Here is a 114,275-nt window from a genome sequence, read left to right on the forward strand (position 1 = left end):
CCCCGCCACAGCGGTCTCGGTCGGCTCGGCGGTGTGGAATCCGTGGTCGCGCACGTGGGTGATGATCTCGGCGGTGAGGTCGACATGCTGCTCGATCGAGACGGCCATGTTCGACAACACCGATGGACTGCCGGGACCGGTGATCAGGAACAGGTTCGGAAAGCCTTGGACGGTCAGGCCGAGATAGGTCTGCGGGCCGTCCGCCCAGACCTGCTCGAGCGTCCGATCCTCACGGCCGACGAAATCGACCGACAGGACGGCTCCGGTGACCGCGTCGAAGCCGGTGGCGAAGACGATGGCGTCGGCGGGGAAAGATTCGTGCTGCGTGTCGATCCCCGTCTCGGTGATCGACCGGAGCGGATCGCGCCGCAGATCCACGAGGCGGACGTTGTCCCGGTTGAAGGTGGTGAAGTAGTCGGTGTCGAGGCAGACGCGCTTGGCTCCGATCGGATAGCCGCTCGGGCAGAGTTTCTCGGCGACCGCCGGGTCGTCGACCGTGGCCATGATCTTGGCGCGGAAGAACTCGGCCAGTTCGTGATTCGCGGCGGGATCGGACATCACGTCCGAGTAGACGTTGAGCAGTTCGAGCAGTTCGCCGATCTGCCAGGCACGTTCGTAGCGTTGCTGCCGTTCCTCCTGCGTCGCGGCGTAGGTGGGCGTCATCGTGCGCTCGATCGGGACGCCGCCGAACGAGAGTCGGGCCGCCGCGCGGTAGCCCGATTCGTCGGTGAGCTGTTCCAGTTTGCCGGGCGCCAGGGGACCGTTGTGGGCCGGCAGGGAGAAGTTGGGGGTGCGCTGGAAGACGATCAGTTCGCGGGCCTGCTTCGCGATGTGCGGAATACACTGGATGCCTGAGGATCCGGTGCCGATGACGGCGACGCGCAGACCGGTGAAGTCGACCGGCTCACGGGGCCAGTGACTGGTGAAATACGTTGCGCCCGCGAATCGCCCGATGCCGGCGATGTCGGGATCCTTCGGGATCGACAGGCACCCCGTCGCCATCACCAGGTGGCGGCACGTCGTCGTCTCGCAGCCGGCCTCGACCTGCCACACCGCGCCCTCGGCGTCCCAACGCGCCGCATCGATGCGGGTGTTGAACGTGATGTCGCGACGCAGGTCGAACGTGTCCGCGACGTGGTGCAGATAGCGCAGGATCTCCGGCTGCGTGGCGTACTTCTCCGACCACTGCCACGTGCGCTGCCAGTCCGGGTCGAAGCTGTACATGTAATCGACGCTCGGGATGTCGACGCGGGCTCCCGGGTAGCGGTTCCAGTGCCAGGTGCCGCCGATGTCGTCACCGGCCTCGAACACCCGCATGGTCAGACCGGCACGCCGGAACCGGTGAACGGCGTACAGCCCGGCCAGCCCGGCGCCCACCACCACGACGTCGACGACGGGCCGATCGCTCCCGGTCATCCCTGCATCGTCCGCCGCGGCGATCGTGCACGGGAGCGTTTCGCGTGATTTCTCCCGCCGTCAGAGCCCTTCCGGGAATAGATCCCTGCCGGCGGCGGTCGTGACCGGTCATGAGCGAAGAATTCACCTCAGACGACCTCGTGGCCGACCCGAACGCCCTCGACGAGATGAACAGGAAGGTGGTCGAGGAGTTCCGCGCCAACGGCGGTGTGGTCGGCGGCATGTTCGCCGGCTCGGACCTGGTCCTGCTGACCACCGTGGGCGCGAAGTCCGGCCAGCCGCGGATCTCGCCGCTGGTGTACTTCGACCTCGACGGCCGGATCCTGATCGCCGGTTCGTTCGGCGGCGCCCCCAAGGCCCCGGCGTGGGTGCACAACCTGCGCGCCCAGCCGGGGGTCCGGGTCGAGATCGGCAGCGAGACCTACGATGCCGAAGCCCGCGAACTGCCGCGCGCCGAGCGGGACGCGCTGTATCCGCGGGTGGTCGAGAAGGCCCCGCAGTTCGGCGAGTACCAGGCCAAGACCGAGCGGGTGATCCCGCTCTTCGAGCTCGTCCGCGCGTGATCTAGAGACGCTCGATGATGGTGGCGTTGGCCATGCCGCCGCCCTCGCACATGGTCTGCAGCGCGTAGCGGCCGTCGCGCTGCTGCAGGGCGTTGACCAGCGTGGTCATGATGCGGGCGCCGCTGGCACCCAGCGGGTGGCCGATCGCGATGGCGCCGCCGTTGACGTTGGTGCGGGACAGATCTGCGCCGGTGTCGCGGGCCCACGCCAGCACGACGGGCGCGAACGCCTCGTTGACCTCGAACAGGTCGATGTCCGACAGGTCGAGCCCGGCCCGGGACAACACCTTCTCGGTCGCCGGGATGACGCCGGTCAGCATGTACAGCGGGTCGGAGCCGACGGCCACCGTGGTGTGGATGCGGGCCAGCGGCGTCAGCCCGAGCCGACGCGCGGCCGCTCCGCTGGTGATCATCACCGCGGCGCTGCCGTCGGACAGCGGTGAGCTGTTGCCCGGCGTGATCTCCCAGCCGATCTGCGGGAACCGCGCGCCGATCGCCTCGTTGTAGAACGCCGGCCGCAGCCCGGCCAGCGACTCGACCGTGGTGTCGGGGCGGATGATCTCGTCGGTCGCCAGCCCCGCGATGGGGGCCAGCTCGGCGTCGAAGAGGCCGTCCTTGGTCGCCCGGGCGGCCTTCTGGTGGCTCTCGGCGGAGAACTCGTCGAGCTCGGTGCGCGACAGGTTCCACCGGGCGGCGATCAACTCGGCGCTGATGCCCTGGGCCACCAGACCCTCGGGATAGCGTTGCGCCATGCCGGTTCCGAACGGGTTGCTGCCGGGAAGCACCGATGAGCCCATCGGCACCCGGCTCATCGACTCCACGCCGGCGGCGATGACGACGTCATACGCCCCCGCGAGCACACCCTGCGCGGCGAAGCTGATCGCCTGCTGGCTGCTGCCACACTGCCGGTCCACGGTGGTTCCCGGTACGCTCTCGGGAAAACCGGCTCCCAGCAACGCATTTCGAGCGATGTTGACCGCCTGGTCGCCCACCTGGGTGACGGCGCCTGCAATGACGTCCTCGACCTCGACGGGGTCGACCCCGGTGCGGGTGACGAGTTCACGGAGGCTGTGGGCGAGCAGATCGGCGGGCAGCACCCCGTGCAGCGCACCGCTGGCCTTGCCCTTGCCGACGGGGGTGCGTACTGCGCCGACGATGACGGCGTCGCGGTCTGAATATCCGGCCATGAGGGTCCTCCTGAGACTCGTCGCTGAGTACTGCTCTCTATACTCAGATGTAACACCTGAGTTCACCGACAACAACCCAGCAGGGGAGTGATCTACATGACAGTGCTGCAGGGGCCGCTGACCGACCGCGACTCGTGGTCGGCGGTCGGCCATTGCGCGATCGAGAAGACGATGGGGCTGGTGGGCACCAAATCAGCGATGCTGATCATGCGGGAGGCCTACTACGGAACCACCCGATTCGACGACTTCGCGCGCCGCGTCGGCATCACCAAGGCCGCCACGTCGGCGCGCCTGTCCGAGCTCGTCGAGGCGGGGCTGCTGGCCAAGCAGCCCTATCGTGAGCCCGGGCAGCGCGTCCGGGACGAATACGTGCTGACCGAGGCCGGCACCGACTTCATGCCCGTGGTGTGGGCGATGTTCGAGTGGGGCCGGAAACACCTCGGCGACACGCCACTTCGGCTGACCCATCTGGGGTGCGGCGCGCAGGCCGGCGTCGAGGTGGTGTGCGCCGAGGGGCACCGGGTGCCCGCCGACGAGCTCGGCGTGCGGCTGGTCAGGAGAGCTGAGCGCGGAACTCCTTCGCAGCACTCATGAGTTCCTCGACCCGCGACTTCTCGGCGGCGTTGGCGAAGACACCGTCCGCCTTGAAGTAGGTGCCCACCACCGCGCCGTCCGCCACGGCGAGCTGGGCCGCGACGTTCTCCGCGCGCACCCCGGTGTTGACGAACACCGGGACGTCGCCGGCGGCCTCCTTGACCACCTTCAGCGCCTCGGTGTCGGTGGGGGACCCGGCGGTGGCGCCCGAGACACAGATCGCGTCGGGCAGCGTCGCGAACACGGTGGTGCGCGTGATGGCCGCCAGATCCCGATCGGCCAGATACTGCGCCGATTCCGGCACGATGTTGAACAGCAGCTTCACCCCGGCGCCGCCGACCCGCGCGCGGTGCCGGGCCACCTCGCCGACATTGGTGTCCCACAGCCCGAAGTCGCTGGCGTACACGCCGGTGAAGATCTCGCGGACGAACGACGCGCCGGTGGCGACCGCCAGATCGATGGACGCGCGCCCGTCCCACAACACGTTCACGCCGTAGGGCACCGAGATCTCCGGCAGCAGTTCGCCGATGATGCGGGCCATCGTGATCGCCGTGATGGGTTCGGTCTTGGTGAGGTAGGGCAGGCTGAACTCGTTGCTGATCATGATGCCGTCGACGCCGCCGCTCTGCAGCGCGTCGAGTTCGGCCCGGGCCCGCTCCACCACGGCGGCGATGCCACCTGCGGAGTCGTAGCCGGGGTCGCCGGGCAACGCGGACAGGTGCAGCATCGCGATGACGGGTTTGGCGACGTGGAAGACCTCATCGAGCCAGGTGGTGGTCACTGAAGGTGCCTTTCTCTCAAAACGGGTGACGTCAGGTGTGTGGACCGGGTTCAGTCCATGTAGGCACCACCGTTGACGGCGAGTGCCTCCCCGGTGATGAAGCGGGCGTCGTCGGAGACCAGGAACGCGACCGCGCGCGCCACGTCCTCGGGCTGCTCGAGCCGCCCCAGCGGAGTGTCGGCGATCATCATGTCCCGCACCCCGTCCGGGGTGGTGCCGCGCAGCTCGGCCTCCCATTCCAATTCCCTTGACTGCATCGGTGTTTCGACGAAGCCGGGGCAGACGCAGTTCACGGTGATGCCGTGCTCGCCGAGCTCGTAGGCCATCGCCTGGGTGAGGCCCACGACGCCGAACTTCGAGGCGACGTAATCGGACAGGAACGGGACCCGGCCCTGCTTGCCCGCCATCGAGGCGGTGTTGACGATGGCTCCGGCAACCCCGGTGCGGACCATCTCGCGCGCCGCGGCCTGCCCGCACACGAACACGCCCTTGAGGTTGACCGCCATCGTCTGCTCGTAGCGCTCGACGGGTGCGTCGAGGAAGCGGTGCATGAACGAGATGCCCGCGTTGCTGACCCAGGCGTGCAGTCCCAGCCGGGAGGCGACGTCGGCGGCGACGGCCGACGCCGCGTCGGCGGACGTCACGTCCAGGGCCGCGGACTCGTGACCGGCGTCCTGATGGGGCAGGGCCGTCGCGACGCCGGCGGCGGCGTCGCCGTCGAGGTCGGTGACGACCACGCGCCAATCCCGTTGTGCCAGTGCGTGGGCGATGGCGCGTCCGATGCCCGACCCTGCGCCGGTCACCACCGCTGTTCTGCTCATCGTGTGCTCTCGTTCCTCTCTGTGCTCGCCTCGGCGAGTCGCTTGCCGGTAGTGGGGTCGAACGGGTGGCCGGCGCCGGGGCGCACGGCGAGGTCGACGGGGGTGCCCTCGGTGATGCCGGCCAGACGCGGGGTGTCCACCACGCTGGTCAGTTCGATGCCGCGGGCGTCGATCGTGACGATGGCCCGCGGGCCGAGGTTCTCGATCAGGACGACTCGAACGTCGCCGTCGGCGGCGTCGTCGCCGACGTTCAGCAACAGATCGTCGGGCCGCACACCGAGCCGCACCGGTCCGCGGGCGACCGGTCGGTCGACGGCGAGGACGACGCCGTTGGACAGGGTGAATCCGGCATCCGTGTGCTCACCGTCGAGCAGGTTCATCTTCGGGCTGCCGACGAACGAGGCGACGAACGTGTCGGCCGGCCGGGCGTAGACCTCCTGCGGCGGACCCTGTTGCGCGATCCGGCCGTCGCGCATGACGACCATGCGGTCCGACAGCGTCATCGCCTCTTCCTGGTCGTGGGTGACGTAGACCGACGTGATGCCCAGGCGCCGTTGGATCTGCAGCAGCTCGGTGCGGGTCTCCACACGCAGCTTCGCGTCGAGGTTGGACAGCGGTTCGTCGAACAGGAACACCGACGGCTGCCGGATGATGGCCCGCCCGATCGCGACGCGCTGCTGCTGGCCCCCACTGAGGTCTTTGGGCTTGCGGCTCAGGAGCTTCGCCAGGCCGAGCGATTCGGCGACCTCCGACGCGCGGGCCAGAGCCTCGCGCCGCGGGGTGCGCGTGGCGCGCAGCGGGAAGGCGATGTTCTCGGCGACGGTCAGGTGCGGGTAGAGCGCGTAGTTCTGGAACACCATCGCGATGTCGCGGTCTCGCGGCTGCAGCGCGGTGACGTCGCGGTCGCCGATGGTGATGGTGCCCGACGTGACGGTCTCCAGCCCGGCCAGCATCCGCAGCGAGGTGGACTTCCCACACCCGGAGGGGCCGACGAGCACGGTGAACGACCCGTCGGGCAGATCGAGGTCGAGATCGCTGACCACAGCGGTGTTTCCGTACGCCTTGGTGACGCCTCGGTATCGAACTTCAGCCATGAGCCCTTCCTAGAACTTCACCGCGCCGCCGCTGATGCCCTGCACCAGCCTGCGTTGGATGAAGAAACTCGCGACGACGACGGGGATGACCGCGATGAGGATCGCCGCGCTCATCGAGCCGATCTGCACTCCGCGGAACGTGTTGAAACCGGCGATCGCGACCGGCAGGATCGCCGCCCTGCCCGGCGCCAGGATCAGCCCGTAGAACAGGTCGTTCCACGACAGCGTGAACCCGAAGATCGCCGATGCGCCGATTCCGGGCAGCACCTGGGGCAGCACCACCAGCCGGAACGCGGCGAACCGGGTGAACCCGTCGACCTGGGCCTGCTCTTCGAGCGAGCGCGGCACCGCCTCGAAGAACCCGATCAGGAACCAGGTGACCACGGGCAGAACGAAACTCAGGTGCGCGAAGATCACCGGCACCAGCGTGTCGGTCAGCCGCAGCGCGTAGGCCATCGTCAGGAACGGGAACACCAGCACCGCCGGCGGCAGCACCTGCGCGGCGAGCATCCCGAATCGGGTCAGCGTCCCGCCGGCCCGGAACCGGGCGATCGCGTAGGCACCCATGCTGCCGACGACGACACTGATGCCGACGGTGACCAGGGCGACCAGGGCGCTGCGACCGGCGGCACCGAGGATCCCCGAGTCCAGCACGTTGCGCCAGCTCGCCAGCGTCGGCGTGAAGTTCAGCAGAAACGGATCATTGAGCTGCTCAGGGCTTTTCACGCTCGCCAGTGCGGTCCACACCAGGGGGAAGGCGACGGTGATGCCCGCCGCCCACAGCAGCGCCACCCGCAGCGCGGTGACCATCCGGGAACGGGTCATCGCGCCTTCGCCTTTTCCATCCGGCGGAAGGCGAACACGATGACCGCCAGCACGACGACGAGCACCACGAACGCCATCGACGACGCGGAGCCGAGGCGGAAGAACTGGATCCCCGTCTGGTAGATGAAGTACTGCAGTGTCTCGGTTTCGGTGCCCGGCCCGCCGCGCGTGGTCGCGAAGACATACTCGAACACCTTCATCGCGTCCAGGCAGCGCAGCAGGATCGCGACCACCAGCACCGGCGCCAGCAGCGGCAGCGTGACCCGGCGCAGCACGTAGAGTCCGCCCGCGCCGTCCACGCGTGCGGCGTCGAGCGGTTCGCGCGGAATCGATTCCAGGCCGGCGAGCAGCAGCAGCACCATGAACGGGGTCCACTGCCACACATCGATGAACGCGATCGTGAACAGCGCCCGGCCCGGGCCGAAGAAGTCGTAGTCGATGCCGATGGCGCGCAGCATCTCCGGAATCGCGCCGAGCTGATCGTTGAGCAGGAACCGGAACGTCAGTCCGACGGCGATCGGGGTGATGAACATCGGCGCCAGCAGCATCGACCGTGTCAGGTCGCGGGCCCAGCGCTGCTTCTGCAGCGCCAGCGCGATCGCCAGCCCGACGATCAGCTCGAGGCCGACCGCCACGGCGACGAACACCGCGGTGGTGCCGAACGAATGCCAGAACGCGGCGTCGCCGAACGTCGCGACGTAGTTGTCGGCACCGACGATCGACGGCGACCCGCGGTCGGTCAGCTTGTAGTCGGTGATGCTCAGGTAGGCGGCGTAGGCGAGAGGGAAACCGACCACCCCGACGAAAAGGGCGACGAGGGGGGCGACCATGCCATGGTGGAATTTCACGGCGGTCTGCGCTCCTTTCGGGGGGTGGTCGGCTTCCGGTTCTCGGGGTGGGCGGCTAGCCCTGGATCTTCTCGGCCTGTTCCTGTGCGGCGGCGAGCGCGTCGTCGACGCTCTTGGTGCCGGCCACCGCTTCGTTGAGTTCGGTGCCGACGGCCTGGATCATCTCCTCGCCGCTGGGGCCCTGGCTCAGCGGCGCCGAGTTGGCCAGCAGTTGCTCGACCGTCTTGTAGTACTCCTCGCCGAACTTGCCCTGCAGCACAGCCGGATCGGCCAGGGTGCTCTTGCGGATCGCGGCGCCGCCCTTTTCGACGCGCGCGACGTCGTTGGGCTTGGCGGTGATCCACGAGGCGAACGCCCAGGCGGCGTCGGAGCTCGCGGAGTTGGCGGGGATCGCCCAGCTCCACGACCCCAGCACCTGCTTGCCGCCGGGGATCGGGGCGAGCTTGATCTTGCCGGCGGCCGGACCCGAGCCGGGCTCGTTGAGGGCGGGCAGCTGCCAGTTGTAGTTGATCATCGACGCCGACTGGTTGGCCGAGACAGAACGCTGCGCCTCGTCCATGCTCCAGTTCAGGCTGTTGGCCGGAGCCGCGGTCTTGTAGGTGTCGATGTAGGCCTCCAGCGCCCGCTTGGCCTCCGGGGTGTTCAGCGTGACCTTGCCGTCGGCGTCGTAGATCGACCCGCCCGCGGCGAAGAGCCAGTTGCCCCACTCCTCGAAGATCTTGTAGCCGCGCTGGGGCTGCATCGCGATGCCGGCGCGCTCGGGGGTCTTGAGTGCCTTGCTGGTGGCGACCAGTTCGTCGAGCGTGGTGGGCACCTTCTGGTTGGCAGCGGCCAGATCGTCGGTGTTGTAGAGGTATCCGAGTGCGTAGTTGTAGAACGGCACGCCGTAGCGCACCCCGTCGACGGTGGTGATGTCGGTCAGTGGCTTGAAGAAGTCGGCGGCGTCGTAGTCGGGCGTGCTGTCGATGCGCGCGTCGAGCGGCTGCAGGAACTTCGCATTGGCGAAGTCGACCATCCACGGGTTGTCCACCACGATCAAGTCGTAGTTCGGCGACGACGACTGGAACGAGGACACCAGCTTGTCCCGCATCTGGTCGTAGGTCAGCGATTCGATGTCGACCTTGACGTCGGGGTAGCTCTTGTTGAAATCGGCCACCATCGACTTGACGATGTCGGTGTCGGGCACGTTCTCCATCAGGATGCGCACTGTGCCCGAGGTGTCCTTGGCGACCTCGCCGGTGCCGGTGGCCTGTGTCTGCTCGGGACCACCGCTGCCGGCACAGCCCGACAGCACCATCGCGATGACGGCCAGCAATGCCAGGACGGCGGAGTAGGCGAACCGGCCACCCCGCCGGGGGGTGGGAATTTGGCTGAATCTCATTGCTGCACTGTTCCTTTCATCGGGTGTTGCGGGCGATAGCGTGGGAGATCGGGGTCATCGCGGTGCCGAGGTCGCGCCACGTGGCGTACGCCGCGTCGTAGGCCGCACGCCGGGCGGGATCGGGGGCGTAGGGCTCGTCGAGGGTGATGAAGCGCGCCGCGTCCGAGAAGTCGTCGAGGGCGCCGACACCGACCGCGGCGATGACGGCCGCACCGAGCGAGGCTCCCGGGTGTCCCCGGACGGGGTTCATCTCGATCCCCAGCACGTCCGCGTGGATCTGCTTCCACAGCGTCGACGTCGAGCCTCCGTTGGTGATCATCACCCGGCTCAGCGGGATGCCGATGTCGGCGAAAACGTCGACGTGGTGGCGGAATCCGAACGCGATGGCCTCGAGCACCGCGCGGTACATGTCGGCCCGGGTGTGGCCGAGATGCATGCCTGCGAACACGCCACGCAGGTCGGGGTCGTGCAGCGGGCTCTTCTCGCCGAGAAAGTAGGGCAGGCACAGGATCTCGGCGGGCGGCCGGGCTGCCGCCTCCTCGTCGAGGTCGGTCAGCGCCGCGCCGCCGACGAGCGTCTGGAACCAGCGGATCAGGCTCCCGCTGGTGGCCATGCAGCCGTTGGGCAGCCAGTGGCCGGGCACCGGATGCGCGTCGAGGTAGAGCCGGGCGTCGACGACCGGGGCGTCGCTGGCGACCAGGATGTCGCCTGCCCCACCGAGTTTGACCAGTGCGTCGCCGGGGCGGTTGACTCCCGCGGCGAACGCCGAGAGCACGTGGTCGGCGCCGCCGACCACCAGCGCGGTGCCCGCGGACAGGCCGGTGGCCTCGGCTGCGGCCCGGCTCAGCTCGCCGACCTGCGTTCCCGGACGGCGGACCGGCGGCAGCGTGGCGGGGTCGAGCGCAGCGGCGCGCAGGACGGCGTCGGCCGTCTCGCCGCCGATGCTGAACAGTCCCGACTCCAGCGCCCAGTTCTGTTCGACGTGCACCGGCGCGCCCAGCGCACACAGCACCCAGTCGTAGGAACCCAGCCAGTGTGCCGTGCCGGCGTAGACGTCGGGTTCGTTGTCGCGCAGCCACACGGTCGTGGGCGCCACCGACTGCTGGGTCAGGGCCGAACCGGTCAGGCGCACCAGGTCGGTGTCGGCCAGCGCCGCGGCGAGCTCGGTGACCTCGCGATGCGCGCGGGCGTCGTTCTGGAGGATGGCGCGCCGCAGCGGTCGTCCCGTGCCGTCGACGGGGATGACGGCCGGCACCATGCCCGAGGTCGCCACCGCACCCACCTGCTCCGGCGATGCACCGCCGACGGCGAGCACTTCCCGGATCGACTCGATCACGTTGCGGTACCACTGGTCGGTGTCGGCCTCGGCGAAGCCGGGGGCGGGGGAGTGCAGCGCCGTCTCACGCGTCGCGGTCGCGACGATTCCGGCGTCCACGTCCATCAACACGGTCTTGGTGCCCGTGGTGCCGATGTCGATGCCGACGGTGTACCGGGTCATCGGGTGCCCGCCACCGTCGCCGGTGTATCACTTTGTGCGGCAACGCAAATGACCTCAACGCCCGCGTTGCGCGCGGCTGCCAGCGTGGGATGGTCGGGTGCGCCGTCGCTGACGATGACCTGGACCTCGGCCAGTGCGGCGATGCTGACGAAGGTCACGCGGCCGAGCTTGGACTTGTCGGCGGCGACGATGACCCGGTCGGCTCGGCGGCTCGCGGCGCGCTTCACGCGGCTCTCGGCCTGGTGGTAGTCGGAGATGCCGCGGTCCCCGTCGATGCCCGCCACTCCCATGACGTAGGTGTCGCAGTTGTAGTTGGCCAGCGTGTCCTCGGCACCCGGCCCGATCAGGCTCAGCTCGCCGGAGCGCAGCTCCCCGCCGGTGAGCACGACGGTGGTGTCGGGTTCGTCGACCAGTGCCAGCGCGGCGAGCACGCTCGGGGTCACCACGGTCAGGCCGAGCGCACGGCCCTTGAGCGAGTTCGCCACGGCCAGAGCGGTGCTGCCCGAGTCGAGGATCAGCGTCTCGTTCACCCCGATCAGGTCGGCGACCACCTCGGCGATGTGGATCTTCTCCTGGGCGGCGTCGGCCATCCGGGTGGCGAAGGCGGGCTCGGTGTCCTTGCCCTGCACGGCGATCGCACCGCCGACCACGCGGCGGACGACACCGAGCGCCTCGAGGGCCTCGACATCGCGCCGGATCGTCATCTCGGACACGTCGAACTCGGCGGCCAGCTGCGCGTAGTTGATCTCGCGGGCGGCCCGGGCCCGGTGTTCGATGCGGTCGCGACGGGTTCTCACATCCACGACAGCGGACACTCCTGCTGTTGAAAATTCACAGACATGGCTCCTGATCGTGCGACTTCGGGCGCTCCGCTCCGCGGGATGATGTGAATCTATAACAGGTTCGTGTGGAGTGCCCACATTTCGTGGCCGATTGTTCTCATCGGGTTCCGGAGACGGTTAACTGGCGCCGGTGCTGGAGTTGCGCGTCATCGTTCCGGGGGACATGCGAGACGACGTCCTCGACCTGTTGCGGCGCCAGGTCGGGGTGGCCCACATCCTGGTTCACCCCGGAGTCGCCGTGGATCCACCCGGCGACGAGATCTCGGCCATCATCGCCCGCGAATGCGCCAACGACGTCATCAAGGCGCTCAAGGCCATCGACGCCCAGCACCGCGGCGCGATCCTGCTGACCGTGCTGGACACCGTGCTGTCCACCCGGGCGCATGCGGCCGAGGACGACGCCGAGGGCGATCCCGCCGACGCCGTGGTGTGGGACGAGCTGATCGCCCGCACCCGGGAGGAGTCGACGCTGTCGGTGACCTTCCTGATGTTCCTCACCCTGGCGTGTCTGCTGGCCGCGATCGGTGCCGTCACCGACTCGATGGTCACCGTCGTGGGTGCCATGGTGCTCGGTCCCGAATTCGGGCCGCTGGCCGCGGTGTCGGTCGCGATCGTGCAGCGGCGCGGGGAACTCGCGCGCCGGGCCGCGATCGCGCTGCTGGCGGGGTTCCCCCTCGCGATGGGCATCACCGCTGTGCTGACACTGGCCGCGCACGCCGTCGGCTGGGTGGACCTGGACACGGTCCGCAACGTCGACGACGTCGACTTCATCTTCCAGGTCGGGCCGGTCTCGTTCGTGGTGGCGCTGCTGGCCGGCGCCGCGGGCATGCTGTCGCTGGTGTCGGCGAAATCGGCGGCGCTGGTGGGGGTGTTCATCTCGGTCACCACCGTGCCCGCGGCCGGCTTCGCCGCGGTCGCGGGCGTGCTCGGCGACTGGGGCGTGGCGGCCCGGTCCGCCACGCAGCTCGCGGTGAACCTCGTCGGCATCGTCGTCGCAGGCGTCCTCGTGCTGGTGCTGCGCCCCCGCGGCAACCTGATCCCCCGGAGCGCTCAGACCTGACGCGATCTGCACCGCGGCATCCGTTGTGGTGGGATCTAGCGCTATGGGTATCAAGGTGGCCCTGGAGCACCGCACCAGCTATGCGTTCGACCGCCTCGTCGAGGTGTTCCCGCATGTCGTGCGACTGCGGCCGGCTCCCCACTCGCGCACACCGATCGAGGCCTACTCGCTGAAGGTGGAGCCCGACGACCACTTCGTGAACTGGCAGCAGGACGCGTTCGGCAACTTCCTGGCCCGGCTGGTGTTCCCCACCCGCACCCGCAGCCTGACGATCACCGTCGGGCTGATCGCCGACCTCAAGGTGATCAACCCGTTCGACTTCTTCATCGAGGACTACGCCGAGCACGTCGGTTTCACCTACCCCCGCGCGCTGGCCGAGGACCTCAAGCCGTACCTGCGGCCGGTCGACGAGGACGACGACGGTGGCGGCCCCGGTGACCTCACCGAAGCCTGGGTGAAGAACTTCTCGGTGGCGACGGGGACCCGCACGATCGACTTCCTGGTGGCGCTCAACCGCGCGGTCAACGCCGACGTCGGTTACAGCGTCCGGCTCGAACCGGGCGTGCAGACCCCCGACACCACGCTGCGCACCGGCATCGGCTCCTGCCGGGACTCGGCATGGCTGCTGGTGTCGATCCTGCGTCAGATGGGTCTGGCGGCGCGGTTCGTGTCCGGCTACCTGGTGCAGCTCACCTCCGACGTCGAGGCGCTCGACGGGCCGTCCGGGCCCGCCGCCGATTTCACCGATCTGCACGCCTGGACCGAGGTCTACATTCCCGGCGCCGGCTGGATCGGGCTGGACCCGACCTCGGGTCTGTTCGCCGGGGAGGGGCACATCCCGCTGTCGGCGACGCCGCACCCCGAGTCCGCTGCCCCGATCACCGGCGCGACCGAACCCTGCGAGACGACACTGGAATTCAGCAACGTCGTCACCAGGGTCCACGAGGACCCGCGCGTCACGCTGCCCTACACCGACGCGACCTGGGCGGCCATCGACGCGCTCGGCCGCCGTGTCGACGAGCGGCTGACCGCCGGCGACGTCCGGCTCACCGTCGGTGGCGAGCCGACCTTCGTGTCCATCGACAATCAGGTCGACCCCGAGTGGCTGACCGAAGCGGACGGCCCGCACAAACGGCAGCGAGCCTCGGCGCTGGCGGCGCGGCTCAAGCAGGTGTGGGCGCCGCACGGGCTGGTGCAACGCGGCCAGGGCAAGTGGTATCCCGGAGAACCGTTGCCGCGCTGGCAGATCGCGTTGATGTGGCGCACCGACGGACAGCCGCTGTGGAACGACCCGGCACTGCTGGCCGACCCGTGGCCCGAACACCCGGGAACACCCGCGATCGCCCCCGACGCCCCCGCGCAACTGCTCACCGCGATCGCCGACGGGCTGGGGCTGCCGCACACCCAGGTCCGGCCGGCCTACGAGGACCCGCTCAGCCGGCTCGCCGCCGCGGTGCGCCGGCCCGCGGGGCACCCCGTCGCCGAGTCCGACGACCTCGCGGACGACAGCGCGGACGCGCGCGCGGCGCTGCTCGCACGGCTCGACACCGCGGTCACCGATCCCGCCGCCTTCGTGTTACCGCTGCACCGCCGCGACGACGACGCCGGGTGGGCGAGCGCGGACTGGACGCTGCGCCGCGGCCGAATCGTGTTGCTGGACGGCGATTCTCCCGCCGGGCTGCGGCTGCCCCTCGATGCGATCAGCTGGACACCGCCCCCGCCGTCGTTCGACGCCGATCCCACCCACGACCGACCACCGCTCGAACCCGATGCCGACGAGCCCGCGGAGGTCACCGACGCCGACTCGGTGCCGATCACGGCCCTGGTCGGCGAGCTCCGCGACGGACTGCTGTACGTGTTCCTGCCGCCCACCGAGGAGCTGGAGCACTTCGTCGATCTCGTTTACCGCATCGAGACCGCGGCCGCCGCGATCGGCTGCGCCGTGGTGATCGAGGGCTACGGCCCGCCGGCCGACCCGCGGCTGCAGTCCATGAGCATCACGCCCGACCCGGGCGTCATCGAGGTCAACGTCGCGCCGTCGGCCAGCTTCGCCGAGCAACGCGACCAGCTGCAGACCCTGTACGCCGAGGCGCGGCTGGCGCGGCTGTCCACCGAGTCCTTCGACGTCGACGGCACCCACGGCGGGACGGGCGGGGGAAACCACATCACCCTGGGCGGAATCACCCCGGCCGACTCGCCGCTGCTGCGCAGGCCGGACCTGCTGGTGTCGCTGCTGACCTACTGGCAGCGTCACCCGGCGCTGTCCTACCTGTTCGCCGGGCGGTTCATCGGCACCACCTCCCAGGCGCCGCGGGTCGACGAGGGCCGTCCCGAATCGCTGTACGAGCTGGAGATCGCCTTCGCCGAGATCGCCCGGCTGTCCGCGCAGGCCGGCGGGCCGAAGGCGTGGCTGGCCGACCGCGCGCTGCGCCACCTGCTCACCGACATCACCGGGAACACCCACCGCGCGGAGTTCTGCATCGACAAGCTCTACAGCCCGGACAGCGCGCGCGGGCGGCTGGGACTGCTCGAGTTGCGGGGCTTCGAGATGCCTCCCCACCACCAGATGGCGATGGTGCAGTCGCTGCTGGTGCGTTCGCTGGTGGCGTGGTTCTGGGACGAGCCGCTGCGCGCCCCGCTGATCCGCCACGGCGCGAACCTGCACGGCCGGTACCTGTTGCCGCACTTCATCATTCAGGACATCGCCGATGTCGCCGCTGACCTGCGGGCGCACGGCATCGAATTCGACACCAGCTGGCTGGACCCCTTCACCGAGTTCCGCTTCCCCCGGATCGGCACCGCGGTGTTCGGCGGCGTCGAGATCGAGTTGCGCGGCGCGATCGAGCCCTGGAACGTGCTCGGCGAGGAGTCATCGGTGGCGGGCACCGCGCGGTACGTCGACTCGTCGGTGGAACGCCTGCAGGTGCGGCTCATCGGGGCCGACCGGCAGCGCTACCTGGTGACCGTCAACGGGCACCCCGTCCCGCTGCTGGCCACCGACAACCCCGACGTCCAGGTGGGCGGCGTGCGGTACCGGGCCTGGCAACCGCCCAGCGCCCTGCACCCCACGATCACCGTGGACGGCCCGCTGCGCATCGAATTGATCGACACCGCGGCGGGGGTGTCCCGGGGCGGCTGCACCTACCACGTGTCCCATCCGGGCGGGCGTTCCTACGACACGCCTCCGGTGAACGCGGTCGAGGCCGAGTCCCGGCGCGGGCGGCGGTTCGAGGCCACCGGATTCACACCCGGCACGGTCGATCTGGCCGGGCTGAGGGAGAAGCAGGCCCGGCAATCCACCGATGTGGGCGCGCCGGGAATCCTCGATCTTCGGCGAGTGCGTACCGTGCTGTCGTAATGGCATTACCCACCGGCTTCACCAGCCAGGACAACCTCGACAACCCGCTGGTGCCCTACGAGACCATGCGGGCCCAGCAGGCGCTGTTCGAGGTACGGACCGCAGGGGGCGCCCCCGCGACCGGATACGACGAATTCGTCGACGCCGCAGGCGGTGTGCGACCGGCATGGCAGGAACTCGCCGAGTGCGTCGCCGAGCGTGGACGCGGCGGTCTGGACCGGCTGCGCGCCGTGGTGCGCAACCTCGTCGACAACGACGGCATCACCTACATCCAGCTCGAGGACGGCTCGGCCGTGCCCGGGCCGTGGCAACTGGACGCGCTGCCCCTGATCGTCTCGGCCTCGGACTGGGACAAGCTGGAATCCGGTTTGGTGCAACGCTCGCGGCTGCTCGACGCGGTGCTGACCGACCTGTACGGCGAGCAGCACTGCATCACCAGTGGGGCACTGCCGCCGCAGCTGCTGTTCGCCCATCCCGGGTACGTGCGGGCGGCTCGCGGCATCGAGGTGCCGGGCCGGCACCAACTGTTCCTGCACGGCTGCGACATCAGCCGCGGGGCGACGGGCGACTTCGTCGTCAACGCCGACTGGACCCAGGCCCCGTCGGGAGCCGGATATGCGCTCGCCGACCGCCGTGTGATCGCCCACGCCATCCCCGACCTCTACGAGCAGGTCGGGCCCCGGCCCGCGTCGCCGTGGGCGCAGGCGCTGCGGCTGGCGCTCGTCGACGCGGCACCGGAATCCGCCGAGGAGCCCGTGGTGGTGGTGCTCAGCCCGGGCATCCACTCCGAGACCGCCTTCGATCAGGCGTATCTGGCCAGCGTGCTCGGCTTGCCGTTGGTCGAGAGCGCCGATCTCGTGGTGCGCGACGGCAAGGTGTGGATGCGCTCGATGGGCACGCTCAAACGCGTCGACGTGGTGCTGCGCCGGGTCGACGCGGCCTACGCCGATCCGCTGGATCTGCGCGCGGACTCCCGGCTGGGGGTCGTCGGCCTGGTGGAGGCGCTGCGGCGCGGTGCGGTGACGGTGGTGAACACCCTGGGCAGCGGCGTGCTGGAGAGCCCGGGCGTGCTGCGCTTCCTGCCCGAGATGGCCGAGAAGCTGCTCGGCGAGACGCCGCTGCTGCCCACGGCGCCGCTGTACTGGGGCGGCATCGACGTCGAGCGCTCCCACCTGCTGACCCACTTGTCGTCGCTTCTCATCCGGTCCGCCACCGGTGGGGAACCGATCGTCGGTCCCGAGCTGTCGGCGGCACGGCGCGAGGCACTGGCCGCGCGGATCGCCGCCACCCCGTGGCAGTGGGTGGGCCAGGAGCTGCCGCAGTTCTCCTCGGCGCCCGCCGACTACCTGCCCGCCGGGTTGTCCTCGTCGAGCGTGGGCATGCGCCTCTTCACGGTGTCCCAGCGCAGCGGCTACGCGCCGATGATCGGGGGCCTGGGGTACCTGCTGGCGCCCGGAACCGACGCGTACACGCTCAACAGCGTTGCTGCCAAAGACATCTGGGTGCGCACGCCGGCGCGGGTCACGGCGGAGAAGACCACCGTGACGGCGCCGTCCGACGACGACCTGCTGCCCACGCCGATCACCTCCAGCCCGACTCGCGAGATCAGTTCTCCGCGTGTGCTGTCCGACCTGTTCTGGATCGGCCGCTACGCCGAGCGCGCCGAACACACCGCCCGGCTGCTGACGGTCACCCGGGAGCGCTATCACGAGTTCCGGCGCCGGCAGGCGATGGACGGCAGCGAATGCGTGCCGGTGCTGCTGGCCGCGCTCGGGACCATCACCGGCACCGACACCGGAGCCGGTGACCACCACGAGATGGTCGCGACCGCCCCGACGACGCTGTGGTCGCTGACTGCCGACCGGCTCCGCCCGGGGTCGCTGGCCCAGTCGGTCGAGCGGCTCGGGCTGTCGGCGCGCGCGGTCCGCGACCAGATGTCCAACGACACCTGGATGGTGCTGTCCACCCTCGAGCGGACCCTGCTGCACGCCGGTGACAGCCCGCCCGACTCCCAGGCGGAGGGGGAGGCCTTCCTCTCCTCGACGAACACGCTGACACTGGCCGGCATGCTCGCGCTGTCCGGTGTCCTCGCCGAGTCGATGGTGCACGACGTCGGCTGGACGATGCTCGACACCGGTAAGCGCATCGAGCGGGCGCTCGCGCTCACGGCCCTGCTGAGGGCCACGCTGACCACGGCGCGTGGGCCCGAGGCCGAGCAGACGATCACCGAGTCGACGCTGGTGGTCTGCGAGTCGCTGGTGATCTACCGCAGGCGCAACCCCGGCACCGTCAGTGTCGCCGGGGTGGCCGAACTCGTGCTCTTCGACGCCGAGAACCCGCGGTCGCTGGTCTATCAGTTGGAGCGGCTGCGCACGCATCTGAAGTCGCTGCCCGGCTCGTCGGGATCCTCGCGGCCGGAGCGGATGGTCGAGGAGATCGCGATGCGGTTGCGTCGCATGGAGCCCGCCGAACTCGGCGAGTGCACGGCCGAGGGCCGGCGCGCCGAACTCGACGGCCTGCTCGCGGCCATCCACCGCGACCTTCGTGAGCTCTCCACCGTCATCACCGCGACGCACCTGTCGCTGCCGGGGGACATGCAGCCGCTGTGGGGACCGGACGAGAGACGGATGGTGCCGTGATGCCTCGGCGCTACGAGATCACCCACCGCACCGTGTACCGCTACTCCGACGTCGTCACCAGTTCCTACGGCCGCGGGTTCCTCACCCCGCGCGACTCGACGCGGCAGCGCTGCCTGTTCCACGAGCTGGTGCTCGACCCGGAGGCCGCCGACAGCTCCACCAGCCGCGACGGCTACGGCAATCTGAGCTCCTACTTCCACGTCACCCGGCCACACCGCAGCCTGAGCGTCACCAGCCGCTCGATCGTCGAGGTGGACCCGCCGCCGCCCGACCACTACCAGGTCGCCTCGGCCAAGGCGCCGTGGGAGATCGCCCGTCCCGTGGGCCCCGACGGCGCCCTGGCGAGCGAGTTCACCCTCGACCTCGCACCCCCCGAGATCACCGATGCGGTGCGGGACTACGCCGCACCGACGTTCACCCCCGGTCGGCCGCTGATCGAGGTGCTGCGCGACCTGAACGCACGCATTCACCGCGATTTCACCTACCGGTCCGGGTCGACCACGGTGTCCACCCAGGTGAGTGAGGTTTTGGCGGCCCGGGAAGGGGTATGTCAGGACTTCGCGAGGCTCGCGATCGCCTGCCTGCGCGCCAACGGTCTGGCAGCGAGTTACGTGTCGGGCTATCTGGCCACAGATCCGCCTCCGGGAAGGGAACGCATGGTGGGCATCGACGCGACGCATGCCTGGGCATCGGTGTGGACGCCGAAGGACGTGTGGCTGGGCCTAGATCCCACCAATGATCAGATGGTCGACGAGCGCTACGTGACAGTCGGTTTCGGCCGTGACTACGCCGACGTCCCGCCGCTGCGCGGCATCATCTACACAGACTCGGACAGCAGCGTCATCGACGTCTCCGTCGACGTTGCGCCCTACGAAGGAGGAGTCCTGCATGCGTGACTTCACATGCCCCAACTGCGGTCAGCGACTGGCGTTCGAGAACTCGGTGTGCCTCAATTGCGGCAGCTCCCTGGGTTTTTCGCTCGACGACATGGCACTGCTGGTGATCGCCCCACCTGAGCACAGTGAGCACGCGGGTGCGGTCGACGAGAGCCGGTACCAGTTGTGCGCCAATCTGCATCTGGCCGAATGCAACTGGCTGGTGGAGAAGGGTCCGGTGGCGAAGCTGTGCGTGTCATGCGCGCTCACCCGCACCCGGCCCAACGACGCCGACACCATCGCGCTGACCGCGTTCGCCGCGGCGGAGAAGGCCAAACGCCGGTTGATCGCCGAACTGCACGAACTGAAGCTGCCCATCGTCGGCCGTGACGATGACCCCGACTTCGGGCTGGCGTTCGACCTGCTGTCCAGCCAGTTCGAGAAGGTGTTCACCGGCCACGAGAACGGTGTGATCACTCTCGATCTCGCCGAGGGCGACGACGTGCACCGCGAGCAGTTGCGGATCTCGATGGACGAGCCGTACCGGACGCTGCTGGGGCACTTCCGCCATGAGATCGGTCACTACTACCAGTACCGGCTGATCGGCACGTCGCCGGACTATCTGCAGCGCTACCACGAACTGTTCGGCGATCCCGAGGCCGATTACCAGGCCGCGCTCGACCGCCACTACAGCCAGGGCGCCCCGGCAGGCTGGGAGAACGACTACGTCTCGTCGTATGCGACCATGCACCCCGCCGAGGACTGGGCCGAGACGTTCGCGCACTACCTGCACATCCGCGACACCCTCGACACGGCCGCCGCGTTCGGCATGGCGCCGGCCGCCGCCACCCTCGAGCGAAGGGTGTTGGGGCCCAGCAGCTTTGACACCATGATCGAGATGTGGCTGCCCCTGGCGTGGGCGCTGAACATGGTCAACCGGTCGATGGGCAAGGAAGACCTCTACCCGTTCGTCCTCCCGCCCGCCGTGCTGGAGAAGATGCGCTTCATCCACACGGTCATCGACGAGGTCACCTCGAATCCGGCGAAACTGGCCGAGGTGGGTGCCCCGGTCAGTGAGCAGTCCCAGCAGATGGGTTAGCCATCAGCTGTCGCATGAAGCGGTGCGCGCCGAGCACCACCGCGGCGCGGTCGGGGTCGTTGCGGCGAGCGACGTCGGCGTCGTTGCCGCCGGCCACGTGGACCGGCCCGTGCGGCAACCGGTCGAGGCCCTCGGCGGCCACGTCGGCAGGGTCGGCGACCCGTAGTCCGGGTACGTCGAAGTTCAGTCCGACCCGCTCCATCGCCGGGGTACGGGTCACGCCGAGCACGAGCTCGCAGACGTCGACGCCGTGCTCGCGTAGCTCCAGCCACAGTCCCTCGGCGAAGATCCGGCCGAAGGCCTTGACCCCGCCGTAGACCGTGTGCCGGGTGGAACCGAGGTAACCGGCCATCGAGCCCACCAGCAGGATGCCGCCGCGGCGGCGATCCCGCATCGGCCGGGCGTAGTGCTGTACCAGGGCCATCATCGTGGTGACGTTGAGGTCGACCACGCGACCGAAGGCGTCGAGGTCACCGTCGAGGAATTCCTCGCTGCAGGTGTTGGCGCCCGCGTTGTAGATCAGCAGGCCGATCTCGAGGCCCGCCGTCGCGGCGATCACCTCGTCGGGGCCGGCGGCCAGGTCGGATGTCACGGTGCGCACGTCGACTCCGAGTGCGCGGCAGCGGGCGGCGGTGGCCGCCAAGGGCTCGGGACGCCGGGCCACCAGCACCAGGTCGATCCCCGCCGCGGCGAGCAGCGCCGCGAACTCGGCCCCGACGCCCTCCGAGCCGCCGGCGATCACGGCGCGCGGTCCGTAGTGGCTCAGGTCTCTCACCGTTCGATCGTCGCACCCGGTAGTCCGGCGCCGTCGCAACACGCGCCTGCGCGGTCAGCCGTCTTGCCGCTGCCCGTCCCTACGATCACCGCGTGGCTGATCGCTATGGCGCCGACATCCTGTCCAGTAACCCGCACCGCAAGCCCCGCTCCGCCGAACAGCCGATCGAGATCGGCATGGTCGTCGAGGACGCGCAGACCGGCTTCGTCGGCGCGGTGGTGCGCGTCGAATACGGGCGCATGCAGCTCGAGGATCGGCACGGTCGTACCAAACCGTTTCCGGTCGGGCCCGGCTACCTGATCGACGGCAAGCCCGTCATCCTGACCGCCCCGAAGAAGGCGGCTCCCGCGGCGCCGGCCCGTACCGCATCCGGCTCCGTCGCGGTCGCCGGTGCGCGCGCCAGAGTGGCGCTCGCCAGCCGCATCTACGTCGAGGGCCGTCACGACGCCGAGCTCGTCGAACAGGTTTGGGGCGAGGACCTGCGCCTCGAGGGGGTGGTCGTCGAGTATCTGGGCGGTGTCGACGATCTCGCCGCGATCGTCGCCGACTTCCGGCCCGCCCCCGGCCGGCGCCTCGGCGTGCTCGTCGACCACCTGGTGGCCGGGTCGAAGGAGGCCCGCATCGCCGAGCGGGTGCGCCGTGGACCGGGCGGCGAGCACACGCTGGTGGTGGGCCACCCGTTCATCGACATCTGGGAGGCCGTCAAGCCGGCCCGCCTCGGGATCGACGCCTGGCCGGTGGTGCCCAAAGGGCAGGACTGGAAGCACGGCGTGTGCGAGGCGCTGGGCTGGCGGCATCGCGATCAGGCCGACATCGCCGCGGCCTGGCAGAAGATCCGCGGTCGGGTGCGGGACTGGACGGACCTCGAACCCGACCTCATCGGCCGGGTGGAGGAGCTGATCGACTTCGTCACCGCGTCCGTGTAAGCAGGGAGCGTGTCCGACAGCCTGTTCGACGTACCCGGTGAGACCGCCGGATCCGCCGCGGCTCCGGTAGGGACGTCGGTACCGCTGGCCGTGCGGATGCGGCCCGCCTCGCTCGACGAAGTCGTCGGCCAGCAGCACCTGCTCACCGGGAACTCGCCGCTGCGGCGCCTCGTGGAGGGCTCCGGCGCCGCATCGGTCATCCTCTACGGCCCGCCCGGCACCGGGAAGACCACACTGGCTTCGCTGATCTCCCACGCCACCGGCCGCCGGTTCGAGGCGCTCTCGGCGTTGTCGGCGGGGGTAAAGGAGGTGCGCGCGGTCATCGAGGAGGCCCGCGTCGCGCTGCTGCGCCGCGGCGAGCAGACGGTGCTGTTCATCGACGAGGTGCACCGGTTCTCGAAAACCCAGCAGGACGCGCTCCTCGCGGCGGTGGAGAACCGGGTGGTACTCCTGGTCGCGGCCACCACCGAGAACCCGTCGTTCTCCGTCGTCGCCCCGCTGCTGAGTCGCTCGCTGATCCTGCAGCTGCAGCCGCTGACCCCGGCCGACATCGCCACGGTGCTCCGGCGTGCCCTCGACGACGAACGGGGCCTGGGCGGCACGGTGCCGATCACCGACGAGGCGCTCGACCTGCTGGTGCAGCTGTCGGCCGGCGATGCCCGGCGGGCTCTGACGGCGCTGGAGGTCGCCGCCGAATCCGGGCACGTGACCGTCGACGTCATCGAGCAGTCGCTGGACAAGGCGGCGGTGCGCTACGACCGCGACGGGGACCAGCACTACGACGTGGTCAGCGCGTTCATCAAGTCGGTGCGCGGCTCCGACGTCGATGCCGCCCTGCACTATCTGGCGCGGATGCTCGTCGCGGGGGAGGACCCGCGGTTCGTGGCGCGGCGGTTGGTGATCCTCGCCAGCGAGGACATCGGGATGGCGGACCCGACCGCACTGCCGACGGCGGTCGCCGCCGCGCAGACCGTGGCGCTGATCGGCATGCCCGAGGCGCAGTTGACGCTGGCGCACGCCACGGTGCACCTGGCCACCGCGCCGAAGTCGAACGCCGTCACCACCGCGCTCGGCGCGGCGATGGCCGACATCCGGGCCGGTAAGGCGGGGCTGGTGCCGGCCCACCTGCGCGACGGGCACTACTCCGGAGCGCAGAAACTAGGTAACGCCGTCGGCTACAAATACGCCCACGACGATCCGGACGGCGTTGCGGGTGCGGGTGCGCCTGCTGCGGGAGCTCGCGGCGACCGGGGAGTCGTTGATCGCCACCCCCCTGCCGTTCCCGTCGATCTGCCGAGTGGCTGCGGCCGGCGACGTCTTCCGGTGCGTCCCCTCGATGTGGGACTACTGACCGGGGCGGTACTGCGCGNGCACTGGGTGGACAATCTGCGCCGGCACACCGGTCAGCATCCCGATGTCCGCGACTACGTCCTCGGCAGCCACAGGGATCCGCCTTGTGCAGCGAAATATCGAGTAACTCTCTGCAGAACGTGGATTGGTGTGACGGGTGTTGACCGTGTGAAAAGAGTGCAGACGGGGGCGATCCCGACTGGTCGGGGGCCCAGCCGGGATCGCCACGGACGGATTCGGCGCGTCAGCGCAGAATTCCGGAGCGGCGGCCGCCGCCCATCAGGCCGGTGCGGCCACGCCGCCGACCCATGAGCGATGCCACCAGAGCCACGCCGAGCGCGGCCACGACGACCTGGACGAGCAGTTCCATCCAGTCGATCCCGTTGGTGGCGGTCGGAATGCCGACCGCGCGGGCGATCGCGGTGCCGATGAAGGCGGACACGATGCCGACGAGAATGGTGAGCAGCATCCCGATGGGCTGCTTACCGGGCAGGACGAGCCGGCCGAGAACGCCGACGACGATGCCGATGAGAATTGCGGTGATGACGCCGGTGATGGTCATGGCTTCCTCCAAGGGTTGGGGCTGCCGCGGGCATACCCGAGCCCGCTGGGCAATAAACGCTCGCGTCAATCAGCGCGGGCGTCCGTAGGCTCGTCGCCATGGACACCGAAGTGCTCGACGTGGACACCGCCCGGCGGCGGATCGTCGACCTGACCGGCGATGTTCGCCAGTTCTGTGCCTCGCGGGGAGACGGTCTGTGCAACGTGTTCGTCCCCCATGCCACCGCGGGGGTGGCGATCATCGAAACCGGCGCAGGATCCGACCACGACCTGATCGACACCCTGGAGCGGTTGCTGCCCCGCGACGACCGCTACCGGCACGCGCACGGATCCCCCGGGCACGGCGCCGATCACGTGCTGCCGGGTCTGGTCGCACCGTCGGTCACCGTGCCGGTCGGGGCCGGCGAACCGCTGCTGGGCACCTGGCAGAGCATCGTGCTGGTGGACCTGAACAGGGACAACACGCGGCGCAACGTCCGATTGAGCTTCGTGTCGGGCTGAAAGCCACGCCCGGTACTGTGGTGCGGTCGAGTATTCGCAGGTGGCGGCCGATCGGCCCCGCTGACCAGACCCGAAGGACAGCCACGACGTGCAGACACACGAGATCAGGAAGCGGTTCCTTGATCATTTCGTGAACGCGGGACACACCGAGGTGCCCAGCGCCTCGGTGATTCTCGACGACCCCAACCTGCTGTTCGTCAACGCCGGCATGGTGCAGTTCGTCCCTTACTTCCTGGGGGCCAGGAGCGCGCCGTGGAACCGGGCGGTGAGCATCCAGAAGTGCATCCGCACCCCCGACATCGACGAGGTCGGCATCACCACCCGGCACAACACCTTCTTCCAGATGGCCGGCAACTTCAGCTTCGGTGACTACTTCAAGAAGGGCGCCATCGAGTTCGCCTGGTCGCTGCTGACCAACCCGACCGACCGGGGCGGATACGGCTTCGACCCCGAAAGGCTGTGGGCGACCGTCTATCTCGACGACGACGAGGCGATCGGCTACTGGCAGGAGGTGGCCGGACTGCCGCTCGAGCGCATCCAGCGCCGCGGGATGGCCGACAACTACTGGTCGATGGGCATCCCGGGCCCGTGTGGACCGTCCTCGGAGATCTACTACGACCGCGGGCCCGAGTACGGCATCGAGGGCGGCCCGGAAGCCAACGAGGACCGCTACATCGAGATCTGGAACCTCGTGTTCATGCAGAACGAGCGCGGCGAGGGCACCTCGAAGGAGGACTTCGAGATCCTCGGACCGCTGCCGCGCAAGAACATCGACACCGGCATGGGCATCGAGCGCGTGGCCTGCCTGCTGCAGGGTGTCGACAATGTCTACGAGACCGACCTGCTGCGCCCCGCCATCGACCTGATGGCGGCGCGGGCGCCGCGCGGGTACGGGCAGGGCAACCACGCAGACGACGTCCGCTACCGCATCATCGCCGACCACAGCCGCACCGCGGCGATCATCATCGGCGACGGCGTCAGCCCCGGCAACGAGGGCCGCGGCTATGTGCTGCGCCGGCTGCTGCGCCGCATCATCCGCGCGGCCAAGCTGCTCGGCGTCGACGATCCGTTCATGGCGGACCTGATGGCCACCGTGCGCGACGCGATGGGGCCGTCGTATCCCGAGCTGGTCTCCGACTACGACCGGATCGCGCGCATCGCGATCGCCGAGGAGGCCGCGTTCAACCGAACGCTGGCCTCGGGTTCGCGGCTGTTCGACGAGGCCGCCCGGGCGACCAAGGCGTCCGGCGCGTCCCGGCTGTCGGGCTCGGATGCGTTCACGCTGCACGACACCTACGGCTTCCCGCTCGAGTTGACGCTGGAGATGGCCGCCGAGGCCGACCTGGGTGTCGACGAGGAGGGCTTCCGGACCCTGATGGCCGAGCAGCGGCAGCGGGCCAAGGCCGACGCGGCCGCGCGCAAACAGGCCCACACCGACCTGAGCGCATACCGCGAGCTCGTCGACGCCGGCCCCACCGAGTTCACCGGTTTCGACGAGTTGACCACCGAGGCAACCATTCTCGGCATCTTCGTGGACGGTAAGCGGGTGCCGGTGGTGTCGCACACCGGCCGCGACGGCACACAGGAGCGCGTCGAGCTGATCCTGGACCGCAGCCCGTTCTACGCCGAGTCGGGCGGGCAGATCGCCGACGAGGGCGACATCCGGGGCACCGGCTCGTCGGAGACGGCCAAGGCTGCGGTCACCGACGTGCAGAAGATCGCGAAAACGCTCTGGGCACACCGGATCAACGTCGAGTCCGGCGAGTTCGTCGAGGGCGACACCGTCGTCGCGGCCGTCGACCCGCGGTGGCGCCACGGCGCGACGCAGGGGCACTCCGGCACGCACATGGTGCACGCGGCACTGCGACAGGTGTTGGGTCCCAACGCCGTTCAGGCAGGTTCGCTTAACCGCCCCGGCTATCTGCGGTTCGACTTCAACTGGCAGGGCGCGCTCACCGAGGATCAGCGCTCACAGATAGAAGAGGTCACCAACGAGGCGGTGGAAGCCGACTACGAGGTGCACAGCTTCACCACCGACCTGGAGCGCGCCAAGTCGATGGGTGCGATGGCACTGTTCGGCGAGGCCTATCCGGAGGAGGTGCGCGTCGTCGAGATCGGCGGGCCGTTCTCCCTCGAGCTGTGCGGCGGCACGCACGTCGGTCGCTCCGCGCAGATCGGTCCGGTCACCATCCTCGGCGAGTCGTCGGTGGGCTCCGGTGTGCGCCGCGTGGAGGCCTACGTCGGGCTGGACTCGTTCCGCCACCTCGCCAAGGAACGCGCCCTGATGGCAGGTCTCGCGTCGTCGTTGAAAGTGCCCTCCGAGGAGGTGCCCGCCCGCGTCGCGACGCTGGTGGAGCGGCTCCGTGCCGCCGAGAAGGAACTCGACCGGCTGCGGCTGGCCGGCGCGCGCGCCGCCGCGGTCAATGCCGCGGCCGGGGCCGAACAGGTCGGTAAGGTCCGGCTCGTGGCGCAGCGGATGGCCGGCGGGATCTCGGCGGGCGACCTGCGGTCGCTCGTCGGCGACATCCGCGGCAAGCTCGGCAGCGAGCCCGCCGTCGTCGCGCTGATCGCCGAGGCCGACGACGACACGGTGCCCTACGTGGTGGCCGTCAACCCGGCCGCCCAGGACCTCGGGGTGCGCGCCAACGACCTGGTGAAGGTGGTGGGTGCCGCCGTGAACGGTCGCGGTGGCGGCAAGGCGGACCTGGCGCAGGGATCGGGGCAGGGCGCGGCGAACATCGACGCGGCGCTGGCAGCGGTGCGCGCGGAGATCGGCCGGAGCTGACCAGAGTGCCCGACGCCGTAACCGACGCCGACGATGCCGGCCGCGCACCGGATCGCCCCGGTGACCCCGCGTCGGCGCCCGATCCGGGCCGTGGCCGCCGGCTGGGTGTCGACGTCGGCACCGTGCGCATCGGGGTGGCGGTCAGCGATCCCGACGCCGTACTCGCGACCCCGGTGGAGACCGTGACGCGCGATCGGCGCGGAGGCAAGCACGTCCGGCGCCTGGTGGCGCTGGTCGACGAGTATCAGGTGGTCGAGGTCGTCGTCGGGCTGCCGCGGACGCTGGCGGACAGGGCCGGGTCCTCGGCGCGCGACGCGATCGAGGTCGCCGACCTGCTGGCCGGCCGGGTCACGCCGGTTCCGGTCCGGCTCGTCGACGAGCGGTTCACGACCGTGACCGCGCAGCAGGCGTTGCGCGAGGCGGGCGTGCGGGGCCGCGGACAACGTTCGGTGATCGATCAAGCTGCAGCGGTGGGGATTCTGCAGAACTGGCTGGACCAGCGACGGGCGGCGCTGTCCCCACACGGAGAGGTCGGGGATGGCTGACGACTGGCACAACGATCGTGCCGAGCCCCTGGCGGTGGGTCCGCCCCGGCGGCGGATGACTCGTCAACAGCGGGCCCGGGAGGCCCGGCACCGGCGCCGTCGCCGGACCGCCGCGATCGCGGCGGTCGCGATGCTCGTGGTCGTCGTCATCGGTGCGGTGTTCCTCGGCTCGCGGATGTGGCACTCGATGTTCGGGGGCAGTGGCAACGACTACACCGGCGAGGGCGTCAACGACGTCGTCATCCAGATCCACGACGGCGACTCGACCACGGCGATCGGCAAGACGCTGCAGGAGGGCAAGGTCGTCGCCACCATCAAGGCGTTCGTCGACGCCGCCGACGGCAACACGGCGATCTCGTCGATCCAGCCCGGCTTCTACAAGGTGCGCACCGAGATCCCGGCCGCCGACGCGGTGGCGCGGCTGGCCGATCCGGACAACCGGGTGGGCAAACTGGTCATCCCCGAGGGCCGCCAGCTCGACGACGTCTCCGACGTCAAGACCAACGCCGTCACCGACGGCATCTTCACGCTGATCTCCAAGGCCACGTGCGTCGACCTCGACGGCGACCGGCGCTGCGTGCCGGCCCAGGATCTGCGCGCCGCCGCCGGCGCCGCCGCGCCGGCCGCGCTCGGGGTGCCGCAGTGGGCCACCGGCCCGGTGACCGCACTGGGCGCCGACCACCGCCGTCTCGAAGGGCTGATCGCGCCCGGCACCTGGAACATCGATCCGTCGGGCACGCCGCAGGACATCCTGTCGACGCTGATCTCCAGCAGTGCGGGGCAGTACGAGCGCGGCGGCCTACTGACCACCGCCGCCTCGCTGAACATGTCGCCCTACCAGATCCTGACGGTGGCCTCCCTGGTGCAGCGCGAAGCCAAACCGCAGGACTTCTCCAAGGTGGCGCGGGTCATCTACAACCGGCTGGCCGAGAATCGCACGCTGGAGTTCGACTCCACGGTGAACTATGCGCTGGACCGCATCGAGGTCGCCACCACCGACGGCGACCGCGCGCAGGCCACCCCCTGGAACACCTACGTGCGGCCGGGCCTGCCGGCGACCCCGATCTGCTCGCCCGGCCAGCCGGCCCTGGCCGCGGCCGAACAGCCCGAGCCCGGCGACTGGCTGTATTTCGTGACGATCGACATGCAGGGCACGACGTTGTTCACCCGCGAGTACGAGCAGCACCTGGCCAACATCGAGTTGGCGCGACGCAACGGTGTCCTCGACTCAGCCCGATGACGGCTCGACGGGCCGGGGTTCTGGGCTCGCCGATCGCACACTCCCGGTCCCCGCAGCTGCACCTGGCGGCGTACCGGGCGCTCGGCCTCGAGGGCTGGACCTACGACCGCATCGAATGCACCGCTGAGCAGTTACCCACCGTGGTGGCCGGTTTCGGACCGGAGTGGGTCGGGGTCTCGGTGACGATGCCGGGCAAGTTCGCCGCGCTGCGGTTCGCCGACGAGGCCACCGAGCGGGCCCGGCTGGTCGGATCGGCCAACACGCTGGTGCGCTCCAAGGCGGGGTGGCTCGCCGACAACACCGACGTCGACGGGGTGGTGGGCGCGCTGGCCGACGTGCGGACCGATCGCGCGATGGTCGTCGGGTCGGGCGGAACGGCGCCCGCCGTCGTGGCAGGACTCACCGCCCGCGGCACCCGGCACGTCACCGTCACCGCCCGCGACCCCGGCAGGGCCGCCGGCGTGCTCGATCTCGCGACGCGCTGCGGGCTGGCCATCGACTTCTGCGACATCCGCGCCGACTCGCTGGGCGACACCGCCGCCGGCGTGGACATCGTGGTCAACACCGTTCCCGCCGACGCCGTGGCTCCCTACGCCGCCGCGCTGGCCGCCACGCCGGTGCTGCTCGACGCGATCTACGATCCGTGGCCCACCCCGCTGGCCGCGGCGGTCGGCGCCCGGGGCGGGCGCGTGATCAGCGGGCTGCAGATGCTGCTGAACCAGGCGTTCAGCCAGGTGGAGTTGTTCACGGGCATGCCCGCGCCGAAAGAGGCGATGAGGGCGGCGCTCGACGTGCCTTAGCCTCAGACGGTGGGGGAGACGGCTGCCGTCGCCGTGGCGACATGGCTGATCGCGTTGAGCGCGTACGACTTTCGCCGGCGCAGGCTGCCGAACCGGCTCACCGTGCCGGGTGCGGTGGTGATCCTCACGGTCGCGGCGGTGGCCGGACGTGGCGTGCCGGCGACGCTCGGCGCGCTCGCATTGACCGGCATCTACGCGATCGTGCACCTGCGCTCGCCGACGGCGCTGGGCGCCGGCGACGTCAAACTGGCGATCGGCATCGGCGCGTTGACCGGTGCGTTCGGTGTGCAGGCGTGGGCGCTGTGCGCGATCGGCGCCTCGCTGCTGACCGGGCTGTGGGGCGCGGCCCGTCTCGCGCGCGGGTCGCGGGCGGCGGTGCCGCATGGTCCGTCGATGTGTCTGGCGGCCGCCGTCGCCGTCGCGGCGGCCCTACCTCCGGGGTAATCGCCCCCGGCCGGTTCCGTCGCGATACTCGGACCGTGATGTCACCGCCGGTCCTCGTTCTGCACGGTCTGTTCAGTCGTCCGTCCCTGATGCAGCCGTGGACGAAGGTCCTCGACGACGCCGGATTCGCCTGCCACGTCCCGGCGCTGCCAGGCCGCGACCCGTCCGACGACGCCACCCTGACGCGCACCGGCGTCGCCGAGATGGTCGACGCGGCCCTGGCCGCCTACGACGCGATCGGCGAACCGGCGGTCGTCGTCGGCCACAGCCTGGGTGGGCTGCTGGCCCAGAAGGTGGCCGCGGCGCGGCAGCCCCTGGCGGCCGTGCTGCTGGCCTCGGTGCCGCCCGGCGTGCTGTGGCCGCAACTGCGGGCGCTGCCGCGTTTCGTGCCGTCGATGCCGGCCGTGGTCGCGGGCCGTCCGTTCCTGCCCTCGGCGGACGTCATGCGTGCGCTGCCGCTTCGAGGGTTGTGCGCCGCCGAACAGGATCGACTGATCCCGGAGTTCGTCCGCGACTCCGGCAGGGTGTTCCGGCAGATGATGTTCGGCGCGCCGATCGTGCGGGTGCCGGCCGCCGCCGTCACCTGCCCGGTGCTGTGTGTCAGCGCCGGCCGGGACCGCAGTGTCGCGCCGTGGATGTCGCGTCGTATCGCGGCGCGCTACGGTGCGCAGCACCAGATCCACCCCGGACTGCCGCACTGGATCGTCGCCGAGTCGGCGCTCCCGCAGGTGGCCCCGCCGGTGCTGGCCTGGCTGCGCGCGGTGCGGGCGCTGCGCTGAGCTGATCGCCGTTTTTCGGCCTCGGGGCGCGTCATGCGAAACTGGGACACGTGTTGCGATGGACGACAGCAGGGGAATCCCACGGCCGGGCGCTGGTGGCGATGGTCGAGGGCATGGTCGCCGGCGTCGAGGTGACGTCGTCCGACATCGCCGACCAGCTGGCGCGCCGTCGCCTCGGATACGGCCGCGGTGCCCGGATGAAGTTCGAGCAGGACCAGGTGACGATGCTCGCCGGGTTGCGGCACGGGGTGACGCTGGGCGGTCCCATCGCCATCGAGATCGGCAACACCGAGTGGCCGAAGTGGGAGACCGTGATGGCTCCCGACCCCGTCGACCCGTCCGCGCTGGCCGACAGTGCCGCCCGCAACGCGCCGCTGACCAGGCCCCGACCCGGCCACGCCGACTACGCCGGCATGCTGAAGTACGGATTCGACGACGCCCGGCCGGTACTCGAACGCGCCAGCGCGCGCGAGACCGCCGCGCGGGTGGCCGCGGGCACCGTCGCGCGGGCCTTCCTGCGGCAGGCGCTCGGGGTCGAGGTGGTCTCGCACGTCGTCTCCATCGGTGCGTCGACCCCCTACGACGGACCGCCGCCGCTTCCCGGTGACTTGGCGGCGATCGACGCCAGCCCGGTGCGCGCGTTCGACCCGGCCAGTGAAGCGCTGATGATCGCCGAGATCGAGGCGGCCAAACGCGACGGCGACACCCTCGGCGGCGTCGTCGAGGTGGTGGCACACGGCCTGCCCGTCGGCCTGGGGTCGTTCACCAGCGGGGAGAACCGGCTGGACAGTCAACTGGCCGCCGCGGTGATGGGCATCCAGGCAATCAAGGGTGTGGAGATCGGCGACGGCTTCGAGACGGCACGCCGCCGCGGCAGCGTCGCCCACGACGAGATCTATCCCGGCCCCGACGGGGTGATCCGCTCGACCAACCGCGCCGGCGGACTGGAAGGCGGCATGACCAACGGACTGCCGGTGCGGGTCCGCGCGGCGATGAAGCCGATCTCCACCGTGCCCCGCGCCCTGGCCACCATCGACATGGCCACCGGCGAGGAAGCGGTCGCAATCCACCAGCGCTCTGATGTCTGCGCGGTCCCCGCTGCCGGCGTCGTCGTCGAGACGATGGTCGCGCTGGTGCTCGCCCGCGCCGCGCTGGAGAAGTTCGGCGGGGACTCCCTGACCGAGACACGGACCAACATCGACGCCTACCTGCGCGCCGTCGCCCAGCGCGAGCCGGCCGCCGACGGGGTCAGGGCGTCGGGCTGATGGCCCCCAAGGCGGTGCTGATCGGGCTGCCCGGCTCGGGCAAGTCGACAATCGGGCGGCGGCTGGCCAAGGCGCTGGGCCTGGAGATGCTCGACACCGACGCGGCCATCGAGAAGAAGACCGGCCGCACCATCGCCGACATCTTCGCCGATGACGGCGAGCCCGAGTTCCGGCGCATCGAGGCCGAGGTGGTGTGCGACGCACTCGCCACCCATGACGGTGTGCTGTCGCTGGGCGGCGGCGCGGTGACCACCCCCGCGGTACGCGACGCGCTGGCCGGTCACACGGTGATCTATCTGGAGATCAGCGCGGCCGAGGGTGTGCGCCGCACCGGCGGGTCGACGGTGCGCCCGCTGCTGGCCGGGCCCGACCGCGGGGAGAGGTTCAAAGAGCTGATCGCGCAACGCGTTCCGCTGTACCGGCAGGTGTCGACCATGCGGGTCAACACCAACCACCGCAACCCTGGCGCGGTGGTGCGCCATATCGTGGCGCGCCTCGACAACCCCGAGGGGGCGAAATCCGACCGGCGCCGCAGGCGACCCTCGTGGCGGCGTGCCCCGCTCTCGCTGACGGCCGCACCGTCGACGGAGGCACCGCCGAGCCCCGCCGCGGTCGCGGCCAGGAAAGGATCCCCGTGTCGACGGAAGGACGGACAGTGACGGAACCGGTGACGGTAGAGGTGCGCACCGATCCGCCGTATCCGGTCATCATCGGTACCGGCCTGCTCGGCGACCTCGGCCGTGTCCTCGACGGGCGGCACAAGGTCGCGATCCTGCACCAGCCCACCCTCGCCCAAACCGCTGAGGTGATCCGGGTTCATCTGTCCGACAAGGGAATCGACGCACACCGCGTGGAGATCCCCGATGCCGAGGCCGGCAAGGACCTGCCCGTCGTCGGGTTCATCTGGGAGGTGCTGGGCCGCATCGGCGTCGGACGCAAGGACGCGATCGTGAGCCTCGGCGGCGGGGCGGCCACCGACGTGGCCGGGTTCGCGGCGGCAACCTGGCTGCGCGGCGTGGACATCGTGCACGTACCCACCACGCTGCTCGGGATGGTCGACGCCGCCGTGGGCGGCAAGACCGGCATCAACACCGACGCCGGCAAGAACCTCGTCGGCGCCTTCCATCAGCCGGCCGCGGTGCTCATCGACCTCGCGACGCTGGAGACGTTGCCGCGCAACGAGATCATCGCCGGGATGGCCGAGGTCGTGAAGGCCGGATTCATCGCCGACCCGGTGATCCTCGACATGATCGAAGCCGATCCGCAGGCCGCGCTCGACCCCACCGGCGACGTGCTGCCGGAGCTGATCCGGCGGGCCGTCGCGGTCAAGGCCGAGGTCGTCGCCGCCGACGAGAAGGAATCCGCGCTGCGCGAGATCCTCAACTACGGCCACACGCTGGCCCACGCCATCGAGCGGCGGGAGCGCTACAAGTGGCGCCACGGCGCGGCGGTGTCCGTCGGGCTGGTGTTCGCCGCCGAATTGGGCCGGCTCGCAGGGCGTCTCGACGATGCGACCGCCGCACGGCACCGCGAGGTCCTGACCTCGCTGGGCCTGCCGGTCACCTACGACGCCGACGCGCTGCCTCAGCTGATGGACTCGATGCTCGGCGACAAGAAGACCCGCGCCGGCGTGCTGCGCTTCGTCGTCCTGGACGGGCTGGCCAAACCCGGCCGCCTCGAGGGGCCCGACCCGTCTCTGCTGGCGGCGGCCTACGCCGAGGTCGCCAGGGACAGCGCCTAGCTGTTCCGCCGCGTTTCTTCGTCGTGCTCGGCGACCGCGACCGGTGAGGTGTGCTGTTCGGTGGCGGCGTTGTCGTAGTCCTGCACGCCGTCGCGGTCGTCGCGCACCGCGGCGAACACGTCGGTGTCGGCGCGATCGTCGTCGCCGTCCCGCCGCCGCGGCTGCTGGGGCGTCTTGCGGTCGACCAGCCACCGGCCGAGGCCGACGCCGATGATCGCGAACAGGAACACCAGCAGCGCGGTGAACGCGGCGAACGTGGTGACCTCGTTGATCAGGCCCTCGACGTAGAGGTTCTTGTAGAACAGCCCGATGAGCCAGGCCACCAGCCCGCTGACCACCCCGGCGAACAGTCCCGCCAGCAGCCACGTCATCGCGAGGTCCGACCGGCGGTCGGGGTCCGGGTTGGCGCGGGCGTCGCGGCGGCCGTCCGCATAACCCCAGATGAGGACGACGACGGCGTACAGCGCGACCAGAGTGATGCTGATCATTCCCGCCTTGGTCTCGAAGGCGTTGATCAACGCCCCCTGGAACAGCCGGACGATCACCATCAGGGCGGCGAACACCAGTCCGCGCAGCAGCCACTTACTCATGGGGCCTCACCTTAGCGAGTAGCGTCAGCCGTCGTGACAGTTTCTGCCCGCCGCCAGCGGTTGCGGCTGCGTCTGGCCGACGCCCAGCTGGACGCCATGCTGGTAACAGACCTGGTCAACGTTCGCTACCTGTCCGGATTCACCGGATCCAACGCGGCGCTGCTGATCCTCGCCGACGACGACACGCCGGTGCTCGCCACCGACGGGCGCTATCGCACCCAGGCGGCCGCGCAGGCGCCCGACGCCGAGGTCGTGATCGAACGGGCGTGCGGGCCGCACCTGGCGGCCCGGGCGGCAGCCGCAGGGGTGCGCAGGCTCGGGTTCGAGAGTCATGTGGTGACCGTCGACGCGTTCACCGCGCTGGCCCGTGCGGCGGGGGAGCAGGTCGAGTTCACCCGCGCGCCCGGCGCGGTCGAGGCGCTACGCGAAGTCAAGGACGACGGCGAACTCGCGCTGCTGCGGCTGGCCTGCCACACGGCCGACGCCGCGCTGCAGGATCTGGTGGAGCACGGCGGCCTGCGGCCCGGGCGCACCGAGAAAGAGGTGCGCAACGACCTCGAGGCGCTGATGCTCGCGCACGGCGCGGACGGGGCGTCGTTCGAGACGATCGTGGCGACCGGGCCGAATTCGGCGATACCGCACCACCGGCCGACCGACGCCGTCCTCGCCGCCGGCGACTTCGTCAAGATCGACTTCGGTGCGCTGATCGGCGGCTACCACTCCGACATGACGCGCACGTTCGCGCTGACGCCGGTGGCGCAGTGGCAGCGTGACATCTACTCCCTGGTCGCGGCGGCGCAGCAGGCCGGCCGCGACGCGCTGGCGCCCGGGGTGCCGTGCAAGGACGTCGACGCGGCGTCCCGGCAGGTCATCGCCGACGCCGGCTACGCCGAGAACTTCGGCCACGGCCTCGGCCACGGCGTGGGCCTGCAGATCCACGAAGCGCCCGGAATCAATGCCACTGCCGCCGGTACACTGCTTGCTGGCTCCGCTGTGACCGTCGAGCCCGGTGTCTACCTGCCCGACCGCGGCGGCGTCCGCATCGAGGACACGCTGGCGGTCACCCCGGACGGCCCCGAACTACTGACCAGGTTCGGCAAGGACCTGGTGATCCTCTAGAAGCTAGGAGTACAACCCACCGTGGCATCGACCGCCGACTTCAAGAATGGGCTCGTCCTGCAGATCGACGGCCAGCTGTGGCAGATCGTCGAGTTCCAGCACGTCAAGCCCGGCAAGGGCCCGGCCTTCGTGCGGACCAAGCTCAAGAACGTGGTGTCCGGCAAGGTCGTCGACAAGACCTACAACGCCGGGGTGAAGGTCGAGACCGCGACCGTCGACCGGCGCGACGCCACCTACCTGTATCGCGACGGCTCGGACTTCGTGTTCATGGACTCCGAGGACTACGAGCAGCACCCGCTGCCTGAGGCGCTGGTCGGGCGGCTGGCCGGCTTCCTGCTGGAGGGCATGCCCGTGCAGATCGCGTTCCACGACGGCACGGCGCTGTATCTGGAATTGCCGGTGACGGTCGAACTGCTGGTCAGCCACACCGAGCCGGGCCTGCAGGGGGACCGCTCCAGCGCCGGCACCAAGCCCGCGACGCTGGAAACCGGCGCCGAGATCCAGGTGCCGCTGTTCATCAACACCGGCGACAAGCTCAAGGTCGACTCGCGTGACGGCAGCTACCTGGGAAGGGTCAATGGGTGAGTGACCGGAGAGGGGACCGGGGCCGGCACCAGGCCCGTAAGCGCGCGGTGGATCTGCTGTTCGAGGCAGAGGCCCGCGGGCTGACCCCCGCCGAGGTCGCCGAGGGGCGAAACACGCTGGCGGAGAAGCAATCCGACCACGACGTCGCGCCCCTGAATCCGTACACGGTGACGGTCGCCCGCGGCGTCACCGAGCACCAGGCCCACGTCGACGATCTGATCTCGTCGCACCTGCAGGGCTGGACGCTCGACCGCCTGCCGGCCGTGGACCGCGCGATCCTGCGGGTCGCGGTGTGGGAGCTGCTGTACGCCGAGGACGTGCCGGAACCGGTGGCCGTCGACGAGGCGGTCGAGTTGGCCAAGCAGCTGTCCACCGACGACTCACCCGGTTTCGTCAACGGAGTGCTCGGCCAGGTCATGCTGGTGACGCCGCAGATCCGCGCGGCCGCGGCGGCGGTGCGCACCGGTGGGGACAGCAGCCCCGGCTGATGGGCGCGCCGCAGGACTGGGCTCCGTACTCGAGCGTCAGCGAGGCGGCGCGGGTCTATCTGCGTGATCCCGATCTGGCCTTGGACCAGCTGCGTTCGGTTGTCGACCCGGCCGCGATCCGGTCTTTCGTGATGTCCCGCGGTTTCACCGAGGAGCCGTGGGGCGAAGCGCTCTGGCAGGAGGTGATGGTCACCGACGGCCAGCGGCTGATCATGTGGCGCGCCGACGACGACGTGTCCGGCGACGTGGACGGCGGGGAGCCGCGTCGTGTCCTGCTGGCCTCGGTGCGCTCGATCCTGTTGTCGACCATCACCGATCAGGTGCTGTCCACCGAGTACGACGTGCTCAGCGACGGCACCCGCCGGTTGGCGGAGGTGACACTGCGCCTCTACACACAGCTGATCGTGCGGTCCCGGCAGAAGTCCGCGACCGAGACCGACGTCTACTGCGAGTCGTTCCGGTTCGTGAAGTCCGTCGACAACGGCGGATTGGCGCAGATGCAGCGACTGCTGCAGTTCGGCCGGGTGCTCTCGCGCGCACTGTGAACAAAATGTGCGCAATATGGCGTCGATCACCCGCCGCCGCGAACATGGGTGAGGTGACGGTCTTCTCGCCGGTCGAATGCACCCGCCGGCCACACTGGTCGGTGGCTCGCACATGGCTGCTGCGCCCGGGACGGCCGGGTTTCGACGCGGCACCCTCGCATGCAGCGGACGTGCTCGTGCTCGACGTCGAAGACGGTCTGCCGGACGCGGAGAAGCCGGCCGGCCGCCGCGCCGTGGCCGACTTCCTGCAGCAGGGCGGACGCGCGTGGGTGCGAATCAGCAGCGCCGGGACACCGGACTGGCGGGCCGACCTCGCCGCTGTGGCGGCGACGCCCGGCCTGTCGGGGGTGATGCTCGCGAAGTCCGAATCGGCGCGCGACGTCGTCTCGACCGCCGAGCAGTTGCCGCCCGGCATGCCCGTCGTCGCGCTGGTCGAATCGGCCCTCGGCATCGAGTCGGCACTGGAAATCGCGCGCTCGTGCGCCCGAATTGCGTTCGGAATCGGGGACTTTCGGCGTGACACCGGAATGTGCGCCGACCCGACGGTGTTGGCCTACCCGCGTGCCCGCCTGGTGATCGCCAGCAGGGCCGCCGGGCTGCCCGCACCGATCGACGGCCCCACGCTGCGCGACCAGGCCCGCCACCTCGCCCGGGACACCGAGGTGACCAAGGCCGTCGGGATGACCGGCCGGCTGTGCCTGGACGACGGCCACGCGGAGACGGTCAACACGCTGCTGAGTCCGTCACCCGATGAGATCGACGAGGCGCGTCTGACGCTCGCGCGTCTGGATGCGCCGACAGATTCCTATGACGGCAGTGCAGGTCCTACCCGGGCGCGCGCGGAAGCGGTCCTCGATCGGGCGGCGACGTTCGGTCTGGTCTGACGCGGTCAGCCGTAATCCGGCAGCGTCATCGACGCCGCCGTTTGGAACCACATCTTCTCGACGATCGGGCGGAACGGCCAGCGCTGCATCCACTTCATCACCGCCGCGGTGATCGCGATGTCGGACTCCCGCATCGGTGCATAGCGGTCGATGCCGCTGGGCAGGTCCTGGCACCGGTCGACGTAGGGCCGCATCACCGCCTCGTAGCGGGCAAGCGTCGCGGCGAGGTGGGCGGCGTCGAACCGGTCGGCCGCGCCGAGTTCACCGGCCAGCACATAGGCGCCGACCAGCGCCAGGCTGGTGCCCATGCCGGACAGCGGTGACGCGCAGTACCCGGCGTCGCCGACCAGGGTGACGCGTCCCGACGCCCAGGTCGGCATGTGCACCTGGGCGAAGGCGTCGAAGTAGAAGTCGTCGGCGTCGGCGGCCGCGGCGAGCAGCGCGTCGCAGTGCCAGCCCGCACCGGCGAACCGTTCGACGAGGAGCTGCCGCTGTGCATCGGTGTCGTGGCGGTCGTAGTCCAGCGGCTCGGACTGAAAGGCCAAGCCCGCCTTCGCAATCGATGGGTCGTGCGAGGGACGCATCGACGCGTTCAGGCCGCCGGGTGCCTGATACAGCAGAAACCAGCCGTCGAGGCCGACGGTGTCGGGCGCGGAGAACCACGCGTTGTAACCGCCGATGGGTCGGATGAATCGCTCCTCGGGGCCGAAGGCGAGCCGGCGTACCGCAGAGTGCGGTCCGTCGGCGCCCACCAGCACGTCGACGGGCAGGCGGGTGCCGTCGGCCAGCGTCACGACCACGGAGTCGTCGGTCTCCTCGAGCGCTGCGATCGTCGCGCCGAACCGGTAGTCGACGTCCCCTCGGGTGGCCTCGTACAACACGGTGGCCAGATCACCGCGCAGAATCTCCAGCTTGGACACCAGTCCGTTGCCGTGGAATGCGGTCACCGGCATCTGGGCGCGCCGACTGCCGTCGGACCGGACCCACGCCGCGCCCTTCTGCTCGAGGGCCCGAGCCTTCATCTGGTCGAGAAGGCCCATCCGTTCGACGACGTCACCACCGGAGCCCCGCAGATCCACCGTCTGCCCGCCCGGCCGGATGCCCGGCGCGATCTCGAGCACGATCACGCGGTAACCCTTGCGGCTCAGCCAGAATGCCAGCGCCGGCCCGGCGATGCCGGCACCGTTGATCAGCACGGTAGGAGACTGCATGTCTCGTAATGTACGGCGCGGCAGCCGTCTTGGGACGTAGCCGCGTCAGGCGGCGTGGTGGGTGAGGAGGATGCTGAGCCTGCCTTCGATCGTGCTGTGTCGTCGTGTGGGTCCGGGTAGTGGTGGGGCGGTGGAGTGGTAGGTCGCGCCGGTGGGGGTTCGGTAGGTGGCGGTGTGCCGACCGCCGCTGTCGTGGGTGACGACCTGCCAGCCGGCGGCTTCTTTCGCGTAGTTGCACGCTTCGCAGGACCCTGCCCCGTTGAGTGCGCTGGTCGTCCCGCCCTGGCGGTGGGGGGTGGCGTGGTCGTGGTGGCGGATCGGGGCGTTGCAGTACGGGGTGCGGCAGGTCTGGTCACGCAGCCCGATGAACGCCGCCAACCCCTTCGGAAACAGCCGTGCCCTGCTCTCCATCGCCACCAACTGCCCGCTGGCGGGGTGCCGGTAGAGCCGCCGCAGCGTGGCCTTGGCGGCCTCGTCGGTGACGGCGTCGCTCACGAGGTCGCGCACCACCACCGCGGGGACGGGGCCGTAGCCCTGGACCCAGCCGGGGGCGTCGTCCTCCCCGAACAGCGTGGTGTCGGCCAGCACCAGGTTCAGCGCAACCGGGGCGGGTTGCGCGGCGGGGCGGGCGGTGACCCGCTCGTAGAGGGTGTCGGTCATGACCTGCCCCCGCGACCGCCCATCACCACCGGTGGTGTCGGCCTCCCGTTTGAGGGCGGCGTAGACCCCGATGCCCTGGGACAGCGGCATCAGCGCAGTCAGATACACCATCCCGTTCGGGGCGCACCGGGTCCACACCCCCGCACTCTGCGCAGCGCGGTTCTTCCGCTCGACCACCGCGGCGGCGTCCAGGCGGGCGGCGATCGCCGCCGCGGCGGCTTCGATGCGCTTGTTGCCCAACCCGGCCAGCGCCTGCTGATCGGCGCACAGTTCGGCATCCAACACCCGGCGGTCTTCCACGGTCAGGCAGGCCGAGGCTTTGACGATCAGGGTGGCCCGNTCGGCGCACAGTTCGGCATCCAACACCCGGCGGTCTTCCACGGTCAGGCAGGCCGAGGCTTTGACGATCAGGGTGGCCCGGTACTCGGTGAGCACCCCCGCCTCCAGGGCGGCCAGGGTGTGCGGCATCTCGTGCACCAGCGCATTCGCGAAACCCAGATGCTGGTTACCGCACACCGGGGCATCCAGGCGGGCCAGCGCGATCTCCGTCGCCAACCCCCGCCCCCGCTTGCGCGCCGGCACCCCGGCCGCTACCTCGGCGGCGCGCCGCTGGGCCGCCCACAACGCCGTCGCGCGGGCCTGCGCGGCCGCCGCGGCAGCCTTGAGGCGTTCACAGCGGGCCACCACCTCGCGCAGCTCGGCCTCGGAGGCCGTCGCATCAACATCGAACGTGTGTTCGAACATGACTCGACCCTACATCGGCCCACCGACAGATCGCGACGCCGTCATCATGTCCGACACCGTGCAGCGACGCCACGCGGGCTCAGAGCTCGAGTGCCTCATAGGTCCGGCGGACGAACTTCGGCTGGGCGCTCTGCAACTTGGCCAGCGACGTGTTGCCGGCGACCGCGGCCGCGGCGTCGACCGACAGGTTCGGCAGGTTCTGGATCAGATAGATCAGGATGACGTCGGCCGACGGATCTGCCTGCCACCACGTGCCGTACGCGCCCGGCCACGAGAACGTGCCGGGGCCGCCGGGTCCGAACAATTGGCGCGACTTCGAAGGATCGGTCAACACCGAAAGGTTCAACCCGAAGCCGCGGCCGATCCAGAACGGGGCGCCGAGGAAGTCGTGCCGCTTCTGCTCCTCGGTGAGCCGGTCGGTGCGCATCAACCGCACCGACTCCGCGGAGAGCACACGCACCCCGTCAACCGTCCCGCCCGCCAGCAGCATCCGGGCGAACGTCAGATAGTCGTCGGCCGTCGACCATAGCCCGGCGCCGCCGGTGCAGAACGGCGGGTCGACGATCGGCGCAGGCCCCATCACGTCGTGGCGCAGCGTGTTGTCCTTGTCCAGCTGGTACATCGTCGCCGCACGCCGCCTACCGGTGCTTCCGACGTGAAAACCGGTGTCCGACATGCCCAGTGGGCCGAGAATCCGCTCGGTCAGCACCTCGCTGAGCGGTTTGCCCTCGATGCGCGACAGCGCGATCCCCAGCACGTCGGTGGCATGGCTGTAGGTCAGCCGCTCGCCGGGTTGATGCACCAGGGGGAGCGTAGCGAGCTCGGCCAGCCAACGATCCTGATCCTGCCGGTGCGGCAGCTTGCGGTAGGCCTCGGCAAGCGGGCCGAGCACCGAGAACATGTAGGCCAACCCGCTGCGGTGGGTCATCAGGTCTTCGACGGTGATCGGCCGCTGCGCCGGCACCGTGCGGTCGAGCGGGCCGCGCGCCTCGGCGAGCACCCGCATGTCGGCCAGTTCGGGCAGCCAGGTCGACACCCGGTCGGTCAGCGCGAGCCTGCCCTCCTCGATCAGCGACATCGCCGCGGCGACCGTCACCGGCTTGGTCATCGACGCGATCCGGAAAATGGTGTCGCGCTGCATCGGCAGCTTCACGTCGACGTCACGGTAGCCGAGTTCGTTGACCTGCAGCACTTCCCCCGCGCGCCACACCAGCGTCACGGCACCGGCCAGCAGTCCGGCGTCGATCGCCTCGACGATGGAGGCCTTGTTGCGGTCGAGGTTCACTCGGCACAGGCTACCGGGACCTCGAGGGTGCGGCCGTGCGCGGGTTCGCCGCGTCGGCGGACGCGTACGGGACCCCGGACAGGCGGGCCAGTGCGCTGTTAGTCAGATATCCGAACGCGCCGACGATGAGGAGAAGCCCCCATGCCGTGGCCGCGTCGAAGCGCTGCTGGCTTTCGATCAAGAGGCGCCCGATGCCCGTCCCGGCGCCGAATATGTCGGTCAACAGGGCCACGATGAGTGCGAGTGCAGACGACACGCGGACGCCGAGCAGGACACCGGGTGTCAGCGACGGCAGGATCACGGCCGACCAACGACGCCATGGCGACAGGCCCATCGTGCGCGACACGTCAAGTCGGACGAGTGCGACCGCGCGCCGCGCGGTGGCTGTGCTTAACAGGATCGGCCACGTCACGATCAGGGTGACCGCCGCGATGCCGCTGACGACACTCGTCCCGAACAGCAGCACCAGAACGGGAACCAGTGCAGCACCGGGGATTGCCGCCACAAAGTCCAGGCTCGGGGAGACCGCACGGTCGATGCGGTGAGACGCGCCGATGACCGCTCCTGCGGCGCTGCCGAGGACGGTGGCGGCGAACAGACCTGCCAGATATGTGACGAGCGTGCGACCGACGGCGGGCAGCAATGATGCTTCTGCGTGGAGATCGGCTAGCGCGGCGAACCATTGAGTCGGCGGCGGAGCCACCAAGGAACTGGGCGAGGCTGTCAGTTGCCAGGCGACCAGCATGACGGCAAGCGGGATCAGGCCACGCGCAGACGGAGCAGGAGCACGCGGGACCGTGCCGCCGGGTCCGGCGACCGGATGCATCGGCAGGATCGCCCCCACCGCATTGCGCAGCCCCAGATTCAGGACCAAACCGACTGCGCCGCAGCTGATTGCATAGACCCACATGCGTTCCGGCGCAAGGGCATTCAACGACTGGGCCAATGCCCCGCCAAGGCCGGCCGGGGTGATGACCATCTCGGCGACGACGGTCACGAGAAAGGCGAGGATCACCGACAGTCGGGCGCCGACGAGCCACACCGGCGTCGCCGCGGGAATGACGATCTTGCGCAGCGTGTCGTACGCGCTGAGGTGGAAGGTCTGCGCGATATCGAACTGGCGTGGGTGGACCGAACGGACCGCGCCTGCGGTGTTCAGAACGATCGGCCACACCGCGGCGTAGGTCGCAAGCAGAATTTCGGCGCGTCTGGTGGGACCGAACGCCAGCACCGTCGCCGGGATCAGCGTGACGGCCGGCACCGTACGAAACGCTTCGATCGACGCCGTCGCCCACCTGCCGACACGGGGGGCCGATCCAAACGCCAGACCTGCAACCGTGCCGACGCCACCTGCGACCGCCGACGCAGTCAGCGCGACGCCGAGCGTGTGAGCGATGGCCGACAGCAGAGCGCCGCTGCGCACTTCGGCGGGCAGTGCGGCCAAGATGTCCACGGGTGCGGGAAGATAGCCGAAGCGCAGTGACCAACTCAGCAGTTGCCACAACGCGATCAGCGAGACCGGTATGGCGACAGCGGACAGTGCGGGGCCGGCGCGACTCATTCGCTGCCCCGCAGTCGTTCGCCGAGCAGGTGCCGAACCGCGAGGAAGGCGGGCAGTTCCCGCGTGTTCACCTGGTCGCGCCCCCGGGGCAGTCCGACATCGGCCATCAGCACGATGGAACCGGGGTTTCCCTCGAGGACGATGACGCGGTCACTGAGGTAGATCGCCTCGTCGAGGTCATGGGTGACGAAGACGATCGTCGCCCCCGTTCGGCGCTGCACGTCCAGTAGGACGTCCTGCAGGGACGCCTTGGTCATCGCATCGAGCGCCCCGAACGGCTCGTCCATCAGCAGCACCGTGGGTTCGATCGCGAGCGCCCGCGCGATCTGCACGCGTTGTGCCATCCCCCCCGACAGTCGCCGCGGATAGTCGTCAGCCCGATCGCCGAGCTTCACCATTTCGAGGGCGCATGCGGCCACCGAGTGGCGGGCTTTGCGGGGGATTCGGCCTTCGAGGCCGAGTTCGACGTTGCGCCCGACCGTGCGCCAGGGCAGCAGTGCGTTGTCGTAGTCCTGGAAGACCATCACGACACCGGCGGGTGGGCGCGTTACCGCGCGCGCCTCGAAGTCGATCGTGCCGCGGCAGATCTCCACCAATCCGCCCAGTGCGCGCAGGAGCGTGCTCTTGCCCACTCCGGAGCGGCCCACTATGGCGACGATCTCACCGGCCCGGATGTCGAAGGTGACGTCCCGCAGCACGGATCGTGGACCTTGCTCGCCGTCCAGCTGAACGTCCACACCGTCGATCCGGTAGAGGAACCGTGTCACGGGCCCTGCCGCACAAGCGAATTGACGTCGGGATCGAAGTCGATGGAGCCCACATCCCGGGCGATGGCAACGTAGGGCTTGAGTTGTCGCGCGGTGATGTCCACGGTCCAGTCCGGCAGCGGTGCGCTATCCAGGATCGCCGCGGGCATCTTGAGCCACTCCGCCATCAGCGCCCGCGCCCCTGCGGCGTCGGCCCGTAGGGAGTCGATGGCTTCGCGCAGCGAAGCGCGCCACGCCGCGACGGCGTCAGGATGCTGGTCGGCGAAGCTTCGAGAGGCGGTCCACACCGTGGTGATCGCCTCGTCTACAGCGCCGCCACTGGCATCGCGAACGGCGTCGACGATCACATCGTCGTGAACGACGAAGCCGCGCGCGGCGATGGCGGCACTGAACGGCAGAGTGGCGACGACCGCGTCTACGCGCCCCGACTGAAGTTGATCGCCCATCGCCGGGAAGGTTGTCTGGACCAGGTGAACGTCTTTGCGAGTCAACCTGTTCCGCCGAAGGAGGTAGATGACGGAATCGGTGATGATGCCTGTCAGTGAGGGAACCGCGATCGTCTTTCCTCGCAATTCGGCCAGGGACCGGATCGATGCGTCCTTGGTGATCCACACGGCATTCGGATGCTCAGCGGTTTGCTGCGCGGTACTCGACACGATCTGCAGATCAAGTCCTCGTTGAGCGCCAACGAGGACGAGCGTCGGCACGCTCATCGCGATGTCGTACTGACCCCTGGACTGTGCGGCCATGAAGAGGGGGAGGTCCTGACCTTCGGTGATCGTCACGTTGAGGCCATGGCGCTCGAAGATCCCACGCGTCATCGCAGCCTCCACGGGCAAGGTGTTCCCGGCCGGAAACAGGGCGACGCGCAACGGGATGAGCTGCGACCCGTTGCTGTCGGCAATATCGCCGTCGTGGGCGCAACCGGCTGTGGTGATCAGCAGGGAGATGGCGATGAGGGCGCACAGCCCGACCCTGCGGATTCTCATGACGGTGACCCCCGCTCGACCTCCGCACATTCTGGCAGCTCCGAAGCAGGGTCATCGGCCAATTCGCGCCAACGGGGGATCTGGTATGCGCTCGGAGATCAAAATATGCTTGTGGAATCGCGTGGTGACGGCGGGGCGGCTGCGCCGCGGCTGCTCGAGCGCGACGACGATCTGCACACCATCGATGTGATCGCCGCGGCGGCCGCGGGCGGTGCGGGCTCGATGCTGTTGATCGAAGGGCCGGCGGGCATCGGCAAAACGGCGCTCCTCGACCATCTCCGCGGTCGCGCTGCGGCAGCGGGCATGGTGGTGTACACCGCACGCGGTGGAGACCTGGAGCGTGGATTCGGCTTCGGTATCGTGCGCCAGCTACTGGAGAGCACGGTGCTGGGCGCCGATGTCGGGGAGCGTGAGCGGCTGCTGGCCGGTGCGGCTCGACTGGCTGAGCCGGTGTTCACCGACGTGGAGTCTGCCGCGAGTATCGCGGACATCGCCTTCGCGACCCTGCACGGCCTCTACTGGCTGCTGGCAAACCTGGCGGAGCGTGCGCCGCTCGTCCTGCTCGTCGACGATGCGCACTGCGCCGACGATCCGTCGCTGCGGTTTCTGTTGCACCTCGCGCCCCGGCTCGCGGGATTGCCGATTCTGGTGGCACTTTCGGTGCGAACCAGCCCGCACAAAGTCCGCGCGGAGCTCAGGGCGTTGACACTGGAATCGCGTGCGCCGGTCGTACGACCGCAACCACTGAGCGATGACGCGGTGGCCAGTCTTGTACGGGCGCTTCTGGGTGCGGGTGCGGGAGACCGGCTGTGCCATTCATGCGCAGTCGCAACCGGTGGCAACCCGTTTCTGCTGTCGGAACTGCTCGGTGAGTTCCGCCGTACGGGCCGGTCGGCGCGCACCATCGATCCGTCGGACGTCGATCAACTGGTTCCAGAACGTGTCTCGGCTTCCGTACTCATCCGTGTCAGCCAGCTAGGCCCCGCCGCATCGGCCCTGGCCCGAGCGGTCGCGGTACTCGGCGAGTGGGCTCGTCTCAGCACCTGCGTTCGTTTCACCGGTCTCGACGTGACGCAGGCAGCGGACCTGGCCGCAGCCCTGGTCGACAGCGAGATCCTGGTGCACGGTGAGCCGTTGCGGTGCGTGCATCCGCTCATCCGGACCGCGATCTATGAAGACCTGAGCCACACCGAACGCGCGGATCTGCACGCACGCGCGGTCCGGGTATTAGCAGAGCAACACTGCGAACGAGGCGTCATCGGGGCGCACCTGCTGGCGACGGCGCCAGCCGGTGACCTGAGCGCCGTCGCCATGCTGCGGGAAGCGGCGCGAGCGGCGTTGGCCGGCGGCGCCCCCGAAACCGCGGTGGCACTGTTGCGGCGCGCGCTCGACGAGCCGCCGGACGACGCCGAGCGCCCGGACATCGTGTCCGAACTCGGCATCGCGGAGTACGAGATCGGCGACGCATCGGCCACAGTGCACCTGCGAGAAGCGATCGACACCACCGCAGATCCGCTCACGCGCGCACGCGCTGTCATGGCACTCGCGTGGTCCAACCACCCGGACGCGGACAGTCAACGCGCTCAGCTGTCGTTCTACGAGCAGGCCGCTTCGGAGGTCGGTCTCTACGACCGCGAACTGCAACTGCAGCTCGAGGGTGCCCGTCTCGGGGCGCTGTTGTTGAACCCTGATCTGCCTGACGGGTTCGAGCAGGCAGCGGATAGGTTCTCGGACTTTCCGGCGCGCACCCGAGCCGAATGTCTGATCCGGTCGTTCGTGGCGCGGCGGGCGCTCCAAACCGGACCCGTCGCAGTCGCAGGAGATCTGGCCGAGCAGGCTGCTCGGCACCCCGCCCTCGTGAGCGAAGGGGGTCACCCGCTGTGGCGGACCAACGTCACCATCTGCCTGATGGAGGCCGAACGTTACGATGCCGCCGAGCACATCCTGTCGCGGGCCATGCGGCACGCCGAACGGATGGGGTCACCCCAGTGGCTCGCCCGAGCACAGTGGTTGCGGGGCCTGGTCCGCCACCGCAGAGGCGACCTCCGCGCTGCCGAAGTCGACGGCCGGGCTGCCGTCGACATCCACGGCGCTGCGGCGCCGTATACGAGGACGCCCGGGCTCGTGGTGGTCATCGACACCCTCGCAGATCAGGGACGGGTGGACGAAGCCGATGCGCTGCTGGTGCAACGAGGCATGGACGGCGCTTTGATCCCGACGCTGTTCGCCGTGCTTCCCCTGCTTGCCCGAGGACGGCTGCACGCGGCGGCGGGCCGGCATGAGTTGGCCCGCGACGACCTCCTCGACGCACTGAGCCGCATCCAGTCGAGTCGTGGCACGTTCCCGTGGGCCGGCGATGTACGCGTCGCCCTTGTACCGGTCTTGCTCGCCCTGGGCGAGGACGTCAGCGCCCGCAAAACCGCCGACGAGGCCGTGAGCTGCGCCCGGGTCGCCGCGTCCCCCCGTCGGTTGGGCGGCGCGCTGCGCGTTCGTGGACTGTGCGCCGGCGGGCGGGAACGCCTCGACCTCTTGCGAGAGGCGGTCGACGTATTGCAGGACTCACCGGCGTTGCTCTGGCGCGCGCAGACTCTCGTCGACTTCGGCCGTGCACTGCGGCTGGCCGGCCAGCACGACGAGGCCCGTGACATCCTGCGAGCCGGGCTGGATCTGGCGCACCGGTGCCGAGCCGCTCCGCTGGCCGATCAGGCGGAGCGCGAGACCAGGGCAGCGGGCGGGCGGCCGCGTCGGCGCGCCGCCGTTGGCGCAGACGCGCTCACCGCAAGCGAGCGTCGGGTGGCGGAGATGGCTGCCGAGGGGATGAGCAACAAGGACATCGCACAGGCGTTGTTCGTCACGCTCCGAACGGTCGAACTGCACCTGTCCAATGCCTACGCGAAACTGGGCATCCGGTCCCGCCAGGATCTGGCCGGCGCTCTTGTCGGCGATGGCGGGCAACCGCGATAACTCTTCGGTCGATGCTTCGGTTGCGACCCCTGGTCTGACTCGTATTCCGCGACGAAACTTCGGGGTAAGAGCAGGATTTCGCGGGCAGGGGGCCGTCATGACCGGTACAGCACATATCGGGCGGGTGGGGACGTTGGCGGTCGCGCTGGGCATCGGCCTCGTCGTGGCCGGACCGACGGGATTGGCCTGGGCTGACCCGGAGGCGTCGGGTTCGGGCGCGTCGACTGCGGGACGGTCGGCGGGTTCCGCCGATGGGGGAGACACCGAGTCGGCCGGTTCAAGGGGGCCCCGTACCGGGTCCGCCCAATCGGCTGCGGGGACTGAGCCGGCCGACTCGGACAACCACATCTCGCAATCCACGGACACCGACGAGGCTGCGGGGTCGGCCGACGATGGACCAGACAGTAGCCGGCCGCACGCCAGGAAAACGCGTTCGTGGCCTCGCGCACGCCTGACGTCGACAGTCCCGACGCGGCGCCTCCGGCAGGTGATCGAGGAGTCCGCTGAACCGTCAGACGGAACGCATGCGAATTCGGGGACTCCCGGCCCGACGGCGATGACCTCGCCTGCTGTGGATGCCGTCCCCGCTGCCGTGGTGTCGCCGGTGGGCGTGCCGGTGGCGACGCTGACGGAAGCACCGACAGAGGCGAAATCGCCCAGGGTGCATCCGATTGTTGCGAAAGTCGCGTCGGCGAGCGTAGTGCTGCCCGCGCCGGCCTCAACCCCGGCCGACAGCCCAGGCAAGCCGGGCGCGGCCCTGACGATGCTCGCTCTCGCATCGACCCCCCGTCGAGACAGCAAAGCTGTGGCCGCCGCGGTGCTGCCGACGTATTCGATTTCATCGGTTCCGGTGGGCGCGGAACCTGCCGGCGTGGCTTTGTCGGTCGACGGGACGCGCGCCTACGTCGCCAACTCCGCAGGCAAATCGGTGTCGGTGGTGAACACGGCCACCGGCGCTGTGCTGGCTACTGTGCCGGTGGCAGGGTCAGCCTCGGCGGTTGCGCTGAGTCCGACCGGCAGCCGGGCCTACGTCACGCTGAAGTCGGCGTCGAAGGTGGCGGTGATCGACACCGTCACGAACAAGGTGGTCGCATCGGTAGCGGTCGGACTGTCGCCGACGTCAGTCGCTCTTAGCCCGAACGGTTCTCGCGTTTACGTGACCAATACCGGCGGCGGAACCGTGTCGGTGATCGACACCGCGACCAACACACGGATCGCGAATGTGTCGGTGGGCCTTTCGCCGACCGGCATCACGATGAGCCGCGACGGTACCCGCCTGTACATGGCGCTGAAAGGCTCGGATCAAGTCGCGGTGTTCAACCCGGTGAATAACTCGGTGATAACCCGCGTCAAGGTAGGGAGCTCGCCTCGCGATGTAGCTGTTGCCCCGACCGGCACCCAGTTGTATGTCGCCAACGGCGCTGGCAGTGTTTCGGTGATCGACACGGTGACCAATCGCGTCATCGGATCGGCGATCCCGGTCGGTCCGGCGCCCACCTCGCTCGCCTTCAGCTCAGGCGGCTCACAAGTATTCGTGGCCAACGGAAATGACACGGTATCGGTGATCGACACCGCCACGAGCGCTGTCGTCCAGGCGTTCTCGATTGATGCGGTACCGGAATCGGGGGAGCATGACATCGCTGTCAGCGCCAACGGGACACGCTTGTACGTGACCGACCAACGCGACGGGATGTTGCGGGTGGTCTCTGTCGCCCCGGCAAACAACGCCCCGACGTTGACCGCAGGTCCGACCATCGGTGATCCCAGCGGGACCGACGCAACCGTTTCGGTGTCGTTCACCGTCGGAGATGTCGATGGAGACCCGTTAAATAGCACGGTTTCCGTTCAGCCGACGCAGGGTTCGGTGACAGTGACGGCGGTCACCACCACATACAACACCGAGTACACGTACCTCTACACGCCCACCGCCGCGGCCCGCGACCAGGCGGCCCAGACTTCGGGAGAGGACACCGACACTTTCACCGTGAAGGTCAGCGACGGCAAAGCCGATGTCTTCGTCCCCGTCCGGGTGGCAATCCTGCCTGCAGCACCGACATACGGCGTCACTACCGTCTCTGCGGGAAGTGGTCCCAGTGGAGCGGTGGTGACCAACGGCTTCGTCTACGTACCGAATTACGGAAGTGGCGATGTCACCGTCGTCGACGCCGCCACGAATCACGCCGTGAAAACCCTCACGACAGGTCGCGGGCCGCTGAGCATCGCGGCCAGTGATCAGCGCAAGCGCGTCTATGTCGCCAACTCGCTCGACAACACCGTCTCCGTCATCGATGCGGGCACCAACAACGTCATCAGAACCGTGACACTGAACATCCCGCGCACCCAGGTCGACAATCCCGAAGCGGGAACGATGTTCTACGACAACATGATCACCGAGTTGGCGGTGACACCCGACGGCAGCCGCCTGTATGTCGCGGCGACCGATGGCAGCGTGACGGTGGTCAACACTGCCGGTGACATCAACCAGATCCTCCAGACTGCCTCGCTGGGGCGTATGAACGACCTGAAAATCAGCGCTGATGGCAGGTGGTTGTACGGCACGCCTGGAGTGGGCCTGTCCATCATCGACACTTCCACCATGGCGGCGGTTGGGGTTCAGGTCGGGCCGGTGTGGAATCACGACGTCATGAGGTCGGCCTTCACCGACAGCACAGGGAACATCGCAGTCAGTCCGGACGGCAAGCGCGTATACGTGTCGGCAAGCGCCACAACCGTCGAAACCGGCACAGGCGGTCACACCAGTGGTTCCTTCATCACAGACGCATCGGGCGTCACCTGGTGGGTCAGCGGTCAGTACGGATTCGTGTCGGTCATCGACACGGATCCTGCCAGCGCCACCTACCGCAAAGAGATCGCGACCGTGAACATCCCCAACTGGGCCCAAGATCTGACCGTTTCCGGCTCCACCTTGTACGTCACGAATTGGGACGGCATGACTGTCAGCGCAGTCGACACTGCGACCAACACTCTGCTGACGAATGTCGTGACCGATCAGACGCGATCCGGAGGCCGAGGGCTCTCAGTCGACCTCTACTACGAGTGGGACCCCGAGACGCGATACCCGTACTTCAGCGTGGCCGCCTACGGCCGTTACATCGCAGCCGGGCCGACCGGAACTGCATACGTCACTGACTACTACGACGGTGCCGTCTACGTCGTCTCACGGAACGCACTGGCGGTGTAGCCGTCGTCGCGGGTCCGTCTGACACCTGCTAAGCTCGCCCGCAATTACCGACATCCTTTAACGACCGTCCCGTGAGGCGGAGAAGGAGGTCCGGGTTACCTGTGGCTGCCACCAGTGACCGGGAATTGATGTCCGCGGCGGACGTGAGTCGAACGATCGCCCGCATCGCCCATCAGATCATCGAGAAGACCGCACTCGACGCCCCCGACGCATCGCGAGTCATCCTGCTGGGCATCCCCACCCGAGGCGTGACCTTGGCCACCCGCCTGGCGCGCAACATCGCCGAGTTCAGTCAGACCGAGGTCGCCCACGGCGCGCTGGACACCACGCTGTACCGAGACGACCTGATGTCCAAGCCGCCCCGGGCGCTGGCCCCGACGTCGATCCCGCCCGGCGGTATCGACGGCGCGCTGGTGATCCTCGTCGACGACGTGCTCTACACCGGCCGATCGGTCCGCTCCGCGCTCGACGCGCTGCGTGACCTGGGCCGACCCCGCGCGGTGCAGCTGGCGGTGCTGGTGGACCGCGGCCACCGCGAGCTGCCGATCCGGGCCGACTACGTCGGCAAGAACGTGCCGACCTCGCGTAGCGAGAACGTCAAGGTCCGGCTCACCGAAAATGATGGAGCCGATGGGATTTCCATCGCACCATATGGAGGGCCGACGAGGTGAAACATCTGCTGACCGCGGCCGACCTGAGTCGCGACGACGCCACCGCGATCCTCGACGACGCCGACCGATTCCGCGAGGCGCTGCTCGGCCGGGAGGTCAAGAAGCTGCCGACGCTGCGCGGCCGCACCATCATCACGATGTTCTACGAGAACTCCACCCGCACCCGGGTGTCGTTCGAGGTGGCCGGCAAGTGGATGAGCGCCGACGTCATCAACGTCAGCGCGTCGGGATCGTCTGTGTCCAAAGGCGAATCGCTGCGCGACACCGCGCTGACGCTGCGCGCCGCCGGCGCCGACGCGCTGATCATCCGCCATCCCGCCTCCGGCGCGGCCCAGCAGCTCGCCGCCTGGACGGTCGACGAGGACGGCGGCCCGTCGGTCATCAACGCCGGCGACGGCACCCACGAGCACCCGACCCAGGCGCTGCTCGACGCGCTGACCATCCGGCAGCGCCTCGGCGGGATCGAGGGCAAACGGGTGGTGATCGTCGGAGACGTTCTGCACAGCCGGGTCGCCCGGTCCAATGTGGCGCTGCTGCACACGCTCGGCGCCGAGGTGGTGCTGGTCGCCCCGCCCACCCTGCTGCCCGTCGGCGTCACCGGATGGCCGGTCAGCGTGTCGCACGAACTCGACGCCGAACTGCCGCTCGCCGACGCCGTGCTGATGCTGCGCGTGCAGGCCGAGCGGATGAACGGTGGTTTCTTCCCCTCCTCGCGCGAGTACTCGGTGCGCTACGGACTGTCGGAGAAGCGGCAGGCGCAGCTGGCCGACCACGCCGTCGTGCTGCACCCGGGCCCGATGCTGCGCGGTATGGAGATCGCGTACTCGGTGGCCGACTCCCCGCAATCGGCAGTGCTGCAACAGGTTTCCAATGGCGTGCACGTCCGGATGGCTGTGCTGTTCCACCTGCTCGTCGGCGCCGAAATGGAGGCGATCAGCGCATGACCATCGTGCTCACCGGCGTCCGGCTCTACGGCGAAGGCGAACCCGTCGACGTGCTGGTCGGAGACGGGCAGATCCTGGAGATCGGCTCGGGACTGACCGGGGACGAGACCCTCGACGCCGCCGGTCAGATCCTGCTGCCCGGCTTCGTCGACCTGCACACCCACTTGCGCGAGCCCGGACGGGAATACGCCGAGGACATCGAAACCGGCTCGGCCGCAGCAGCTCTGGGCGGCTACACCGCGGTCTTCGCGATGGCGAACACTGATCCGGTCGCCGACAGCGCCGTGGTCACCGACCACGTGTGGCAGCGCGGCCGGCAGGTCGGGCTGGTCGACGTGCACCCCGTCGGCGCCGTCACCGTCGGGCTGCAGGGCAAGCAGCTCACCGAGATGGGCCTGATGGCCGCCGGCCTCGGGCAGGTCCGGATGTTCTCCGACGACGGTGTGTGCGTCGACGATCCGCTGGTGATGCGCCGCGCCCTCGAATACGCCTCCGGCTTGGGCGTCCTGATCGCCCAGCACGCCGAGGAGCCGCGGCTGACCGTCGGCGCCGTCGCTCACGAGGGCCCCAACGCCGCCCGGCTGGGACTCGCCGGCTGGCCCCGCGCCGCCGAGGAATCCATCGTCGCCCGCGACGCGCTGCTGGCCCGCGACGCCGGTGCGCGGGTGCACATCTGCCACGCCTCGACCGCCGGCACCGTCGAGCTCATCCGGTGGGCCAAGGAGCAGGGCGTCTCGATCACCGCCGAGGTCACCCCGCACCACCTGCTGCTCGACGACTCACGGCTGGAGTCCTACGACGGGCGCAACCGGGTCAACCCTCCGCTGCGGGAAGCCTCCGACGCCGTCGCGCTGCGACAGGCGCTCGCAGACGGCGTGATCGACTGTGTGGCAACCGATCACGCGCCCCACGCCGAACACGAGAAGATGTGCGAGTTCGCCAACGCGCGGCCCGGCATGCTCGGCCTGCAGACCGCGCTGTCGGTGGTCGTCGAGACGATGGTCCGGCCCGGCCTGCTGACCTGGCGTGACGTCGCCCGGGTGATGAGCGAGGCCCCGGCGCGCATCGTCGGCCTGCCGGATCAGGGCAGGCCGCTGGAGGTCGGGGAGCCGGCGAACCTGACGGTCGTGGACCCGGACGCCGTCTGGACGGTGAGTGGCTCCCAGCTCGCCAGCCGATCCGGCAACACCCCGTACGAGGACATGGAGTTCCCCGCCGTGGTGACGGCGACCCTGCTGCGCGGCACGATCACCGCCCGCGACGGGAAGGCCGGCGCATGAACACCGGGACACTGGTGGCCTCGCTGATCATGGCCGCGGTGGTCGCGCTGATCATCGCGATCCTGATCGGGGCGATGCTGCGCGGCTGGAGGCGCCGCGCCGAGCGCCAGGCCGAACTCATCGGCACGTTGCCGTCGCTGCCCGACACGGTGGGCTCGGCGACCGTCGCCCCCACCAAGGGGCTCTACATCGGCAGCACGCTCGTCCCGAACTGGAACGACCGGGTCGCCGCGAGCGACCTGGGCTTCCGCGCCAAGGCGGTACTCACCCGCTACCCGGAGGGAATCATGGTGCAGCGCACCGGCGCCGGACCGATCTGGATTCCCGAGGACGCGATCACCGCGATCCGCGCCGAGAAGAGCCTCGCGGGCAAGGCGCTGACCCACGAGGGCATTCTCGCCATCCGCTGGCGACTGCCCTCGGGAGTGGAGATCGACACCGGCTTCCGCGCCGACGACCGGCGCGAATATTCGAGATGGCTTCCGGAGGAGGTTGCATGACGGAGGACAGAGCCGTGCTCGTGCTCGAGGACGGCCGGGTTTTCACCGGCACACCGTTCGGCGCGGTCGGCGAGACGCTCGGCGAGGCCGTGTTCTCGACGGGCATGTCGGGCTACCAGGAGACCCTGACCGATCCGAGCTACCACCGGCAGATCGTGGTGGCCACCGCGCCCCAGATCGGCAACACCGGCTGGAACCACGAGGACAGCGAGAGCCGGGGCGACAAGATCTGGGTCGCCGGCTACGCGGTGCGCGATCCGTCGCCGCGCGCGTCGAACTGGCGGGCCACCGGAACGCTCGACGACGAGTTGGCGCGCCAGGGTGTCGTCGGGATCGCCGGGATCGACACCCGCGCCGTCGTGCGGCACCTGCGCAGCCGCGGGTCGATGAAGGCAGGCGTGTTCAGCGGCGCGGCGCTGGCCGACACCGAGCAACTGCTCGCCCGGGTGCGCGGACAGGCCGCGATGCTCGGCGCCGATCTGGCCGGCGAGGTCAGCACCGACGACCGCTATGTGGTGGAACCGCAAGGGCAGCAACGCTTCACCGTCGTCGCCCTGGATCTCGGCATCAAGACCAACACCCCGCGCAATTTCTCCGAGCGCGGCATCCGCACCCACGTGCTGCCCTCGTCGGCGGGCTTCGCCGAGATCGCCGACCTGCATCCCGACGGGGTGTTCCTGTCCAACGGCCCGGGGGATCCGGCCACCGCCGACCACGTCGTCGAGGTGACCCGTCAGGTGATCGACGCCGGTGTGCCGCTGTTCGGCATCTGCTTCGGCAACCAGATCCTGGGCCGGGCGCTGGGCCGGTCGACCTACAAGATGACCTTCGGTCACCGCGGCATCAACATCCCCGTGATGGACCACGCCACCGGACGGGTGGCGATCACCGCGCAGAACCACGGGTTCGCGCTCGAGGGGGAGGCCGGCGAAGAGTTCGACACCCCGTTCGGCCGGGCGGTGGTGACCCACACCTGCGCCAACGACGGTGTGGTCGAGGGGATCGCGCTGACCAACAAACGGGCGTATTCGGTGCAGTACCACCCGGAAGCCGCTGCGGGCCCCCGCGACGCGAACTACCTGTTCGACCAATTCATCGACCTGATGGCGGGAGACAAGTAGATGCCACGCCGCACAGACCTCAACCACATCCTGGTGATCGGCTCGGGGCCGATCCTGATCGGCCAGGCCGCGGAGTTCGACTACTCCGGCACGCAGGCCTGCCGGGTGCTCCGGGCCGAGGGCCTCGAGGTCACGCTGATCAACTCCAATCCGGCGACGATCATGACCGACCCGGAGTTCGCCGATCACACCTACGTCGAACCGATCACCGCCGAGTTCGTGGAGAAGGTGATCGCCCAACAGGCCGAGCGCGGCCACAAGATCGACGCGCTGCTGGCCACCCTGGGCGGGCAGACTGCGCTGAACACCGCGGTCAAGCTGTACGAGAACGGCGCGCTGGACCGCTACGGGGTCGAGATGATCGGCGCCGACTTCGAGGCGATCCAGCGCGGCGAGGACCGGCAGAAGTTCAAGGACATCGTCAGCAAGGTCGGCGGCGAATCCGCCCGCAGCCGCGTGTGTTTCACGATGGACGAGGTGCGCGAGACCGTCGCCGATCTGGGACTGCCCGTCGTGGTCCGGCCGTCCTTCACGATGGGCGGCCTGGGATCGGGCATGGCCTACTCGGCCGAGGACGTCGAACGGATGGCCGGTGACGGGCTCGCCGCGTCGCCTTCGGCGAACGTGCTGATCGAGGAATCGATCTACGGCTGGAAGGAATACGAGCTCGAGCTGATGCGCGACCACCACGACAACGTCGTGGTGGTGTGCTCTATCGAGAACTTCGACCCGATGGGTGTGCACACCGGTGACTCGGTGACCGTCGCCCCGGCGATGACGCTGACCGACCGCGAATACCAGACGATGCGCACCCTGGGCATCGAGATCCTGCGCGAGGTCGGCGTCGACACCGGCGGCTGCAACATCCAGTTCGCCGTCAACCCGAAAGACGGCCGGCTCATCGTCATCGAGATGAATCCCCGGGTGTCGCGGTCCAGCGCGCTGGCGTCCAAGGCGACCGGCTTCCCGATCGCGAAGATCGCCGCCAAGCTGGCCATCGGCTACACGCTCGACGAGATCGTCAACGACATCACCAAGGAGACGCCGGCCTGCTTCGAGCCGACGTTGGACTACGTCGTGGTGAAGGCGCCCCGGTTCGCGTTCGAGAAGTTCCCCGGCGCCGACGCCACGCTGACCACCACGATGAAGTCGGTGGGCGAGGCGATGTCGCTGGGCCGCAACTTCGTCGAGGCGCTGGGCAAGGTGATGCGCTCGCTGGAGACCAGCCGCGCCGGGTTCTGGACCGGCGACGACGTCGAGGGCGACGTCGACGAGGTGCTCGAGCGGCTGCGCACCCCGACCGACGGCCGGCTCTACGACATCGAGTACGCGCTGCGGCTGGGCGCCAGCGTCGAACAGGTCGCCGAGGCGTCCGGGGTGGACCCCTGGTTCGTCGACCAGATCAGCGGTCTCGTCGACCTGCGCGCCGAGCTGATCGACGCGCCGGTGCTCGGCGAGGAACTGCTGCGGCGCAGCAAGCACAACGGGCTCTCCGACCGCCAGATCGCTGCACTGCGGCCGGAACTGGCCGGCGAGATGGGCGTTCGGTCGCTGCGGCAGCGGCTCGGCATCCATCCGGTGTTCAAGACCGTCGACACCTGCGCCGCGGAGTTCGAGGCCAAGACGCCATACCACTACAGCAGCTACGAGCTCGACCCCGCCGCCGAGAGCGAGGTCGCCCCCCAGGCCGAGAAGCCGAAGGTGCTGATCCTCGGATCCGGGCCCAACCGCATCGGGCAGGGCATCGAGTTCGACTACAGCTGCGTGCACGCCGCGACCACGTTGAGCCAGGCCGGGTTCGAGACGGTGATGATCAACTGCAACCCCGAGACCGTCTCGACGGACTACGACACCGCAGACCGGCTCTACTTCGAGCCGCTGACATTCGAGGACGTGCTCGAGATCTACTTCGCCGAGCAGTACTCAGGCCGCGGCGGGCCCGGGGTGGTCGGCGTCATCGTCCAGCTCGGCGGTCAGACGCCGCTGGGGCTGGCCGCGCGGCTGGAGAAAGCCGGGGTGCCCATCGTCGGCACGCTGCCCGAGGCCATCGACCTGGCCGAGGACCGCGGTGAGTTCGGTGAGGTGCTCCGCAGGGCCGGCCTGCCCGCGCCGCGGTTCGGGATGGCGACCAGCTTCGATCAGGCCCGGCGGATCGCCGCCGACATCGGTTACCCGGTGCTGGTGCGGCCGTCCTACGTGCTGGGTGGACGAGGCATGGAGATCGTCTACGACGACGAGACACTCGAGGGCTACATCACCCGGGCCACCCAACTCTCGCCCGAGCATCCCGTCCTCGTCGACCGCTTCCTCGAGGACGCGATCGAGATCGACGTCGACGCCCTGTGCGACGGCACCGAGGTCTACATCGGCGGCATCATGGAGCACATCGAGGAGGCCGGGATCCACTCCGGGGACTCCGCGTGTGCGCTGCCGCCGGTCACCCTGGGCCGCAGCGACATCGAAGCGGTGCGGCGCGCCACGGAGGCGATCGCGTTCGGCGTCGGGGTGGTCGGCCTGCTCAACGTGCAGTACGCCCTCAAGGACGACGTGCTCTACGTGCTGGAGGCCAACCCGCGCGCCAGTCGGACGGTGCCGTTCGTCTCCAAGGCTACGGCGGTGCCGCTGGCCAAGGCCTGCGCGCGGATCATGCTGGGCGCCACGATCGCGGGGCTGCGCGAGGAAGGCCTGCTGGTGGCCGAGGGCGACGGGGCCACCGTGCCGCGCAACGCGCCGGTGGCCGTGAAGGAGGCCGTGCTGCCGTTCCACCGGTTCCGCAAGCACGACGGCAGCCAGATCGACTCGCTGCTCGGACCCGAGATGAAGTCCACCGGCGAGGTGATGGGCATCGCCCACGACTTCGGCAGCTCGTTCGCCAAGAGCCAGACCGCCGCCTACGGCTCGCTGCCCGCCCAAGGCACCGTGTTCGTGTCGGTCGCCAACCGCGACAAACGCTCGCTGGTGTTCCCGGTCAAGCGTCTCGCCGACCTCGGCTTCCACATCCTGGCCACCGAGGGCACCGCGGAGATGTTGCGGCGCAACGGGATTCCGTGCGACGAAGTGCGCAAGCACTTCGAAGAACCGAGCCCGGACCGGCCCGCGTTGTCGGCGGTCGACGCGATCAAGGCGGGGGAGGTGCAGATGGTGATCAACACCCCGTACGGCAACTCCGGCCCGCGCATCGACGGCTACGAGATCCGGTCGGCCGCGGTCGCGATGAACATCCCGTGCGTGACGACCGTGCAGGGCGCCTCGGCCGCGGTGCAGGGCATCGAGGCGAGCATCCGCGGCGACATCGGCGTGATGTCGCTGCAGGACCTGCACAGCGCGCTGGGGTCGTGAGCGTGGGCGGGTTCGGTGACCGCCTGTCCGGCGCGATGGCGCAGCGTGGCCCGCTGTGCCTGGGCATCGACCCGCACCCCGAGCTGCTGCGCGCCTGGGGGCTGAGCGCCGACGCCGACGGGCTGGCCCGCTTCAGCGACATCTGCGTGACCGCGTTCGCCGGCGTCGCCGTGGTCAAACCGCAGGTGGCGTTCTTCGAGGCGTACGGCTCGGCGGGCTTCGCGGTCCTCGAGCACACGATCGCGGCGCTGCGCGCCGAGGGGGTGCTGGTGCTCGCCGACGCCAAACGCGGCGACATCGGCTCGACGATGGCCGCCTACGCCGCGGCCTGGGCCGGCGACTCGCCGCTGGCCGCCGACGCGGTGACCGCCTCGCCCTATCTGGGGTTCGGTTCGCTGCAGCCGCTGCTGGACACCGCGCTCGCGCATGACCGCGGGGTGTTCGTGCTCGCGGCCACCTCCAACCCCGAGGGCGCTTCCGTGCAGCGAGCGGACGCCGGAGGGCGCACCGTCGCCCAGTCGATCGTCGACGCCGCCGCCGCGGCCAACGCGGGCGCACAGGCCGGGTCGGTCGGGGTGGTCGTCGGTGCCACGTTGACCGACCCGCCCGATGTGAGCGGCCTCGGGGGTCCCGTACTGGTGCCCGGCGTCGGCGCCCAGGGCGGCCGTCCTGACGCGCTGGCGGGACTGGGTGGGGCCCGGCCCGGCCAGCTGCTGCCCGCGGTGTCCCGCGAGGTGCTGCGCGTTGGACCGGACGTGGCGGCGCTGCGCGGCGCCGCCGAGTCGATGCGCGACGCGGTCGCGCACCTGCAGGGTTGAACGATCTGTGCGACACGCCCGACCGCGACTGACCTGGGAAAATTTCTCGGCTCACCCGCCTGGGGCGGGTGTGACGCACACCGGTGCCTGTTGGGGCGGCAGTGGTTGCGGGTCGGTGACCGCAAAACCGCCGATATGCAGGCATTTCCGTTCGATCAGGCGATTTCGGCAATCCCGGCTCCCGGCGACGCGCCGATCCCCGCGCGGGCCCCTTTGCGCCCTACACGCTGGGCTTTTGATCGCAGAACCCGGGGGTGGGGTTAGCTTTCGTCAGCCCGCGTGGGTACGGTCGTCCACGCTGGCCGGTTCGCGATCCACCACGACCGGCCGAGAGAAAAACAGATGGTGACGAGACGGAGGAACCCGTGGCCCTTCCCCAGTTGACCGACGAACAGCGCGCGGCAGCGTTGGAGAAGGCTGCTGCCGCACGTCGAGCCCGAGCGGAGCTCAAGGATCGGCTCAAGCGCGGCGGCACCAACCTCAAGCAGGTTCTCAAGGACGCCGAGACCGACGAGGTCTTGGGCAAGATGAAGGTCTCCGCTCTGCTGGAGGCGCTGCCCAAGGTCGGCAAGGTCAAGGCGCAGGAGATCATGACCGAGCTCGAGATCGCCCCGACCCGCAGGCTGCGTGGCCTGGGTGATCGTCAGCGCAAGGCCCTGCTGGAAAAGTTCGACTTCTCGTAAGAGGGGTCAGTGAGCGAAGGCGGAGGGCCGGACACGCACCCACAGGCTCCGGTCATGGTGCTGTCCGGCCCGTCTGCCGTCGGCAAGTCCACGGTCGTCCGCTGCCTGCGGGACCGCGTCGCTGACCTGTACTTCAGCGTCTCGGTGACGACGCGGGCGCCGCGCCCCGGCGAGCGCGACGGCGTGGACTACGCGTTCGTCACGCCCACCGAATTCCAGCACCTCATCGACGCCGGCGAGCTGCTGGAATGGGCGGAGATCCACGGCGGTTTGCACCGCTCGGGTACGCCCGCAGCCCCCGTCCGCGCGGCCACGGCCGCCGGCCGGCCGGTCCTCATCGAAGTCGATCTGGCCGGGGCCCGAGCGGTCAAGAAGGCGATGCCGGAGGCCGTCACGGTCTTCCTGGCCCCGCCCGATTGGCAGACCCTCGAGCGCCGGCTGACCGGCCGGGGCACCGAGACCCCCGAGGTGATGGCCCGCCGATTGGCGACGGCACGCACCGAATTGGCCGCGCAGGGCGACTTCGACGAGGTCGTCGTCAACAGTGAATTGGAATCGGCCTGTGCTGCGTTGGTATCCTTGCTGGTGGCCCGCACACCGGTGCGGCGCGACCAGTCTTGAATTCTCGATCCGAATCGCCAGGAGATCTTTTACGTGAGCACCCCGCACGCCGACACGCGGCTGGCCGCCGTGGACCTCGATCCGTCCGCCGCCAGCGCCTACGACACGCCGTTGGGCATCACCAACCCGCCCATCGACGAGTTGCTGGACCGCGCGTCGAGCAAGTACGCGCTGGTGATCTACGCCGCCAAACGCGCACGTCAGATCAACGATTACTACAACCAGCTCGGTGACGGGATCCTCGAGTACGTCGGTCCGCTGGTCGAGCCCGGCCTGCAGGAGAAGCCGCTGTCGATCGCGATGCGCGAGATCCACGAGGATCTGCTCGAGCACACCGAGGGCGAGTAGGAACGCGGCCCCAGGGGATGGCCGAGCGCAAACGGATCATCGTCGGCGTCGCCGGCGGTATCGCCGCATACAAGGCGGCGACCGTGGTCCGTCAGCTCACCGAGGCCGGCCACTCCGTGCGGGTGGTCCCCACCGACTCGGCGCTGAAGTTCGTCGGCGCCGCCACATTCGAGGCGCTCTCCGGTAACCCCGTGCACACCGGCGTCTTCGACGACGTCCACGAGGTTCCGCACGTGCGCATCGGCCAGTCCGCCGATCTCGTCGTCGTCGCACCCGCCACCGCCGACCTGCTGGCCCGCGCGACGATCGGCAGAGCCGACGACCTGCTCACCGCGACGCTGCTGACCGCGCGATGTCCGGTGCTGTACGCGCCCGCCATGCACACCGAGATGTGGTTCCATCCCGCGACCGTCGAGAACGTCGCCACGCTGCGCCGACGCGGTGCCGTCGTGATGGAACCCGCGTCGGGCCGGCTGACCGGCGCCGACACCGGGCCGGGGCGACTGCCCGAAGCCGAGGAGATCAGCACGCTGGCCCAGCTGCTGCTCGCCCGCGGCGACGCGCTGCCCTACGACCTGGCCGGGGTCAAGGTGCTGGTGACCGCGGGCGGTACCCGCGAACCCATCGACCCCGTCCGGTTCATCGGCAACCGCAGCTCCGGCAAGCAGGGGTACGCGATGGCCCGCGTCATGGCCCAGCGCGGCGCCGACGTGACGCTGATCGCGGGCAACACTGCGGGGCTCGTCGACCCCGCCGGCGTCCACGTCGAGCACGTCGGGTCGGCCGCACAGCTGCGTGACGCGGTGTCCAAGCACGCGCCGGACGCGAACGTTCTCGTCATGGCCGCGGCGGTCGCCGATTTCCGGCCCGCCAACCCCGCGGTCAACAAGATCAAGAAGGGGCCTGCCGGAGAGGGCGAGCCGACGATCGAACTGGTCCGCAACGACGATGTGCTCGCCGGGGCGGTGCGCGCCCGCGCCGACGGTCAGCTCCCCAACATGCGGGCCATCGTCGGGTTCGCCGCCGAAACCGGGGACGCCAACGGCGACGTGCTGTTCCACGCCCGGGCCAAACTCCGCCGCAAAGGGTGCGATCTGCTCGTCGTCAACGCGGTCGGCGAGAACCGGGCCTTCGAGGTCGATCACAACGACGGCTGGCTGCTGTCGTCCGACGGCAACGAGTCCGCACTGGAGCACGGTTCGAAGACCGTGATGGCGAGCCGTATTGTGGACGCGATCGCCGGCTTCCTGCACACCGGGTGAGCGGCCAGCGAACAGACATCGGCTGCGCGTAAAGGTTGCGCGCCGCAGGGGGACACGCTTGGGTGCTAGAGGCGCCCGGCACTGCGTGCCGTCGCAGACATGAGTGAAATGGAAAGGGATCGGACGTGAGTGATGCTCGGCTGTTTACCAGTGAGTCGGTGACCGAGGGGCACCCGGACAAGATCTGTGACGCCATCAGCGACTCGGTGCTCGACGCACTGCTCGCCGGCGATCCGAAGTCCCGGGTGGCGGTCGAGACGCTGGTGACGACCGGCCAGGTGCACGTCGTCGGCGAGGTGACCACGGCGGCCAAGGAGGCGTTCGCCGACATCACCAACACCGTGCGCGCCCGCATCCTCGACATCGGTTACGACCACTCGGACAAGGGCTTCGACGGTCTCACCTGCGGCGTGAACATCGGCATCGGCGCCCAGTCGCCGGACATCGCGCAGGGCGTCGACACCGCCCACGAGACGCGCGTCGAGGGCGCGGCCGACCCGCTGGACGCCCAGGGCGCCGGCGATCAGGGCCTGATGTTCGGCTACGCCATCGCCGACACCCCCGAGCTGATGCCGCTGCCGATCGCGCTGGCCCACCGGCTCTCGCGCAAGCTGACCGAGGTCCGCAAGAACGGGACGCTGGACTACCTGCGCCCGGACGGCAAGACGCAGGTCACCGTGCAGTACGACGGCACCACCCCGGTCCGGCTGGACACCGTGGTGCTCTCCACCCAGCACGCTGACGGCATCGACCTCGAGAGCCAGTTGGCGCCGGAGATCAAGCAGCACGTCATCGACGCGGTGCTCGCCGAACTCGCCCACGACACCCTCGACACCTCGTCGCCGCGCCTGCTGGTCAATCCGACCGGCAAGTTCGTGCTCGGCGGCCCGATGGGCGACGCCGGCCTGACCGGCCGCAAGATCATCGTCGACACCTACGGCGGCTGGGCCCGCCACGGCGGCGGCGCCTTCTCGGGCAAGGATCCGTCGAAGGTGGACCGCTCGGCCGCGTATGCGATGCGCTGGGTCGCCAAGAACGTGGTCGCCGCCGGGCTCGCGGAGCGGGTCGAGGTCCAGGTCGCCTACGCGATCGGCAAGGCCGCCCCGGTGGGCCTGTTCGTGGAGACGTTCGGTTCCGAGACCGTCGACCCGGTGAAGATCGAGAAGGCCATCGGCGAGGTGTTCGACCTGCGGCCGGGCGCCATCGTCCGCGATCTGGACCTGCTGCGGCCGATCTACGCGCCCACCGCGGCGTACGGGCACTTCGGCCGGACCGACATCGAGCTGCCGTGGGAGCAGCTGAACAAGGTCGACGACCTCAAGAACGCCGTCTAGGTCACCTCCACGGGTACAGCACGCCGGCGTTGACGTCGACGATGCCGTAGGAGTTCCAGTACCAGTCGTGGCAGACGTTCGGGTCCCAGCTCAGGACCTGACCGCCCGGGATCGCGGGGTCGCCGGGGCACCAGTGGGTGCACGTCAGCCCCGGCGGGCAGTTGCCTCCCTGGTAACTGGGGCCCTGTGCGACGGCGGCCGGTGCGCTGAGCAGCAGGCCGGCGACGGCGATCGCGACGCCGACGATTCGGATCATGACCGTCAGCCGTTCGGGCAGTTGGTGGTCGGCAGGAACAGCGACCAGCACCATCCCGGCGGCAGCGGCGGGGTGAGGTTCGGCGGCGGGGGTGGCGGCGCCGGCGGCGCCTCGCCCTCGAAGATGTTCGCGGCCACGTTGCCCTGACCGTGGTACACGTACCAGTAGGTGTGGCAGACGTTGTTGTCCCAGACCACCGGATTCACCCGGAGGTTCCCGGTCTGCACCGGCGGGTCACCCGGGCACCAGCGGCACGGGCCTTCGGGGCTGTCCTCGGGGCATCCCGGCCAGGACGCCGGCAGCGGAACGCGGGGTAGTGCGGCGGCGGCGCCCGAGCCGAAGCCCAATGCGGCCGCCGCGCCGGCCCCGGTCAGCAGTGCCGCGGCGCCGATGCGTCGCAGCGTGTGAATGTTGATCATGAACGGACGCTAGCCCCGCGCCCGGGCTACCGATCCCAAAAAGCACTACTGCAGTGCGGTCCGCAGCGCCGTGAGCGCGCGCTCGGTCGCCTCCGTCGCGGCGGGCACCACCCCGTGGTAGGCCAGGAAGCCGTGCACCAGCGTCTCGGCGTGGTGCAGTTCCGTGTCGACGCCGGCCTGCGTGAGCAGTTCCGCGTACCGCATGCCGTCGTCGCGCAGCGGGTCGTGCCCGGCGACGGCGATGTACGCGGCGGGCAGCCCGCCGAGCTCACCGACGGCGGGGACCAGTGTGGCGGGCGGCTGCGACAGGTCGGTGTCCGCCACATACCAGCGGGTGAAGGCCTTGCACGCGTCCAGGCCGAGGATCGGCGCCTCGGCGTTCTCGGTGAACGACGGCAGCGACGTGTCGAACGTCGTCGACGGGTACCACAGCAGCTGGAAGCGCAGCGGCAGGCCGGCGTCACGGGCCAGCTGCGCCATCACGGCGGCGAGGTTGCCGCCCGCGGAGTCCCCGGCGACCGCGACGCGCTCCGGGTCGCCGCCGAAGCGGCCGGCGTTGGCGGCCACCCACTGCGTCGCCGCCCAGGTGTCCTCGACCGCCGCCGGGTAGGGATGTTCGGGGGCCAGCCGGTAGTCGACCGAGACGACCACGGCGTCGGCGCCGACCGCGTGGATACGCGCCGCCGCGTCATAGGTGTCCAGATCGCCGACCGACCAGGCGCCGCCGTGGATGAAGATCACCACCGGCAGTACCGACGCCTCGGTCGGCGGACGGTAGACGCGCACGGGGACGGGGCCGGCGGGACCGTCGACGCTGTGGTCCTCCGTGCTGACCTCGGGGTGGACCGGGATCCGGGGGAGTTCGGCGAAGCGCTGCCGGGCCACGGCGGGCCCGCCATCGGCGGTGAGGGTGAACGGGACAGCGGCGAGCACCTTCGCCAGCACGGGATCGAGATCGGCCATGGCCCACACGGTAGCGTCCGCCCGTTTTAGTAGGTTCTGCCCATGACCACGCCGCTGCCCGTGACCGGTCGCCGCGCGGCACCGCGCGGCCGCACGTTGTGGGCGGCCGCGGCTGTGGTGGCGGCGGGGTACGGCGTGTTCCTGATCGTCACCGCGACGCAGGTTCCCGCGGGCGCCGAGCTGACTGGCCGGTTCGCGGCCCAGCCCGCGGTCAAGGCGCTGGCCGCGGTGCTGCTCGCCGCGGCAGCGGCCACCCACCCGGCGCTGCGGGAGCGGCGCTGGCTGATGGGCGCGCTGGCGTTCTCGGCCGCGGGTGACTTCTTGCTCGCGATGCCGTGGTGGGAGCCGTCGTTCGTGCTGGGTCTGGCCGCGTTCCTGATCGCGCACCTGTGCTTCCTGGCCGCGCTGCTGCCGCTGGCCGTGGTCACCCCTGGTCGGTCAGTGGCGGCCGGCGTGGTCGTGCTGGCCTGCGCGGCGCTGCTGGTGTGGTTCTGGCCGCGGTTGATCGCCGAGGGGATGGCCGTCCCGGTGACGGTCTACATCGGTGTGCTGGGCGCGATGGTGTGCACCGCGCTGCTGGCCGACCTCCCGACGCCGTGGACCGCCCTGGGCGCGGTGTGCTTCGCGGTGTCGGACGCCATGATCGGCATCAGCAAGTTCGTGCTGCGCAGCGAGGCACTCGCGGTGCCGATCTGGTGGTGCTACGCCGCATCGCTGCTGCTGATCACCGCGGGCCTGCTCTTCGGCCGGCCGGCCGTCCCCGCGGCTGGACCCGAGGGGTGACCGGCGCCCGGCAGGCCGCCGAGCACGAGCCGATCGCGCGGGTGCTGCCGATGCTGACCGTGCCGCACCTGGACCGCGACTTCGACTACCTCGTCGCCGCCGAGCAGTCCGACGACGCCCAACCCGGGGTGCGCGTCAAGGTCCGCTTCCACGGCCGACTGGTCGACGCATTCGTGCTCGAGCGGCGCTCGGACACCGACCATGTCGGCAAGCTCGGCTGGCTGGAGAAGGTGGTGTCCGCCGAGCCGGTGCTCACCCATGACGTCCGCCGCCTCGTCGACGCCGTCGCGGCCCGGTATGCCGGTACCCGTGCCGACGTGCTGCGGCTGGCCGTCCCGCCGCGGCACGCCACCGTCGAGAAGCGGCCTGCCGCCGTGCTCGAGGCATTCGTGCCGGCGACGGTGGACACCGCGGGCTGGTCGGCGTACAGCGGCGGAGCTCAGTTCGTCGCCGCGTTGCAGGACGGGCGGGCGGCCCGGGCGGTGTGGCAGGCGCTGCCGGGGGAGTCGTGGCCCGACCGGCTGGCCGAGGTGGCCGCGGTGACGGTGAACGCGGGCCGGTCGGTGCTCGCGGTGGTGCCCGACCAGCGTGACGTCGACCGGTTGCACGCCGCGTGCATCGAACGTGTGGATCCGCAGCGGGTGGTCGCGCTGTCGGCGGGGCTGGGTCCTTCGGAGCGCTATCGGCGGTGGCTGGCCGTGCTGCGTGGCGACGCGCGACTGGTCATCGGCACGCGTAGCGCGGTGTTCGCACCGGTGGCCGATCTCGGGCTGGTGCTGCTGTGGGACGACGGCGACGATTCGCTGTCCGAGCCCCGCGCGCCGTATCCGCATGCGCGCGAGGTGGCGATGTTGCGCGCGCATCAGCTGCGGTGCGCCGCGGTGATCGGCGGCTACGCGCGCACCGCGGAGTCGCAGGCGCTGGTGCGCAGCGGGTGGGCGCACGATCTGACCGCGACGCGGCAGGCCGTGCGGGCCTGCGCCCCGCGGGTGCTCGCGCTCGAGGACAGCGCGTACGCACAGGAACGCGACGCGGCGGCGCGGACGGCGCGGCTGCCGTCGATGGCGCTGGATGCGGCCCGCCGGGCGCTGACCTCCGGCGCCCCGGTGCTGGTGCAGGTGCCGCGACGCGGCTACGTGCCCGCGCTGGCGTGCGCCCGGTGCCGCACCATCGCCCGCTGCCGGCACTGCACCGGGCCGCTGTCGCTGCCCGGCCGCGACGCCGCCGGCGCGGTGTGCCGGTGGTGCGGGCGCGAAGAGCTGTCACTGCGCTGCGTTCGGTGCGGCGCCGACGCGGTGCGCGCGGTCGTGGTCGGCGCCCGCCGCACCGCCGAAGAACTGGGTCGCGCGTTCCCCGGCGTCGCGGTGGTGACCTCCGGCGGCGACGCCGTCGTCGAGTCGGTGTCTGCGCGTCCCGCGGTGGTGGTCGCGACCCCCGGTGTCGAACCGGCCGCGGACGGCGGATACGGCGCCGCGCTGCTGCTCGACAGCTGGGCGCTGCTCGGCCGCCAGGACCTGCGCGCCGCCGAGGACACATTGCGGCGCTGGATGGCAGCTGCGGCTCTGGTGCGCAGCCGTGCCGACGGTGGCGTCGTCGCGGTGGTCGCTGAGTCGGCGATCCCGACCGTGCAGGCGCTGATCCGGTGGGATCCGGTCGGTCACGCCGACGCCGAACTCGACGCGCGCACCGAGGTCGGGCTGCCCCCCGCGGTGCACATGGCTGCGGTCGACGGCACGTCCGACGCGGTCAACGCGCTGCTGGGCGGGGTGGTGTTGCCCGACGGGGCGGACCTGCTGGGGCCCGTCGACCTGCCGGTCGGGGTCCGGAGGCCGGCCGGGGTGGCCGACGAGCACCCGGTCATCCGGATGCTCGCCCGGGTGCCGCGCCACGACGGCCTGGCCCTGTCGGCGGCGCTGCGCAAGGCCAGCGCGGTGCAGAGCGCCCGCCATGATCATGAGCCGGTTCGCATCCAGATCGACCCGTTGCACATAGGGTGAGGCGCATGTCGGTGGGGCGCGTGGTCAAAGCGGCGATCCCGCTGCTGCTCATCGCATTCGGACTGCTGTGGCCGGTGGTGTTCTCCGGTGGCGGCTCGGCCGGCACGCCCGCCGAAGACCCGGTGGTGATCAGCGACTTCACGCTGAACGCCGCGGTCGACGACGCCGGCGACATGACCGCGGTCGAGACGATCACGACGGAGTTCTACAGCACCGACCGCCACGGCATCTTCCGTTACTGGGATGTAGCCAACCAGAACGACTCTCACGTCCGGCAGAAGCCCGAGGTGACGTCGGTCCTGCTCGACGGGCAGCCGGTGCCCTACCAGATGCTGTGGGAGGACGGAAAGCGCTTCCGCGTGGCCAAGATCGGTGACCCCGACCGCACGCTGAGCGACGGCACCCACGTGTTCGAACTCCGCTACCGCGTTCCCGGGGTACTCGACCCCGGCGGCACCGGCGCTGACCGAAAGTTCGCGCAGACCGTCGGGGGATCGACGGCGTCGCCGTCGGGGACCGATTTGGCGGCTGTGCCGTCCGGGCCCGGATCGACGGCGTCGCCCTCGGTCTTCTTCTGGAACGTCATCGCCCCCTCCTGGAACAACCGCATCGACCGGGCCGACATCACCGTGACCCTGCCCGGCGACGTCGGCACCGTGCAGTGTTCGGTCGGCTTCGGCGTCGGGCGGGCGTGCGACGAACTGCGCGCGCGCGGCGACACCGTGGTGGCCACGGCGTCGTCGCTGCCGCCGCGCACCCCGGTGACCCTGCGCGCCGGGGTCGACGTGCCCACCCCGGCGCGGCTGAGCCTGCCGTGGCCCTACACCTGGGACCGGGTCCTCGGGCAGTCGGTCACCGCCGTGCTGTGGGTGCTGGGTCTGACGATCGCCTTCGGCATCGTGGCCGTGCTGTGGTTCCGTAGTGTGCTGGAGCGTCCGCCCGGCTTTCCGCTGCAGTACGCGCCCCCGCCGGGCCTCGGGCCGGTGCAGCTGGAGTACATCCGCACCGAGGCGGTCCCGAAGAACGGCCTGACCGCGACGCTGTTCTACCTCGCCGAGCGGGATCTCATCACGCTGCACCAGGTCAACGACAAGGAGTGGACCATCCGCAGCATCGCCAAGGCGGGGCAGTGGTCCGGGGTCGACAAGGTCAGTCTGGCGGTCGCGTCCCGGCTGAAGCTGCTCAACGCCGGCAGCGAATTCGCCGCCAAGAAGACGGCCAAGTCGGGGGAGAAACTCAACAAGGCCAAGACCGACATGGCTGAGGCGGCCAAGGCATGGGCGATCGACTCGGGGCTGATGGTGGCCCGCAAGAAGGAGCTGTGGCTGCGCGCCGCCAACGCCGTCGCGTTCGTGCTGATGATCTGCGGGTTCTTCCGCTGGGGCTTCCCGACCACGATGTGGGCCCTGCCCTTCGCGGTGTTCTTCCTGTTCTCGGCCGGGTCCTGGCGTGACGGGGTGGGTACCCGGCGCACCCCGGCCGGGCGCGAACTGTGGTCGCGCGCAGGCGGATTCCACCGCATGCTGGCCACCGATTCCGCCGAGACCCGCTTCGACTTCTCCGCGCGCAAAGACCTCTACATCGCCTACGTCCCGTTCGCTGTCGCCGCCGGAGTGGCGGCCGCGTGGGCGAAGAAGTACGAGGCATACACGAATACCGCTGCACCGCAACCGGATTGGTATACAACATCGAGCCCGTCATCGTCCTGGGGGGTGGCGGGCGGCGCCGGCGGGGCGAGCTTCGACAGTTTCGAGAGCGCGCTGTCGTCGTCGATCGGCGCCTACACCGCCTCCCAGTCGTCGTCGTCGTCATCGAGCGGTGGCGGCGGTGGCTTCAGTGGCGGAGGCGGCGGCGGTGGCGGCGGAGGAGGAGGTGGATCATGGTGACGTTCTTGCTCGCCGTGGTGCTGGTGCTGGTCGTGCTGGTGCTCATCGGATATGTGGCCGGCTACAACAAGATCCGGTCCGCCGATGTCCGTGTCGCCGAGGCGCTGTCGGGGATCGACGTCGAACTGACCCGGCGGGCTTCGTTGATCCCCGCCCTCGTCCAGACGGTGCAGACCTTCGCCACCCACGAGAAGGCCATCCTCGACCGCGTCACCGACGCCCGGGCGGCGCTGACGTCGGCGACCTCGGGCGGCTCGGTGGCACAGCGCGGCGCGGCGGAGAAGCAACTCGACTCGGCGCTGGCGCCGCTGCTGGCGCTGGGACAGAGCTATCCGCAGCTGAATTCGTCGGCCAACTTCCTCGATCTGCAACGCAACCTCGCCGACACCGAGGACAAGCTCGCGTTCGCCCGGCAGTACTACAACGATTCGGTGGCCACCCTCAACCGGCTGCTCACCACGATCCCGTGGATGTTCGTCGCGCCGCTGACCAAAGTGGGCGAGAAGGAGTACTACCAGACCCCGCGCTAGGGCCTGCTTCCTAGACTGGCCCGGTGCGTCTCGTGTTCGCCGGTACCCCGGAACCGGCCCTCCCGTCCCTGCGTGGGCTCATCTCCTCGCCCCGCCACGACGTCGTCGCGGTGCTCACCCGCCCTGACGCCGCCGCGGGCCGCCGTGGCCGCCCGGCGCCGTCGCCGGTGGCACAGCTCGCGCTCGAGCACGGGATCACGGTGCTGCGTCCGGAGCGACCCAACTCCGCGGAGTTCGTCGCCGAGCTGACCGCGTTGGCGCCGGACTGCTGCGCGGTGGTCGCCTACGGGGCGCTGCTCGGAGACGACCTGCTCGCGGTACCCGCCCACGGCTGGGTGAACCTGCACTTCTCGATCCTGCCCGCCTGGCGCGGCGCGGCTCCCGTGCAGGCCGCGATCGCCGCGGGCGACGCGGTCACCGGCGCCACCACGTTCCAGATCGAGCGCAGTCTCGACTCCGGGCCGGTCTACGGCGTCGTCACCGAGACGATCCGGCCCGCCGACACCGCAGGCGACCTGCTCGACCGGCTGTCGGTGGCCGGTGCCGCGCTGCTGGAGGCCACGATGGACGGCATCGCCGACGGCACCCTGACCGCGGTGCCCCAGCCGGCGGACGGAGTCAGCGTCGCGCCGAAGATCACCGTCGACGACGCCCGTATCCGGTGGGATCTGCCCGCGCACGTGATCGACCGGCGGATCCGCGCCGTCACTCCCAACCCGGGCGCGTGGACGATGATCGGCGAGGACCGCGTCAAGGTCGGGCCCGTGACGGTGGTCGACGAGCCGGACCTCGGACCCGGGCAGCTCAAGGTGGACAAGAAGCATGTCCGGGTCGGCACCGGCTCGGGCGCAGTGCAACTGCAGACCGTGCAGCCCCCGGGCAAGAAACCCATGAATGCCGCGGACTGGGCCCGCGGCGCACGGCTCGACGAGATCGGTTCGGCCACATGACGCGACCTCCCGGCAAGCGCCGCCCGCAGCGGCGCACCCCGCTCGACCCGGCCCGGCGGGCCGCGTTCGACGTGCTGCGCGCCGTCTCCGAGAAGGACTCCTATGCCAACCTGGCACTGCCTGCGATGCTGCGCGACCGCGGGATCACCGGCCGCGACGCGGCGTTCGCGACCGAGCTGACCTACGGCACCTGCCGGGCCCGCGGCCTGCTCGACGCGATCATCGCGGCGGCTGCGGGCCGGCCCGTCGACCGGATCGACCCGGTGCTGCTGGATCTGCTGCGCCTCGGTGCCTACCAGATCCTGCGCACCCGCGTCGACGACCACGCCGCGGTGTCCACCACCGTGGAGCAGGCCGGCATCGAATTCGATACGGCGCGTGCGGGTTTCGTCAACGGTGTGCTGCGCACCATCGCCCGCCGCGACGAGGCGTCGTGGGTCGCGGAGCTGGCCCCGCCCGCCGCCACCGACCCCGTCGGTCATCTGGCGTTCGTCCACGCGCACCCGCGGTGGGTCGCCCAGGCGTTCACCGATGCGCTGGGCGCCCGGGCCCACGAGCTGGCGGCACTGCTGGCCAGTGACGACGCCCGCCCCGAGGTGCACCTGGTGGCGCGGCCGGGTGCGCTCACCGCGACCGAGCTGGCCGACCAGGTGGGCGGCACCGTCGGCCGGTACTCGCCGTACGCCGTCTACCTGAGCGAGGGCGATCCCGGCGCGCTGGCCCCGGTCAGGGACGGTCGGGCACTGGTGCAGGACGAGGGCAGCCAGCTGGTCGCGCGAGCGATGACGCTGGCCGAACTCGACGGCGCCGACGGCGGACGGTGGCTGGACCTGTGCGCCGGACCGGGCGGAAAGACCGCTCTGTTGGCCGCCCTGGGGCAGCCGGCGGGCGCCCGCGTCACCGCCGTCGAGCCGGCGCCGCGGCGCGCCGAGCTGGTGGAACAGAACACCCGGGGGCTGTCCGTCGACGTGGTCCGGGTGGACGGGCGCGACACCGGCCTGGAGCCGGGTTTCGACCGCGTCCTCGTCGACGCCCCGTGCACCGGGCTCGGCGCGCTGCGCCGGCGGCCCGAGGCGCGCTGGCGACGCCAGCCCGGTGATGTGGCGCCGCTGGCCAAGCTGCAGCGGGAACTGCTGGCCTCGGCGATCCGGTTGACCCGGCCCGGTGGCGTCGTGCTGTACGCGACCTGCTCGCCGCACCTGGCCGAGACCACCGGCGTGGTGGCCGATGCGCTGCGTCGCCACCCCGTCACCGCGCTGGACACCCGAGCGCTGTTCGAACCAGCCGACGACACGGGGGAGAACCTGTCCGTGCAACTCTGGCCCCACCGGCACGGCACCGACGCGATGTTCGCCGCCGCCCTTCGGGTGACCGGCCCCCCGATAGGCTGATCCCCATGTCCGGACAGCACGCCCGCACCGCCCCGCTGATCGCCCCGTCCATCCTGGCCGCCGACTTCGCCCGGCTCGCCGACGAGGCCGCCGCGGTCGAGGGCGCCGACTGGCTGCACGTCGACGTGATGGACAACCACTTCGTGCCCAACCTCACTCTGGGTCTGCCCGTCGTCGAGTCGCTGCTCAAGGTCACCGACATCCCGATGGACTGTCACCTGATGATCGACGACCCGGCCCGGTGGGCACCGCCCTACGCCGAGGCCGGCGCGCACAACGTCACGTTCCACGCCGAGGCCACCGACGACCCGATCGCGGTGGCCCGCGACATCCGTGCCGCGGGCGCGAAGGCGGGTCTGGCCGTCAAACCGGGCACGCCGGTGGATCCGTATCTGGAGATCCTTCGCGACTTCGACACGCTGCTGGTGATGTCGGTGGAACCCGGGTTCGGCGGACAGAAGTTCATCGCCGAGGTGCTGCCCAAAGTCGGTATCGTGCGTCGCCTCGTCGACGCCGGCGAGCTGACCATCCTCATCGAGATCGACGGCGGCATCAACACCGACACGATCGAAGCCGCCGCCGAAGCGGGCGTCGACTGCTTCGTCGCGGGGTCGGCGGTCTACAGCGCCGACGATCCCGCGCTGGCGGTGCAGTCGCTGCGCAACCAGGCCGCGGCGGCGTCCAAGCATCTCGCGCGGTGAACCTCGACGCGGCCATGGCCGCGGCCCTCGAGCAGGCCGAAAAGGTAAAAGGCACAACCTATCCCAATCCGCCGGTAGGGGCGGTCATCCTGGACGCGCACGGTGAGATCGCCGGTGTCGGGGCGACTGAGCCGCCCGGCGGCCCGCATGCGGAGGTGCTGGCACTGCGCCGGGCGGGGGAGCGGGCGGCCGGCGGCACGGCGGTGGTGACGCTCGAACCGTGCAACCATGTCGGCCGCACGCCGCCCTGCGTGGACGCGCTGCTGGCCGCGGGCGTCGCGAATGTCGCGTTCGCCGTGGCCGATCCGAACCCGGTGGCTGCCGGCGGGGCGGCGCGGCTGGCGGCGTCGGGTGTCCACGTGACGCCGGGGGTGTGTGCCGATGCGGTGGCGGGCGGGCCGCTGCGCGAGTGGCTGCACAAGCAGCGCACCGGAATGCCGCATGTGACATGGAAATTCGCCACCAGCGTGGATGGCCGCAGTGCGGCCGCAGACGGCTCGAGCCAATGGATCACCAGTGAAGCCGCCCGCGCCGACGTGCACCGCAGGCGTGCCGCGGCCGACGCGATCGTCGTCGGTACGGGCACCGTGTTCGTCGACGATCCGGCGCTGACCGCGCGGCGCCCCGACGGCACGCTCGCCGCCCAGCAGCCTCTGCGCGTAGTCGTCGGCATGCGTGAGATCTCGCCTGACGCAACGGTTCTCAATGACGACTCGCGCACCATGGTGATCCGCACCCGCGACCCCCGCGAGGTGATCCAGGCGCTGTCGGACCGCACCGACGTGCTCGTGGAGGGTGGCCCGACACTGGCCGGGGCCTTCCTGCGGGCCGGGGTGATCGATCGCATCCTGGCCTACGTCGCGCCGATCCTGTTGGGCGGGCCGATCAGTGCCGTCGACGACGTCGGCGTGCTCAGCATCGCCCAGGCTCAGCGGTGGCGTTTCGACGAGATGCACCCCGTCGGACCGGACGTCGTCCTCAGTCTCATCCCCGCCTGAGGCGGCCGCGCATCGTTATCTGATCGTTACCCGCTGTCCATCAACGGTTTCCGTGGTCGTTCTCACACCCCCGGCCGGGCGCGGGAGCGGCCCTGCGGCGACGGGCCGCTCGGTAGACTCGGACGGGAATATCGCGCTTTCACCGAAGAGTTGCGCAAGGTGAGCACGAACAAAGGACGAGAGCATGACTGCACTGCAGGACTGGCTCAGCAACAGCCCGGTCACACCCGATGCCATCAAGGCGGTGATCCGCGATGCCTGGCGGGGACTGACCTCCGACGACGACACGTTCGATGACGTCGACGCCGACCAGCCTCAGCTGATGGGCCGCGGACTCGAGCGCTGCTGAAGCGCCTCGGGCTCGTCGGCGTGTTCGTGCTTGGCGCAGATCAACAGGCCCAGTAGGGCACCCACCACACAGACGATCGCCGTGATCGAGAAGATCTCGGCGTACTGCAGCACGTACGCCTCGCGCACCCGGTGCGCCTCCGCAGCCAGTCGCTCGGCCAGACTGTTGCCGCCGGTGCTGGCGGGCAGGCTGGCCAAGTGCTGGTTGAACCGGTACAGCCCCCAGGCTGACAGCGCCGCGATGCCGATCAGCATGCCGATCATCCGGGCCACCACCACGGCCGCCGACGCGATGCCGTGCTGGGCGGCGGGCACCACCCGCAGTGTCGCCGACGTCAGCGGCCCGATGACCAGGCCGAGGCCGAACCCGGCGATCGCGAGGTCGGTATCGAGCACCGGCAGGCTGATGAAGCCCAGGTCGTGGCGCGCGGCCAGCAGGTCCACCGGCCACTTCGAGATCAGCAGATAGCCGCCCGCGGCGATCAGCAGGCCGGTGAACGCGACGATCCGGTCGCCGAGGCGGGTGGCCACCCAGCCGCCGACCAGGGCGCCGATGGGCAGCGCGACCAGGAAGCGCAGCAGCAGGAAGGCGGCCTGGTTCTGGTCCTGGCCGAGCACCCCCTGCCCGAAGAGTTCGACGTTGACCAACGTGACCATCAGCGCCGCGCCGGCCGTCAGCGATGCGCCCAGTGCCGCCAGGAACGGGCGGAAATGCACGCCGGCCGGGTCCAGCAGCCGGGTCTTGGCGAACTTCTCCCACACGAAGAACGCGACCGCGGCGACGGCGGCGGCGATCAGCACCGGCGCGCCCCAGCTGGGCAGCACCTGCTTGCCGTCGGGCCGGGGGTTGTACAACCCGACCACGGCCAGCCCCAGCGCGACGGCCAGCAGCAGACCGCCGACCACGTCGACCTTCTGGGGGTCCTCGCCGACGGACCGCGACGGCAGGCTGAAGTGGATCATCACCATCGCGATGAGCGCGAGCGGCACGTTGACCCAGAACACCGACTGCCAGTGCCCGAACGCCCACACCAGCGTGATGCCGTACAGCGGGCCCAGCACGCTGCCCAACTCCTGGGCGGCGCCGACGCCGCCGAGCACGGCGGCGCGGTTGCGCGCGGCCCACAGATCGGCGGCCAGCGCCAGGGTGACGGGCAGCAGCGCGCCGCTGGCGGTGCCCTGCACCACCCGCCCGATCACCAGCACGGTCAGGTCGGTGGACATCGCGGTGATCACCGAGCCGAGCGCGAAACCGGCCAGGCTGATCTGGATCAGCATCTTGCGGCCGAACCGGTCCGACGCGCGGCCGAGCAGCGGCATCGCGGCGATGTAGCCGAGCAGGTAGCCGGTGATGATCGGCGTCACCCGCTGGATCTGGTTCACGCCGATCCCGACGTCGCTCATGATGTCGGTCATGATCGTGACCACGACGTAGGTGTCGAGCGCGCCGAGCACCACCGCGAGGCTGCCCGCGCTGATCGCGATGCGGCGGTTCGTCGTCCCTGCTGCGGCCGTCGCCGGGGGAGCGGTGTGCATCACACCGCCGGCTTGGCGACCGTCACCGGCTCGCCCCACTTGGACAGCGTCATCGTGACGCTGTTGCCGGGGGTGGGTTCCAGACGGGCCTGCATCAGCTCGTGGTTGCCGTCCTCGGTGACCCACGCGGTGCCCGGAACGGGCCCGGTGGCGGCGATCTGGGGGGCGATCTTGTTGACCGCGTCGGCGCGCACGTTGCCGGTGATCCGGACGGTCTTGACGCCCTCGATGGTCTCGCGGCCCTCGGACTTGGCGTCGTTGAAGTTGGCGAGCACGTTGGCCAGGCCGTTGTCGGGGCTCAGGATCGCCGCGACGTCGTAGATGTCGGCGGCGGGACCGAAGTTCGACAGGCTGCCACCTGCGGTGATCGCGGCGTACAGGTCGCCGTCGGACACGACGAACTCGACGCCCTGCAGCTTCTGGCCGAGGAAGACGATGTCGGCGGTGCCCTTCGCGGCGACCGCCGGCTTCTGGGTGAGGTCGCCCTCGAGGGACTCGACCGGCAACTCGGCGATCTGGCCCTGCACCGCGAGCTGCAGATGGGCGCTGGTCTGCGCCTTGGTGGTCTCGGCGGATTCCCTGAGAAGAGTGGTGGCGTCGGGCAGGTCCTTGCCGGAGTCCTCCGACGACGAGCCGGAACATCCTGCGACGAGCGCGACGACGGCGAAAAGGGCGGCGACGAGCGCCAGGAGGCGGGTCTGCATGCCTGCATCGTAGAGGGTGCGGCGACGGCGACGTGTTCTCCGCTGCGCGGGATCGGCCAGGGCGCGGGGGCCTAGGCTGGGCGTTGTGTTCACCGGAATCGTCGAAGAACTGGGCGAAATCGTCGGCAAGGAGGACCTCGGCGACGCCGCGCGTTTCGTCATCCGTGGCCCGATCGTGACATCGGATGCCGGGCACGGAGATTCGATCGCGGTCAACGGCGTCTGTCTGACCGTCGTCGACGTGCTCGCCGACGGCGCGTTCTCCGCCGACGTGATGGACGAAACGCTGAAGCGGTCCAGCCTGCGCGGCGCCGACATCGGTACCCGGGTCAACCTCGAACGCGCCGCGGCGGTGAACAGCCGGTTGGGCGGCCACATCGTTCAGGGCCATGTCGACGGCACCGGCCACGTCGTGTCCCGCACGCCGTCCGAGCACTGGACGGTGGTGCGGATCGCGCTGCCGCCGGCGCTGTCCCGCTATGTGGTGGAGAAAGGGTCGATCACCGTCGACGGAATCTCGCTGACCGTGTCGGGTTTGGGCCCGGACTGGTTCGAGGTGTCGCTGATCCCCACCACGCTGGACCTGACGACGCTGGGCCGTGCCGAGCCTGGCGCCCCGGTCAACCTGGAGGTCGACGTCATCGCCAAGTACGTCGAGCGGCTGCTGTCGCACGACAAGCCGGGCTGAGGAGTTGTCGCACCGCTGTGACCGGCATCACCGGCGTCCGGCCCACGTCAGCCGGGCAATAACGCGGCGGCCCCCGTGGTTCATACTGAACGGGAGAAACAGGTGGTTCTCGTCGTGGGAACCGGCAAGGTGGTGAGAATGACGAGGCTGGATCCGGTCGAGCGTGCGGTGGCCGACATCGCCGCGGGCAAGGCCGTCGTCGTCATCGACGACGAAGACCGTGAGAACGAGGGCGACCTCATCTTCGCCGCCGAGAAGGCCACCCCCGAACTGGTGGCGTTCATGGTGCGCTACACCTCCGGTTACCTGTGCGTGCCGCTGGACGGCGAGATCTGCGATCGGCTGGGCCTGCTGCCGATGTACGCGGTCAACCAGGACAAGCACGGCACCGCGTACACCGTCACCGTCGATGCGAAACACGGTGTCGGAACCGGGATCTCGGCGTCCGACCGGGCGACTACGATGCGCTTGCTGGCCGACCCGACCGCCGTCGCCGACGATTTCACCAAGCCCGGGCACGTGGTTCCGCTGCGCGCCAAGGACGGCGGTGTACTGCGCCGTCCCGGTCACACCGAAGCGGCCGTGGACCTGGCCCGGCTGGCCGGTCTGCAGCCCGCGGGCGCGATCTGCGAGATCGTCAGCCAGAAAGACGAAGGCGCGATGGCGCAGACCGACGAGCTGCGGATCTTCGCCGACGAGCACGACCTGGCGCTGATCTCCATCGCCGATCTCATCGAGTGGCGGCGCAAGCACGAGAAGCACATCGAACGCGTCGCCGAGGCCCGCATCCCCACCCGGCACGGCGAGTTCCGCGCCGTCGGCTACACCAGCATCTACGAGGACGTCGAGCACGTCGCCCTGGTCAAGGGAGACATCGCCGGCCCGCACGGGGACGGCCACGACGTGCTGGTCCGGGTGCACTCGGAGTGCCTGACCGGGGACGTGTTCGGCTCCCGCCGCTGCGACTGCGGCCCCCAGCTCGACGCCGCGCTGGCGATGGTGGCCCGCGAGGGCCGCGGCGTGGTGCTCTATATGCGCGGCCACGAGGGCCGCGGCATCGGCCTGATGCACAAGCTGCAGGCCTATCAGCTGCAGGACGCCGGCGACGACACCGTCGACGCCAACCTCAAGCTGGGCCTGCCCGCCGACGCCCGCGACTACGGCACCGGCGCCCAGATCCTGGTCGACCTCGGCGTGCGCTCGATGCGCCTGCTGACCAACAACCCGGCCAAGCGCGTCGGCCTGGACGGCTACGGGCTGCACATCATCGAACGCGTGCCGCTGCCGGTGCGCGCCAATGCCGAGAACATCCGCTATCTGATGACCAAGCGGGACCGCATGGGCCACGACCTGACCGGTCTGGAGGACTTCGACGAGGCGCTGCCCGGCGAGTTCGGCGGCGCGGTATGAGTCCTGCGGCAGGCGTGCCCGACCTTCCCGACCTCGACGCCACCGGCATCAGCCTCGCCATTGTCGCGAGCACGTGGCACGAGACCGTCTGCGACGCCCTGCTCGACGGCGCGCGCCGGACCGCCGCGGACGCCGGCATCACCGACCCCACCGTGGTGCGCGTTCTCGGTGCCATCGAGATCCCGGTCGTCGCACAGGCTTTGGCGCGGACACACGACGCCGTCATCGCGCTCGGCGTCGTGATCCGCGGTGAGACACCGCATTTCGACTATGTCTGCGACGCGGTCACCCAGGGGCTCACCCGGGTGTCGCTGGACGCGTCGACACCGGTGGCCAACGGCGTGCTCACCGTCAACACCGAGCATCAGGCGCTCGACCGGGCCGGGCTGCCGGCGTCGGCCGAGGACAAGGGCGCCCAGGCCGCCGCGGCTGCCCTGTCGACGGCGCTGACGCTGCGCCGCCTCGCCGCCGGCTCATGACCGCCGAGGGCTGGGACGTCGAGGTCAAGCCGTACCTCACCCCGAGATTCGCCTACGGGGCGGCCGCGTTGATCGTCGCCGCACACGTCACCGTCGGCGTACTGCTCAAGGTCGGCACCACCGGCGTGATCTTCCGCACCGCCGACCAGGTGGCGATCGCGCTGCTCGGGGTGGTGATCGGCGGGTTCGTGTGCCTGTTCGCGCGGCCGCGCATGCGGGTGGGTGCCGCAGGCGTCGCGGTGCGAAACCTGTTCGGCTACCGCGTCTTCGCGTGGGACATCGTCCGCGGACTGTCGTTCCACCCGGGGGCGCGGTGGGCCCGGCTGGACCTCCCCGACGACGAGTACGTGCCGGTGATGGCGATCCAGGCCGTGGACAAGGGCCGCGCGGTCGACGCGATGGACCGCGTCCGCGCCGCGATGCAGAAGTATCAGAACAGCGGGATCAACGGCCGTCACCCATGACCACGCCCTCCCGGCGTGGGTCGGCACCGCCCACCCAGCCGGGATCGGCGCGCACGATCGCCGACAGCCCGCTGGACTGGTCGGCGATGTCGACCTGATGGCCGAGTTCGCGTAACCCCGTCACCAGCGGGTCGTGCCGGCCGTCATCGGAGATGTCGATCACCGGGTGCTCCCCGCCCACGTTCGTCGTCGGTGAGTTGGCGGCGCCGAAGTCCACCATCGACACGGCCTGCTGCGGGTCCAGCCCCCAGTCCAGCAGGCCCACCACGGTTTTGACGACGAACTGGACGATCGTGGAACCGCCCGGTGATCCGGTGACGGCGTAGAGCGGGCCGAGCGATCCCGCCGGACCGGCGTCGAAGATCAGCGTGGGCGCCATGGTGCTGCGCGGCCGCTTGCCCGGTGCGACCCGGTTCGCGACCGGCGCGCCGTCCGGGCCGGCGGGCTCGGCGGAGAAGTCGGTGAGCTGATTGTTCAGCAGGAACCCGTCGACCATGTGGAACGAGCCGAACGCCGACTCGACGGTCGTGGTGAGCGACGCGGCGTTGCCCTGCGCGTCGACGATGCTGACCTGGCTGGTGCCGTGCTCGGGCACCGGCGCCACCGGCGCGGTCGGCGGGCCGAACTCGCCGGGCTTCGCCGTGCCCATCGTGCGGTCGGGGGAGATCAGCGACGCCCGCCCTGCGAGATAGTCGGCGCCGAGAAGGGCGTCGGGGGAGCCGCCGGGCAGCGCGACGAAGTCGGTGTCGGCGACGTAGCGGTCCCGGTCGGCGTAGGCGAGCCGCTCCGCCTCGGCGATCAAGTGCACCCCCTGCACGGTGGGCCTGCCCCCGTCGCGGTCGAGGTCGGTGGGCCGGTGGTCGGCCATGGCGAAGTGCTCCAGCACGCCGAGTGTCTCAGCCACCGCGATGCCGCCCGACGAGGGCGGCGGCATCCCGCAGATCTGCCTGCCGCGGTAGGGCACGCACAGCGCCTCGCGTGTCTTGGCCGTGTAGCCGGCCAGATCCTCGACGGTCATCAGGCTCGGCGTACGGCCACCCGACGGGTCGGTCGCGGCGGCGACGATGTCGGCGGCGATCGGCCCCGTGTAGAGCGCCGCCGGGTCGGTCGCGATGGCGCCCAACGTCTTTGCATACGCCGGATTGGTCAGCCGGGTGTCCGCCGACCGCGGGGAGCCGTCCGGGTTGAGGAAGTACGCGCCGGCCTGCTCCTCGAGTCGCAACCGCGGTGCGGCGTCGGCGATGGCGGCCGCCAGCCGGGGACTGATGTCGAAGCCGTCGTCGGCGAGCCGGACCGCGGGGGTGAACAGGTCCCGCCACGCGGTGCGGCCGTGCGCGGTGTGCACGTCGGCCAGCATCCGGACGATGCCCGGCACCCCGATGGAACGTCCTGACCCGCGTGCGTCGGGTTTCGGTGCGGTCCGGTCGGTGTCGGAGACCCAGCGCAGATAGTTCTCGGTCGCCGCCGCCGGGGCGACCTCCCGCCCGTCGAACGCCTGCACCGACTTGGCGGCGGCGTCGTAGTACAGCAGGAAGCCGCCACCGCCGATCCCGGAGGACTGGGGTTCGACGAGGCCGAGCACGGCCTGCGCGGCCACGAGAGCGTCGGCGGCGGTGCCGCCGTCGCGCAGCACCTCGCAGGCGGCCTGCGTGGCCAGTGGGTTGGCGGTCGCGACGGCGTAGTGACCGGTGCGGACCGGCGTCATCCCGGTGCGGTAGCCGGTCGCGGTCTCGGGTGCGGATTCGTCGTCGGTGCCCTCCTGCTTGGCCTGGGGGGTGCCGTTGGTCACGATGGCGCACGGGCCCGCCGGTGCCGGCGGGGATTCCGGAGTGCCGCAACCGGCGCAGACCAGCACGGCAGCGAGCATCAGCACCAGCACCCGGGTCCAGAACACGGTCCGCACCGCCACCTACTCGCTCTACCCGGTCGGGGGGTCGCAGTAACCTGGGTCCGTGCCCGATCCAGCGACGTACCGACCCGCTCCCGGGTCGATCCCCGTCGAACCGGGTGTCTACCGTTTCCGCGACCCGCACCGCCGGGTGATCTACGTCGGCAAGGCCAAGAGTCTGCGCAGCCGGCTCAACTCGTATTTCGCCGATCTGTCGGGTCTCGCGCCGCGCACCCGCCAGATGGTGATGACGGCCGCCAGCGTCGAGTGGACGGTGGTCACCACCGAGGTCGAGGCGCTGCAGCTCGAATACAACTGGATCAAGGAGTTCGATCCCCGGTTCAACATCCGCTACCGGGACGACAAGTCCTATCCGGTGCTCGCGGTGACGCTCAACGAGGAGTATCCGCGGCTGAAGGTGTACCGGGGTCCGCGCCGCAAAGGCGTGCGGTACTTCGGGCCGTACTCGCATGCCTGGGCCATCCGCGAAACCCTGGACCTGCTCACCCGGGTGTTTCCCGCCCGCACCTGCTCGGCCGGAGTGTTCAAGCGGCACAGCCAGATTGACCGGCCCTGCCTGCTGGGCTACATCGACAAGTGCTCGGCCCCGTGCGTCGGGCGGGTGAGCGCCGAGCAGCACCGCCAGATCGTGATGGACTTCTGCGACTTCCTCGCCGGCAAGACCGACAAGCTGATCCGCGAGATGGAACAGCAGATGAACGCCGCGGCCGAGGAGCTGGACTTCGAGCGGGCCGCCCGCCTGCGGGACAACATCGGCGCGATGCGCCGCGCGATGGAGAAGCAGGCCGTGGTGTTCGGCGACGGCACCGACGCCGACGTGGTGGCCTTCGCCGACGACGAACTGGAAGCCGCGGTGCAGGTGTTCCACGTGCGCGGCGGACGGGTCCGGGGGCAGCGCGGCTGGATCATCGAGAAGTCCGGCGAGCCGGGCGAATCGACGCTGTCCTATCTCGTCGAGCAGTTCCTCACGCAGTTCTACGGTGATCAGGTCGCGCTCGACGGCGCCGCCGACGAGGGCGGCGACGAAACCACCAACCCCGTGCCCAAGCAGGTGCTCGTGCCGGTGCTGCCCGAGACGTCGGCGGAGCTGGAGACGTGGTTGTCGCAGCTGCGAGGGTCGCGGGTGTCGATACGCGTCGCTCAGCGCGGCGACAAGCGGGCGCTCGCGGAGACGGTGCAGCGCAACGCCGAGCAGGCGCTGAACCAGCACAAGCTCAAGCGGGCCGGCGACTTCACAGCGAGAAGTGCTGCGCTGCAGAGCATTCAGGACGCGCTGGGGCTCGAGGACGCGCCGCTGCGCATCGAGTGCGTCGACATCAGCCATGTGCAGGGCACCGACGTGGTGGCCTCGCTGGTGGTCTTCGAGGACGGCCTGGCCAAGAAATCGGACTATCGGCACTACGCGATCCGGGAGGCTGCCGGGGACGGGCGCTCCGACGACGTCGCCTCGATCGCGGAGGTCACGCGGCGACGGTTCCACCGCCATCTGCGCGACACCCAGCAGCCCGGGGACCTGATCGCCGAAGGCAGGTCGCGCAGGTTCGCCTACCCACCCAATCTGTTCGTCGTCGACGGCGGCGCCCCGCAGGTCAACGCCGCGGCCGCGGTGCTCGACGAGCTCGGCATCACCGACGTCGCGGTGATCGGGCTGGCGAAGCGGCTGGAAGAGGTGTGGGTGCCGTCGGAGCCGGATCCGGTCATCTTCCCGCGCAACAGCGAAGGGCTGTATCTGCTGCAGCGGGTGCGCGACGAGGCGCACCGGTTCGCGATCAGCTACCACCGCAGCAAGCGCTCGAAGCGGATGACGGCCTCGGCGCTGGACTCGGTGCGCGGGCTCGGGGAGCACCGGCGCAAGGCGCTGGTCACGCACTTCGGTTCGGTGGCGCGGCTGCGGCAGGCGACGGTCGAGGAGATCACCACGGTGCCCGGCATCGGGGTGGCCACGGCCCGGGCCGTGCTCGAGGCGCTGGGGGTGGAAACGCCCGACGGGCCTGATTCGCCGCCGGAACAGGACGCGCCGGTGGCGGTAATCGACGATGATCGAAGCACAGTGACGGGATGACAGAAGCGGGCATGCACACCGAATCCGGCGGAATCGACGTGGTCCTGGTGACGGGGCTCTCGGGTGCGGGCCGCGGGACGGCGGCCAAGGTCCTCGAGGATCTGGGCTGGTACGTGGCGGACAACCTGCCGCCGGAGCTGATCGCGCGGATGGTCGACCTCGGCCTGGCCGCGGGCTCCCGGATCACCCAGCTGGCCGTCGTGATGGACGTGCGGTCACGCGGGTTCACCGGCGATCTGGACGGGGTGCGCAGCGAGCTGGCGGCGCGCAGCATCGCCCCGCGGGTGGTGTTCCTCGAGGCGTCCGACGACATCCTGGTGCGCCGCTACGAGCAGAACCGGCGCAGTCACCCGCTGCAGGGCAACCACACCCTCGCCGAGGGGATCGCAGCCGAGCGCGCCTTGCTGGCGCCCGTGCGCGCCGGCGCCGACCTGGTCATCGACACCTCGTCGCTGTCGGTGCACGGCCTGCGGGAGAGCATCGAACGGGCCTTCGCGGCCGAGACGGTGGCCAACACCAACGTCACGGTCGAGTCGTTCGGCTACAAGTACGGGCTGCCGATGGACGCCGACACCGTGATGGATGTGCGCTTCCTGCCCAACCCGCACTGGGTGGACAATCTGCGCCGGCACACCGGTCAGCATCCCGATGTCCGCGACTACGTCCTCGGCCAACCCGGCGCCGTGGAGTTCCTCGACTCCTACCATCAGCTGTTGGACGTCGTGATCGACGGCTATCGGCGGGAGGGGAAGCGCTACATGACCGTGGCCATCGGCTGCACCGGCGGCAAGCACCGCAGTGTGGCGATGGCGGAGGCGCTCGCGGAACGGCTGCAGGACGCGGCGCTGACGGTGCGGGTGCTGCACCGGGATCTGGGCCGCGAATGAGCCCGCGCATCGTCGCCCTCGGCGGAGGGCACGGGCTCTATGCCACCCTGTCGGCGGCGCGCCGGATCACCCCGCACGTCACCGCCGTCGTCACGGTCGCCGACGACGGCGGATCCTCGGGCCGGCTGCGCAGCGAGCTCGACGTCGTGCCCCCGGGTGATCTGCGAATGGCGTTGGCGGCGTTGGCTTCCGACAGTCCCCACGGCCGGCTGTGGGCCACCATCATCCAACACCGCTTCGGCGGCAGCGGCGCACTCGCCGGGCACCCCATCGGCAACCTGATGCTCGCCGGGCTCAACGAGGTGCTCGCCGACCCCGTCGCCGCGCTCGATGAGCTGGGCCGCATTCTCGGGGTCAAGGGCCGGGTGCTGCCGATGTGCCCGATGGGCCTGAGCATCGAGGCCGACGTCGTCGGGCTGGAGTCCGATCCGCGGGTCAGCCGGGCGATCCGCGGCCAGGTCGCGATCGCCACGACCGTGGGCAAGGTGCGCCGGGTGCGCCTGCTGCCCGGTGATCCGCCCGCCACCCATCAGGCGGTGGACGCGATCATGAACGCCGACCTGGTGGTCCTGGGGCCGGGCTCCTGGTTCACCAGCGTGATCCCGCATGTGCTGGTGCCGCAGCTGGTGGCCGCGCTGCGGACCACCACCGCGCGGCGCGCCCTGGTGCTGAACCTGGTGGCCGAGCCGGGGGAGACGGCCGGCTTCTCCGTCGAGCGGCACATCCACGTGCTGGCCCAGCACGCGCCGAACTTCACCGTGGGCGACATCATCGTCGACTCGTCGCGGGTGCCCAGCGAGCGGGAGCGGGAACAGTTGCGGCGCACCGCGACGATCCTCGATGCCCGCGTCGAGTTCGCCGACGTGTGCCGACCTGGTACACCTTTACATGACCCGGCGAGGTTGGCGGCGGCATTGGAGGGTGTTCTGCAACGGGGCGCGACACCCACGGGCAGACCGCCGACGGTGCCCACACCGACAGTGAACGGACCGAGAGGTGACGACCCGTGGCGATGACTGCCGAGGTCAAGGATGAGCTCAGCCGGCTCGTGGTGAATTCGGTGAGTGCTCGCCGCGCCGAGGTGGCCTCGCTGCTGCGGTTCGCCGGCGGGCTGCACATCGTGTCCGGCCGGGTGGTGGTCGAGGCCGAGGTCGATCTGGGCATCATCGCGCGCCGGCTGCGCAAGGACATCTACGACCTGTACGGCTACACCGCCGTCGTGCACGTGCTCTCGGCCAGCGGGATTCGCAAGAACACCCGCTATGTGGTGCGGGTGGCCAAGGACGGGGAGGCGCTGGCGCGCCAGACCGGTCTGCTGGATCTGCGCGGCCGCCCGGTGCGCGGACTGCCCGCCCAGGTGGTCGGCGGCAGCGTCGCCGACGCCGAAGCCGCATGGCGGGGAGCGTTTCTGGCCCACGGCTCGCTGACCGAACCGGGCCGGTCCTCGTCGCTGGAGGTCAGCTGCCCCGGTCCCGAGGCGGCGCTGGCCCTCGTGGGCGCCGCGCGCCGGCTGGGCGTCAGCGCCAAGGCGCGCGAGGTGCGGGGCAGCGACCGGGTGGTGGTGCGCGACGGGGAGGCGATCGGTGCGCTTCTGACCCGGATGGGCGCGCAGGACACCCGGCTGACGTGGGAGGAGCGGCGGATGCGCCGCGAGGTCCGCGCGACGGCCAACCGGCTGGCCAACTTCGACGACGCGAACCTGCGCCGGTCCGCCCGTGCCGCGGTGGCCGCCGCCGCGCGGGTCGAACGCGCACTGGAGATCCTCGGTGACACGGTGCCCGACCATCTGGCCGCCGCGGGCAGCCTGCGGGTGGCGCACCGGCAGGCCTCACTGGAGGAACTCGGCCGGCTCGCTGATCCGCCGATGACCAAAGATGCTGTGGCAGGCCGGATCCGGCGGTTGCTGTCGATGGCCGACCGCAAGGCCAAACAGGACGGCATCCCGGACACCGAGTCCGCGGTGACGCCGGATCTGCTCGAGGACGCCTAGCCGCGTTGAGGAGTGCGACGAAAGCAGCTAGAACTCGAGCAGATGCTCGAGCGCCTTCTTGTCGATGGCGTCGAATTCGTGGTCCTCGACGTGCATGTAGTGCCGCACCCGGTTGACGAAATCGTTTATCGCGCCGTTGAACGCGTCGACCGCGGCGTTGCGCCGGTCCGGTGAGAGCGCGCTGGTGATCTCCTGCGCGAACGCGGTGTAGATGACCCGCTGCGCGCTGTCGGCGATGTCGCTGGGCGCGACCAGGCGCAGCTCGGTGAGCAGGGTGATGGCGCGCTTGATGTCGTCTTCGAGCACCCCGGTCGCCCGCACCACCCGGAACAGGACCGCGAGCCGGTCGAGGTTCGAGGGGATCGTCGGGTCGATCTCGCGGGCCATCGTCAGGAACTGCTCGTGGTCCTCGGTGTGCGCCAGCCGCTGCGTCACCTCGGCCCACTGTGCGGAGATCTCCTTGAGACCGGCGCTGGCCACCGAGATCTCGGTCATCGCCGAGACGAACCTGACCGTCGCGTCGCGCAGCAGGTCGAACTTCTGGCGCTCCTCCTCGGCCACGGTCTGGCGTTCGTAGTTCTTCTTCGACGTCCAGTACGTCGCAATTCCGCCGACCACGGCGCCGAGCAGGCTGGCTGAGGCGGTGATCGCCGGGATCACCCAATCGGTCATGCCCTGGAGTATCGCGCCCGACCGCCGACCGTGGCGCCGACTTGGCGGCATGCGCCCCACAGCAGCAGGCCGGCCTGGATGCCCAGGGCGATCGAGATCATCGAGATGAGCGTGACCGCGACGGCACCCGAGCTGTTGTCGCCGATGAGCTCGGTGACGCCGATGAAGCCCAGCGACCCCGGCACCAGCAGCCAGAAGCCGGGCAGCAGCAGCGTCGCCGCAGACGGGGTGTTCGGCCGACCGGCGACGAACAGGGCACACAGCGCGAGAGCCAGGCCGCCGCCGAAGCCGCTGGCGTAGCTGCCCAGCGCGGCGTTACCCGCCAGCTGACCGGCATAGGACACGAACAGGATCATCAGCATCCACCCCATGAACCGGGTGGGCGGGCCGTGATAGAGGAACAGGCCGACCGCGTAGAGCGCGCATCCGGCCCAGGGCGCCCACGGTCCGAAGCGGTCCACGACGGCGACGCTGAGCTCGCTGGTGGTCAACCCCACCACTTGCGCGGCGATCAGGATGCCGAAAGCCAACTGCGCCAGGCGCATTGCGCCGGCGATGAGCCGCGCCGAGCCCGAGATCATGTCGCGGGTGCTGAGTTCGATGACGGCCAACGTGATCGCCGTGCCGGGCAGGAACATCACCAGCGCCGGTGCCAGCGCACGCAGGCTGCCCTCGCCGAGATGCAGCAGCCGGCCGGCGGTGAAGGAGCACAGCGCCACGGTGACCGCGGCCACTACGGGCAGCAGCTGTGTCAGCGGCTCGTTGCGGCGGGCCAGCAGCGCGGCCAGGCCCACGCCGAACCCGAAGACGGTCGCGGCGCCGAGCGCGACCGGGTTGGGCTGCAGGATGAGCGCGAACGCCGCGCTCTGCAGCGTGTATCCGACGACGAACGCCCAGGCGGGGAAGCGGGGCCGCATCGCGTCGATCCGGTCGAGTTCGATCAGGCCGTCCTGCGGGCTGATCTGCCCGCGCCGGGCGCGCCCGACCAGGGCGGCCAGCGGGAACGTCTGGTCGAACCGCAGATCGACTTCGGCGCTCTTCATCGCCATCGTGGCGCCGTCGGCCCGCTCGCCACCGGTCAACTGGATGTGGTTGGGCAGCACCAGCATTTCGCCGGTCACGCCGTACCGCTCGGAGCAGGTGGCCAACGTCTGTCGCACCGTTCCGATCGGGTACCCCGCGGCGATCATCGCCGCGCCCAGGCGTGCCAGGAACGTCGTCGGGGCGACGGGTGCGCGCGGCGGGTCAATCGAGAGGTCGTCCACGGGCGGCACAGTAAACCCTTACGGTGGCGACATGGCCGCATTGACCGTCGGCGTCGCCGCCCCGGATCCGCCGTTCAACGCCATGCCCGGCGACACCGGGCTGGACATCGAGGTGATGCAAGCGCTGGCCGCCAGGCTCGGCGACGACGTGACGTTCGTCGGATACGACGGGGCCGACTTCGACGGCATCTTCGACCGGCTCGGCGCAGGCGAGTACGACTGCGTCATCGCCGGAACGACGATCACCCCGCAGCGTGCGGCCAAGGCGGCGTTCCTGCCGCCCTACGTCATCTCCGGGCAGGGCCTGGCGGTCGACACCGAGCGACTACCCCACGTGCATTCGGTCGACGACCTCACCGGCCTGACCATCGGCGTGCAGCGCGGCAACACCAGCGAGGCCATCGCCGAGCAGCTGGTCGCCGACGGCAAGGCCGCCCGGGTCCGGCGCTACGACTACGGCGCGATCAGCACCGCGATCGCGGACCTCGCGGCGGGCGGCTGCGACGCGGTGATGAAGCTGGCCCCGGTGCTGGCCCAGCTGGTGCGGGCCGTTCCCGGCGTCGAGGTGGTCCAGCGGGGGCTCTCCGTCGAGGACATCGCGATCGCGGTGGCCCCCGCCGACACGGCGCTGCTGGCCCGGTTGCAGGTCGCGCAGGCCGAGCTGGAGGAGGACGGCACCCTGCAGAAACTGCGCCGCAGATGGCTGGGCAATCCCTACGTCGACCAGAGCGTCGCATCGCTCTGAGACAGGTACGGGGCAACTGAGCGCAGGGAAAGGCACACGCACTAGGCTGGCGGCCGAGCAGTTCAACGACCGAGTAGGAGAATGACGTGACGATCCGGGTAGGCGTGAACGGTTTCGGCCGTATCGGGCGCAACTTCTTCCGCGCTCTGGACGCGCAGAAGGCCGAAGGCAAGAACACCGACATCGAGATCATCGCCGTCAACGACCTCACCGACAACGCGTCGCTGGCCCACCTGCTGAAGTTCGACTCCATCCTCGGCCGGCTGCCCTACGAGGTCAGCCTCGAGGGCGAGGACACGATCGTCGTCGGCGACACCAAGATCAAGGCGCTCGAGGTCAAGGAAGGCCCCTCAGCGCTTCCCTGGGGTGACCTCGGCGTGGACGTCGTCGTCGAGTCGACCGGCATCTTCACCAAGCGCGACAAGGCCCAGGGCCACCTCGACGCGGGCGCCAAGAAGGTCATCATCTCCGCGCCGGCCAGCGATGAGGACATCACCATCGTGCTCGGCGTCAACGACGACAAGTACGACGGCAGCCAGAACATCATCTCCAACGCGTCGTGCACCACGAACTGCCTCGGGCCGCTGGCCAAGGTGCTCAACGACGAGTTCGGCATCGTCAAGGGCCTGATGACCACCGTGCACGCCTACACCCAGGACCAGAACCTCCAGGACGGCCCGCACAAGGATCTGCGTCGCGCGCGCGCCGCCGCGCTGAACATCGTGCCCACCTCGACCGGCGCCGCCAAGGCCATCGGCCTGGTGCTGCCCGAGCTGAAGGGCAAGCTCGACGGCTACGCGCTGCGGGTGCCGATCCCCACGGGCTCGTGCACCGACCTGACCGCCGAGCTGGCGAAGTCGGCGTCGGCCGACGAGATCAACGCTGCGATGAAGGCCGCCGCCGAGGGGCCGCTCAAGGGCATCCTCAAGTACTACGACGCGCCGATCGTGTCCAGCGACATCGTCACCGATCCGCACAGCTCGATCTTCGACTCAGGCCTGACCAAGGTCATCGACAACCAGGCCAAGGTCGTCTCCTGGTACGACAACGAGTGGGGTTACTCGAACCGCCTCGTCGACCTCGTCGGCCTGGTCGGCAAGTCGCTGTAACCGGCGATGGCTATCAAGTCACTCGACGACCTTCTCGCCGAAGGGGTTTCGGGGCGAGGCGTGCTGGTGCGCTCGGATCTGAACGTGCCGCTCGATGACGGCAGGATCACCGATCCGGGCCGCATCATCGCCTCGGTGCCCACGCTGAAGGCGCTGAGCGACGCGGGCGCCAAGGTCGTGGTCACCGCGCACCTGGGCCGGCCCAAGGGCGAGCCCGATCCGGAGTTCTCGCTCGGGCCGGTGGCCTCGGCACTGGCCGAGAAGCTGGGCCGGCACGTGCAGTTGGCCGGTGACGTGGTGGGGACCGACGCGCTGGCCCGCGCCGAGGGACTGACCGACGGCGACATCCTGCTGCTGGAGAACATCCGCTTCGATCCTCGCGAGACCAGCAAGGACGACGCCGAGCGCCTGGCGCTCGCGAAGGCGCTCGTGGAACTGGTGGGCGAGGACGGCGCGTTCGTGTCCGACGGCTTCGGGGTGGTACATCGCAAGCAGGCGTCGGTCTACGACGTCGCGACGCTGCTGCCGCACTACGCGGGAAAGCTCGTCGAGACCGAGGTCAAGGTTCTCGCCCAGCTCACCGAATCGACCGAACGGCCGTACGCCGTGGTGCTCGGTGGGTCGAAGGTCTCGGACAAGCTCGCCGTGATCGAGAACCTGGCCACCAAGGCCGACAGTCTGATCATCGGTGGCGGCATGTGCTTCACTTTCCTTGCTGCACAGGGTGTTTCGGTGGGCAACTCGCTTCTCGAGGAGAGCATGATCGAGACCTGCCGGAAGCTGCTCGACGACTACGGTGACGTGCTGCACCTTCCGGTGGACATCGTGGCGGCCGAGAAGTTCGCCGCCGATTCGCCGGCCGAGACGGTCGCGGCGGACAAGATCCCCGACGGCACGATGGGCCTGGACATCGGTCCCGAGTCCGTCAAGCGGTTCACCGCGCTGCTGTCCAACGCGAAGACGATCTTCTGGAACGGCCCGATGGGCGTGTTCGAGTTCCCGGCGTTCTCCGCGGGCACCAAGGGAGTGGCCGAGGCCATCATCTCCGCAACCGGCAAGGGCGCGTTCAGCGTCGTCGGCGGCGGTGATTCGGCGGCCGCGGTGCGCCAACTCGGCCTGCCCGAGGACGGTTTCTCGCACATTTCCACCGGTGGCGGCGCGTCGCTGGAATACCTTGAGGGCAAGCAATTGCCCGGTATCGAAGTACTGAGCTAGGAGACCCGACGTGCCCCATAAGCCGCTGATCGCCGGCAACTGGAAGATGAACCTGAACCACTTCGAGGCGATCGCGCTGGTGCAGAAGATCGCATTCTCGTTGCCGGACAAGTACTTCGACAAGGTCGACGTGACGGTGATCCCGCCGTTCACCGATCTGCGCAGTGTGCAGACCCTCGTCGACGGCGATAAGTTGCGGCTCACCTACGGCGCGCAGGACCTGTCCCAGCACGACTCCGGCGCCTACACCGGCGACATCAGCGGCGCCTTCCTGGCCAAGCTGGGCGCCACGTTCGTCGTCGTCGGGCACTCCGAGCGGCGGACCTACCACCACGAGGACGACGCGCTCGTCGCGGCCAAGGCGCAGGCGGCGTTCAAGCACGGCCTGATCCCGATCATCTGCATCGGCGAGCAACTCGAGGTGCGCGAGGCGGGCGATCACGTCGAGTTCAACGTGAACTCGCTGCGCGGGTCGCTGGCCGGGTTGTCGGCCGAGCAGATCGGCCGGGCGGTCATCGCCTACGAACCGGTCTGGGCGATCGGCACCGGCCGGGTGGCCAGCGCTGCCGACGCGCAGGAGGTGTGCAAGGCCATTCGCGACGAACTGGGCAACCTGGCCTCGGCCGAGCTCGCCGCGGGCGTGCGGGTGCTCTACGGCGGTTCGGTCAACGCCAAGAACGTCGGTGAGATCGTCGGCCAGCCCGATGTGGACGGCGCGCTGGTGGGCGGCGCCTCTCTGGACGCGGAGCAGTTCGCCACCCTGTCGGCGATCGCCGCGGGCGGCCCGCTGCCCTGACCCTGATATCGTGACGGCCATGGAATTGGCCCTGCAGATCATCCTGGTCGTGACCAGCGTGCTGGTCGTGCTCTTGGTTCTGCTGCACCGCGCCAAGGGTGGCGGTCTGTCCAGCCTGTTCGGCGGCGGCGTCCAGTCCAGCCTGTCCGGCTCCACCGTGGTCGAGAAGAACCTGGACCGGTTGACGCTGTTCGTCACGGGCATCTGGGTGGTCGCCATCATCGGCATGGCGCTGCAGATCAAGTACAGCTAGCTCAGCGCCTTCAGCACCGCAGCCGCGGCGCGGCGGCCGCTGACCAGCGCCCCCTGGATCGACGCGGTGTCGCGGTGGTCGCCGCACACCCACAGTCCCGACGCATCCCGAACCGGTCGGCGCACCGTCAGCGGCGGCGGCTGCACGGGCAGCGCGTCCGGGATCACATGTCGGATCACCGGCTGCCAGTCCGAGGCGTCGACGCCGAGGATCTCCGCGGCGTGCGCCCGCAGCTGGAGTTCCGCCGGCTCCGGATCACCGCGGCCCAGCAGCGCCGACGCGGCGACCAGATGGCGTCCGGGCGGCGCGTAGGTCGGTGCGGCGGCGCTGATCACCGCAGCATTGACGACGGGTCCCCGCGTGCCGGAGCGGCCGTCCACGAACAGCATCGGCGGACCCGTCCACGCGTGGTCGGTGGCCCACCAGTCCGTGACCACGCCCCGGGTCGGTACCGCCGCGCCGCCGATCCACTGCGCCGCGGCGGTCGCGTCGGTGGCGATGACCACCTGGCGAGCCTGCACCGTGGCCCCGTCGTCGGCGCTGACCCGCCATCCGCCGTCTGATGCGGTGACGTCGGCCACCCGACGGTTCAGCGTCACCCGGTCACCCAGGGACGCCGCCAGCTGCCGAGGCAGGGCGGCCATCCCGTTCTCGGGCAGTGCTGGCACCCCGAGGGCGAACATCCGGACCAGCAGCAGCGCGAACGCGTTCGACGTCGCCCCGGTGTCGTCGAGCACCACCCCGGACAGGAACCGGTCGATCACCCGGCGCAGCTCGCCGGACACCCCGCACCGGTCGAGCGCAGCCACCAGCGTGGTGTCGTCGCCGGGCGAGTGCTTCAGGTGGCCGGGGCGCAGCGCCGGGTAGGCCCACCGCGCCAGTGCCACCGCGTCACTCGGCCGCACCCCGCGCCGGGCCAGCATGCCGGGCAGCAGGGACGGCGCGCGCAGCGGATGCGCCAGCACCACTGACCCCCGCTCGCGGCGCACTCCGACTCCCGGCCCGAACGGCTGCAGTCGCAGCGCGGCGAGGTCGATGCAGGAATCGAGTTCCGGATAGGCGGGGTTGAGCACCTGGAATCCGCGGTCGCACCGGAAGCCGTCGACGACATCGGTCCGGATCCGCCCGCCCACCTCGTGGGCGGCCTCCCACACCCGCACCTCGCGGCCCGCGTTCGCCAGCATCGCCGCGCAGCGCAACCCCGCCAGCCCGGCACCGACGACGACGACCTCGGCGTCCACATCCATCCGGCCACGCTACCGCGCTCGCCATGCGGCGGAATCTGGCTGCACCGATACTGGGCACCATGCCGCAGACAGCCGACAGCGCGCTCGAACCGATCGGAGCAGTGCAGCGCACCCAGGTGGGCCGCGAAGCGACCGAACCGATGCGCGAGGACATCCGCCTGCTCGGCGCCATTCTCGGCGACACCGTGCGCGAGCAGAACGGGGATGCGACGTTCGAGCTGGTCGAGCGGGCCCGCGTCGAATCGTTCCGGGTTCGGCGGTCGGAGATCGACCGCACCGAGCTGGCGAGGTTGTTCGACGGCGTCGATGTCCACCAGGCGATCCCGGTGATCCGGGCCTTCACCCATTTCGCGCTGCTCGCCAACGTCGCCGAGGACATCCACCGCGAGCGGCGCCGGGCGGTGCACGAGGCCGCGGGTGAGCCGCCGCAGAACAGCAGCCTGGCCGCCACCTACCTCAAACTCGAGGACGCGGACCTCGACGCCGATCGGGTCGCCGACGCGCTCGTGGGCGCCCTCGTGGCGCCCGTCATCACCGCCCATCCCACGGAGACGCGGCGACGCACGGTCTTCGACACCCAGCACCGCATCACCGAGCTCATGCGGCTGCGCCTGCACGGCCATCACCGCACCGAGGACGGCCGCGACGTCGAACGCGAACTGCGCCGCCACATCCTCACGCTGTGGCAGACCGCGCTGATCCGGTTGTCGCGCTTGAAGATCCAAGACGAGATCGAGACGGGGTTGCGGTACTACCCGGCGGCGTTCCTCGAGGTCATCCCGCGGGTGAACGCCGAGGTGCGGGCCGCGCTGCAGGCCCGCTGGCCCGGCGCGGATCTCCTGACCGAGCCGATCCTGCGGCCGGGATCGTGGATCGGCGGCGACCGCGACGGCAATCCGAACGTCACCGCGGAGGTGGTGCGGCTGGCCACCGGCAGCGCCGCCTACACCGCATTCGCGCACTACTTCACCGAGCTCACCGCGCTGGAGGAAGAGCTGTCGATGTCGGTGCGGCTGGTGCACATCAGTGACGAGCTGGCCGCGTTGGCCGACTCCTGCCACGAACCCGCTCGCGCCGACGAACCATACCGGCGGGCGCTGCGTGTCGTGCACGCCCGGTTGACGGCCACCGCGCAGCAGATCCTGGACCGGCAGCCCGAACACGAACTCGACCTCGGCATGGCGCCCTACGCCGCGCCCGCCGAACTGTCGGCCGACCTGGACGTCGTCGATGCGTCGCTGCGCGCGCACGGCAGCTCGGTGCTGGCCGACGACCGGCTGGCCCGGCTGCGGGAAGCGGTGCGGGTCTTCGGGTTCCATCTCTCCGGTCTGGACATGCGGCAGAACTCCGATGTGCACGAGGAGGTGATCGCCGAGCTGTTGGCGTGGGCCGGGGTGCACCCCGACTACGCGTCGCTGAGCGAACCGGAGCGCGTCGAGTTGCTCGCCGCGGAGCTGGCCACCCGCCGACCGCTGACCGGGCCCGGTGCCGAACTCTCGGAGCTGGCGCGTAAGGAACTCGACATCGTCGTTTCCGCGGCTCGCGCCGTGGACGTGTTCGGGCCGCAGGCGGTGCCCAACTACATCATCTCGATGTGCCAGTCCGTCTCCGACATGCTCGAGGCCGCGATCCTGCTCAAGGAGGCAGGCCTGCTGGACGCCTCCGGCGAGCAGCCCTACGCGCCCGTCGGCATCGTGCCGCTGTTCGAGACCATCGACGACCTGCAACGCGGATCGTCGATTCTCGAAGCGGCACTGGATCTTCCGCTGTACCGGGCGGTCGTCGCTGCGCGCGGTGACAGCCAGGAGGTGATGCTCGGCTACTCGGACTCCAACAAGGACGGCGGCTATCTCGCGGCCAACTGGGCGCTGTACCGCGCCGAGCTGGATCTGGTCGACTCGGCCCGCAAGACGGGAATCCGGTTGCGGCTCTTCCACGGTCGCGGCGGGACGGTCGGCCGCGGCGGCGGGCCGAGCTACGACGCGATCCTGGCCCAGCCGCCGGGCGCGGTGAACGGATCGCTGCGGATCACCGAGCAGGGGGAGGTGATCGCGGCCAAGTACGCCGAACCCCGCATCGCACACCGGAACCTGGAGACGCTGCTGGCCGCGACGCTGGAAGCGACCCTGCTCGACGTCGAAGGGCTCGGGGAGGCCGCCGAGCCGGCGTATGCGGTGCTCGACGACCTCGCCGCCCGCGCCCAGCGCGCCTACGCCGACCTGGTGCACGACACACCGGGTTTCGTCGACTACTTCAAGGCGTCGACACCGGTCAGCGAGATCGGTGCGCTCAACATCGGCAGCAGGCCGACGTCGCGCAAACCCACCACCTCGATCTCCGACCTGCGGGCCATCCCGTGGGTGCTGGCCTGGAGCCAGTCGCGAGTGATGCTGCCCGGCTGGTACGGCACCGGAACCGCATTCGAGGACTACATCGCCGAGGGCGACGGACGTCTGGAGACCCTGCAGGACCTCTACCGGCGCTGGCCGTTCTTCGCGACGGTGCTGTCGAACATGGCCCAGGTGCTCGCGAAGTCCGACCTCGGGTTGGCCGCGCGCTACGCCGAACTGGTGCCCGACGAGGAGCTGCGCCACCGGGTCTTCGACAAGATCGCCGACGAACACGAACGCACCATCCGGATGCACAAGCTGATCACCGGGCACGACGATCTGCTCGCCGACAACCCGGCGCTGGCGCGCTCGGTGTTCAACCGGTTCCCGTATCTCGAGCCGCTGAACCACCTGCAGGTCGAGTTGCTGCGCCGCTACCGGTCCGGCGACGAGGACGAACTGGTGCAGCGGGGCATCCTGCTGACGATGAGCGGGCTGGCCACCGCGCTGCGCAACAGCGGCTAGTCAGGTGGCGCTGACGCCCGGGATGCGACCCTCGCGGAACGCCTCGACGAAATGCCGGTGGTCCTCACGGGCGACGGCGGCGTACTCCAGCCCGAACGCGACGATGTCGGCGACGAAGTCGTCCTCGTCGTCGCCGATCGCGGCGACGATCGCCTCCTCCGTCTGGAAGCCGACCAGCGACTGCTCGCTGTCGGAGTCGCTGACGCAGTGCACCTTGGCCACCGCCTGGCCGAGTTGGGACACGACCTCCGCCAGTTCGTCGGGTTCGGTCAGCTCCGTCCAGTCCAGGTCGGCTTCGTACGGCGAGATCTCGCTGACCACGAACCCGACGCCGTCGATGTCGGTGTAGCCCAGCAGCGGGTCGGCGTGCGCCTGCAGGGCACGCTGCGACACCGCGGTGCGGTGTCCGTGATGCAGGAAGTAGCCGTGCACCTCCGGGTCGTCGACCACCCGGCTCGGTGCGGCGACGTTGCCCTGCTTCATCGACAGCACGACGTCGTTGTCCAGCGCCTGGTTGAAGCCCTCGATGAGAAGCGTGTAGGCGGGCAGACCGGCGCTGCCGATACCGAATCCAGAGTTGGCGGTGACGTCCTTGACGTCGTAGGCGATACCGCGGAAACGCTGCGTCTCGGGGATGGTGTCGAGGTAGCGGTGGAATGCCCCGAGCACCGTGTCGCGTTCGTCGCCCTCGAGCCGCCGCGCCCCTGGGCGCTCCCGCAGACGGCGGTCACACTCGTCGACGACGGTGATCCGGTCGAGCATCTCGGCGCGGGTGGACAGCCGGGCCGACTGCAGCGCAGAAAGCACCGCACCGCGCGCGGTGTCCAGATTCAGCGAAAAGGAGGCGTCGTCATCGGTGTCGGTGAACCACCGCACCTGCGCAACGTATGCGCGGACGAACGCCGCGATGAGCGAGGAGATCTGCTCGTCGGACAGCGCCTTCTGCCAGCACATCAGCGCGATGCTGGCGGCGAAGCGCTGCAGATCCCACGTGAAGTGTCCGACGAACGCCTCGTCGAAGTCGTTGACGTCGAAGATCAGCACCCCGGCGCCGTCCATGTAGGTGCCGAAGTTCTCCGCGTGCAGGTCGCCCTGGATCCACACCCGTCCGGTGCGCTCGTCGGCCCACCGATCCTCGCGCGCCGCGACGTCGGCGTAGAACACGCACGCGCTGCCGCGGAAGAACGCGAAGGGATCCGCCGCCATCTTGCGGAACTTCGTGCGGAACGCGTCGGGGTCGGCGCTCATCAGATCCTCGAAGGCGCCGACCAGGGTGTCGACGATCTGCGATTCCCTCTCGTCGGGCATCAGCCCAACCCGGCGCCGCGCCGCAGCCGGTCGAGCACACCGCGGATCGCGTGATCGGTGGCGGCCAGCGGGGAGATCACCGACTCGCCGAGGTCGACGATCCGCTCGACGCGCGTGACGATGCCCTCCAGCCGCTCGACCACCGCGATGAGGCGCGGGGCCAGTTCGTCGATGCGGCTGATGGTGTCGTTGAACCGGGCCAGGGTGGCGTCCAGGTTGCCGGTCGAGTTGTTGAGGTCCTCGAGGGTCTCGCTCAGACCCTCCAGGATCGTGTCGACCTGCTCGACGGTGACGTCGGCGTTGAGCGCCGCCTGTGCGAGCTTGCGGATCCGCTCGGGTCCGGTCCGTACAGGTCTCCCGCTTCGGTCTGCCATGTCGGCAAGTATGACGTGCGCCCCGGGCGTCGGATACGGTGTTGGAGATGCTCACATGAACGTCCGGGTGGCGTTGTTCGCCACCTGCTACAACGACCTGATGTGGCCCGAGACGCCGAAAGCAGTTGTGCGGCTGCTGCGCCGCCTCGGCTGTGAGGTCGACTTCCCGCGCGGGCAGACGTGCTGCGGGCAGATGTTCACCAACACCGGCTACGCGGACGAGGCCGTGCCCGCCGTCCGGGCTTTCACCGCGGCCTTCGCCGGGTACGACGCCGTCGTCGCACCGTCGGGCTCCTGTGTGGGTTCGGTGCGCCACCAGCACCGCGACATCGCCGCACGCTCGGGCGACGCCGACCTGGCGGCACGCGTGGACGCCATCGCCCCCCGGGTGTACGAACTGTCCGAATTCCTGGTCGACGTCCTGGGGGTCACCGACGTCGGTGCGTACTTCCCGCACCGGGTCACCTACCACCCGACGTGCCATTCGCTCCGGATGCTCGGCGTGGGCGACCGGCCGCGGCGACTGCTGGAGGCGGTGCGCGGCATCGACCTCGTGGAACTCGAGCACGCCGATCAGTGCTGCGGATTCGGCGGCACGTTCGCGATCAAGAACGCGGACACCTCCGTGGCGATGGGCTTCGACAAAGCCCGGGCGGTCCGCGACACCGGGGCCGAAGTCCTTGTCGCCGGCGACAATTCATGCCTCGCCCACATCGGCGGACTACTCTCACGGCAGCGCGCCGGCATGCGGGTCATGCATCTGGCCGAGGTTCTCGCCAGCAGCGAGGAAGCGCCCGCATGACCGGGCATCCGCACGTCGGCGTCACCGGCGCATTCCTCGGACTTCCGTCCTTTCCGGTCGCCGCCAAGGCGGCGTTGGGCGATTCGGTGCTGCGCCGCAACCTCTCCCACGCGACCGGCACCATCCGCGCCAAACGCGCCCGCGTCGTCGAGGAGCTGCCCGACTGGGAGCAGCTGAGACTGGCGGCGGCGGCCATCAAAGACGCGGCGCTGCACCGCCTCGACGAGCACCTGCTGGCCTTCGAGGCGAACGCCACCGCGGCAGGGGCGACCGTGCACTGGGCGCGCGACGCGGCCGAGGCCAACCGCATCGTGGTCGATCTGGTGCGCGCACAGGACGCCACCGAGGTCGTCAAGGTCAAATCCATGGCCACGCAGGAGATCGAGCTCAACGAAGCCCTCGCCGAGGCCGGGATCGACGCCTGGGAGACCGATCTGGCCGAACTCATCGTCCAGCTCGGCGGCGACTGGCCCAGCCACATCCTCGTCCCGGCGATCCACCGCAACCGCGCCGAGGTGCGGGAGATCTTCCTGCGGGAGATGGGCCGGGCGGGCCGGCCCGCGCCCGATGATCTCACCGACGAGCCGCGCCGCCTCGCCGAAGCCGCACGGCTGCACCTGCGGGAGAAGTTCCTGCGCGCCCGGGTCGCCGTCTCGGGAGCCAACTTCGCGATCGCCGACACCGGAAGCCTGGTCGTCGTGGAGTCCGAGGGCAACGGCCGGATGTGCCTGACCCTGCCCGAGACTCTGATCTCGGTGGTCGGCATCGAGAAGGTGCTGCCGTCGTGGCGCGACCTCGAGGTACTGCTGCAGGTGCTGCCGCGCAGCAGCACAGGGGAGCGGGAGAACCCCTACACGTCGGTCTGGACGGGACCCGCCGACGGAGACGGCCCCCGCAACGTGCACATCGTGCTGCTCGACAACGGCCGCACCGGCGTGCTCGCCGACGTCGACGGCCGCGACGCACTGCGCTGCATCCGCTGCTCGGCGTGCCTGAACGTGTGCCCGGTCTACGAACGCACCGGCGGGCACTCCTATGGCTCGGTGTATCCCGGCCCGATCGGCGCCGTGCTGACGCCGCAGTTGCGGGGCACCGCGAGCGACATCGACAAATCGCTGCCCTATGCGTCGAGCCTGTGCGGCGCCTGCTTCGACGTGTGTCCCGTGCGCATCGACATCCCGTCGATGCTCGTGCACCTGCGCACCCGTGTGGTCGACGAACATCGCGGTGGCGTGCCGACGGGCGAGCAGGCGGCGATGACGGCGGCGAGCTGGCTGCTCGGCAACCACCGGCGCTTGGAGGCGCTCGAGAAGGCGGCCGCCCTCGGTGGTAAAGCCCTGCGCAGCAAGCTGTTCGGCGGCAAGGAGCGGCTGCGGTCCCTGCCGTGGCCGGCCAGTGCCTGGTCCGGAGCCCGTGATGCACCGGTGCCGCCGACGGAGTCGTTCCGGGCATGGTGGCAACGTACGGGCGGCGGCCATGAGTGACGCGCGCGACGAGATCCTCGGCCGGATACGTGCGGCGCTGGCCGATCGGCCCGCGCCGGTCGAGGTGCCGTGGCGCTACGGCGACGACGTCGGTACCGGCGATCACGACCCGGTGGAGCGGTTCCTCGAGCGGGTGGCCGACTACCGCGCGCGGGTCGACCGCGTCGACGCCGCCGACGTCGGAGCGGCGATCGCGGCAGCCCTGCCCGGGGCGCGCGCCGTGGTCGGCGATCCGGCCGTGCAGGCGGCGTGGCCGGACGCCGCGCCGTGGGTGTCCGATACCGGCCTGACGGCGGTGGAACTCGATGACGTCGACGCCGTGGTCACCACCGCGACCGTGGCGATCGCCAACACCGGCACGCTGGTGCTGGACCACGGCGTGGGCCAGGGCCGGCGAGCGCTGAGCCTCGTGCCTGACGTCCACGTGTGCGTGGTCCTGGTCGATCAGATCGTCGACGATGTGCCGAAAGCGGTTGCGCGGCTGATCGATTCGGGTGTGCACACCCGTCCGTTGACGTGGATCAGTGGACCCAGCGCGACCAGCGACATCGAACTGGACCGGGTGGAAGGCGTGCACGGTCCGCGCACCCTGCACGTCATCGTCGTCGGCTAGGGGGCGACTCCTGCCGCGGTGCCGGCCGCGCGCCGCCGGCGCGGGAGCGGCCATCGCGGTGCGCCGGCCGCCAGCGCCGCCGCTTCCATGCCGCCCACAGCGACCCCCGTGATGCCATGGCCGTTGCGAGTGCTCGCCCCGGCCAGGAACAACCCGGGAATGTTCGTGCGGGCGCCGGGTCGCCGCATCAACCATTGATCCGGCGTGCTCGCGATCCCGTAGGAGGTGCCGCTGCTGTTGCGCAGATAGCGCTCCCAGGTCAGTGGGCTGGCGGCCTCTTCATAGGCGATGGAATCCCGCACGCCGGGGATCGCCCGCTCGGTGAGGTCGAGCAGCGCATCGCGAAACTCGGTCTTGCGGCGGGCATAGGCGTCGCCGGTTCCCCAGAAGTCCGGGCGTGCCGGAGCGATCGCCATCAGCTGCAGATTGGTCTGCCCGGGTCGGCAGAGGCGTGGATTGTCCGGATCCTTCAGACTCGCCGCCGTGACGAAAACACCGTTGATCCGGAACTCCCCCCGCCCGCAGGCCGTGTAGAGGCCGTCGAGGTCGTCGTCGGTGAAGACATACCAGTTGTGAGCCGGAACCTGTTCGGCGCGCAGATCCCGGTCGAGTATCAGGTAGTCGACGAACAGCGGCGCCGCCATCTGGAAGCCGCGCACACGGTGCCGGACACGTGCCGGTACGTCGACGTCGGCGAGGAGCTGGCCGTACGTGTGTTTGATGTCAGCGGCCGAGATGACGGTCCGAGTGCTCAACTCCATTGATGCACCGCATCTGTCGGTGACCCGGACACCGCAGACGCCCTCGTCATCGGCGTGGATCCGCTCGACTTCGCTGTCGAGCACGAGTTCGCCACCGTGGTCCAGAATGACGGCTGTCAGCGCATCGACGACCGACCTTCCTCCACCTTCGGGATACCAGGCGCCGGCCAGGTAGTGCATGACGCCCACCGCGTGCATGCCGAGCGAGATCTTCGACGGCGCCACACCGTTGATTCCGTGGCACCAGTTCAGCACTGTTCGCAGCCGGGGCGAACAGCCCAGATGGTCGAACCACCGGCCCAACGTCGTCGCCGCGGTCGCCGTGGTGACCTTGGTGCGCCACACAGTCGACAACACCGACCGCGGCTCCAGCCGAACAGGGGCGGTGGCCTCCAGTTCCTGGGAGATGGTCGCGATCCGCTGCAGATGCCGATCGATGCGCTCGTGCTCATCGGGGAACTGCTCGTGGAGGCGGGCGCGAAACTCCTCGACACCGCGCGGTACTCGAAAAGCCATGTCGTCGAAGAGAAGCTGGTCGAACCCGTCGGGATCGAGTTCGCGGTAGTGCAGGTCGATCCCGAGGGGCTCCAGCACGTCGCGTAAACCGGGGTGCGAGCCTGCCCATCCGCCGATGTAGTGCAGGCCGATATCGAACTCGTACCCGTCATGGGTGAACGAGGCGGTGTTGCCGCCCGGCATGGGCTGGCGATCGACGACGACCACCCGACGGCCCAGCGCAGCGAGGTACGCGCCGGCAGTCAGTCCGCCGGTCCCGGCCCCGATGACGATCGCTTCTGCATCCATGCCGGATCCCCTGTCGCCGTGCGGCCACCCTCTGCCAACACCCGTGAGTGTGTTGCCGTCAGTGGGATCAGGGGAAGGGTATTTGGTCCTAGATGGTTCCGGGCGTCGCTCCGGCCATCGACGGTGACGGAATGGACGGCGGCGGAATCGCCGGAGGTGGCGCAATCACCGCCGGTGCGGCCGGCGCCATCACCGGCGGCGGGGCCGGCGGAGGGGGCGCGGCCGGGGGAGCAGGCGGCAGGTACGGGCTGCCCATACAGGCCGCGTCGGCGGGGTTACTCATGCAAGCCGGATCCAGTGGCCCGGTAGGCGGCGCGGGGAGTGCCGGGGGAGGCGGCGCGGGCGTGGGGAGCGCATAGGGTCCGCCCTGGCACTGCGCCACCGTCGGCATCGTCACGCACGCAGGATCATTCGGACCGGTGGGCACACCTTGCGCGGCCGCCACGCCGACTCCGCCGCCCACGGCGACGCCGGCCAGGGCCAGCATCAGCGCGCCACGCACCGCACACGACCACCGTCCGCCCATGTCCCCACACCTTTGCTACCGAGCGCTCGTTGTCCGGCCATGGTGACATAGTTGGTCGAAGAACGTGGGCAATCGGCAGGGAAGCGCAACTTTCGCAGCCGCCGATTCGGTAGCTGGGTCGGTGTCAGAGCTTGGACGCGGCAGCCTCGTCGAGCAGCCACACCGTGGCCTCGCGTCCGATCGCGCCCGCCGCGGGGATGTCGACAGGGGCGGCGCCGCCCAGCGCGGCCGCCACCGCATCGGCCTTGCCCTCGCCCGACACCACCAGCCACACCTCGCGGGAACGCTGAACGGCAGGCAGAGTCAACGTGATCCGCCGCGGCGGCGGCTTGGGGGAATCGGTCACCCCGACGACCAGCCGCTCGGTCTCCTGCACGGCGGCAGTGTCCGGGAACAGCGAGTTGACGTGCCCCTCGGGCCCCATGCCCAGCAGATGCACGTCGAATTCGGTTGCAGCCTCGGCGAACGTCTCGTTGAGCAGCTGCTCGTAGCCGGCGGCCGCGGCCTCCAGGTCGTCGCCGAACTCGCCGTCGCTGGCCGCGATCGCGTGGACGTTGACCTCGGGGATGTCGATATGGCTCAGCAGCGCCTCGCGTGCCTGCTTGTCGTTGCGTTCGTCGTCGTCTGCGGCCACGAACCGCTCATCACCCCAGTACACGTGGACCTTCGACCAGTCGACCTCGTCGCTGCGCTCCTTGACCCGCTCGAGCATCCCGATGCCGGTGCCACCGCCGGTCAACACCACACTGGCCTGCCCCCGTGCCGCAACGGCCGCGGTGATCGCGTCCACCAGACGGTCCCCGGCGGCCCTCACCAATGCGTCCTTGTCGGGGTGGCGCTCCACGACCGTGTTCACACGTACTGCACTTTCTCGATGCCCTGCAGGGCCTCGTGGTAGATCTCGTCGGCGTCGAGGCGCCGCATGTCTTCGGCCAGGCACTCGCGGGTTTCCCTGCGCGCCAACGGAACCAGCGACTCGGGTCGAGCTGTGCGGGTGAGCTTCGCGGTGACGCCGTCCTGGGGCCGGCTCAGCGTGATCGTGTCGCTGTCGCGAACCAGTTCCACCTTGAGTTCACCGACGGCACGGCGAACCGGACCGTCGATGCAGTGAGCCAACCAGCCCGCGAGCAGGTCGAGCGCCGGTTCTGTGGCCAGCCCGGATACCGTCGCCGACGTGATCGGCTCGTGCGGCGGAAGGTCGACCGCCGACGTCAGCAGCGCCCGCCAGTAGGTGATCCGGCTCCACGCCAGGTCGGTGTCACCGGGGGTGTAGCCCTTCAGGCGGCCCTTGATCGATGCCAGCGGATCGGGGGCGTTGGTGGCATCGGTGATACGCCGCAGAGCCAGCTTGCCGAGCGGATCCTCGGCGGGCACGTCGGGCGACACATCCGGCCACCACGTGACGACAGGTGTGTCCGGTAGGAGGAACGGCATGACGACGCTGCTGGCGTGAGCGGCCAGAGGGCCGGAGAGCCGCAGGCAGACGACCTCGTTGGCGCCGGCGTCACGGCCCACCCGCACCTGCGCGTCGAGCCGGGCCTTGTCGGCCAGCCGGTCACCGGGGGCGACCACCACGACACGGCAGGGATGTTCGCGGCTGGCCGCGTTGGCCGCCTCGATCGACTCCTCGAGCAGCGCTTCGGTGGTCGGGGCGATGACGAGTGTCAGCACCCGGCCTAGCGTGATCGCCCCGCCCTCTTCGCGGAGCGCGATGATCTTCTTGTTGATGACGTCGGTCGTGGTGTCCGGTAGGTCGAGGATCATGGCCGCCTCCATTCGCGGCCGGAGCGACGCAACATCTCGAATGCCGAGTCAGGCCCCCAGCCGCCCGCTTCGTACGGGTCGGGTTTTCCATGCGATGCCCAGTACTCCAAGGCGGGATCGAGGATGCGCCAAGCCAATTCGACCTCCTGATTGACCGGGAACAGCGACGGCTCACCGAGCAGCACGTCGAGGATCAACCGTTCGTAGGCTTCGGGCGACTCTTCGGCGAACGCCGAGCCGTACGAGAAGTCCATGCTGACATCGCGGACTTCCATCAGGTTGCCGGGAACCTTGGACCCGAAGCGCAGCGTGATGCCCTCGTCCGGCTGGACGCGGATCACCAGGGCGTTCTGTCCGAGCTCCTCGGTCATGGTGGCGTCGAAGGGCAGATGCGGCGCTCGCTTGAAAATGAGCGCGATCTCGGTGACCCTGCGGCCCAGCCGTTTTCCGGTGCGCAGGTAGAACGGAACGCCCGCCCAGCGCCGGGTGTCGACGTCGACGGTGATCGCCGCGAAGGTCTCGGTGGTCGAGTCCTTGGAGAATCCTTCCTCCTCCAGCAGCCCGACCACCCGCTCGCCGCCCTGCCAGCCTGCGGTGTACTGGCCGCGCGAGGTGGTTTCGTCCAGTGGCTCAGCGAGCCTGCTCGCCGAGAGCACCTTGATCTTCTCGGCCTGCAGTTCGTCGGGGGAGAAGCTGACCGGCTCCTCCATGGCCGTGAGCGCCAAGAGTTGCAGCAGGTGGTTCTGGATGACGTCACGGGCGGCGCCGACCCCGTCGTAGTACCCGCCACGGCCGCCCAGCCCGATGTCCTCGGCCATCGTGATCTGCACGCTGTCCACGTAGTGCGCGTTCCACACCGGCTCGAAGAGCTCGTTGGCAAAACGCAGCGCCAGGATGTTCTGGACGGTCTCCTTGCCCAGGTAATGGTCGATGCGGAACACCGACGATTCCGGGAAGACGTTGTTCACGATCGCGTTGAGTTCCTCGGCGCTCTCGAGATCGTGACCGAACGGCTTCTCGATGACCACGCGGCTCCAGCCGCCCTCTGACTTCTTCGCCAGACCCGTCCTCGACAGTTGTTCGAGCACCTGCGGGAACGCTTTGGGCGGAATCGACAGGTAGAACGCGTGATTACCACCGGTCCCGCGTTCGGCGTCGAGCTTGGCGAGCGTCTCCGCGAGATCCTCGAACGCCTTCGCGTCGTCGAAGGTGCCCTGGACGAAGCGGATCCCCTCGGCCAACCGGTCCCAGACCTCCTGGCGGAACGGGGTGCGGGCGTGTTGCTTGACCGCATCGAGGACGACCTGACTGAAATCCTGGTCGGCCCAGTCCCTGCGGGCGAACCCCACCAGGGCGAACGACGGCGGCAGCAGTCCGCGGTTGGCCAGGTCGTAGATCGCCGGCATCAGCTTCTTGCGGGCGAGGTCACCGGTGACGCCGAAGATCACCACGCTGCACGGGCCCGCGATGCGGGGCATGCGCTTGTCGCGCTTGTCCCGCAACGGGTTCTGCCAAGCTTCGCTCATCGTTGTTCGCTCTTCGCGCAAGCGCTCATCATCGGTGTGGAGTCACTTCTTGTCGTCGAGCTGGCCCTGGGTGGCTTCGAGCAGCTCGTGCCACGACTTCTCGAACTTCTCCACACCCTCGTTCTCGAGGACCAGGAACACGTCGGTCAGGTCGATGCCGACCGCCGAGAGCGAGTCGAAGACCTCCTGCGATTCGGCGCCGCGGCCGGTGACGGTGTCCCCGGTGACCACACCGTGGTCGGCCACCGCGTCGATCGTCTTCTCCGGCATGGTGTTCACCGTGTTCGGGGCGACCAGCTCGGTGACATAGAGCGTGTCGGAGTAGTCGGGGTTCTTCACGCCGGTCGACGCCCACAGCGGCCGTTGCACGCGCGCACCGGAAGAGCTCAGCGCCGCGAACCGGTCGCCACCGAGGAAGACCTCCTCGTATGCGGCGTAGGCCAGCCGGGCGTTGGCGACCCCGGCCTTGCCGCGCAGCGCGAGCGCCTCGTCGGTGCCGATGTCCTCGAGCCGCTTGTCGATCTCGGTGTCCACGCGAGAGACGAAAAACGATGCGACGGAATGGATCCGGGACAGATCGTGGCCGGCCTCCTTGGCCTTCTCCAGGCCCGCCAGGTACGCGTCCATCACGGCGCGGTGGCGCTCCACCGAGAAGATCAGCGTCACGTTGACCGAGATGCCCTCGGCGATCACCGCGGTGATCGCCGGCAGGCCGGCTTCGGTGGCGGGGATCTTGATCAGCAGGTTGGGCCGGTCGACGATCTTCCACAGCTCGATCGCCTGCAGGATCGTCTTATCGGTGTCGTGCGCCAGCCGCGGGTCCACCTCGATGGACACCCGGCCGTCGACGCCGCCGGACTGCTCGTAGACCTTGGCGAAGACGTCACACGCGTTGCGGACGTCGTCGGTGGTGACCGTGCGAATGGTGGCGTCGACGTCGGCGCCCCGCTCGGCGAGCTCTCTGATCTGCTTGTCGTAGGCGTCGCCCTTGGACAGTGCCGCCTGGAAGATCGACGGGTTCGTGGTCACGCCGACCACGGACTTCGTGTCGATCAGCTCCTGCAGGTTGCCCGTCTGCAGCCGCTCCCGCGACAGGTCGTCGAGCCACACCGAGACGCCTGCGGCGGACAGCGCCGCCAAGTTCTGATTCTGGGTCATGTCAATTCCTCGCTTATCGCTGGCTAGTTCGCAATGCTGCGTTCCGCTGCGGCCACCACTGCCTCTGGAGTGAACCCGAATTCGCGGAACAGGGTCTTGTCGTCGGCGGATTCGCCGTAGTGCTCGATGGAGATGATCTCGCCGGTGTCGCCGACGATCTTGTACCAGCTCTGCGCGACCGCGGCCTCGATGGCCACGCGGGCCGACACCCGCGGCGGCAGCACGCTGTCGCGGTACTCCTTGGGCTGCGACTCGAACCACTCGAGGCACGGCATCGACACGACGTAGGCCGAGATGTCCTTGTCGCGCAACATCTTCTGCGCCTCGACTGCGATCTGCAGTTCGGAGCCCGTCGCGATCAGGATGACGTCGGCATCGTCGGCGGGGGAGCCGCCGCCGAGCACGTAACCGCCCTTCTCGACACCTTCGGCGCTGGTGCCCTCGAGCACCGGGATGCCCTGACGGGTCAGGATGAAACCGACCGGGCCGCTGCCGTTGCCGCGCGCGATGATGCTGCGCCAGGCGTAGGCGGTCTCGTTCGGGTCGCCCGGGCGCACCACCGACAGGTTCGGGATGGCCCGCAACGCCGCCAGATGCTCGATCGGCTGGTGGGTGGGGCCGTCCTCACCGAGGCCGATCGAATCGTGGGTCCAGATGTAGATGGTGTCGATGTCCATCAGCGAGGCCNGCCAGATGCTCGATCGGCTGGTGGGTGGGGCCGTCCTCACCGAGGCCGATCGAATCGTGGGTCCAGATGTAGATGGTGTCGATGTCCATCAGCGAGGCCAGGCGCACGGCGGGGCGCATGTAGTCGGAGAACTGCAGGAAGGTGCCGCCGAACGCGCGGGTGGGGCCGTGCAGCACGATGCCCGACAGGATCGCGCCCATCGCGTGCTCGCGGATGCCGAAGTGCAGCACCCGGCCGTACCAGTCGGCCTCGAAGTCCGAGGTCGAGATCGACGGCGGCCCGAACGACTTCACGCCCTTGATCGTGGTGTTGTTGCTACCCGCCAGGTCGGCCGAGCCGCCCCACAGTTCGGGGAGTTTGGGGGCGACGTCGTTGAGCACCTGACCGAACGCGGCGCGGGTGGCGACGGCCTTGGAGCCCGGTTCCCAGTGCGTGATGTCGGCGTCCCAGCCCTCGGGCAGTTCCTCGGCGGTGAGCCGGTCGAGCAGCTTCTTGCGCTCGGGCTCGCGCTCGGCCCACGCGTCGAAGTCCTGCTGCCAGGCGTCGTGGGCCTCCTTGCCGCGCCCGACCAGGCCGCGGGTGTGGGTGATGACGTCCTCGCTGACCTCGAAGGTCTTGTCGGGGTCGAAGCCCAGGATCTTCTTGGTCGCGGCGACCTCGTCGTCGCCCAGCGCCGAGCCGTGCACGCCGCCGGTGTTCATCTTGTTGGGGGCCGGATAGCCGATGATGGTGCGCACAGCAATGAACGACGGCTTGTCGGTCACCTTCTTGGCTTCGGCGATAGCCTGCTCGATCCCGACGACGTTCTCGCCGCCCTCGACCTCCTGCACGTGCCAGCCGTAGGCCCGGTACCGCGCGGCGACGTCCTCGCTCAGCGCGATGTTGGTGTCGTGCTCGATGGNACGTTCTCGCCGCCCTCGACCTCCTGCACGTGCCAGCCGTAGGCCCGGTACCGCGCGGCGACGTCCTCGCTCAGCGCGATGTTGGTGTCGTGCTCGATGGAGATCTGGTTCTTGTCGTAGAACACGATCAGATTGCCCAGCTGCTGGGTGCCCGCCAGCGAGGACGCTTCGCTGGTGACGCCTTCTTCGATGTCGCCGTCGGAGGCGATGACGTAGATGAAGTGGTCGAACGGGCTCTCACCGGCCGGTGCGTCCGGGTCGAACAGGCCGCGTTCGTAGCGCGACGCCATCGCCATGCCCACCGCCGACGCCAGCCCCTGACCGAGCGGGCCGGTGGTGATCTCCACGCCCTTGGTGTGGCGGAACTCGGGGTGACCGGGGGTCTTGGACTTGACGCGTTCGTAGCGCGACGCCATCTCCATGCCCACCGCCGACGCCAGCCCCTGACCGAGCGGGCCGGTGGTGATCTCCACGCCCTTGGTGTGGCGGAACTCGGGGTGACCGGGGGTCTTGGACTTGAACGTGCGCAGCGACTCGATGTCGGACAGTTCCAGCCCGAACCCACCGAGATAGAGCTGGATGTACAGCGTGAGGCTGGAGTGGCCGCAGGACAGCACGAACCGGTCGCGGCCGAGCCAGTGCACGTCGCTGGGGTCGTGGCGCATCTGGCGCTGGAACAGCGTGTACGCCAGCGGCGCCAGGCTCATCGCCGTCCCCGGATGCCCGTTGCCGACCTTCTGGACCGCGTCGGCGGCGAGCACACGGACGGTGTCCACCGCCCGCGAGTCGAGGTCGGTCCAGTCGTCGGGATGGTTGGGTCGGGTCAGCGAAGAGATGTCTTCGAGCGTGGTCACGAGGCGCACTCCTTGACTTGGTGGGGCGTGTCGGTCCGCACCGACCACCCTAGTGCGCAACGCGCCGGGGACGCAGGGGTCATCCCACCGGCGCCGGATTCGACCCTGCGATTTCGAGGACGGACACCGGCGGTCTACCATCGCCTGTAGTAGACACCGTGCTGGACGGGCTCCGGCGAGAAGGAGTTGGTTGCGTGAGGATCCGCGAAGGCCACCTCGTCGGGGATTCGGCCGACGCGACGCCTCACGGCTTCCGCACCAAACTGCTGGGCTACCTGGGCCTGACCAAGCCGCGCGTGATCGAGCTGCTACTCGTCACCACGATCCCGGCGATGCTGCTGGCCCATCGCGGCAGCGTGGATCCGCTGCTGATCCTCAACACGCTCCTCGGCGGCATGCTCGCGGCGGCGGGGGCCAACACGCTCAACTGCGTCGCCGACGCCGACATCGACAAGAAGATGAAGCGCACGGAGCGCCGGGCGCTGGCTCGTGCCACGGTGCCCCGCAGCCACGCGCTCGTCTTCGGTCTCGCGCTGTCGGTGGCATCGTTCTTCTGGCTGTGGTGGACCACCAACATGCTCTCGGCGCACCTGGCGGGCGCCACCATCGCGTTCTACGTGCTCGTGTACACGCTGCTGCTCAAGCGCCGGACGTCGCAGAACGTCGTGTGGGGCGGCGCGGCGGGCTGCATGCCGGTGATGATCGGCTGGTCTGCGGTGACCGGGACGATCCAGTGGCCTGCGCTGGTGATGTTCCTGATCATCTTCTTCTGGACGCCGCCGCACACCTGGGCGCTGGCGATGCGCTACAAGGAGGACTACGAGGCTGCCGGCGTGCCGATGCTGCCCGTTGTCGCCACCGAGCAGCAGGTCACCAAGCAGATCCTCATCTACACCTGGCTGACCGTCATCGCGACGCTGGCGCTGGCCTTGGCCACCGGATGGCTCTACGCCTCGGTGGCGATCCTGGCCGGCACGTGGTTCCTGGTGATGGCCCATCAGCTGTACGCCGGCGTGCGGCGCGGCGAGCCGGTCAAGCCGCTGCGACTGTTCCTGCAGTCGAACAACTACCTGGCCGTCGTGTTCTGCGCGCTGGCCGTCGACTCGGCGCTGAACCTGCCGACGCTGCTGCACCTCTAGGGGACGAGCACCACCGAACCGACGGTCTTGCGGCCCTGCAGATCGCGGTGCGCCTGCTCGGCGTCGCGCAGCTCGTACCGGTTGCTCACCGTCACCGTCAGCGTGCCGTCGGCGATCGCGGTCAACAACTCGCCTGCGCGCCACGAGAATTCGTCGGGCGTGCGGGTGTGATGTGCCAGGTTCGGCCGGGTCAGGAACACCGAGCCCGCGGCGTTGAGCCGTTGCGGATCGAACGGCGGCACCGGCCCGCTGGCCGCGCCGAACAACGCCAGGGTGCCGCGCACCGCGAGGCTGGCCAGACTCGCCTCGAACGTCGAGGCACCGACGCCGTCATAGACCGCCTCGACCCCGTTGCCGTCGGTCAGCTCGCGGATGCGGGCGCCGAAGGCCTGCGGATCGTCCGGGTAGTCGAGCACCTCGACCGCGCCGGCCTGCCGCGACAGTTCGGCCTTGTCCGGGGTGGAGACCGTCGTGATCACCGACGTCGCCAGGCTGGTCGCCCACTGCGTCAAGATCAGCCCGACGCCCCCGGCGCCGGCGTGCACCAGCACGGTGTCGCCCTGCTGGATCGGGTACGTCGACTTGATCAGGTAGTGCGCCGTCATCCCCTTCAGCAGCGCCGAGGCGGCGACCTCGGGCGCCACACCCTCGGGGACGTAGGCGACGAAATCCGCGGGCGCCACGCAGTACTCGGCGTAGGCCCCCTGGGCCTGGGCGGTGACCACGCGGTCGCCGACGTTCAGTGCCGCCACCTCGTCGCCGACCGCCTCGATGGTGCCGCAGACCTCGGTGCCGACGACGAACGGCAGCTCACGCGGATACAGGCCCGAGCGGAAGTAGGTGTCGATGAAGTTGACGCCGATCGCCTCGGCCTTGATCAGCACCTCGCCGGGTCCGGGAGCCGGCTGCGGCTTCTCGACGTAGGACAGGACTTCCGGCCCGCCGGTCTCGGCGACT

At 69.9% G+C, this 114,275-nt stretch carries 102 protein-coding genes and 4 pseudogenes (1 of these 106 running past the window's edge); 65 read left to right on the forward strand and 41 right to left on the reverse strand.

Features of this window, described 5'->3' with window-relative positions; genetic code table 11:
* Nucleotides 1-1,416 (reverse strand): flavin-containing monooxygenase (locus MCHUDSM44219_RS08390; RefSeq protein ID WP_048417787.1); only part of this gene is annotated, 1,416 nt, incomplete at its 3' end.
* Nucleotides 1,417-1,583: 167 nt separating this feature from the next.
* Between MCHUDSM44219_RS08390 and MCHUDSM44219_RS08395 the strand changes: the two genes are divergently transcribed.
* The gene (locus MCHUDSM44219_RS08395; protein ID WP_413783594.1) at nt 1,584-1,979 is read left to right on the forward strand and encodes a nitroreductase family deazaflavin-dependent oxidoreductase; all 396 of its coding nucleotides are present in this window, start codon (nt 1,584-1,586) and stop codon (nt 1,977-1,979) included.
* A 1-nt stretch (nt 1,980) separates the two neighbouring features.
* Here MCHUDSM44219_RS08395 and MCHUDSM44219_RS08400 read toward each other — a convergent pair whose 3' ends face one another.
* Entirely contained in the window at nt 1,981-3,165 is a 1,185-nt protein-coding gene (locus MCHUDSM44219_RS08400; RefSeq protein ID WP_048417789.1) for a thiolase family protein, read from the reverse strand.
* A 96-nt stretch (nt 3,166-3,261) separates the two neighbouring features.
* Between MCHUDSM44219_RS08400 and MCHUDSM44219_RS08405 the strand changes: the two genes are divergently transcribed.
* Entirely contained in the window at nt 3,262-3,759 is a 498-nt protein-coding gene (locus MCHUDSM44219_RS08405; RefSeq protein WP_048417981.1) for a winged helix-turn-helix transcriptional regulator, read from the forward strand.
* Here the strand turns inward: MCHUDSM44219_RS08405 and MCHUDSM44219_RS08410 are convergent.
* Genes MCHUDSM44219_RS08410 through MCHUDSM44219_RS08445 form a run of 8 tightly spaced genes read right to left on the reverse strand, consistent with a single transcriptional unit; the run spans nt 3,719 to nt 11,804 of the window.
* Nucleotides 3,719-4,540 carry a BtpA/SgcQ family protein gene (locus tag MCHUDSM44219_RS08410; protein ID WP_082162113.1) on the reverse strand — a complete coding sequence of 274 codons (822 nt, stop codon included), beginning with the start codon at nt 4,538-4,540 and terminating at the stop codon, nt 3,719-3,721. The genes MCHUDSM44219_RS08405 and MCHUDSM44219_RS08410 overlap by 41 nt on opposite strands.
* Before the next feature lie 50 nt (nt 4,541-4,590).
* The gene (locus MCHUDSM44219_RS08415) at nt 4,591-5,361 is read right to left on the reverse strand and encodes an SDR family NAD(P)-dependent oxidoreductase (RefSeq protein ID WP_048417790.1); all 771 of its coding nucleotides are present in this window, start codon (nt 5,359-5,361) and stop codon (nt 4,591-4,593) included.
* Complete coding sequence (locus MCHUDSM44219_RS08420) at nt 5,358-6,455, reverse strand: ABC transporter ATP-binding protein (protein WP_048417791.1); 1,098 nt, start codon at nt 6,453-6,455, stop codon at nt 5,358-5,360. The genes MCHUDSM44219_RS08415 and MCHUDSM44219_RS08420 overlap by 4 nt, the downstream gene beginning before the upstream one ends.
* Before the next feature lie 9 nt (nt 6,456-6,464).
* A complete protein-coding gene (locus MCHUDSM44219_RS08425) occupies nt 6,465-7,280 on the reverse strand; it encodes a carbohydrate ABC transporter permease (RefSeq protein WP_048417792.1) in 816 nt (271 codons plus the stop codon).
* A complete protein-coding gene (locus tag MCHUDSM44219_RS08430; protein ID WP_048417793.1) occupies nt 7,277-8,128 on the reverse strand; it encodes a carbohydrate ABC transporter permease in 852 nt (283 codons plus the stop codon). Before MCHUDSM44219_RS08430 ends, MCHUDSM44219_RS08425 begins: the two co-directional genes overlap by 4 nt.
* 55 nt (nt 8,129-8,183) lie before the next feature.
* Nucleotides 8,184-9,509, reverse strand: coding sequence for an ABC transporter substrate-binding protein (locus MCHUDSM44219_RS08435; protein ID WP_048417794.1), 1,326 nt, complete (start codon nt 9,507-9,509; stop codon nt 8,184-8,186).
* A gap of 16 nt (nt 9,510-9,525) precedes the next feature.
* Nucleotides 9,526-11,007: an FGGY-family carbohydrate kinase gene (locus MCHUDSM44219_RS08440; protein WP_048417795.1), complete on the reverse strand. Its 1,482-nt coding sequence runs from the start codon at nt 11,005-11,007 to the stop codon at nt 9,526-9,528.
* Nucleotides 11,004-11,804: a DeoR/GlpR family DNA-binding transcription regulator gene (locus MCHUDSM44219_RS08445; protein ID WP_082162127.1), complete on the reverse strand. Its 801-nt coding sequence runs from the start codon at nt 11,802-11,804 to the stop codon at nt 11,004-11,006. Before MCHUDSM44219_RS08445 ends, MCHUDSM44219_RS08440 begins: the two co-directional genes overlap by 4 nt.
* A gap of 175 nt (nt 11,805-11,979) precedes the next feature.
* Here MCHUDSM44219_RS08445 and MCHUDSM44219_RS08450 point away from each other — a divergent pair, with 175 nt between their 5' ends.
* The 5 genes from MCHUDSM44219_RS08450 to MCHUDSM44219_RS08470 are packed head-to-tail and all read left to right on the forward strand — an operon-like array spanning nt 11,980 to nt 20,880.
* Entirely contained in the window at nt 11,980-12,909 is a 930-nt protein-coding gene (locus MCHUDSM44219_RS08450; RefSeq protein ID WP_048417796.1) for a DUF389 domain-containing protein, read from the forward strand.
* A 43-nt stretch (nt 12,910-12,952) separates the two neighbouring features.
* Nucleotides 12,953-16,267 carry a transglutaminase family protein gene (locus MCHUDSM44219_RS08455; protein WP_048417797.1) on the forward strand — a complete coding sequence of 1,105 codons (3,315 nt, stop codon included), beginning with the start codon at nt 12,953-12,955 and terminating at the stop codon, nt 16,265-16,267.
* On the forward strand, nt 16,267-18,906 hold the full coding sequence (locus tag MCHUDSM44219_RS08460; protein ID WP_048417798.1) for a circularly permuted type 2 ATP-grasp protein: 2,640 nt from the start codon (nt 16,267-16,269) through the stop codon (nt 18,904-18,906). Before MCHUDSM44219_RS08455 ends, MCHUDSM44219_RS08460 begins: the two co-directional genes overlap by 1 nt.
* Complete coding sequence (locus tag MCHUDSM44219_RS08465) at nt 18,906-19,802, forward strand: transglutaminase family protein (protein ID WP_048417799.1); 897 nt, start codon at nt 18,906-18,908, stop codon at nt 19,800-19,802. Before MCHUDSM44219_RS08460 ends, MCHUDSM44219_RS08465 begins: the two co-directional genes overlap by 1 nt.
* Complete coding sequence (locus tag MCHUDSM44219_RS08470; RefSeq protein ID WP_048417800.1) at nt 19,795-20,880, forward strand: zinc-binding metallopeptidase family protein; 1,086 nt, start codon at nt 19,795-19,797, stop codon at nt 20,878-20,880. The genes MCHUDSM44219_RS08465 and MCHUDSM44219_RS08470 overlap by 8 nt, the downstream gene beginning before the upstream one ends.
* Here the strand turns inward: MCHUDSM44219_RS08470 and MCHUDSM44219_RS08475 are convergent.
* Nucleotides 20,852-21,655, reverse strand: coding sequence for an SDR family NAD(P)-dependent oxidoreductase (locus MCHUDSM44219_RS08475; RefSeq protein WP_048417801.1), 804 nt, complete (start codon nt 21,653-21,655; stop codon nt 20,852-20,854). The two genes, MCHUDSM44219_RS08470 and MCHUDSM44219_RS08475, sit on opposite strands and share 29 nt — an antisense overlap.
* A gap of 92 nt (nt 21,656-21,747) precedes the next feature.
* Here MCHUDSM44219_RS08475 and MCHUDSM44219_RS08480 point away from each other — a divergent pair, with 92 nt between their 5' ends.
* Nucleotides 21,748-22,581 carry a DUF3097 domain-containing protein gene (locus tag MCHUDSM44219_RS08480; RefSeq protein ID WP_048417802.1) on the forward strand — a complete coding sequence of 278 codons (834 nt, stop codon included), beginning with the start codon at nt 21,748-21,750 and terminating at the stop codon, nt 22,579-22,581.
* A 9-nt stretch (nt 22,582-22,590) separates the two neighbouring features.
* Nucleotides 22,591-23,950: replication-associated recombination protein A (locus MCHUDSM44219_RS08485; protein ID WP_413783591.1), on the forward strand; the 1,360-nt coding region annotated here is incomplete at its 3' end.
* 225 nt (nt 23,951-24,175) lie between these two features.
* Here MCHUDSM44219_RS08485 and MCHUDSM44219_RS08490 read toward each other — a convergent pair.
* A complete protein-coding gene (locus MCHUDSM44219_RS08490; RefSeq protein WP_048417803.1) occupies nt 24,176-24,493 on the reverse strand; it encodes a GlsB/YeaQ/YmgE family stress response membrane protein in 318 nt (105 codons plus the stop codon).
* A gap of 98 nt (nt 24,494-24,591) precedes the next feature.
* On the opposite strand from MCHUDSM44219_RS08490, the gene MCHUDSM44219_RS08495 reads away from it, so the two are divergent.
* The 10 genes from MCHUDSM44219_RS08495 (at nt 24,592) to aroB (ending at nt 34,592) form a co-directional block, all read left to right on the forward strand.
* Entirely contained in the window at nt 24,592-24,993 is a 402-nt protein-coding gene (locus MCHUDSM44219_RS08495; protein WP_048417804.1) for a secondary thiamine-phosphate synthase enzyme YjbQ, read from the forward strand.
* A gap of 88 nt (nt 24,994-25,081) precedes the next feature.
* Nucleotides 25,082-27,778, forward strand: coding sequence for an alanine--tRNA ligase (gene alaS / locus MCHUDSM44219_RS08500; RefSeq protein WP_048417805.1), 2,697 nt, complete (start codon nt 25,082-25,084; stop codon nt 27,776-27,778).
* A 5-nt stretch (nt 27,779-27,783) separates the two neighbouring features.
* Nucleotides 27,784-28,323, forward strand: a complete 540-nt coding sequence (ruvX, locus tag MCHUDSM44219_RS08505) for a Holliday junction resolvase RuvX (RefSeq protein WP_048417806.1) — start codon at nt 27,784-27,786, stop codon at nt 28,321-28,323.
* On the forward strand, nt 28,316-29,563 hold the full coding sequence (locus tag MCHUDSM44219_RS08510) for an endolytic transglycosylase MltG (RefSeq protein ID WP_048417807.1): 1,248 nt from the start codon (nt 28,316-28,318) through the stop codon (nt 29,561-29,563). The genes ruvX and MCHUDSM44219_RS08510 overlap by 8 nt, the downstream gene beginning before the upstream one ends.
* The gene (locus MCHUDSM44219_RS08515; protein ID WP_048417808.1) at nt 29,560-30,363 is read left to right on the forward strand and encodes a shikimate dehydrogenase; all 804 of its coding nucleotides are present in this window, start codon (nt 29,560-29,562) and stop codon (nt 30,361-30,363) included. The genes MCHUDSM44219_RS08510 and MCHUDSM44219_RS08515 overlap by 4 nt, the downstream gene beginning before the upstream one ends.
* Nucleotides 30,364-30,372: 9 nt before the next feature.
* Nucleotides 30,373-30,807, forward strand: a complete 435-nt coding sequence (locus MCHUDSM44219_RS08520; RefSeq protein ID WP_048417809.1) for a prepilin peptidase — start codon at nt 30,373-30,375, stop codon at nt 30,805-30,807.
* 38 nt (nt 30,808-30,845) lie between these two features.
* A complete protein-coding gene (locus MCHUDSM44219_RS08525; RefSeq protein WP_048417810.1) occupies nt 30,846-31,586 on the forward strand; it encodes an alpha/beta hydrolase in 741 nt (246 codons plus the stop codon).
* 50 nt (nt 31,587-31,636) lie between these two features.
* The gene (aroC, locus tag MCHUDSM44219_RS08530; RefSeq protein WP_048417811.1) at nt 31,637-32,851 is read left to right on the forward strand and encodes a chorismate synthase; all 1,215 of its coding nucleotides are present in this window, start codon (nt 31,637-31,639) and stop codon (nt 32,849-32,851) included.
* Complete coding sequence (locus MCHUDSM44219_RS08535) at nt 32,851-33,510, forward strand: shikimate kinase (protein WP_048417812.1); 660 nt, start codon at nt 32,851-32,853, stop codon at nt 33,508-33,510. Before aroC ends, MCHUDSM44219_RS08535 begins: the two co-directional genes overlap by 1 nt.
* Nucleotides 33,507-34,592, forward strand: coding sequence for a 3-dehydroquinate synthase (gene aroB / locus MCHUDSM44219_RS08540; protein ID WP_048417813.1), 1,086 nt, complete (start codon nt 33,507-33,509; stop codon nt 34,590-34,592). The genes MCHUDSM44219_RS08535 and aroB overlap by 4 nt, the downstream gene beginning before the upstream one ends.
* Here the strand turns inward: aroB and MCHUDSM44219_RS08545 are convergent.
* Nucleotides 34,589-35,182 (reverse strand): B-4DMT family transporter, encoded by a 594-nt coding sequence (locus MCHUDSM44219_RS08545; RefSeq protein WP_048417814.1) that lies wholly within the window; start codon nt 35,180-35,182, stop codon nt 34,589-34,591. The two genes, aroB and MCHUDSM44219_RS08545, sit on opposite strands and share 4 nt — an antisense overlap.
* A gap of 33 nt (nt 35,183-35,215) precedes the next feature.
* Here MCHUDSM44219_RS08545 and MCHUDSM44219_RS08550 point away from each other — a divergent pair, with 33 nt between their 5' ends.
* The 5 genes from MCHUDSM44219_RS08550 to MCHUDSM44219_RS08570 are packed head-to-tail and all read left to right on the forward strand — an operon-like array spanning nt 35,216 to nt 38,803.
* The gene (locus MCHUDSM44219_RS08550) at nt 35,216-36,301 is read left to right on the forward strand and encodes a M24 family metallopeptidase (RefSeq protein ID WP_048417815.1); all 1,086 of its coding nucleotides are present in this window, start codon (nt 35,216-35,218) and stop codon (nt 36,299-36,301) included.
* A gap of 21 nt (nt 36,302-36,322) precedes the next feature.
* On the forward strand, nt 36,323-36,886 hold the full coding sequence (efp, locus tag MCHUDSM44219_RS08555) for an elongation factor P (protein WP_043408450.1): 564 nt from the start codon (nt 36,323-36,325) through the stop codon (nt 36,884-36,886).
* The gene (gene nusB / locus MCHUDSM44219_RS08560; RefSeq protein ID WP_048417816.1) at nt 36,883-37,374 is read left to right on the forward strand and encodes a transcription antitermination factor NusB; all 492 of its coding nucleotides are present in this window, start codon (nt 36,883-36,885) and stop codon (nt 37,372-37,374) included. Before efp ends, nusB begins: the two co-directional genes overlap by 4 nt.
* Nucleotides 37,374-37,919, forward strand: coding sequence for a hypothetical protein (locus MCHUDSM44219_RS08565; RefSeq protein WP_048417817.1), 546 nt, complete (start codon nt 37,374-37,376; stop codon nt 37,917-37,919). Before nusB ends, MCHUDSM44219_RS08565 begins: the two co-directional genes overlap by 1 nt.
* Nucleotides 37,920-37,963: 44 nt before the next feature.
* Nucleotides 37,964-38,803, forward strand: coding sequence for an HpcH/HpaI aldolase/citrate lyase family protein (locus MCHUDSM44219_RS08570; RefSeq protein ID WP_048417818.1), 840 nt, complete (start codon nt 37,964-37,966; stop codon nt 38,801-38,803).
* A 5-nt stretch (nt 38,804-38,808) separates the two neighbouring features.
* Here the strand turns inward: MCHUDSM44219_RS08570 and MCHUDSM44219_RS08575 are convergent, their stop codons facing one another.
* From MCHUDSM44219_RS08575 to MCHUDSM44219_RS08600, 7 genes and pseudogenes are all read right to left on the reverse strand, one after another.
* Nucleotides 38,809-40,014, reverse strand: a complete 1,206-nt coding sequence (locus MCHUDSM44219_RS08575) for an FAD-dependent monooxygenase (RefSeq protein WP_048417819.1) — start codon at nt 40,012-40,014, stop codon at nt 38,809-38,811.
* Nucleotides 40,015-40,059: 45 nt separating this feature from the next.
* A partial coding sequence (locus MCHUDSM44219_RS08580) for an HNH endonuclease (protein WP_236695403.1) occupies nt 40,060-41,013 on the reverse strand: 954 nt, incomplete at its 5' end.
* Between the two features lies 1 nt (nt 41,014).
* A pseudogene (locus tag MCHUDSM44219_RS30825) lies at nt 41,015-41,418 on the reverse strand (HNH endonuclease); the annotation flags it as partial.
* Between the two features lie 79 nt (nt 41,419-41,497).
* Nucleotides 41,498-42,703 carry a serine hydrolase domain-containing protein gene (locus tag MCHUDSM44219_RS08585; protein ID WP_048417821.1) on the reverse strand — a complete coding sequence of 402 codons (1,206 nt, stop codon included), beginning with the start codon at nt 42,701-42,703 and terminating at the stop codon, nt 41,498-41,500.
* A gap of 10 nt (nt 42,704-42,713) precedes the next feature.
* Entirely contained in the window at nt 42,714-44,264 is a 1,551-nt protein-coding gene (locus MCHUDSM44219_RS08590) for an ABC transporter permease (RefSeq protein WP_048417822.1), read from the reverse strand.
* A complete protein-coding gene (locus MCHUDSM44219_RS08595) occupies nt 44,261-45,031 on the reverse strand; it encodes an ABC transporter ATP-binding protein (protein ID WP_048417823.1) in 771 nt (256 codons plus the stop codon). The genes MCHUDSM44219_RS08590 and MCHUDSM44219_RS08595 overlap by 4 nt, the downstream gene beginning before the upstream one ends.
* Entirely contained in the window at nt 45,028-46,020 is a 993-nt protein-coding gene (locus MCHUDSM44219_RS08600) for an ABC transporter substrate-binding protein (RefSeq protein ID WP_162232086.1), read from the reverse strand. Before MCHUDSM44219_RS08600 ends, MCHUDSM44219_RS08595 begins: the two co-directional genes overlap by 4 nt.
* Before the next feature lie 111 nt (nt 46,021-46,131).
* Here MCHUDSM44219_RS08600 and MCHUDSM44219_RS08605 point away from each other — a divergent pair, with 111 nt between their 5' ends.
* The 14 genes from MCHUDSM44219_RS08605 to metK all read left to right on the forward strand — a co-directional run bounded on the left by MCHUDSM44219_RS08605 (nt 46,132) and on the right by metK (nt 65,107).
* Nucleotides 46,132-48,984, forward strand: a complete 2,853-nt coding sequence (locus MCHUDSM44219_RS08605) for a LuxR C-terminal-related transcriptional regulator (RefSeq protein ID WP_048417825.1) — start codon at nt 46,132-46,134, stop codon at nt 48,982-48,984.
* 604 nt (nt 48,985-49,588) lie between these two features.
* Nucleotides 49,589-52,186, forward strand: a complete 2,598-nt coding sequence (locus MCHUDSM44219_RS08610; protein WP_162232087.1) for a YncE family protein — start codon at nt 49,589-49,591, stop codon at nt 52,184-52,186.
* Nucleotides 52,187-52,287: 101 nt separating this feature from the next.
* A complete protein-coding gene (gene pyrR, locus MCHUDSM44219_RS08615; protein ID WP_082162116.1) occupies nt 52,288-52,857 on the forward strand; it encodes a bifunctional pyr operon transcriptional regulator/uracil phosphoribosyltransferase PyrR in 570 nt (189 codons plus the stop codon).
* Entirely contained in the window at nt 52,854-53,801 is a 948-nt protein-coding gene (locus tag MCHUDSM44219_RS08620) for an aspartate carbamoyltransferase catalytic subunit (protein WP_048417826.1), read from the forward strand. The genes pyrR and MCHUDSM44219_RS08620 overlap by 4 nt, the downstream gene beginning before the upstream one ends.
* Nucleotides 53,798-55,081: a dihydroorotase gene (locus MCHUDSM44219_RS08625; protein ID WP_048417827.1), complete on the forward strand. Its 1,284-nt coding sequence runs from the start codon at nt 53,798-53,800 to the stop codon at nt 55,079-55,081. The genes MCHUDSM44219_RS08620 and MCHUDSM44219_RS08625 overlap by 4 nt, the downstream gene beginning before the upstream one ends.
* Entirely contained in the window at nt 55,078-55,581 is a 504-nt protein-coding gene (locus MCHUDSM44219_RS08630) for a PH-like domain-containing protein (protein ID WP_048417828.1), read from the forward strand. Before MCHUDSM44219_RS08625 ends, MCHUDSM44219_RS08630 begins: the two co-directional genes overlap by 4 nt.
* Nucleotides 55,578-56,702: a glutamine-hydrolyzing carbamoyl-phosphate synthase small subunit gene (gene carA / locus MCHUDSM44219_RS08635; protein ID WP_048417829.1), complete on the forward strand. Its 1,125-nt coding sequence runs from the start codon at nt 55,578-55,580 to the stop codon at nt 56,700-56,702. Before MCHUDSM44219_RS08630 ends, carA begins: the two co-directional genes overlap by 4 nt.
* Nucleotides 56,703-60,041, forward strand: a complete 3,339-nt coding sequence (gene carB, locus MCHUDSM44219_RS08640) for a carbamoyl-phosphate synthase large subunit (RefSeq protein WP_048417830.1) — start codon at nt 56,703-56,705, stop codon at nt 60,039-60,041.
* Nucleotides 60,042-60,043: 2 nt separating this feature from the next.
* Nucleotides 60,044-60,859 (forward strand): orotidine-5'-phosphate decarboxylase, encoded by an 816-nt coding sequence (gene pyrF / locus MCHUDSM44219_RS08645; protein WP_048417987.1) that lies wholly within the window; start codon nt 60,044-60,046, stop codon nt 60,857-60,859.
* A 365-nt stretch (nt 60,860-61,224) separates the two neighbouring features.
* Nucleotides 61,225-61,542, forward strand: coding sequence for an integration host factor, actinobacterial type (gene mihF / locus MCHUDSM44219_RS08650; protein WP_003932123.1), 318 nt, complete (start codon nt 61,225-61,227; stop codon nt 61,540-61,542).
* Between the two features lie 54 nt (nt 61,543-61,596).
* The gene (gene gmk / locus MCHUDSM44219_RS08655) at nt 61,597-62,163 is read left to right on the forward strand and encodes a guanylate kinase (RefSeq protein ID WP_048417831.1); all 567 of its coding nucleotides are present in this window, start codon (nt 61,597-61,599) and stop codon (nt 62,161-62,163) included.
* A 33-nt stretch (nt 62,164-62,196) separates the two neighbouring features.
* Entirely contained in the window at nt 62,197-62,511 is a 315-nt protein-coding gene (rpoZ, locus tag MCHUDSM44219_RS08660; protein WP_043408498.1) for a DNA-directed RNA polymerase subunit omega, read from the forward strand.
* Between the two features lie 17 nt (nt 62,512-62,528).
* A complete protein-coding gene (gene coaBC / locus MCHUDSM44219_RS08665) occupies nt 62,529-63,773 on the forward strand; it encodes a bifunctional phosphopantothenoylcysteine decarboxylase/phosphopantothenate--cysteine ligase CoaBC (protein ID WP_048417832.1) in 1,245 nt (414 codons plus the stop codon).
* Between the two features lie 125 nt (nt 63,774-63,898).
* On the forward strand, nt 63,899-65,107 hold the full coding sequence (gene metK / locus MCHUDSM44219_RS08670) for a methionine adenosyltransferase (protein ID WP_048417833.1): 1,209 nt from the start codon (nt 63,899-63,901) through the stop codon (nt 65,105-65,107).
* 1 nt (nt 65,108) lies between these two features.
* On the opposite strand, the gene MCHUDSM44219_RS08675 is transcribed toward metK, so the two are convergent.
* From MCHUDSM44219_RS08675 to MCHUDSM44219_RS08685, 3 genes are read right to left on the reverse strand one after another with little or no spacing between them, the layout of a single operon-like run.
* Entirely contained in the window at nt 65,109-65,363 is a 255-nt protein-coding gene (locus tag MCHUDSM44219_RS08675) for a hypothetical protein (RefSeq protein ID WP_048417834.1), read from the reverse strand.
* A 5-nt stretch (nt 65,364-65,368) separates the two neighbouring features.
* A complete protein-coding gene (locus tag MCHUDSM44219_RS08680; protein WP_053081218.1) occupies nt 65,369-65,782 on the reverse strand; it encodes a hypothetical protein in 414 nt (137 codons plus the stop codon).
* A 45-nt stretch (nt 65,783-65,827) separates the two neighbouring features.
* The gene (locus MCHUDSM44219_RS08685; protein ID WP_048417835.1) at nt 65,828-66,745 is read right to left on the reverse strand and encodes an alpha/beta hydrolase; all 918 of its coding nucleotides are present in this window, start codon (nt 66,743-66,745) and stop codon (nt 65,828-65,830) included.
* Between the two features lie 42 nt (nt 66,746-66,787).
* On the opposite strand from MCHUDSM44219_RS08685, the gene MCHUDSM44219_RS08690 reads away from it, so the two are divergent.
* From MCHUDSM44219_RS08690 to MCHUDSM44219_RS30250, 9 genes are all read left to right on the forward strand, one after another.
* Nucleotides 66,788-67,528 carry a lysoplasmalogenase gene (locus MCHUDSM44219_RS08690; RefSeq protein ID WP_048417836.1) on the forward strand — a complete coding sequence of 247 codons (741 nt, stop codon included), beginning with the start codon at nt 66,788-66,790 and terminating at the stop codon, nt 67,526-67,528.
* Nucleotides 67,529-67,578: 50 nt separating this feature from the next.
* Entirely contained in the window at nt 67,579-69,525 is a 1,947-nt protein-coding gene (locus tag MCHUDSM44219_RS08695) for a primosomal protein N' (RefSeq protein WP_082162128.1), read from the forward strand.
* A gap of 5 nt (nt 69,526-69,530) precedes the next feature.
* On the forward strand, nt 69,531-71,411 hold the full coding sequence (locus MCHUDSM44219_RS08700; protein ID WP_048417838.1) for a DUF2207 domain-containing protein: 1,881 nt from the start codon (nt 69,531-69,533) through the stop codon (nt 71,409-71,411).
* Nucleotides 71,405-71,941 carry a LemA family protein gene (locus tag MCHUDSM44219_RS08705; protein WP_048417839.1) on the forward strand — a complete coding sequence of 179 codons (537 nt, stop codon included), beginning with the start codon at nt 71,405-71,407 and terminating at the stop codon, nt 71,939-71,941. Before MCHUDSM44219_RS08700 ends, MCHUDSM44219_RS08705 begins: the two co-directional genes overlap by 7 nt.
* Nucleotides 71,942-71,964: 23 nt before the next feature.
* Complete coding sequence (fmt, locus tag MCHUDSM44219_RS08710; RefSeq protein WP_048417840.1) at nt 71,965-72,891, forward strand: methionyl-tRNA formyltransferase; 927 nt, start codon at nt 71,965-71,967, stop codon at nt 72,889-72,891.
* Nucleotides 72,888-74,282 carry an RsmB/NOP family class I SAM-dependent RNA methyltransferase gene (locus MCHUDSM44219_RS08715; protein ID WP_048417841.1) on the forward strand — a complete coding sequence of 465 codons (1,395 nt, stop codon included), beginning with the start codon at nt 72,888-72,890 and terminating at the stop codon, nt 74,280-74,282. Before fmt ends, MCHUDSM44219_RS08715 begins: the two co-directional genes overlap by 4 nt.
* 5 nt (nt 74,283-74,287) lie before the next feature.
* Nucleotides 74,288-74,983 (forward strand): ribulose-phosphate 3-epimerase, encoded by a 696-nt coding sequence (rpe, locus tag MCHUDSM44219_RS08720; protein ID WP_048417842.1) that lies wholly within the window; start codon nt 74,288-74,290, stop codon nt 74,981-74,983.
* Nucleotides 74,980-75,981 (forward strand): bifunctional diaminohydroxyphosphoribosylaminopyrimidine deaminase/5-amino-6-(5-phosphoribosylamino)uracil reductase RibD, encoded by a 1,002-nt coding sequence (gene ribD, locus MCHUDSM44219_RS08725; RefSeq protein ID WP_048417843.1) that lies wholly within the window; start codon nt 74,980-74,982, stop codon nt 75,979-75,981. Before rpe ends, ribD begins: the two co-directional genes overlap by 4 nt.
* Nucleotides 75,982-76,165: 184 nt before the next feature.
* Nucleotides 76,166-76,330 carry a hypothetical protein gene (locus MCHUDSM44219_RS30250; protein ID WP_165762007.1) on the forward strand — a complete coding sequence of 55 codons (165 nt, stop codon included), beginning with the start codon at nt 76,166-76,168 and terminating at the stop codon, nt 76,328-76,330.
* Here the strand turns inward: MCHUDSM44219_RS30250 and MCHUDSM44219_RS08730 are convergent.
* Nucleotides 76,297-77,865, reverse strand: a complete 1,569-nt coding sequence (locus MCHUDSM44219_RS08730; RefSeq protein WP_048417989.1) for an MFS transporter — start codon at nt 77,863-77,865, stop codon at nt 76,297-76,299. The genes MCHUDSM44219_RS30250 and MCHUDSM44219_RS08730 overlap by 34 nt on opposite strands.
* Nucleotides 77,865-78,569 carry an LppX_LprAFG lipoprotein gene (locus MCHUDSM44219_RS08735; RefSeq protein ID WP_048417844.1) on the reverse strand — a complete coding sequence of 235 codons (705 nt, stop codon included), beginning with the start codon at nt 78,567-78,569 and terminating at the stop codon, nt 77,865-77,867. Before MCHUDSM44219_RS08735 ends, MCHUDSM44219_RS08730 begins: the two co-directional genes overlap by 1 nt.
* Before the next feature lie 85 nt (nt 78,570-78,654).
* Here MCHUDSM44219_RS08735 and MCHUDSM44219_RS08740 point away from each other — a divergent pair, with 85 nt between their 5' ends.
* The 4 genes from MCHUDSM44219_RS08740 (at nt 78,655) to MCHUDSM44219_RS08755 (ending at nt 81,610) form a co-directional block, all read left to right on the forward strand.
* Nucleotides 78,655-79,257, forward strand: a complete 603-nt coding sequence (locus tag MCHUDSM44219_RS08740) for a riboflavin synthase (RefSeq protein ID WP_048417845.1) — start codon at nt 78,655-78,657, stop codon at nt 79,255-79,257.
* A 138-nt stretch (nt 79,258-79,395) separates the two neighbouring features.
* Nucleotides 79,396-80,667 (forward strand): bifunctional 3,4-dihydroxy-2-butanone-4-phosphate synthase/GTP cyclohydrolase II, encoded by a 1,272-nt coding sequence (locus MCHUDSM44219_RS08745; RefSeq protein ID WP_048417990.1) that lies wholly within the window; start codon nt 79,396-79,398, stop codon nt 80,665-80,667.
* On the forward strand, nt 80,664-81,146 hold the full coding sequence (gene ribH, locus MCHUDSM44219_RS08750; protein WP_048417846.1) for a 6,7-dimethyl-8-ribityllumazine synthase: 483 nt from the start codon (nt 80,664-80,666) through the stop codon (nt 81,144-81,146). Before MCHUDSM44219_RS08745 ends, ribH begins: the two co-directional genes overlap by 4 nt.
* A complete protein-coding gene (locus MCHUDSM44219_RS08755; RefSeq protein WP_048417847.1) occupies nt 81,143-81,610 on the forward strand; it encodes a PH domain-containing protein in 468 nt (155 codons plus the stop codon). The genes ribH and MCHUDSM44219_RS08755 overlap by 4 nt, the downstream gene beginning before the upstream one ends.
* On the opposite strand, the gene MCHUDSM44219_RS08760 is transcribed toward MCHUDSM44219_RS08755, so the two are convergent.
* Nucleotides 81,591-83,477: a gamma-glutamyltransferase family protein gene (locus MCHUDSM44219_RS08760; protein WP_048417991.1), complete on the reverse strand. Its 1,887-nt coding sequence runs from the start codon at nt 83,475-83,477 to the stop codon at nt 81,591-81,593. The genes MCHUDSM44219_RS08755 and MCHUDSM44219_RS08760 overlap by 20 nt on opposite strands.
* An 85-nt stretch (nt 83,478-83,562) precedes the next feature.
* On the opposite strand from MCHUDSM44219_RS08760, the gene uvrC reads away from it, so the two are divergent.
* Genes uvrC through whiA form a run of 4 tightly spaced genes read left to right on the forward strand, consistent with a single transcriptional unit; the run spans nt 83,563 to nt 88,458 of the window.
* On the forward strand, nt 83,563-85,581 hold the full coding sequence (uvrC, locus tag MCHUDSM44219_RS08765; RefSeq protein ID WP_048417848.1) for an excinuclease ABC subunit UvrC: 2,019 nt from the start codon (nt 83,563-83,565) through the stop codon (nt 85,579-85,581).
* Nucleotides 85,578-86,468: an RNase adapter RapZ gene (gene rapZ / locus MCHUDSM44219_RS08770; RefSeq protein ID WP_048417849.1), complete on the forward strand. Its 891-nt coding sequence runs from the start codon at nt 85,578-85,580 to the stop codon at nt 86,466-86,468. Before uvrC ends, rapZ begins: the two co-directional genes overlap by 4 nt.
* The gene (gene yvcK / locus MCHUDSM44219_RS08775) at nt 86,465-87,484 is read left to right on the forward strand and encodes a uridine diphosphate-N-acetylglucosamine-binding protein YvcK (RefSeq protein WP_048417850.1); all 1,020 of its coding nucleotides are present in this window, start codon (nt 86,465-86,467) and stop codon (nt 87,482-87,484) included. Before rapZ ends, yvcK begins: the two co-directional genes overlap by 4 nt.
* Nucleotides 87,481-88,458, forward strand: coding sequence for a DNA-binding protein WhiA (whiA, locus tag MCHUDSM44219_RS08780; protein WP_109777661.1), 978 nt, complete (start codon nt 87,481-87,483; stop codon nt 88,456-88,458). Before yvcK ends, whiA begins: the two co-directional genes overlap by 4 nt.
* A 27-nt stretch (nt 88,459-88,485) precedes the next feature.
* Here the strand turns inward: whiA and MCHUDSM44219_RS08785 are convergent, their stop codons facing one another.
* Together MCHUDSM44219_RS08785 and MCHUDSM44219_RS08790 are read right to left on the reverse strand one after the other, a co-directional pair.
* Nucleotides 88,486-89,130 (reverse strand): hypothetical protein, encoded by a 645-nt coding sequence (locus MCHUDSM44219_RS08785; protein ID WP_048417852.1) that lies wholly within the window; start codon nt 89,128-89,130, stop codon nt 88,486-88,488.
* Nucleotides 89,127-90,395 (reverse strand): threonine/serine exporter family protein, encoded by a 1,269-nt coding sequence (locus tag MCHUDSM44219_RS08790; RefSeq protein WP_236695404.1) that lies wholly within the window; start codon nt 90,393-90,395, stop codon nt 89,127-89,129. The genes MCHUDSM44219_RS08785 and MCHUDSM44219_RS08790 overlap by 4 nt, the downstream gene beginning before the upstream one ends.
* A 31-nt stretch (nt 90,396-90,426) precedes the next feature.
* On the opposite strand from MCHUDSM44219_RS08790, the gene MCHUDSM44219_RS08795 reads away from it, so the two are divergent.
* The 5 genes from MCHUDSM44219_RS08795 (at nt 90,427) to secG (ending at nt 94,513) form a co-directional block, all read left to right on the forward strand.
* On the forward strand, nt 90,427-91,140 hold the full coding sequence (locus MCHUDSM44219_RS08795) for an ABC transporter substrate-binding protein (RefSeq protein WP_048417853.1): 714 nt from the start codon (nt 90,427-90,429) through the stop codon (nt 91,138-91,140).
* Nucleotides 91,141-91,226: 86 nt separating this feature from the next.
* Nucleotides 91,227-92,249, forward strand: a complete 1,023-nt coding sequence (gene gap, locus MCHUDSM44219_RS08800) for a type I glyceraldehyde-3-phosphate dehydrogenase (RefSeq protein WP_048417854.1) — start codon at nt 91,227-91,229, stop codon at nt 92,247-92,249.
* Nucleotides 92,250-92,255: 6 nt separating this feature from the next.
* Nucleotides 92,256-93,464: a phosphoglycerate kinase gene (locus tag MCHUDSM44219_RS08805; RefSeq protein WP_048417855.1), complete on the forward strand. Its 1,209-nt coding sequence runs from the start codon at nt 92,256-92,258 to the stop codon at nt 93,462-93,464.
* A 10-nt stretch (nt 93,465-93,474) separates the two neighbouring features.
* A complete protein-coding gene (tpiA, locus tag MCHUDSM44219_RS08810; protein ID WP_082162117.1) occupies nt 93,475-94,260 on the forward strand; it encodes a triose-phosphate isomerase in 786 nt (261 codons plus the stop codon).
* Nucleotides 94,261-94,279: 19 nt separating this feature from the next.
* Nucleotides 94,280-94,513, forward strand: a complete 234-nt coding sequence (gene secG / locus MCHUDSM44219_RS08815; RefSeq protein ID WP_048417856.1) for a preprotein translocase subunit SecG — start codon at nt 94,280-94,282, stop codon at nt 94,511-94,513.
* On the opposite strand, the gene MCHUDSM44219_RS08820 is transcribed toward secG, so the two are convergent.
* Nucleotides 94,510-95,760 (reverse strand): NAD(P)/FAD-dependent oxidoreductase, encoded by a 1,251-nt coding sequence (locus tag MCHUDSM44219_RS08820; protein ID WP_048417857.1) that lies wholly within the window; start codon nt 95,758-95,760, stop codon nt 94,510-94,512. The two genes, secG and MCHUDSM44219_RS08820, sit on opposite strands and share 4 nt — an antisense overlap.
* 59 nt (nt 95,761-95,819) lie before the next feature.
* On the opposite strand from MCHUDSM44219_RS08820, the gene ppc reads away from it, so the two are divergent.
* Nucleotides 95,820-98,615, forward strand: coding sequence for a phosphoenolpyruvate carboxylase (ppc, locus tag MCHUDSM44219_RS08825; protein WP_109777663.1), 2,796 nt, complete (start codon nt 95,820-95,822; stop codon nt 98,613-98,615).
* Here the strand turns inward: ppc and MCHUDSM44219_RS08830 are convergent, their stop codons facing one another.
* Both MCHUDSM44219_RS08830 and MCHUDSM44219_RS08835 read right to left on the reverse strand, forming a co-directional pair.
* Nucleotides 98,616-99,923, reverse strand: a complete 1,308-nt coding sequence (locus MCHUDSM44219_RS08830) for a DUF2252 domain-containing protein (RefSeq protein ID WP_048417859.1) — start codon at nt 99,921-99,923, stop codon at nt 98,616-98,618.
* Complete coding sequence (locus MCHUDSM44219_RS08835) at nt 99,923-100,297, reverse strand: ATPase (RefSeq protein ID WP_048417860.1); 375 nt, start codon at nt 100,295-100,297, stop codon at nt 99,923-99,925. Before MCHUDSM44219_RS08835 ends, MCHUDSM44219_RS08830 begins: the two co-directional genes overlap by 1 nt.
* 55 nt (nt 100,298-100,352) lie before the next feature.
* On the opposite strand from MCHUDSM44219_RS08835, the gene MCHUDSM44219_RS08840 reads away from it, so the two are divergent.
* Genes MCHUDSM44219_RS08840 through MCHUDSM44219_RS08850 form a run of 3 tightly spaced genes read left to right on the forward strand, consistent with a single transcriptional unit; the run spans nt 100,353 to nt 103,196 of the window.
* Nucleotides 100,353-101,099 carry a (Fe-S)-binding protein gene (locus MCHUDSM44219_RS08840; protein ID WP_048417861.1) on the forward strand — a complete coding sequence of 249 codons (747 nt, stop codon included), beginning with the start codon at nt 100,353-100,355 and terminating at the stop codon, nt 101,097-101,099.
* The gene (locus MCHUDSM44219_RS08845) at nt 101,096-102,583 is read left to right on the forward strand and encodes a lactate utilization protein B (RefSeq protein WP_048417862.1); all 1,488 of its coding nucleotides are present in this window, start codon (nt 101,096-101,098) and stop codon (nt 102,581-102,583) included. The genes MCHUDSM44219_RS08840 and MCHUDSM44219_RS08845 overlap by 4 nt, the downstream gene beginning before the upstream one ends.
* Nucleotides 102,576-103,196, forward strand: a complete 621-nt coding sequence (locus MCHUDSM44219_RS08850) for a LutC/YkgG family protein (RefSeq protein WP_048417863.1) — start codon at nt 102,576-102,578, stop codon at nt 103,194-103,196. Before MCHUDSM44219_RS08845 ends, MCHUDSM44219_RS08850 begins: the two co-directional genes overlap by 8 nt.
* Here MCHUDSM44219_RS08850 and MCHUDSM44219_RS08855 read toward each other — a convergent pair.
* From MCHUDSM44219_RS08855 to MCHUDSM44219_RS28810, 9 genes and pseudogenes are all read right to left on the reverse strand, one after another.
* On the reverse strand, nt 103,193-104,761 hold the full coding sequence (locus tag MCHUDSM44219_RS08855) for a phytoene desaturase family protein (protein WP_048417864.1): 1,569 nt from the start codon (nt 104,759-104,761) through the stop codon (nt 103,193-103,195). The two genes, MCHUDSM44219_RS08850 and MCHUDSM44219_RS08855, sit on opposite strands and share 4 nt — an antisense overlap.
* A gap of 88 nt (nt 104,762-104,849) precedes the next feature.
* Nucleotides 104,850-105,287 carry a hypothetical protein gene (locus tag MCHUDSM44219_RS30455; RefSeq protein WP_157868756.1) on the reverse strand — a complete coding sequence of 146 codons (438 nt, stop codon included), beginning with the start codon at nt 105,285-105,287 and terminating at the stop codon, nt 104,850-104,852.
* Between the two features lie 124 nt (nt 105,288-105,411).
* Nucleotides 105,412-106,143: a 6-phosphogluconolactonase gene (gene pgl / locus MCHUDSM44219_RS08860; RefSeq protein ID WP_048417865.1), complete on the reverse strand. Its 732-nt coding sequence runs from the start codon at nt 106,141-106,143 to the stop codon at nt 105,412-105,414.
* Entirely contained in the window at nt 106,140-107,051 is a 912-nt protein-coding gene (gene opcA, locus MCHUDSM44219_RS08865; protein ID WP_048417994.1) for a glucose-6-phosphate dehydrogenase assembly protein OpcA, read from the reverse strand. Before opcA ends, pgl begins: the two co-directional genes overlap by 4 nt.
* The gene (gene zwf, locus MCHUDSM44219_RS08870; RefSeq protein ID WP_048417866.1) at nt 107,048-108,577 is read right to left on the reverse strand and encodes a glucose-6-phosphate dehydrogenase; all 1,530 of its coding nucleotides are present in this window, start codon (nt 108,575-108,577) and stop codon (nt 107,048-107,050) included. The genes opcA and zwf overlap by 4 nt, the downstream gene beginning before the upstream one ends.
* Before the next feature lie 42 nt (nt 108,578-108,619).
* A complete protein-coding gene (gene tal, locus MCHUDSM44219_RS08875; protein ID WP_048417867.1) occupies nt 108,620-109,735 on the reverse strand; it encodes a transaldolase in 1,116 nt (371 codons plus the stop codon).
* A 23-nt stretch (nt 109,736-109,758) separates the two neighbouring features.
* Nucleotides 109,759-110,340, reverse strand: a pseudogene (locus MCHUDSM44219_RS30830) (transketolase-like TK C-terminal-containing protein); the annotation flags it as partial.
* An 83-nt stretch (nt 110,341-110,423) separates the two neighbouring features.
* Nucleotides 110,424-111,324: pseudogene (locus MCHUDSM44219_RS30835) on the reverse strand (transketolase family protein); the annotation flags it as partial.
* Between the two features lies 1 nt (nt 111,325).
* Nucleotides 111,326-112,179 (reverse strand): annotated as a pseudogene (locus tag MCHUDSM44219_RS28810) (hypothetical protein); the annotation flags it as partial.
* A 194-nt stretch (nt 112,180-112,373) separates the two neighbouring features.
* Between MCHUDSM44219_RS28810 and MCHUDSM44219_RS08885 the strand changes: the two are divergent.
* Complete coding sequence (locus tag MCHUDSM44219_RS08885; RefSeq protein ID WP_048417868.1) at nt 112,374-113,318, forward strand: heme o synthase; 945 nt, start codon at nt 112,374-112,376, stop codon at nt 113,316-113,318.
* Here MCHUDSM44219_RS08885 and MCHUDSM44219_RS08890 read toward each other — a convergent pair.
* Nucleotides 113,315-114,275, reverse strand: the 3' portion of a protein-coding gene (locus MCHUDSM44219_RS08890; RefSeq protein WP_048417869.1) for a quinone oxidoreductase family protein. It continues 14 nt past the right edge of the window; 961 of the gene's 975 nt are visible here — the last part of the coding sequence; its start codon lies off the right edge, out of view; the stop codon is at nt 113,315-113,317. The two genes, MCHUDSM44219_RS08885 and MCHUDSM44219_RS08890, sit on opposite strands and share 4 nt — an antisense overlap.

Source organism: Mycolicibacterium chubuense (assembly GCF_001044255.1).
Taxonomy (GTDB): Bacteria; Actinomycetota; Actinomycetes; order Mycobacteriales; family Mycobacteriaceae; genus Mycobacterium; species Mycobacterium chubuense.

Bases quoted from the DNA above. Each gene is read 5' to 3' on its own strand.
- MCHUDSM44219_RS08405 (WP_048417981.1), top strand. From the start codon at position 3,262: ATGACAGTGCTGCAGGGGCCGCTGACCGACCGCGACTCGTGGTCGGCG.
- MCHUDSM44219_RS08760 (WP_048417991.1), bottom strand. From the start codon at position 83,477: ATGCTCGCTGCCGTGCTGGTCTGCGCCGGTTGCGGCACTCCGGAATCC.
- MCHUDSM44219_RS08515 (WP_048417808.1), top strand. From the start codon at position 29,560: ATGACGGCTCGACGGGCCGGGGTTCTGGGCTCGCCGATCGCACACTCC.
- MCHUDSM44219_RS08700 (WP_048417838.1), top strand. From the start codon at position 69,531: ATGTCGGTGGGGCGCGTGGTCAAAGCGGCGATCCCGCTGCTGCTCATC.
- carB (WP_048417830.1), top strand. From the start codon at position 56,703: ATGCCACGCCGCACAGACCTCAACCACATCCTGGTGATCGGCTCGGGG.
- gmk (WP_048417831.1), top strand. From the start codon at position 61,597: ATGGTGCTGTCCGGCCCGTCTGCCGTCGGCAAGTCCACGGTCGTCCGC.
- MCHUDSM44219_RS08845 (WP_048417862.1), top strand. From the start codon at position 101,096: ATGACCGGGCATCCGCACGTCGGCGTCACCGGCGCATTCCTCGGACTT.
- MCHUDSM44219_RS30455 (WP_157868756.1), bottom strand. From the start codon at position 105,287: ATGGGCGGACGGTGGTCGTGTGCGGTGCGTGGCGCGCTGATGCTGGCC.
- MCHUDSM44219_RS08490 (WP_048417803.1), bottom strand. From the start codon at position 24,493: ATGACCATCACCGGCGTCATCACCGCAATTCTCATCGGCATCGTCGTC.
- yvcK (WP_048417850.1), top strand. From the start codon at position 86,465: ATGAGCCCGCGCATCGTCGCCCTCGGCGGAGGGCACGGGCTCTATGCC.
- MCHUDSM44219_RS08525 (WP_048417810.1), top strand. From the start codon at position 30,846: ATGTCACCGCCGGTCCTCGTTCTGCACGGTCTGTTCAGTCGTCCGTCC.
- MCHUDSM44219_RS08440 (WP_048417795.1), bottom strand. From the start codon at position 11,007: ATGACCCGGTACACCGTCGGCATCGACATCGGCACCACGGGCACCAAG.
- coaBC (WP_048417832.1), top strand. From the start codon at position 62,529: ATGGCCGAGCGCAAACGGATCATCGTCGGCGTCGCCGGCGGTATCGCC.
- MCHUDSM44219_RS08465 (WP_048417799.1), top strand. From the start codon at position 18,906: ATGCCTCGGCGCTACGAGATCACCCACCGCACCGTGTACCGCTACTCC.
- opcA (WP_048417994.1), bottom strand. From the start codon at position 107,051: ATGATCCTCGACCTACCGGACACCACGACCGACGTCATCAACAAGAAG.
- zwf (WP_048417866.1), bottom strand. From the start codon at position 108,577: ATGAGCGAAGCTTGGCAGAACCCGTTGCGGGACAAGCGCGACAAGCGC.
- MCHUDSM44219_RS08680 (WP_053081218.1), bottom strand. From the start codon at position 65,782: ATGATCAACATTCACACGCTGCGACGCATCGGCGCCGCGGCACTGCTG.
- MCHUDSM44219_RS08755 (WP_048417847.1), top strand. From the start codon at position 81,143: ATGACCGCCGAGGGCTGGGACGTCGAGGTCAAGCCGTACCTCACCCCG.
- MCHUDSM44219_RS08435 (WP_048417794.1), bottom strand. From the start codon at position 9,509: ATGAGATTCAGCCAAATTCCCACCCCCCGGCGGGGTGGCCGGTTCGCC.
- MCHUDSM44219_RS08455 (WP_048417797.1), top strand. From the start codon at position 12,953: ATGGGTATCAAGGTGGCCCTGGAGCACCGCACCAGCTATGCGTTCGAC.
- MCHUDSM44219_RS08510 (WP_048417807.1), top strand. From the start codon at position 28,316: ATGGCTGACGACTGGCACAACGATCGTGCCGAGCCCCTGGCGGTGGGT.
- MCHUDSM44219_RS08460 (WP_048417798.1), top strand. From the start codon at position 16,267: ATGGCATTACCCACCGGCTTCACCAGCCAGGACAACCTCGACAACCCG.
- MCHUDSM44219_RS30250 (WP_165762007.1), top strand. From the start codon at position 76,166: ATGACTGCACTGCAGGACTGGCTCAGCAACAGCCCGGTCACACCCGAT.
- MCHUDSM44219_RS08400 (WP_048417789.1), bottom strand. From the start codon at position 3,165: ATGGCCGGATATTCAGACCGCGACGCCGTCATCGTCGGCGCAGTACGC.
- MCHUDSM44219_RS08675 (WP_048417834.1), bottom strand. From the start codon at position 65,363: ATGATCCGAATCGTCGGCGTCGCGATCGCCGTCGCCGGCCTGCTGCTC.
- tal (WP_048417867.1), bottom strand. From the start codon at position 109,735: ATGACCCAGAATCAGAACTTGGCGGCGCTGTCCGCCGCAGGCGTCTCG.
- rpe (WP_048417842.1), top strand. From the start codon at position 74,288: ATGTCCGGACAGCACGCCCGCACCGCCCCGCTGATCGCCCCGTCCATC.
- secG (WP_048417856.1), top strand. From the start codon at position 94,280: ATGGAATTGGCCCTGCAGATCATCCTGGTCGTGACCAGCGTGCTGGTC.
- MCHUDSM44219_RS08805 (WP_048417855.1), top strand. From the start codon at position 92,256: ATGGCTATCAAGTCACTCGACGACCTTCTCGCCGAAGGGGTTTCGGGG.
- rapZ (WP_048417849.1), top strand. From the start codon at position 85,578: ATGACAGAAGCGGGCATGCACACCGAATCCGGCGGAATCGACGTGGTC.
- MCHUDSM44219_RS08565 (WP_048417817.1), top strand. From the start codon at position 37,374: ATGGGCGCGCCGCAGGACTGGGCTCCGTACTCGAGCGTCAGCGAGGCG.
- MCHUDSM44219_RS08785 (WP_048417852.1), bottom strand. From the start codon at position 89,130: ATGACCGATTGGGTGATCCCGGCGATCACCGCCTCAGCCAGCCTGCTC.
- whiA (WP_109777661.1), top strand. From the start codon at position 87,481: ATGACTGCCGAGGTCAAGGATGAGCTCAGCCGGCTCGTGGTGAATTCG.
- MCHUDSM44219_RS08840 (WP_048417861.1), top strand. From the start codon at position 100,353: ATGAACGTCCGGGTGGCGTTGTTCGCCACCTGCTACAACGACCTGATG.
- MCHUDSM44219_RS08630 (WP_048417828.1), top strand. From the start codon at position 55,078: ATGAACACCGGGACACTGGTGGCCTCGCTGATCATGGCCGCGGTGGTC.
- MCHUDSM44219_RS08625 (WP_048417827.1), top strand. From the start codon at position 53,798: ATGACCATCGTGCTCACCGGCGTCCGGCTCTACGGCGAAGGCGAACCC.
- MCHUDSM44219_RS08820 (WP_048417857.1), bottom strand. From the start codon at position 95,760: ATGGATGTGGACGCCGAGGTCGTCGTCGTCGGTGCCGGGCTGGCGGGG.
- MCHUDSM44219_RS08715 (WP_048417841.1), top strand. From the start codon at position 72,888: ATGACGCGACCTCCCGGCAAGCGCCGCCCGCAGCGGCGCACCCCGCTC.
- MCHUDSM44219_RS08575 (WP_048417819.1), bottom strand. From the start codon at position 40,014: ATGCAGTCTCCTACCGTGCTGATCAACGGTGCCGGCATCGCCGGGCCG.
- MCHUDSM44219_RS08545 (WP_048417814.1), bottom strand. From the start codon at position 35,182: ATGAGTAAGTGGCTGCTGCGCGGACTGGTGTTCGCCGCCCTGATGGTG.
- MCHUDSM44219_RS08535 (WP_048417812.1), top strand. From the start codon at position 32,851: ATGGCCCCCAAGGCGGTGCTGATCGGGCTGCCCGGCTCGGGCAAGTCG.
- MCHUDSM44219_RS08425 (WP_048417792.1), bottom strand. From the start codon at position 7,280: ATGACCCGTTCCCGGATGGTCACCGCGCTGCGGGTGGCGCTGCTGTGG.
- MCHUDSM44219_RS08685 (WP_048417835.1), bottom strand. From the start codon at position 66,745: ATGGCCGATCTCGATCCCGTGCTGGCGAAGGTGCTCGCCGCTGTCCCG.
- MCHUDSM44219_RS08470 (WP_048417800.1), top strand. From the start codon at position 19,795: ATGCGTGACTTCACATGCCCCAACTGCGGTCAGCGACTGGCGTTCGAG.
- MCHUDSM44219_RS08690 (WP_048417836.1), top strand. From the start codon at position 66,788: ATGACCACGCCGCTGCCCGTGACCGGTCGCCGCGCGGCACCGCGCGGC.
- MCHUDSM44219_RS08570 (WP_048417818.1), top strand. From the start codon at position 37,964: ATGGGTGAGGTGACGGTCTTCTCGCCGGTCGAATGCACCCGCCGGCCA.
- ppc (WP_109777663.1), top strand. From the start codon at position 95,820: ATGCCGCAGACAGCCGACAGCGCGCTCGAACCGATCGGAGCAGTGCAG.
- MCHUDSM44219_RS08850 (WP_048417863.1), top strand. From the start codon at position 102,576: ATGAGTGACGCGCGCGACGAGATCCTCGGCCGGATACGTGCGGCGCTG.
- MCHUDSM44219_RS08835 (WP_048417860.1), bottom strand. From the start codon at position 100,297: ATGGCAGACCGAAGCGGGAGACCTGTACGGACCGGACCCGAGCGGATC.
- MCHUDSM44219_RS08590 (WP_048417822.1), bottom strand. From the start codon at position 44,264: ATGAGTCGCGCCGGCCCCGCACTGTCCGCTGTCGCCATACCGGTCTCG.
- MCHUDSM44219_RS08795 (WP_048417853.1), top strand. From the start codon at position 90,427: ATGGCCGCATTGACCGTCGGCGTCGCCGCCCCGGATCCGCCGTTCAAC.
- MCHUDSM44219_RS08735 (WP_048417844.1), bottom strand. From the start codon at position 78,569: ATGCAGACCCGCCTCCTGGCGCTCGTCGCCGCCCTTTTCGCCGTCGTC.
- MCHUDSM44219_RS08830 (WP_048417859.1), bottom strand. From the start codon at position 99,923: ATGCCCGACGAGAGGGAATCGCAGATCGTCGACACCCTGGTCGGCGCC.
- ribH (WP_048417846.1), top strand. From the start codon at position 80,664: ATGAGTCCTGCGGCAGGCGTGCCCGACCTTCCCGACCTCGACGCCACC.
- MCHUDSM44219_RS08600 (WP_162232086.1), bottom strand. From the start codon at position 46,020: ATGAGAATCCGCAGGGTCGGGCTGTGCGCCCTCATCGCCATCTCCCTG.
- MCHUDSM44219_RS08495 (WP_048417804.1), top strand. From the start codon at position 24,592: ATGGACACCGAAGTGCTCGACGTGGACACCGCCCGGCGGCGGATCGTC.
- MCHUDSM44219_RS08415 (WP_048417790.1), bottom strand. From the start codon at position 5,361: ATGAGCAGAACAGCGGTGGTGACCGGCGCAGGGTCGGGCATCGGACGC.
- MCHUDSM44219_RS08420 (WP_048417791.1), bottom strand. From the start codon at position 6,455: ATGGCTGAAGTTCGATACCGAGGCGTCACCAAGGCGTACGGAAACACC.
- MCHUDSM44219_RS08730 (WP_048417989.1), bottom strand. From the start codon at position 77,865: ATGCACACCGCTCCCCCGGCGACGGCCGCAGCAGGGACGACGAACCGC.
- MCHUDSM44219_RS08855 (WP_048417864.1), bottom strand. From the start codon at position 104,761: ATGGATGCAGAAGCGATCGTCATCGGGGCCGGGACCGGCGGACTGACT.
- MCHUDSM44219_RS08695 (WP_082162128.1), top strand. From the start codon at position 67,579: ATGCTGACCGTGCCGCACCTGGACCGCGACTTCGACTACCTCGTCGCC.
- carA (WP_048417829.1), top strand. From the start codon at position 55,578: ATGACGGAGGACAGAGCCGTGCTCGTGCTCGAGGACGGCCGGGTTTTC.
- MCHUDSM44219_RS08395 (WP_413783594.1), top strand. From the start codon at position 1,584: ATGAACAGGAAGGTGGTCGAGGAGTTCCGCGCCAACGGCGGTGTGGTC.
- MCHUDSM44219_RS08745 (WP_048417990.1), top strand. From the start codon at position 79,396: ATGACGAGGCTGGATCCGGTCGAGCGTGCGGTGGCCGACATCGCCGCG.
- MCHUDSM44219_RS08705 (WP_048417839.1), top strand. From the start codon at position 71,405: ATGGTGACGTTCTTGCTCGCCGTGGTGCTGGTGCTGGTCGTGCTGGTG.